The 114650-nt window shown below is 72.7% G+C and carries 97 protein-coding genes and 4 pseudogenes (1 of these 101 only partly in view); 55 read left to right on the plus strand and 46 right to left on the minus strand.

The annotated features are described in order from the left end of the window. Both ACZ3HQ_RS06565 and ACZ3HQ_RS06570 read left to right on the plus strand, forming a co-directional pair. Positions 1-6181, plus strand: partial view of an amino acid adenylation domain-containing protein gene (locus tag ACZ3HQ_RS06565; RefSeq protein ID WP_467508588.1) — the 3' portion only. It extends 8135 nt beyond the left edge of the window; only the last 6181 of its 14316 coding nucleotides appear in the window; its start codon lies beyond the left edge, outside the window; it ends in the stop codon at positions 6179-6181. Beyond that, the gene (locus ACZ3HQ_RS06570; RefSeq protein ID WP_467508589.1) at positions 6178-13689 is read left to right on the plus strand and encodes a non-ribosomal peptide synthetase; all 7512 of its coding nucleotides are present in this window, start codon (positions 6178-6180) and stop codon (positions 13687-13689) included. Before ACZ3HQ_RS06565 ends, ACZ3HQ_RS06570 begins: the two co-directional genes overlap by 4 nt. Here ACZ3HQ_RS06570 and ACZ3HQ_RS06575 read toward each other — a convergent pair. After that, positions 13686-14099, minus strand: a complete 414-nt coding sequence (locus tag ACZ3HQ_RS06575; RefSeq protein ID WP_086695670.1) for an SRPBCC family protein — start codon at positions 14097-14099, stop codon at positions 13686-13688. The two genes, ACZ3HQ_RS06570 and ACZ3HQ_RS06575, sit on opposite strands and share 4 nt — an antisense overlap. Before the next feature lie 265 nt (positions 14100-14364). Between ACZ3HQ_RS06575 and ACZ3HQ_RS06580 the strand changes: the two genes are divergently transcribed. Together ACZ3HQ_RS06580 and ACZ3HQ_RS06585 are read left to right on the plus strand one after the other, a co-directional pair. Continuing rightward, positions 14365-14829, plus strand: a complete 465-nt coding sequence (locus tag ACZ3HQ_RS06580) for a DUF5709 domain-containing protein (RefSeq protein ID WP_467508590.1) — start codon at positions 14365-14367, stop codon at positions 14827-14829. Between the two features lie 77 nt (positions 14830-14906). After that, a complete protein-coding gene (locus ACZ3HQ_RS06585; protein ID WP_467508591.1) occupies positions 14907-15896 on the plus strand; it encodes an NAD-dependent epimerase/dehydratase family protein in 990 nt (329 codons plus the stop codon). 1 nt (position 15897) lies between these two features. Here the strand turns inward: ACZ3HQ_RS06585 and ACZ3HQ_RS06590 are convergent, their stop codons facing one another. Beyond that, positions 15898-17010, minus strand: coding sequence for a sensor histidine kinase (locus ACZ3HQ_RS06590; protein ID WP_467508592.1), 1113 nt, complete (start codon positions 17008-17010; stop codon positions 15898-15900). Position 17011: 1 nt separating this feature from the next. Beyond that, positions 17012-17767, minus strand: a complete 756-nt coding sequence (locus tag ACZ3HQ_RS06595; protein WP_467508593.1) for a response regulator transcription factor — start codon at positions 17765-17767, stop codon at positions 17012-17014. A gap of 105 nt (positions 17768-17872) precedes the next feature. Here ACZ3HQ_RS06595 and ACZ3HQ_RS06600 point away from each other — a divergent pair, with 105 nt between their 5' ends. From ACZ3HQ_RS06600 to ACZ3HQ_RS06610, 3 genes are read left to right on the plus strand one after another with little or no spacing between them, the layout of a single operon-like run. Further along, entirely contained in the window at positions 17873-18604 is a 732-nt protein-coding gene (locus tag ACZ3HQ_RS06600; protein ID WP_467508594.1) for a glycosyltransferase family 2 protein, read from the plus strand. A gap of 43 nt (positions 18605-18647) precedes the next feature. Further along, positions 18648-19265: a TIGR04282 family arsenosugar biosynthesis glycosyltransferase gene (locus tag ACZ3HQ_RS06605; RefSeq protein WP_467508595.1), complete on the plus strand. Its 618-nt coding sequence runs from the start codon at positions 18648-18650 to the stop codon at positions 19263-19265. Beyond that, the gene (locus tag ACZ3HQ_RS06610) at positions 19262-19990 is read left to right on the plus strand and encodes a class I SAM-dependent methyltransferase (RefSeq protein WP_467508596.1); all 729 of its coding nucleotides are present in this window, start codon (positions 19262-19264) and stop codon (positions 19988-19990) included. The genes ACZ3HQ_RS06605 and ACZ3HQ_RS06610 overlap by 4 nt, the downstream gene beginning before the upstream one ends. Here the strand turns inward: ACZ3HQ_RS06610 and ACZ3HQ_RS06615 are convergent. Next, on the minus strand, positions 19879-20334 hold the full coding sequence (locus ACZ3HQ_RS06615) for a hypothetical protein (protein ID WP_467508597.1): 456 nt from the start codon (positions 20332-20334) through the stop codon (positions 19879-19881). The genes ACZ3HQ_RS06610 and ACZ3HQ_RS06615 overlap by 112 nt on opposite strands. After that, on the minus strand, positions 20334-21566 hold the full coding sequence (locus ACZ3HQ_RS06620; protein WP_467508598.1) for a molybdopterin-dependent oxidoreductase: 1233 nt from the start codon (positions 21564-21566) through the stop codon (positions 20334-20336). The genes ACZ3HQ_RS06615 and ACZ3HQ_RS06620 overlap by 1 nt, the downstream gene beginning before the upstream one ends. Positions 21567-21679: 113 nt before the next feature. On the opposite strand from ACZ3HQ_RS06620, the gene ACZ3HQ_RS06625 reads away from it, so the two are divergent. Beyond that, on the plus strand, positions 21680-23020 hold the full coding sequence (locus ACZ3HQ_RS06625; RefSeq protein ID WP_467508599.1) for a hypothetical protein: 1341 nt from the start codon (positions 21680-21682) through the stop codon (positions 23018-23020). Here the strand turns inward: ACZ3HQ_RS06625 and ACZ3HQ_RS06630 are convergent. Together ACZ3HQ_RS06630 and ACZ3HQ_RS06635 are read right to left on the minus strand one after the other, a co-directional pair. Then, positions 22992-23561, minus strand: coding sequence for a GNAT family N-acetyltransferase (locus tag ACZ3HQ_RS06630; RefSeq protein ID WP_467508600.1), 570 nt, complete (start codon positions 23559-23561; stop codon positions 22992-22994). The genes ACZ3HQ_RS06625 and ACZ3HQ_RS06630 overlap by 29 nt on opposite strands. Next, entirely contained in the window at positions 23548-24375 is an 828-nt protein-coding gene (locus ACZ3HQ_RS06635) for an alpha/beta fold hydrolase (RefSeq protein WP_467508601.1), read from the minus strand. The genes ACZ3HQ_RS06630 and ACZ3HQ_RS06635 overlap by 14 nt, the downstream gene beginning before the upstream one ends. 326 nt (positions 24376-24701) lie before the next feature. Here ACZ3HQ_RS06635 and ACZ3HQ_RS06640 point away from each other — a divergent pair, with 326 nt between their 5' ends. Next, the gene (locus ACZ3HQ_RS06640; protein WP_467508602.1) at positions 24702-26030 is read left to right on the plus strand and encodes an MFS transporter; all 1329 of its coding nucleotides are present in this window, start codon (positions 24702-24704) and stop codon (positions 26028-26030) included. Continuing rightward, complete coding sequence (locus ACZ3HQ_RS06645; RefSeq protein WP_467508603.1) at positions 25993-27150, plus strand: anhydro-N-acetylmuramic acid kinase; 1158 nt, start codon at positions 25993-25995, stop codon at positions 27148-27150. The genes ACZ3HQ_RS06640 and ACZ3HQ_RS06645 overlap by 38 nt, the downstream gene beginning before the upstream one ends. Before the next feature lie 13 nt (positions 27151-27163). Here the strand turns inward: ACZ3HQ_RS06645 and ACZ3HQ_RS06650 are convergent, their stop codons facing one another. Both ACZ3HQ_RS06650 and ACZ3HQ_RS06655 read right to left on the minus strand, forming a co-directional pair. After that, positions 27164-28267 (minus strand): NADH:flavin oxidoreductase/NADH oxidase, encoded by a 1104-nt coding sequence (locus ACZ3HQ_RS06650; protein WP_467508604.1) that lies wholly within the window; start codon positions 28265-28267, stop codon positions 27164-27166. Positions 28268-28376: 109 nt separating this feature from the next. Beyond that, positions 28377-29552, minus strand: coding sequence for a spore photoproduct lyase family protein (locus ACZ3HQ_RS06655; RefSeq protein ID WP_467508605.1), 1176 nt, complete (start codon positions 29550-29552; stop codon positions 28377-28379). A 202-nt stretch (positions 29553-29754) separates the two neighbouring features. On the opposite strand from ACZ3HQ_RS06655, the gene ACZ3HQ_RS06660 reads away from it, so the two are divergent. After that, a complete protein-coding gene (locus ACZ3HQ_RS06660) occupies positions 29755-31821 on the plus strand; it encodes a SpoIIE family protein phosphatase (protein WP_467508606.1) in 2067 nt (688 codons plus the stop codon). Here ACZ3HQ_RS06660 and ACZ3HQ_RS06665 read toward each other — a convergent pair. Genes ACZ3HQ_RS06665 through ACZ3HQ_RS06685 form a run of 5 tightly spaced genes read right to left on the minus strand, consistent with a single transcriptional unit; the run spans position 31814 to position 39360 of the window. After that, a complete protein-coding gene (locus tag ACZ3HQ_RS06665; protein WP_467508607.1) occupies positions 31814-33154 on the minus strand; it encodes a nitrate/nitrite transporter in 1341 nt (446 codons plus the stop codon). The genes ACZ3HQ_RS06660 and ACZ3HQ_RS06665 overlap by 8 nt on opposite strands. After that, positions 33145-33519 (minus strand): nitrite reductase (NAD(P)H) small subunit, encoded by a 375-nt coding sequence (locus ACZ3HQ_RS06670; RefSeq protein ID WP_467508608.1) that lies wholly within the window; start codon positions 33517-33519, stop codon positions 33145-33147. The genes ACZ3HQ_RS06665 and ACZ3HQ_RS06670 overlap by 10 nt, the downstream gene beginning before the upstream one ends. Further along, positions 33516-36092, minus strand: a complete 2577-nt coding sequence (gene nirB, locus ACZ3HQ_RS06675; RefSeq protein ID WP_467508609.1) for a nitrite reductase large subunit NirB — start codon at positions 36090-36092, stop codon at positions 33516-33518. The genes ACZ3HQ_RS06670 and nirB overlap by 4 nt, the downstream gene beginning before the upstream one ends. After that, positions 36089-37252, minus strand: coding sequence for an NAD(P)/FAD-dependent oxidoreductase (locus ACZ3HQ_RS06680; RefSeq protein WP_467508610.1), 1164 nt, complete (start codon positions 37250-37252; stop codon positions 36089-36091). Before ACZ3HQ_RS06680 ends, nirB begins: the two co-directional genes overlap by 4 nt. Then, positions 37249-39360, minus strand: coding sequence for a molybdopterin oxidoreductase family protein (locus tag ACZ3HQ_RS06685; protein WP_467508611.1), 2112 nt, complete (start codon positions 39358-39360; stop codon positions 37249-37251). The genes ACZ3HQ_RS06680 and ACZ3HQ_RS06685 overlap by 4 nt, the downstream gene beginning before the upstream one ends. A 191-nt stretch (positions 39361-39551) precedes the next feature. Between ACZ3HQ_RS06685 and ACZ3HQ_RS06690 the strand changes: the two genes are divergently transcribed. Beyond that, positions 39552-40709, plus strand: a complete 1158-nt coding sequence (locus ACZ3HQ_RS06690) for a uroporphyrinogen-III synthase (RefSeq protein ID WP_467508612.1) — start codon at positions 39552-39554, stop codon at positions 40707-40709. Next, the gene (locus tag ACZ3HQ_RS06695; RefSeq protein ID WP_467508613.1) at positions 40706-41446 is read left to right on the plus strand and encodes a sirohydrochlorin chelatase; all 741 of its coding nucleotides are present in this window, start codon (positions 40706-40708) and stop codon (positions 41444-41446) included. Before ACZ3HQ_RS06690 ends, ACZ3HQ_RS06695 begins: the two co-directional genes overlap by 4 nt. On the opposite strand, the gene ACZ3HQ_RS06700 is transcribed toward ACZ3HQ_RS06695, so the two are convergent. Both ACZ3HQ_RS06700 and ACZ3HQ_RS06705 read right to left on the minus strand, forming a co-directional pair. Then, on the minus strand, positions 41434-42540 hold the full coding sequence (locus ACZ3HQ_RS06700) for a saccharopine dehydrogenase family protein (RefSeq protein ID WP_467508614.1): 1107 nt from the start codon (positions 42538-42540) through the stop codon (positions 41434-41436). The two genes, ACZ3HQ_RS06695 and ACZ3HQ_RS06700, sit on opposite strands and share 13 nt — an antisense overlap. Before the next feature lie 5 nt (positions 42541-42545). Beyond that, on the minus strand, positions 42546-43250 hold the full coding sequence (locus ACZ3HQ_RS06705) for a type 1 glutamine amidotransferase domain-containing protein (RefSeq protein WP_467508615.1): 705 nt from the start codon (positions 43248-43250) through the stop codon (positions 42546-42548). An 87-nt stretch (positions 43251-43337) separates the two neighbouring features. Between ACZ3HQ_RS06705 and ACZ3HQ_RS06710 the strand changes: the two genes are divergently transcribed. The 4 genes from ACZ3HQ_RS06710 to ACZ3HQ_RS06725 all read left to right on the plus strand — a co-directional run bounded on the left by ACZ3HQ_RS06710 (position 43338) and on the right by ACZ3HQ_RS06725 (position 48433). After that, positions 43338-43943 (plus strand): TetR family transcriptional regulator, encoded by a 606-nt coding sequence (locus tag ACZ3HQ_RS06710; protein ID WP_467508616.1) that lies wholly within the window; start codon positions 43338-43340, stop codon positions 43941-43943. Positions 43944-44834: 891 nt separating this feature from the next. Beyond that, positions 44835-45812 (plus strand): alpha/beta hydrolase, encoded by a 978-nt coding sequence (locus tag ACZ3HQ_RS06715; protein ID WP_467508617.1) that lies wholly within the window; start codon positions 44835-44837, stop codon positions 45810-45812. 89 nt (positions 45813-45901) lie between these two features. Continuing rightward, positions 45902-46822, plus strand: coding sequence for an acetoacetate decarboxylase family protein (locus tag ACZ3HQ_RS06720; RefSeq protein WP_467508618.1), 921 nt, complete (start codon positions 45902-45904; stop codon positions 46820-46822). Positions 46823-46837: 15 nt separating this feature from the next. Further along, positions 46838-48433 (plus strand): succinic semialdehyde dehydrogenase, encoded by a 1596-nt coding sequence (locus tag ACZ3HQ_RS06725; RefSeq protein WP_467508619.1) that lies wholly within the window; start codon positions 46838-46840, stop codon positions 48431-48433. A gap of 56 nt (positions 48434-48489) precedes the next feature. On the opposite strand, the gene ACZ3HQ_RS06730 is transcribed toward ACZ3HQ_RS06725, so the two are convergent. Further along, entirely contained in the window at positions 48490-49734 is a 1245-nt protein-coding gene (locus ACZ3HQ_RS06730) for an NADH:flavin oxidoreductase/NADH oxidase family protein (protein WP_467508620.1), read from the minus strand. 96 nt (positions 49735-49830) lie between these two features. Between ACZ3HQ_RS06730 and ACZ3HQ_RS06735 the strand changes: the two genes are divergently transcribed. The 8 genes from ACZ3HQ_RS06735 to ACZ3HQ_RS06770 all read left to right on the plus strand — a co-directional run bounded on the left by ACZ3HQ_RS06735 (position 49831) and on the right by ACZ3HQ_RS06770 (position 57375). Continuing rightward, positions 49831-50415 carry a TetR/AcrR family transcriptional regulator gene (locus ACZ3HQ_RS06735; protein ID WP_467508621.1) on the plus strand — a complete coding sequence of 195 codons (585 nt, stop codon included), beginning with the start codon at positions 49831-49833 and terminating at the stop codon, positions 50413-50415. Between the two features lie 96 nt (positions 50416-50511). Then, entirely contained in the window at positions 50512-51471 is a 960-nt protein-coding gene (locus ACZ3HQ_RS06740; protein WP_467508622.1) for an NAD(P)H-quinone oxidoreductase, read from the plus strand. Positions 51472-51496: 25 nt separating this feature from the next. Next, a complete protein-coding gene (locus ACZ3HQ_RS06745; RefSeq protein WP_467508623.1) occupies positions 51497-52567 on the plus strand; it encodes an NAD-dependent epimerase/dehydratase family protein in 1071 nt (356 codons plus the stop codon). A 298-nt stretch (positions 52568-52865) separates the two neighbouring features. Next, positions 52866-54416, plus strand: a complete 1551-nt coding sequence (locus ACZ3HQ_RS06750; RefSeq protein ID WP_467508624.1) for a molybdopterin-dependent oxidoreductase — start codon at positions 52866-52868, stop codon at positions 54414-54416. A gap of 95 nt (positions 54417-54511) precedes the next feature. Beyond that, a complete protein-coding gene (locus ACZ3HQ_RS06755; RefSeq protein WP_467508625.1) occupies positions 54512-55159 on the plus strand; it encodes a fasciclin domain-containing protein in 648 nt (215 codons plus the stop codon). A gap of 502 nt (positions 55160-55661) precedes the next feature. Then, a complete protein-coding gene (locus ACZ3HQ_RS06760) occupies positions 55662-56237 on the plus strand; it encodes a cysteine hydrolase family protein (RefSeq protein WP_467508626.1) in 576 nt (191 codons plus the stop codon). 57 nt (positions 56238-56294) lie between these two features. Further along, positions 56295-57095: a maleylpyruvate isomerase family mycothiol-dependent enzyme gene (locus ACZ3HQ_RS06765; protein ID WP_467508627.1), complete on the plus strand. Its 801-nt coding sequence runs from the start codon at positions 56295-56297 to the stop codon at positions 57093-57095. 67 nt (positions 57096-57162) lie between these two features. Next, positions 57163-57375, plus strand: coding sequence for an antitoxin (locus ACZ3HQ_RS06770; RefSeq protein WP_467508628.1), 213 nt, complete (start codon positions 57163-57165; stop codon positions 57373-57375). Positions 57376-57463: 88 nt separating this feature from the next. Here ACZ3HQ_RS06770 and ACZ3HQ_RS06775 read toward each other — a convergent pair whose 3' ends face one another. Continuing rightward, positions 57464-58735, minus strand: coding sequence for a hypothetical protein (locus ACZ3HQ_RS06775; RefSeq protein ID WP_467508629.1), 1272 nt, complete (start codon positions 58733-58735; stop codon positions 57464-57466). A 339-nt stretch (positions 58736-59074) separates the two neighbouring features. Here ACZ3HQ_RS06775 and ACZ3HQ_RS06780 point away from each other — a divergent pair, with 339 nt between their 5' ends. Continuing rightward, a complete protein-coding gene (locus ACZ3HQ_RS06780; RefSeq protein ID WP_467508630.1) occupies positions 59075-59389 on the plus strand; it encodes a hypothetical protein in 315 nt (104 codons plus the stop codon). Here ACZ3HQ_RS06780 and ACZ3HQ_RS06785 read toward each other — a convergent pair. Beyond that, the gene (locus ACZ3HQ_RS06785) at positions 59377-59811 is read right to left on the minus strand and encodes a nuclear transport factor 2 family protein (RefSeq protein ID WP_467508631.1); all 435 of its coding nucleotides are present in this window, start codon (positions 59809-59811) and stop codon (positions 59377-59379) included. The genes ACZ3HQ_RS06780 and ACZ3HQ_RS06785 overlap by 13 nt on opposite strands. Before the next feature lie 177 nt (positions 59812-59988). On the opposite strand from ACZ3HQ_RS06785, the gene ACZ3HQ_RS06790 reads away from it, so the two are divergent. Continuing rightward, the gene (locus ACZ3HQ_RS06790) at positions 59989-60165 is read left to right on the plus strand and encodes a hypothetical protein (RefSeq protein ID WP_086691612.1); all 177 of its coding nucleotides are present in this window, start codon (positions 59989-59991) and stop codon (positions 60163-60165) included. Between the two features lie 153 nt (positions 60166-60318). Here ACZ3HQ_RS06790 and ACZ3HQ_RS06795 read toward each other — a convergent pair whose 3' ends face one another. Next, a complete protein-coding gene (locus tag ACZ3HQ_RS06795) occupies positions 60319-60516 on the minus strand; it encodes a hypothetical protein (RefSeq protein ID WP_467509073.1) in 198 nt (65 codons plus the stop codon). Here ACZ3HQ_RS06795 and ACZ3HQ_RS06800 point away from each other — a divergent pair. After that, positions 60449-60797 (plus strand): annotated as a pseudogene (locus tag ACZ3HQ_RS06800) (glutamate synthase-related protein); the annotation flags it as partial. The gene ACZ3HQ_RS06795 and the pseudogene ACZ3HQ_RS06800 sit on opposite strands and share 68 nt — an antisense overlap. Before the next feature lie 87 nt (positions 60798-60884). Further along, positions 60885-62612 carry a thiamine pyrophosphate-dependent enzyme gene (locus ACZ3HQ_RS06805; RefSeq protein WP_467508632.1) on the plus strand — a complete coding sequence of 576 codons (1728 nt, stop codon included), beginning with the start codon at positions 60885-60887 and terminating at the stop codon, positions 62610-62612. Positions 62613-62665: 53 nt separating this feature from the next. On the opposite strand, the gene ACZ3HQ_RS06810 is transcribed toward ACZ3HQ_RS06805, so the two are convergent. The 3 genes from ACZ3HQ_RS06810 to ACZ3HQ_RS06820 form a co-directional block, all read right to left on the minus strand. Continuing rightward, a complete protein-coding gene (locus ACZ3HQ_RS06810) occupies positions 62666-63412 on the minus strand; it encodes a dienelactone hydrolase family protein (protein WP_467508633.1) in 747 nt (248 codons plus the stop codon). 250 nt (positions 63413-63662) lie between these two features. Then, positions 63663-64115, minus strand: a complete 453-nt coding sequence (locus tag ACZ3HQ_RS06815) for an SRPBCC family protein (protein WP_030805407.1) — start codon at positions 64113-64115, stop codon at positions 63663-63665. Between the two features lie 62 nt (positions 64116-64177). Next, positions 64178-64414 carry a hypothetical protein gene (locus ACZ3HQ_RS06820; protein WP_467508634.1) on the minus strand — a complete coding sequence of 79 codons (237 nt, stop codon included), beginning with the start codon at positions 64412-64414 and terminating at the stop codon, positions 64178-64180. A gap of 278 nt (positions 64415-64692) precedes the next feature. Here ACZ3HQ_RS06820 and ACZ3HQ_RS06825 point away from each other — a divergent pair, with 278 nt between their 5' ends. Next, positions 64693-67680, plus strand: a complete 2988-nt coding sequence (locus ACZ3HQ_RS06825) for an ABC transporter substrate-binding protein (RefSeq protein ID WP_467508635.1) — start codon at positions 64693-64695, stop codon at positions 67678-67680. Here ACZ3HQ_RS06825 and ACZ3HQ_RS06830 read toward each other — a convergent pair. Both ACZ3HQ_RS06830 and ACZ3HQ_RS06835 read right to left on the minus strand, forming a co-directional pair. Further along, positions 67660-68037 carry a hypothetical protein gene (locus tag ACZ3HQ_RS06830; RefSeq protein ID WP_467508636.1) on the minus strand — a complete coding sequence of 126 codons (378 nt, stop codon included), beginning with the start codon at positions 68035-68037 and terminating at the stop codon, positions 67660-67662. The genes ACZ3HQ_RS06825 and ACZ3HQ_RS06830 overlap by 21 nt on opposite strands. Then, positions 68030-68986 carry a helix-turn-helix domain-containing protein gene (locus tag ACZ3HQ_RS06835; RefSeq protein WP_467508637.1) on the minus strand — a complete coding sequence of 319 codons (957 nt, stop codon included), beginning with the start codon at positions 68984-68986 and terminating at the stop codon, positions 68030-68032. Before ACZ3HQ_RS06835 ends, ACZ3HQ_RS06830 begins: the two co-directional genes overlap by 8 nt. A gap of 88 nt (positions 68987-69074) precedes the next feature. On the opposite strand from ACZ3HQ_RS06835, the gene ACZ3HQ_RS06840 reads away from it, so the two are divergent. From ACZ3HQ_RS06840 to ACZ3HQ_RS06855, 4 genes are all read left to right on the plus strand, one after another. Further along, positions 69075-70553, plus strand: a complete 1479-nt coding sequence (locus tag ACZ3HQ_RS06840) for an alpha/beta hydrolase (RefSeq protein ID WP_467508638.1) — start codon at positions 69075-69077, stop codon at positions 70551-70553. A gap of 126 nt (positions 70554-70679) precedes the next feature. After that, positions 70680-73025 (plus strand): discoidin domain-containing protein, encoded by a 2346-nt coding sequence (locus ACZ3HQ_RS06845; RefSeq protein WP_467508639.1) that lies wholly within the window; start codon positions 70680-70682, stop codon positions 73023-73025. A gap of 23 nt (positions 73026-73048) precedes the next feature. Next, on the plus strand, positions 73049-73408 hold the full coding sequence (locus ACZ3HQ_RS06850; protein WP_467508640.1) for a hypothetical protein: 360 nt from the start codon (positions 73049-73051) through the stop codon (positions 73406-73408). A 15-nt stretch (positions 73409-73423) separates the two neighbouring features. Continuing rightward, a complete protein-coding gene (locus ACZ3HQ_RS06855; RefSeq protein WP_467508641.1) occupies positions 73424-73912 on the plus strand; it encodes a hypothetical protein in 489 nt (162 codons plus the stop codon). Between the two features lie 65 nt (positions 73913-73977). Here the strand turns inward: ACZ3HQ_RS06855 and ACZ3HQ_RS06860 are convergent, their stop codons facing one another. Continuing rightward, complete coding sequence (locus ACZ3HQ_RS06860) at positions 73978-74418, minus strand: VOC family protein (RefSeq protein WP_467508642.1); 441 nt, start codon at positions 74416-74418, stop codon at positions 73978-73980. Positions 74419-74538: 120 nt separating this feature from the next. Continuing rightward, entirely contained in the window at positions 74539-77088 is a 2550-nt protein-coding gene (locus ACZ3HQ_RS06865) for a hypothetical protein (protein ID WP_467508643.1), read from the minus strand. A gap of 102 nt (positions 77089-77190) precedes the next feature. On the opposite strand from ACZ3HQ_RS06865, the gene ACZ3HQ_RS06870 reads away from it, so the two are divergent. Further along, on the plus strand, positions 77191-77718 hold the full coding sequence (locus ACZ3HQ_RS06870; RefSeq protein WP_467508644.1) for a hypothetical protein: 528 nt from the start codon (positions 77191-77193) through the stop codon (positions 77716-77718). A gap of 92 nt (positions 77719-77810) precedes the next feature. Here ACZ3HQ_RS06870 and ACZ3HQ_RS06875 read toward each other — a convergent pair whose 3' ends face one another. After that, a complete protein-coding gene (locus ACZ3HQ_RS06875) occupies positions 77811-78971 on the minus strand; it encodes an FUSC family protein (protein ID WP_467508645.1) in 1161 nt (386 codons plus the stop codon). A gap of 85 nt (positions 78972-79056) precedes the next feature. Continuing rightward, on the minus strand, positions 79057-79347 hold the full coding sequence (locus ACZ3HQ_RS06880) for an MmyB family transcriptional regulator (protein WP_467508646.1): 291 nt from the start codon (positions 79345-79347) through the stop codon (positions 79057-79059). An 11-nt stretch (positions 79348-79358) separates the two neighbouring features. Here ACZ3HQ_RS06880 and ACZ3HQ_RS06885 point away from each other — a divergent pair, with 11 nt between their 5' ends. Both ACZ3HQ_RS06885 and ACZ3HQ_RS06890 read left to right on the plus strand, forming a co-directional pair. Beyond that, positions 79359-79646 carry a hypothetical protein gene (locus tag ACZ3HQ_RS06885; protein ID WP_467508647.1) on the plus strand — a complete coding sequence of 96 codons (288 nt, stop codon included), beginning with the start codon at positions 79359-79361 and terminating at the stop codon, positions 79644-79646. Further along, a complete protein-coding gene (locus ACZ3HQ_RS06890) occupies positions 79643-80026 on the plus strand; it encodes a hypothetical protein (RefSeq protein ID WP_467508648.1) in 384 nt (127 codons plus the stop codon). The genes ACZ3HQ_RS06885 and ACZ3HQ_RS06890 overlap by 4 nt, the downstream gene beginning before the upstream one ends. Before the next feature lie 24 nt (positions 80027-80050). Here the strand turns inward: ACZ3HQ_RS06890 and ACZ3HQ_RS06895 are convergent, their stop codons facing one another. From ACZ3HQ_RS06895 to ACZ3HQ_RS06905, 3 genes are all read right to left on the minus strand, one after another. Next, a complete protein-coding gene (locus ACZ3HQ_RS06895) occupies positions 80051-80740 on the minus strand; it encodes an HAD family hydrolase (protein WP_467508649.1) in 690 nt (229 codons plus the stop codon). Positions 80741-80816: 76 nt separating this feature from the next. Next, positions 80817-82022, minus strand: a complete 1206-nt coding sequence (locus ACZ3HQ_RS06900) for a cysteine desulfurase-like protein (protein ID WP_467508650.1) — start codon at positions 82020-82022, stop codon at positions 80817-80819. A gap of 201 nt (positions 82023-82223) precedes the next feature. Further along, positions 82224-83090, minus strand: a complete 867-nt coding sequence (locus tag ACZ3HQ_RS06905; protein WP_467508651.1) for an alpha/beta fold hydrolase — start codon at positions 83088-83090, stop codon at positions 82224-82226. A gap of 80 nt (positions 83091-83170) precedes the next feature. Between ACZ3HQ_RS06905 and ACZ3HQ_RS06910 the strand changes: the two genes are divergently transcribed. Further along, a complete protein-coding gene (locus ACZ3HQ_RS06910) occupies positions 83171-83611 on the plus strand; it encodes a MarR family winged helix-turn-helix transcriptional regulator (protein WP_467509053.1) in 441 nt (146 codons plus the stop codon). A 17-nt stretch (positions 83612-83628) separates the two neighbouring features. Here the strand turns inward: ACZ3HQ_RS06910 and ACZ3HQ_RS06915 are convergent, their stop codons facing one another. After that, on the minus strand, positions 83629-84351 hold the full coding sequence (locus tag ACZ3HQ_RS06915) for a class I SAM-dependent methyltransferase (RefSeq protein WP_467508652.1): 723 nt from the start codon (positions 84349-84351) through the stop codon (positions 83629-83631). A gap of 165 nt (positions 84352-84516) precedes the next feature. Next, positions 84517-85557, minus strand: coding sequence for an SGNH/GDSL hydrolase family protein (locus tag ACZ3HQ_RS06920; RefSeq protein ID WP_467508653.1), 1041 nt, complete (start codon positions 85555-85557; stop codon positions 84517-84519). A 420-nt stretch (positions 85558-85977) separates the two neighbouring features. On the opposite strand from ACZ3HQ_RS06920, the gene ACZ3HQ_RS06925 reads away from it, so the two are divergent. The 9 genes and pseudogenes from ACZ3HQ_RS06925 (at position 85978) to ACZ3HQ_RS06965 (ending at position 92160) form a co-directional block, all read left to right on the plus strand. After that, entirely contained in the window at positions 85978-86436 is a 459-nt protein-coding gene (locus tag ACZ3HQ_RS06925) for a hypothetical protein (RefSeq protein WP_467508654.1), read from the plus strand. Between the two features lie 476 nt (positions 86437-86912). Beyond that, positions 86913-87365 carry an SRPBCC family protein gene (locus tag ACZ3HQ_RS06930; protein ID WP_467508655.1) on the plus strand — a complete coding sequence of 151 codons (453 nt, stop codon included), beginning with the start codon at positions 86913-86915 and terminating at the stop codon, positions 87363-87365. Positions 87366-87506: 141 nt separating this feature from the next. Further along, a complete protein-coding gene (locus ACZ3HQ_RS06935) occupies positions 87507-88550 on the plus strand; it encodes an acyl-CoA dehydrogenase (protein ID WP_467508656.1) in 1044 nt (347 codons plus the stop codon). Then, positions 88547-89308, plus strand: coding sequence for a PIG-L deacetylase family protein (locus ACZ3HQ_RS06940; protein ID WP_467508657.1), 762 nt, complete (start codon positions 88547-88549; stop codon positions 89306-89308). Before ACZ3HQ_RS06935 ends, ACZ3HQ_RS06940 begins: the two co-directional genes overlap by 4 nt. Next, positions 89305-89931, plus strand: coding sequence for an SAM-dependent methyltransferase (locus tag ACZ3HQ_RS06945; protein ID WP_467508658.1), 627 nt, complete (start codon positions 89305-89307; stop codon positions 89929-89931). Before ACZ3HQ_RS06940 ends, ACZ3HQ_RS06945 begins: the two co-directional genes overlap by 4 nt. Next, positions 89928-90647: a glycosyltransferase family 2 protein gene (locus ACZ3HQ_RS06950; protein ID WP_467508659.1), complete on the plus strand. Its 720-nt coding sequence runs from the start codon at positions 89928-89930 to the stop codon at positions 90645-90647. Before ACZ3HQ_RS06945 ends, ACZ3HQ_RS06950 begins: the two co-directional genes overlap by 4 nt. Positions 90648-90754: 107 nt before the next feature. Beyond that, a pseudogene (locus tag ACZ3HQ_RS06955) lies at positions 90755-90972 on the plus strand (zinc-binding dehydrogenase); the annotation flags it as partial. 182 nt (positions 90973-91154) lie between these two features. Further along, positions 91155-91469 (plus strand): STAS domain-containing protein, encoded by a 315-nt coding sequence (locus tag ACZ3HQ_RS06960; protein ID WP_467508660.1) that lies wholly within the window; start codon positions 91155-91157, stop codon positions 91467-91469. A gap of 487 nt (positions 91470-91956) precedes the next feature. Next, positions 91957-92160 (plus strand): cold-shock protein, encoded by a 204-nt coding sequence (locus ACZ3HQ_RS06965; RefSeq protein ID WP_467508661.1) that lies wholly within the window; start codon positions 91957-91959, stop codon positions 92158-92160. A 67-nt stretch (positions 92161-92227) separates the two neighbouring features. Here ACZ3HQ_RS06965 and ACZ3HQ_RS06970 read toward each other — a convergent pair whose 3' ends face one another. From ACZ3HQ_RS06970 to ACZ3HQ_RS06990, 5 genes and pseudogenes are all read right to left on the minus strand, one after another. Next, complete coding sequence (locus tag ACZ3HQ_RS06970) at positions 92228-92836, minus strand: hypothetical protein (RefSeq protein WP_467508662.1); 609 nt, start codon at positions 92834-92836, stop codon at positions 92228-92230. A 292-nt stretch (positions 92837-93128) separates the two neighbouring features. After that, a pseudogene (locus ACZ3HQ_RS06975) lies at positions 93129-93302 on the minus strand (ABC transporter permease); the annotation flags it as partial. 74 nt (positions 93303-93376) lie between these two features. Further along, positions 93377-93820 (minus strand): DUF2267 domain-containing protein, encoded by a 444-nt coding sequence (locus ACZ3HQ_RS06980; protein ID WP_467508663.1) that lies wholly within the window; start codon positions 93818-93820, stop codon positions 93377-93379. 58 nt (positions 93821-93878) lie between these two features. Beyond that, entirely contained in the window at positions 93879-94274 is a 396-nt protein-coding gene (locus ACZ3HQ_RS06985; RefSeq protein ID WP_467508664.1) for a DUF2267 domain-containing protein, read from the minus strand. A 94-nt stretch (positions 94275-94368) separates the two neighbouring features. Then, positions 94369-94800, minus strand: coding sequence for an Hsp20/alpha crystallin family protein (locus ACZ3HQ_RS06990; protein WP_467508665.1), 432 nt, complete (start codon positions 94798-94800; stop codon positions 94369-94371). A gap of 126 nt (positions 94801-94926) precedes the next feature. Between ACZ3HQ_RS06990 and ACZ3HQ_RS06995 the strand changes: the two genes are divergently transcribed. The 3 genes from ACZ3HQ_RS06995 to ACZ3HQ_RS07005 all read left to right on the plus strand — a co-directional run bounded on the left by ACZ3HQ_RS06995 (position 94927) and on the right by ACZ3HQ_RS07005 (position 97965). Continuing rightward, entirely contained in the window at positions 94927-95559 is a 633-nt protein-coding gene (locus ACZ3HQ_RS06995; RefSeq protein ID WP_467508666.1) for a type III effector protein, read from the plus strand. A 400-nt stretch (positions 95560-95959) separates the two neighbouring features. After that, positions 95960-96223: a UBP-type zinc finger domain-containing protein gene (locus ACZ3HQ_RS07000; protein ID WP_467508667.1), complete on the plus strand. Its 264-nt coding sequence runs from the start codon at positions 95960-95962 to the stop codon at positions 96221-96223. After that, a complete protein-coding gene (locus ACZ3HQ_RS07005) occupies positions 96223-97965 on the plus strand; it encodes an FAD-dependent oxidoreductase (RefSeq protein ID WP_467508668.1) in 1743 nt (580 codons plus the stop codon). The genes ACZ3HQ_RS07000 and ACZ3HQ_RS07005 overlap by 1 nt, the downstream gene beginning before the upstream one ends. 158 nt (positions 97966-98123) lie before the next feature. On the opposite strand, the pseudogene ACZ3HQ_RS07010 reads toward ACZ3HQ_RS07005, so the two are convergent. Both ACZ3HQ_RS07010 and ACZ3HQ_RS07015 read right to left on the minus strand, forming a co-directional pair. After that, positions 98124-99406, minus strand: a pseudogene (locus ACZ3HQ_RS07010) (APC family permease). 45 nt (positions 99407-99451) lie between these two features. Beyond that, positions 99452-100009: a helix-turn-helix domain-containing protein gene (locus tag ACZ3HQ_RS07015; protein ID WP_467508669.1), complete on the minus strand. Its 558-nt coding sequence runs from the start codon at positions 100007-100009 to the stop codon at positions 99452-99454. Between the two features lie 75 nt (positions 100010-100084). Here ACZ3HQ_RS07015 and ACZ3HQ_RS07020 point away from each other — a divergent pair, with 75 nt between their 5' ends. The 4 genes from ACZ3HQ_RS07020 (at position 100085) to ACZ3HQ_RS07035 (ending at position 105364) form a co-directional block, all read left to right on the plus strand. Then, the gene (locus tag ACZ3HQ_RS07020; RefSeq protein ID WP_467508670.1) at positions 100085-101749 is read left to right on the plus strand and encodes an FAD-dependent oxidoreductase; all 1665 of its coding nucleotides are present in this window, start codon (positions 100085-100087) and stop codon (positions 101747-101749) included. Between the two features lie 139 nt (positions 101750-101888). Then, entirely contained in the window at positions 101889-102509 is a 621-nt protein-coding gene (locus tag ACZ3HQ_RS07025; RefSeq protein WP_467509054.1) for an SRPBCC family protein, read from the plus strand. Between the two features lie 36 nt (positions 102510-102545). Further along, positions 102546-104870, plus strand: a complete 2325-nt coding sequence (locus ACZ3HQ_RS07030) for an FdhF/YdeP family oxidoreductase (RefSeq protein ID WP_467508671.1) — start codon at positions 102546-102548, stop codon at positions 104868-104870. Between the two features lie 281 nt (positions 104871-105151). Then, positions 105152-105364, plus strand: a complete 213-nt coding sequence (locus ACZ3HQ_RS07035; RefSeq protein ID WP_467508672.1) for a hypothetical protein — start codon at positions 105152-105154, stop codon at positions 105362-105364. A gap of 21 nt (positions 105365-105385) precedes the next feature. Here ACZ3HQ_RS07035 and ACZ3HQ_RS07040 read toward each other — a convergent pair whose 3' ends face one another. The 5 genes from ACZ3HQ_RS07040 to ACZ3HQ_RS07060 form a co-directional block, all read right to left on the minus strand. Next, complete coding sequence (locus tag ACZ3HQ_RS07040; RefSeq protein ID WP_467508673.1) at positions 105386-105994, minus strand: helix-turn-helix domain-containing protein; 609 nt, start codon at positions 105992-105994, stop codon at positions 105386-105388. Positions 105995-106131: 137 nt separating this feature from the next. Further along, on the minus strand, positions 106132-107070 hold the full coding sequence (locus ACZ3HQ_RS07045) for a M56 family metallopeptidase (protein WP_467508674.1): 939 nt from the start codon (positions 107068-107070) through the stop codon (positions 106132-106134). A 37-nt stretch (positions 107071-107107) separates the two neighbouring features. Further along, positions 107108-107731, minus strand: coding sequence for a TetR/AcrR family transcriptional regulator (locus ACZ3HQ_RS07050; RefSeq protein ID WP_467508675.1), 624 nt, complete (start codon positions 107729-107731; stop codon positions 107108-107110). A gap of 62 nt (positions 107732-107793) precedes the next feature. Then, entirely contained in the window at positions 107794-109923 is a 2130-nt protein-coding gene (locus ACZ3HQ_RS07055; RefSeq protein ID WP_467508676.1) for an ATP-binding SpoIIE family protein phosphatase, read from the minus strand. A gap of 126 nt (positions 109924-110049) precedes the next feature. Beyond that, entirely contained in the window at positions 110050-111111 is a 1062-nt protein-coding gene (locus tag ACZ3HQ_RS07060) for a zinc-binding dehydrogenase (protein WP_467508677.1), read from the minus strand. Between the two features lie 256 nt (positions 111112-111367). Between ACZ3HQ_RS07060 and ACZ3HQ_RS07065 the strand changes: the two genes are divergently transcribed. Next, complete coding sequence (locus tag ACZ3HQ_RS07065) at positions 111368-114586, plus strand: bifunctional cytochrome P450/NADPH--P450 reductase (protein ID WP_467508678.1); 3219 nt, start codon at positions 111368-111370, stop codon at positions 114584-114586. The last annotated feature ends 64 nt before the right edge of the window (positions 114587-114650 follow it).

Genomic DNA, 114650 nt, shown 5'->3' on the forward strand with positions numbered 1-114650 from the left:
GGCGGCCGGGGTGAAGGTCCTCCTGGTGGACGAGGACACCGATCGCTCACCCTGGGTGCGTACGGCCGCCGCACGCACACCGGTCGTCGTGCTGGACCGGCTCGGCCGGGTCCTGCGGGGCGCCCCCGAGCGGCCAGGCCGCCCGGTGCCCGTACCGGGCCCCGCCGCGCTGGCCTACGTGATGTTCACCTCCGGCTCGACCGGCCTGCCCAAGGGCGTCGGAGTCACCCACGCCGACGTGGTCGCGCTCGCCGCCGACTCCGCCTGGCGGGAGGGCGCCGCCGACGCCGTGCTGATGCACTCGGCGTACGTCTTCGACGCCTCCACCTTCGAGATCTGGGCCCCGCTGCTGCACGGCGGCCGGATCGTCGTCGCACCCGACGGCGTGCTGGACGCCCGCGCGCTGGACGACGCGGTGCACACCCACGGGGCCACGGCCGTCTTCATGACGACCGCCCTGTTCAACGTGATCGCCGAGACCGACCCCGGCGCCTTCACCGGCCTGCGGCTGGTGTGCGCCGGTGGTGAACTGGCCTCCCCGGACGCCATGCAGCGGATCGCGGCCCTCGCCCCCGACACCCGCGTCCTGCACGTGTACGGCCCCACCGAGACCACCACCTTCGCCACCCGCTACCCGGTGGCCGCCGGCCTGCCCGCCGGGCCGCCGCCCATCGGCCGGCCGCTGGACGGCATGCGCCTGCACGTCCTGGACGCCTCGCTGCGGCCCGTACCGCCCGGCGTGGTGGGGGAGTTGTACCTCGCCGGACACGGTGTGGCGCGCGGCTACACCGGCCGGCCCGGTCTGACGGCCACCCGCTTCGTCGCCGACCCGTTCGACGCCTCGGGCGGCCGGATGTACCGCACCGGCGACCTGGTCCGCTGGACCCAGGACGGACAGATCGCCTACGTCGGCCGGTCCGACGGCCAGGTGAAGCTGCGCGGCTACCGGATCGAGCTGGGCGAGATCGAGAACACCCTCGCCTCCTGCCAGGGGGTCGCGGACGCCTTCGCCGTGGTCCGCGAGGACACACCCGGCGACCGGCGCCTCGTCGCCTACGTGGTCCCCGCCAGCGGCGCGAACCCCGACCCCGCCGACCTCGCCCGCGCCGTCGGCCGGTCGCTGCCCGCCTACATGGTGCCCAGCGCCCTGGTCCCGCTGGAGGCGCTCCCGCTGACCCCCAACGGCAAGGTGGACCGGCGCGCGCTGCCCGTCCCCGAGTACGCGCCGGTGAGCGGACGCCCGGCCCGCACCGCGCGCGAGGAGATCCTCTGCGGACTCTTCGCCGACGTGCTCGGCCTGGACGCGGTCGGCCCCGACGACGACTTCTTCGCGCTCGGCGGCCACTCCCTGCTCGCCACCCGGCTCACCGCCCGCATCCGGGCCGCGCTCGGCGTGGAGGTCCCCGTCAAGACCCTGTTCGAGCACCCGGCGCCGGCCGCGCTGGCCGCCGTGCTCGACGGCGCCGAGGCGGCGCGGCTGCCGCTGCGGCGCGCCGAGCACCGGGCGGAGCCGCTGCCGCTGTCGTTCGCGCAGCGCAGGCTCTGGTTCCTCAACCGGTTCGAGGGGCCCAGCGACACCTACAACGTGCCGCTGGTGCTGCGCCTGGACGGCCCGCTGGACGCCGACGCGCTGGAGAGCGCGCTGGCCGACGTGGTCGAACGCCACGAGAGCCTGCGCACCGTCTTCCCCGAAACCGACGGCGTGCCGCGCCAGCTCATCCTGGACGCCCGTACCGCCGACCTCGACCTCACCCCCCGCGACACCGACCCCGCCCGCCTGGACGAGGTGCTCGCCACCGAGGTGGCCCACGCCTTCGACGTGAGCGCCGAGGCGCCGGTACGGGCCCGGCTGGTGCGGCTCGGTGCCGAGGCGCACGTCCTCGTCCTGGTCCTGCACCACATCGCGGGCGACGGCTGGTCCCTCGCCCCGCTCGCCCGCGACCTCGGCGAGGCGTACCGGGCGCGGCTCGCGCACGAGGAGCCGGGCTGGGCGGACCTCGCCGTCCAGTACGCCGACTACACCCTGTGGCAGCACGCGCTGCTCGGCGACGAGGCGGACCCGGACAGCCGGGATGCCCGGCAACTCGCCTACTGGCGCCAGGCGTTGGCCGGAGCACCCGAGCTGCTGGAGCTGCCCGGCGACCGGCCGCGCCCGGCGGTCACCGAGCACCGGGGCGACGCGTTCGCCTTCCCCGTGGACGCCGACACGCACCGGGCCCTCGCCGCGCTCGCCCGCGCCCGCGGGTGCAGCCTCTTCATGGTGCTCCAGGCCGCCCTCTCGGTGCTGCTGTCCCGGCACGGCGCCGGGGAGGACATCCCGCTCGGCACCGCCGTCGCCGGCCGCACCGACGAGGCCCTGGACGACCTGGTCGGCTTCTTCGTCAACACCCTGGTGCTGCGCACCGACCTCACCGGTGACCCCACCTTCGACCAAGTGCTGGACCGCGTCCGGGAGTTCGACCTCGCCGCCTACGACCACCAGGACGTGCCCTTCGAGCGGCTGGTGGACGCCCTCAGCCCGGAGCGGGCGCAGAACCACCACCCCCTGTTCCAGACCATGCTGGTGCTCCAGAACACGGCCGGCGCCGACATCGAGCTGCCCGGGCTCACCGTCTCCGAGCAGCCGGTGCGCACCGGCATCAGCAAGTTCGACCTGACCTTCACCTTCACCGAGACCGAGGACGGCGCCGGGCGCCCCACGGGACTCGACGGGGTGCTGGAGTTCTCCACCGAGCTGTTCGACCACGCCACCGCCCACTTTCTGACCGAGCGGCTGACCCGCCTCCTGGCCTCCCTCGCGGCCGACCCCGGACAGCGGGTGCACGAGACCGAGGTACTGGGCGCGTCCGAGCGGGAGCGGCTGGAGCGGGCGGCGCTCGGCCCGGTCCGGCCCGTGCCCGCGCGGACGGCCCCGGAGGCGTTCCGCGCGCAGTGCGCCCGCACCCCGGGCGCCGTCGCGGTACGCGGGGCCGACCGCACCCTCACCTTCACCGAACTCGACCAGCTCTCCGGCGACCTCGCGCACCACCTGAGCGGCCGGGGCATCGGCCGGGGCGACCTCGTCGCGCTCGCCCTGGAGGGCACCGCGGACCAGGTGGTGGCGATGCTCGCCGTCACCAAGGCCGGGGCCGCCTACCTGCCCATCGACCTGGAACACCCCGAGGCGCGCATCGCGTACACCCTCGCAGACGCCCGCCCGGTCCTCCTGCTCACCCACGCCCACCGCGTCCGGGACCGCCAACTGTCCGTTCCCGTGCTCACGTTGGACGACCAGGCCGCCTGGTCCACCGGCCACACCGCACCGCCCGTCACCGTGCCCGACCCGCGCGACGCCGCGTACGTCATCTACACCTCGGGCTCCACCGGGCGCCCCAAGGGTGTCGTCGTCACGCACGCCTCGCTCACCAACCACATGGCGTGGATGGCCGGCCACCTCGCCCTCACCGGCGACGACCGGGTCCTGGCCCGGACCTCGCCCAGCTTCGACGCCTCGGTGTGGGAGACCTGGCTGCCCCTGCTGCACGGCGGCTCCACCTGCCCGGTACCGGCCGCGCTCAACCACGACCCCGCCGGACTGCTCGGCCGGGCGCGTGAACTGGGCGTCACCATCGCCCAGTTCGTGCCCTCGCACCTCTCGCTGGTGCTCACCGAGACGGCCGACGAGGAAGCGCCGACGACTCTGCGGGCCGTCCTGTGCGGCGGCGAACCCCTGCCGCGCATCCTGGCCCGGCGGGTCCGGGACGCCTGGCGGGCCGAGCCGCACAACCTGTACGGGCCCACCGAGACCACCATCGACGCCACCGCCCACCACCACACCGACGACGACACCGAGACCGCCGAGGGGAGCGTGCCGCTCGGGCGCCCCGTCGACAACACCCGCGCCCACGTCCTCGACGCCCGCCTCCAGCCCGTGCCGCCCGGTGTCACCGGGGAGCTGTACATCGCCGGTGACGGGCTGGCGCGCGGCTACCTGGGCCGCGCCGGGCTCACCGCCACCCGTTTCGTCGCCGACCCGTTCGGGCCCGCCGGAAGCCGGATGTACCGCACCGGCGACCTCGTCCGGCGCGACGCCGACGGCCTGCTCACCTACGTCTCCCGCGCCGACGACCAGGTCAAGCTGAACGGCTTCCGCATCGAACTCGGCGAGATCGAGACCGCGCTCGCCGCCCTGCCCGGCATCACCGCCGCCTGCGCCGTCGTCCGCGAGGACCAGCCGGGCGAACGCCGCCTGGTGGCCTACGTGGTGCCCAGTGGGGGAGCAGGCGCCGACGTGGCCGACGACGCGCTGCGCCGGGGGCTGGCCGACACGCTGCCGCCGTACATGACGCCCGCCGTCTTCGTGCACCTGGACGCGCTGCCGCTGATGACCAACGGCAAGACCGACCGGCGCGCCCTGCCCGCACCGGCCCGCACCACCGGCACCCGGCCGGGCGGGGAACCGCGTACCGAGCGCGAGCATGTGCTGTGCGAGGTGTTCGGCTCCGTGCTGCGGGCCGCCACCGTCCGCACCGACGACGACTTCTTCGCCCTCGGCGGCGACAGCATCCTCTCCATCCAGCTCGTCAGCCGGGTCCGGCAGGCCGGGCTCGCCGTCACCCCGCGCGACGTCTTCACGCACCGCACCCCGGAGGCCATCGCGGCCGTCGCCACCGTGCTGACGGCGGACTCGGCCGGACCCGCCGAGGCGGGCTCCGGCGAGATGCCGCCCACGCCCATCGCCGCCTGGTTCCTGGAGCGGCCCGGCCCCACCGACGGCTACAACCAGTCCGCCGTCCTGCGCACCCCGGCCGGCGCCGACGAGGAATCCCTCGCCGGCACCCTCCAACTCCTCATCGACCACCACGACATGCTCCGCATGCGGGTCACCCGCTCCACCGAGGAGGAGCCGTTCCTGTACGCGCAGCCGCCCGGCTCCGTGCAGGCGCGCAAGCGTCTCACCCGGCTCGACATCGCCGGGCTGGACGCCGCCGCCGCGACCGCCGCGCTCACCGAGGCGGGCGAACAGGCCCGCGCCCGGCTCCGGCCCGCCGACGGCCAGGTCATCGAGGCCGTCTGGGGCGACGCCGGGCCGGGCACCCCCGGCCGGCTGCTCATCGTCGTCCACCACCTGGCCGTCGACGCGGTCTCCTGGCGGGTGCTCGGCGCCGACCTCGCCGCCGCCTGGCGGACGGCCACCGGCACACCGACGCCCCTGCCGTCCGTCGCCACGCCGTACCGGAGCTGGGCCCGCCTCCTCGCCGCCCAGGCCCGCACCCCGGAGCGGGAGCGCGAACTCCCGCTCTGGGAAGGGGTGCTGAACACCCCGGACCCGCGCATCGGACACCGGCCGCTCGACGCCGAGCGCGACACCGCCGAGCACACCCGGACCATCACCACCCGGCTCGACGCCCGCTGGACCGACCCGCTGCTCACCACCGCGCCGGCCGCCTTCCACGCGGGAGTGGACGACGTGCTCCTCACCGCGCTCGCCCTCGCGATCCGCGCCTGGCGCGAGGACCGGGGCACCGGCCGCACCGACGACACCGGTGTCCTGATCGACCTGGAGGGCCACGGCCGGGAACAGCTCGCCGACCACATCGACCTCTCCCGCACGGTCGGCTGGTTCACCAGCCTCTACCCGGTCCGCCTCGACCCCGGCCCCGGCCGGGTCGTCGACCCCGCACGCTTCGACGCGACCCTGATCGACCGCGCCGTGAAGCAGATCAAGGAACAGCTCCGGGCGATACCCGACCACGGCGTGGGCTACGGCATGCTGCGCCACCTCAACCCCGCCACCCGCGACCGGCTCACCGCCCCGGACCCGCAGATCGGCTTCAACTACCTCGGCCGGTACGCGAGTCCGGCCGGGAGCGCGGGCGACTGGGAGGTCCTGCTCGACGGCGGCCAGCCGCGCAGCCAGGACCCGGACATGCCCGTCCACCACGTCATCGACATCAACGCGCACACCGAGGACCGCCCCGACGGACCCGTCCTCGTCACCCGCTGGGCCTGGCCCGGCGACCTCCTGAAGGAGGAGGACGTGGCGGACCTGGCCGACGCCTTCGCCCGCGCCCTGCGCGCCGTCGCCGAACACGCCGAACAGCCCGACGCGGGCGGCTACACGCCCTCCGACCTTCCCCTGGTCTCCCTCGACCAGGCCCAGATCGACCGACTTCAGAACAAGTGGGGTGGACGCAAGTGACCGGGTTCCAGTTGGAGGACGTACTGCCGTTGACGCCGTTGCAGGCGGGCATGCTCTTCCACTCGCTCTACGACTCCCAGGCCGTGGACGTCTACACCACCCAGTTCGTGTTCGACCTCGAAGGCACCGTCAGCGTCTTCGCCCTGCGCTCCGCCATCGGCACCCTGCTGCGCCGCCACGCCAACCTCCGGGTCGGCTTCCTCCACGAGGACCTGGACCAGCCCGTCCAGGCGGTCGCGGCGCAAGTGCCCGTACCGCTGGAGGAGCTGGACCTCACCGCCACTGACGGCACCGAGGCGCTGGAGGCGTTCCTCGCCGAGGACCGCACCCGGCGGTTCGACCTCACCACACCGCCCCTGATGCGGTTCACCCTGATCCACACCGGGCCCGGCCGGCACCGCCTGGTGATGACCAGCCACCACCTCCTGTTCGACGGCTGGTCCGTCCCGCTGCTGGTGCGCGAGCTGTTCGAGCTGTACGCCCGCCAGGGCGACGACCTCACGCTGCCCCGCGTCACCCCCTACCGCACCTACCTCGCCTGGCTGGCCGCCCAGGACCGGGCTGCCACGCTCAACACCTGGCGGGAGGCGCTGGCCGGGCTGGAGACGCCGACGCTGCTCGCCGGTCGGGGCGGGCCGGAGGGCCCGGACGCCGCCGAGCTGCCCGAGACCCTGGTGCTGGAGCTGGACCGGGACACCACGCACCGGCTGCGCGAGACGGCCCGCGCCTCCCGGCTCACCCTCAACACTCTGGTCCAGGGCGCCTGGGGGCTGGTGCTGGCCCACCTCACCGGACGCTCCGACGTGGTGTTCGGCACCACCGTCTCCGGGCGGCCGCCGGAGATCCCGGGCATCGAGACGATGATCGGCCTGTTCATCAACACCGTCCCGGTCCGGCTGCGCCCCGAGCCCGGCGAGTCCCTGGCCGCGCTGCTCACCCGGCTCCAGGAGGAGCAGGCGCGGCTGCTGGGCCACCAGTACGCCGGCCTGACCGAGATATGCGAGACCGCCGGGCTCGACCGGCTCTTCGACACCCTCGCCGTCTTCGAGAACTACCCGCTCGACGCCGAGGCCCTGCGCACCGCCCAGCAGGGCATGGCCGGCCTCACCGTCGCCGGGATCGAGGGCACCGACGCCGCCCACTACCCGCTCACCCTCACCATCGCGCCGGGCGAGGACGGTCTCCGCGTCACCTTCGGCTACCGTGCCGCCCTGCTCGACCGCACCATGATCGAGCAGACCGTGGAGCGTATGCGCCGCCTGCTCACCCGGATGGCGGACGGCCTCGGCGTACGCGCCGACAGCCTGCCGCTGCTCCTGGAGGGGGAGCGGGAGCGGCTGCTGGCGTCCGGTCGCGGCGCGGAACTCCGGCTGGACGTACGGCACTTGAGCATCCCCGACGCCGTGGCCCGGCAGGCCGTGCACCACCCCGGCACGATCGCCGTCACCGGCGCGGGCGAGGAACTGACCTACGGGCAGCTCCAGGAGCTGTCCACCGGACTGGCCAAGGCCCTCACCGGCTCCGGGGTCGGTACGGAGGACGGGGTGGGCATCCTGCTCGGCCGCTCCTCGGCCCAGGTCACCTCGGCCCTGGCCGTCCTGCGCGCGGGCGCCGCCTATGTCCCGCTGGACCCGCGCTGGCCCGAAGACCGCCTCGGCCGCGTCACCGAGTCCGCCCCGCTGAGCGCCCTCATCGTGGACGCGACCACGCGGGACAACCCCTGGGTACGCGGCCTCGACATCCCCGTCCTCACCGTGGACCCCGCCGGACGCGTCGTCAGCGGCGGCCCCTTCGCCCCCGGCACCCTGCCCGCCGTGCCCGGCGGCGACCGGCTCGCCTACGTCATGTTCACCTCCGGCTCCACCGGCCTGCCCAAGGCCGTCGGCGTCACCCACGCCGACATCACCGCCCTCGCCGCCGACCGCACCTGGGCCGACGGGGTGGCGGACGCCGTACTGATGCACTCCGCGTACGTCTTCGACGCGGCCACCTTCGAGATCTGGGCGCCCCTGCTCAGCGGCGGCCGGGTCGTCGTGGCCCCCGCGGGCACACTCCAGCCCGAGACGCTCCGGGACCTGGTGGCCCGGCACGGGGTGACGGCGGCCTTCCTGACCACCGCCCTGTTCAACGTCATCGCCGAGACCGACCCCGGCGCCCTCGGCCTGCTCCGGCTGGCCGCCGCCGGCGGCGAGGCCGCCACCCCCGGCGTGCTCCAGCAGGTCGCCACCGCCCACCCCGGCACCACGGTCCTCAACGCCTACGGCCCCACCGAGACCACCACCTTCGCCACCCTCCACCGCGTCCCGGCCGACGCCGCACCCGGCATGCCCCCGATCGGCCGCCCCCTGGACGGCATGCGGGCCTACGTCCTGGACGCGGCCCTGCGCCCGGTGCCGCCCGGCGCCGAGGGCGAGCTGTACCTCGCGGGCCCCGGTGTCGCGCGCGGCTACCTGGGGCGGCCCGGCCTCACCGCCACCCGGTTCGTCGCCGACCCCTTCGAGGGCGACGGCACCCGGATGTACCGCACGGGTGACGTGGTGCGCCGGGACACCGAGGGGCTGATCCACTACGTCAGCCGCGCAGACCAGCAGATCAAGCTGCGCGGCCACCGCATCGAGCCCGCCGAGATCGAGGCGGTCCTGCGCACCGACCCGTCCGTGCGCGCAGCCTGCGTCCTGGTCCGCGAGGACCTCCCCGGCGACCGCACCCTCACCGCGTACGTCGTCCCGGCGCCCGGCCACACGGCGGACCCCGGCAAGCTGGCCGCGCACATCGGCCGCCACCTGCCCTCCTACATGGTGCCGTCCGCCATCCAGGCGCTGGACGCCCTCCCGCTGACGGTCAACGGCAAGGTGGACCGGGCCGCGCTGCCCGCCCCAGCCTCCGACGGACCGGGAGCCACGGGCCGGGCGCCGCGCGGGGCGCACGAGGAGATCGTCGCCGGACTGTTCGCGGACGTCCTCGGCGTGCCTCAAGTCGGCGTCGACGACGACTTCTTCACCCTCGGCGGCCACTCCCTGCTCGCCACCCGGCTGGTGGGCCGCGTCCGCACCGCCCTGGGCACCGAGACCGAGATCCGTACCCTCTTCGAGCACCCGACGGTCGCTTCCTTCGCCGCCGTCCTCGCCGACGGCGACCGCCCGGCCCGCCCCGCCCTGGTCCCGCAGCCGCGCCCCGAGGTGCTGCCGCTGTCCTACGCCCAGCGGCGCCTGTGGTTCCTGCACCGGCTCGAAGGCCCCTCCGCCACCTACAACATCCCCTTCGCCGTACGCCTGGACGGCCCGTTGGACCAGGAGGCCCTGCGCGCCGCGCTGGACGACGTGGTGGCCCGGCACTCCGCGCTGCGCACCGTCTTCCCGGCCGACGGGGACGGACCGCACCAGCGCATCACCGAACCCGGCGCGGCGAGGGTGCCGTTCACCGTCCGGGACGCCGACGAGGACCGGCTCGACGCGGCCGTGGCGGGGACCGCAGCCGAGGCCATCGACATCGAGAGCGAACTCCCGCTGCGGGCAACCCTGTTGCGGCTGGCCGAGGACTCCCACGTGCTGGTCCTCGTCGTGCACCACATCGCCGCCGACGGCTCCTCCCTCGCGCCCCTCACCCGCGACCTGGGCACCGCCTACCGCGCCCGCGCCGGCGGTCAGGCCCCGGCGTGGACCGCGCCCCCGGTCGACCACGTGGACCACGCCCTCTGGCAGCGGGCCCTCCTCGGCGACGAGGACGACCCCGGCAGTGTGCTGTCCAACCAACTGGATCACTGGAAGCGGGCGTTGAGCGGGCTGCCCGAGCTGATCGAGCTGCCCTGGGACCGGCCGCGCCCCGCGGTGCCCCAACATGTCGGCGCCACCCATGACTTCACTCTGGACGCCGACACCGCCCGCAGGATCGCGGACCTCGCCCGCACCAGCGGATGCAGCGTCTTCATGGTCCTCCAGGCCGCCCTCTCCCTGCTGCTCTCCCGGCACGGCGCGGGCGAGGACATCCCGCTGGGCACCGCCGTCGCCGGACGCACCGACGAGGCCGCAACCGATCTGGTCGGCTTCTTCGTCAACACCCTCGTCCTGCGCACCGACCTCTCGGGCGACCCCACCTTCCGCGAGCTCCTGGACCGGGTGAAGGAGTTCGACCTCTCCGCCTACACCCACCAGGACCTCCCCTTCGAGCGGCTGGTCGAACTCCTCAACCCCGCCCGCTCGCAGAGCCACCACCCGCTGTTCCAGACCATGCTCGTCCTCCAGAACCACAGCCCTGCCGCCCCGGTCGAGCTGCCCGGCCTCACCGTGAGCCCGGTGCCCGTCGAGCTGGACGTCAGCAAGTTCGACCTGTCCTTCACCTTCACCGAGACCCAGGACGACCAGGGCGCGCCGGGCGCCATGCGGGCCGCCGTGGACTACGCGACGGAACTCTTCGACGCGGCCACCGTGCACGCCCTCGGCGAACGCCTCGCCGGGCTGCTCACCGCCGTCACCGCCGACCCCGACCGCCCGCTGCACACCTACGACGTGCTCACCGACACCGACCGCGCCCGCGTCACCGCCTGGGGCACCGGGCCCGAGGCCGACCACCCCGAGAGCGTCCCCGCCCTGTTCCGGCGCCGGGCGCGCGACACCCCGGACGCCCCGGCGGTCCGCGACGCCACCACCACGCTCACCTACCGCGAACTCGACGCCCTCGCGGACTCCGTGGCCGCCGACCTCACCGCGCGCGGCATCGGCCCCGAGGACCGGATCGCCGTCGCCCTGCCCCGCAACCGGGAGCTGCTGGTCACCCTGCTCGGCGTCCTCAAGGCCGGGGCCGCGTACGTCCCGCTCGACCCCGACTATCCGGCCCGGCGCCTCACCCACATGGTCGAGGACTCCCGGCCGCGCCTGCTGCTGACCACCCCCGAGGTGCGCGAGCGGCTGCCCGAACTTCCGGTGCCGCACGTCCATGCCGGGGACCTCATGCGGGGCACGGTGGCCGCCCCCGCTTCGGGCGACCCCGATCCGGCGCACCCGGCGTACGTCATCTACACCTCAGGCTCGACCGGGCTGCCCAAGGGCGTCGTCGTCACCCACCGGGGTGTCGGCGCGCTGGCCCGTACGCACGCCGAGCGGCTGCGGGTCGGCCCCGGCCACCGGGTGCTGCACCTGGCGTCCGTCAGCTTCGACGCCGCGTTCTGGGAGATGGTCATGGGTCTGCTCACCGGGGCCTGCCTGGAGATCGACGAACGCGACGCCCTGCTGCCAGGACCCGCCCTCGCCGGCACCGTCCGGGAACGCGGCGTCACCCATCTCACCCTGCCCCCGGCCGCGCTCGCGGTGATGCCGCCCGGCTCGCTGCCCGAGGGCACCACCATCGCGCTGGCCGGTGAGGCGTGCCCGCCGCACCTGGTGCACACCTGGGCGCGCGACCGGAACCTGGTCAACGCCTACGGGCCCACCGAGACCACCGTCTGCGCCACCATGAGCGCCTTCCAGCACGCGGACGGCCCCCACGCCCCCGACCGCACCGTGCCCATCGGTGTCCCCGTGGACGGCACCCGCGTCCATGTCCTGGACGACCGGCTGGCCCCCGTACCGCCGGGCGTGGTCGGCGAGTTGTACGTTTCCGGCGCGAGCCTGGCCCGTGGTTACCACGAGCGGGCCGCCCTGACCGCGACCCGGTTCGTCGCCGACCCCTTCGACCGCGCGGGCGGCCGGATGTACCGCACCGGCGACCTGGCCCGCTGGACCGCCGACGGCGAACTCGTCTACGTCTCCCGCGTCGACGACCAGGTCAAACTGCGCGGCTTCCGTATCGAGCTGGGCGAGATCGAGGCCGCCCTGACCGCGCTGCCCGGCATCGGCTCCGCCTGCGCGATGGTCCGCGAGGACCGGCCCGGCGACCGGCGCCTGGTCGCCTACACGGTCGCGGAGGAGGGGCAGCGGATGCCCGACGGCGCCGACCTGCGCGCCCGCCTCGCCGAGACGCTGCCGGACCACATGGTCCCGGCCGCCTACGTCACGCTCGACACCCTGCCGCTCACCCCCAACAGCAAGACCGACCGGCAGGCCCTCCCCGCCCCCGAGCACACCGCGCCCGGCGAGGGCACCGCCCCGCGCACCGACCTGGAACGCGAGCTGTGCGCGGCCTTCGCGGAGACCCTCGGTGTGCCCGAAGTCGGCGTCAGGGACGACTTCTTCGCCCTCGGCGGCCACTCCCTGCTCGCCGTCACCCTCGCCCAGCGGATCGAGGAACGCTGCGGCCGGCGCCTGTCCCTGCGGGACCTCTTCGCCGCGCCGACCGCGGAGGGTGTCGCCCGTCTGCTGGAGCGCACGCCGGGTGAGCAGGGGGACGGCGGCGGGCCCGACCTCGCCGCCGAGGTCCGCCTCGCACCGGACATCACGGCCACCGCCCGCAGGAGCGCCCGCCCCGGCTCCCGCCCGCTGCTCACCGGCGCCTCCGGGTTCCTGGGCGCGTTCCTGCTGCGGGACCTCATCGAGAGCACCGGCGGCCCGGTCGACTGCCTGGTCCGCGCCGAGGACCCCGTGAGGGCCGCCGAACGGCTGCGCGCCAACCTGGAGCACTACGGCCTCTGGCAGCCCCGCTACGAGACCCTGATCCACGCGGTGCCGGGCGACCTCGCCGCCCCCGGCCTCGGCCTGACCCCGAAGGACCGCGCCGCGCTGGTCCGCCGCCTCGGCCCGGTCCTGCACAACGGCGCCCGCGTCAACTTCGCCGCCGGGTACGGGGCTCTGCGTGCCCCCAATGTGGCGGGCACCGAGGAACTGCTGCGGCTGCTCGCCGACTCGGGGTCACCGGGCATGCACTACATCTCGACCACCAGCGTGTTCGCCCCGGCGACCGGCGACGACCCGGTCACCGTCACCGAGTCCACCCCGACCGGCCCGCCGGCCGGTCTGCCCGACGGGTACGCCCGCAGCAAGTGGGTCGCGGAGGGGCTGGTCGGTCTCGCCGCCGAACGCGGCCTGCCGGTCACCGTGCACCGCCCCGGCCGCATCAGCGGCGACACCGCCACCGGGGCCTGCCAGGACCGGGACCTGCTCTGGCAGCTCATCAAGGGCTGCCTCCAGGCCGGGGCCGTACCCGACCTGCCGTACGGCTCCACCGACTGGGTGCCGGTGGACCATGTCAGCCGGGCGGTCGTGGCGCTCGCGGAGTCGGGGCAGACGGGCGGCGAGGTCTACCACTTCACCAACCCGGACGCTCCCGGCCTCGGCCGTGTCTTCGAGGCGGCCGCCCGGCTCGGCCACGAACTGAGCACGGTCCCCGTCGAGGAGTGGCAGGCCCGTGTCGCGGCCGACCCGGACAACGCGGCCCAGCTCTTCCTCGGCGACGAGCCGCAGACCCGGCACGAGGCGATGGACCGGCGGCGCTTCGACTCCCACCAGACGGCCAAGGCCGTGGGCGTCCTCGGCGTCCACCAGCCCGAGCTGACCGACGAGGTGCTCGCGCGCTACCTCACGTGGTTCCAGCGCACGGGCTTCCTGCCGGCGCCGGGGAAGGGAGGTTCCGCGCGCTAGCGGGCGGACCGCTCGGCGGCGCGCTTGATGCCGTGCAGGGCCTCCTCCAGGCCGCGGCTGACGTGCTCGCCCTCGACGTTGTCGGTGTGCAGCTCGACGGTCAACCGCGAGCTGCCCGCCTCGTCGCCCGCGGCCACGTGCAGCCGGCCGTGATAGTCGTCGGGGCCGGGCGCGCCCCACTCCAGGCTCTTGCCGTCCTCCAGCACATGCACCCACGCCTCGCTGGTGACGTCCTGCTCGGGCTCGCCGGGCGGGTCGATGTGCGCGGTGACGGTGACGCGGTCGCCGCCCTCCGGCTCGACCGCGGTCAGCCGGGGGAGGTAGGACGGGAGGTTCTCCACGTCCGCGAGGTAGTCGAACAGGCGGTCCGCGGGGACGGCCACGGTGATCGAGTTGTCGTAGTTGCCCATGCTCCCGCTGTGCCCCGGCGTGCGGGCGGGTAACGGCGCGACGCGGGCGATTGGCCCGGACGGGTGAACCGATGCGGACGGGTGGCGCAGCACCGGGTCAGCCCGCCTCACTGTGGGTTGCCGCCGTGCTGGTTGCGCGACCGCTGCCTCAGCGACGGGTGTGAGGGGCGCCCTGAGCAGGGGTGTCGTCCGTGCGCGGGATTAATCGGCCGTCCAGGGGAAACGCGGAGCGGGACCGTACGCCCAACTGCGCCAGGAGGCGACCATGAGTGAGCAGACCCCGATGGCTGACGATGCCTACCAGCCCACCGGCGGCAATGAGCAGCAGGAGGACGCCGCGCCGCTGGATCTGCAGGACGCGGTGGATGAGCGGGACTACGACGAGATCCTGGACGAGGGTTACTCCCCGCCCGAGCGGCCCCTGGGCGTGAACCAGCACGGGACCACGGCCGCCGAGCAGCAGGAGGGGGAGACGCTGGACGAGCGGCTGGAGCAGGAGGTGCCGGACGTGAGCGCGCCGGCCGGTGACGGGGTCGGTGACCTGCCCGGCGGGGAGGGCGAACCGGTCGACGCCGAGGTGGGCGATGCCCGGGCGGGCCGCCTGGTCGCCCCGGACGAGGGCGCGCACGCCGACACGGTGAGTGAAGAGGTCGCGGAGGACGTCGGTATCGACGGAGGCGCGGCGGGCGCGGAGGAGGCGGCCGTGCATGTGATCCCGGACGAGGGCTGACCGCCGGGTTCTTACCGAGTGGTGACGCCGGGGCGGTGAACCGGGGAAGTGGGCGGCCGGGGACCTAGGTTGAGGCCATGCGTGTATTGGTCACCGGCGGTGCCGGGTTCATCGGGTCGCAAGTCGTGGACGTGCTGCGGGCGTCGGGGCACCAGGCCGTGGTCTACGACCTTCGCGAGGACCCCGCCGCCGACGTCCGGGACCCGGAGGCCGTGGCCCGCGCCCTCGCCGGTGTGGACGCCGTCTGCCACCAGGCGGCCATGGTCGGCCTGGGCGACGGTGTCGCGGACGCGGCCGAGTACGTCTCCCGCAACGACCTCGGCACCGCAGTCCTGCTGGCCGCGACGGCGAAGGCGGGTGTACGGCGGCTGGTGCTGGCCGGGTCGATGGTGGTGTACGGCGAGGGCCGCTACGAGTGTCCGGAGCACGGGGTCGTACGGCCCGGTCCGCGCGCCGAGGCCGACCTGAGGGCGGGCCGCTTCGAGCCGCCCTGCCCCCTGTGCGGCACCGCGCTCGTCCCCGGCCTGGTGGGCGAGGACGCCCCGGCCGACCCGCGCAACGTCTACGCCGCCACCAAGCTGGCCCAGGAACACCTGGCCGCCGCGTGGGCCCGCGTCACCGGCGGCACGGCGCTCTCCCTGCGCTACCACAACGTGTACGGCCCCCGGATGCCCCGCGACACCCCGTACGCCGGGGTCGCCGCATTCTTCCGCTCGGCCCTGGCACGCGGCGAGGCGCCACGGGTGTTCGAGGACGGAGGTCAGCGGCGCGACTTCGTGCACGTACGGGACGTGGCCGCGGCGAACCTGGCCGCGCTGCTGGCGCCGGACCGGCCCGGCACCCTGACCGCGTACAACACCGGCAGCGGCGAGCCCCGTACCGTCGGCGAACTGGCCCGGGCGCTGGCCGCCGCGCACGGCGGCCCGGAGCCGGTGGTCACCGGCGAGTACCGGCTCGGGGACGTACGGCACATCACCGCCGACTCCGCCCGGCTGCGCGCCGACCTGGACTGGCGGCCGCAGGTCGGCTTCGCCGAGGGGATGGCGGAGTTCGCCGGGACCGGCTGAGTCAGGAGGCCGGGGCGGGCAGGGTCACCTCGAAGCGGCAGCCGCCGGGGATGTTCCGTACGCTCGCCCGACCCTGGTGCGCCTCCACGATCCCGCGCACGATCGCCAGCCCGAGCCCGGCGCCTGCCGGAGGGGTACGCGCGTCCGTGCCGCGCCAGCCGGTGTCGAAGACGCGGGGCAGATCCTCCTCCGGGATGCCGCCGCAGCCGTCCGTCACCGACAGCACCACGCCCTCCGGCGCCCGCCGGGCCGCGACGGCGACCGTGCCGTCGGCAGGGGTCCGGCGGATGGCGTTGACCAGCAGGTTGGCGATGACCCGGCTCATCTCCCGGCCGTCCACCTCGACCGGCACCGGCCGCACGCCGTCGCCCACCAGCCGTACCCCGTGCTCGCGGGCGAGCGGGCCGACCCCGGCGAGGGCGTCGCCCACCAGGTCGTACAGCGAGATCCGGGTGGGGCTCAGCGGGAGTGTCCCGGCGTGGATGCGGGAGAGTTCGAAGAGGTCGCCGACCATGCCGTTGAGACGTTCCACCTCGGTGCGGATCTGCCGGAGGTAGCGGGGCGGGTCGGCGGCCACCCCGTCCTCCAGCGCCTCCGACATGGCCCGCAGACCGGCCAGCGGGGTACGCAGATCGTGCGAGATCCAGGCGACCAGTTCACGCCGGGACGCCTCCAGGGCGCGCTCACGCTCACGGGAGGCGGCCAACCGGGCGCTGGTCGCGGCCAGTTCCCGGCTCAGGGCGTCGAGTTCGGCGGTGGCCGGAGCCGTTGGAGCGGCGAAGGCGTCGGCGTCACCGAAGTTCCGCGCCGCGTCGGTCAGTTCGCGACTGCGGGCCACCACCCGGCGGCCCAGGAGGAGCGCGGTGGGCAGCGAGACGGCCGCCGCCATGGCGACGACCGTGGTGACCACGCGCAGGTCGTGCGGGGAGAGGAACATCGCCCAGGCCACCGCCATGGTTCCCGCCAGCATGGCGAACACGCCGACGCCCGCCACCACCGCCAGTGACGCGGTCAGCGAACGGCGCCGGACCAGCCGCAGCGCGGCCGCGCCGAGCAGGCCGGAGGCGGCGGCGCCGAGGAAGGCGTACAGGGCGATCAGAAGGTTGGCACGCATCTCAGCCCTCGTCCGGTTCGGCGGAGGCATCCGGTTCGGCGGAGGCGTCGGGTTCGAAGCGGTAGCCGACGCCCCAGACGGTACGGATCAGCCGGGGCCGGGCCGGATCGTCCTCGATCTTGCCCCGCAGTCTCCGGACATGCACGGTCACCGTGGACAGATCGCCGAAGTCCCAGCCCCACACCTCCCGCATCAGCTCCTCCCGGCCGAAGGCACGTCCCGGATGCCGCAGCAGGAACGCCAGCAGGTCGAACTCCCGCAGTGTCAGGGCGAGTTCGGCACCGTTCTTGGTGGCCCGGCGCGCGGCCGCGTCGAGGGTCAGGCCCGCCGCCGCGAGCGGGCCCGAGGCGGGCGGCGCCTGAGCGGCGGGGCGGCTGCGGCGCAGCACCGACTCCACGCGCAGCACCAGCTCGCGCGGGCTGAACGGCTTCGTCACATAGTCGTCCGCGCCGACCTCCAGACCGAGCACCCGGTCGTCCTCCTCGCCGCGCGCGGTGAGCATGACGACCGGGACCGGCCCGCGCTCACGCAGCCGCGCGCACACCTCCAGGCCGTCCATGCCGGGCAGCATCAGGTCGAGCACCACCAGGTCGGGCCACTGGCCGGCGGCGGAGGCGAGGGCGGACGGGCCGTCGGCGGCACGGTCCACCACATGCCCGGCGCGGGCCAGATATCCGGCGACGACCTCCGCCACGGTCGGGTCGTCGTCCACGACCAGGACACGGCCCGCGGACGGGGTTGAGTACGGCTGCTGCATGCCCACCAGCCTGGCACCACGGCCGGGCCCCGGCCGCCACGGCGGCCGGACGTCCGCGTTTCGTAAGGAGCGGAAGTCCGGTTCGTCCTGGTTCGGCTTCGTAGGGTGAAAGCCGTGACCACCTCACCCCCACCCACCGGTCCCGCCGTGGACGTCGTGCTGCCCTGCCTGGACGAGGCCGAGGCGCTGCCCTGGGTCCTGGCCCGCGTCCCGGCCGGCTGGCGCGCGCTCGTCGTGGACAACGGCTCCACCGACAGTTCCGCCGAGGTCGCCCGCGCCCACGGCGCGACCGTCGTACGCGAGGAACGGCGCGGCTTCGGCGCCGCCTGCCACGCCGGGCTGCTCGCCGCCACCGCCGACCTGGTCTGCTTCTGCGACTGCGACGCCTCCCTCGACCCCGGCCTGCTGGTGCCCTTCGTCGAGGAGGTGCGCGCGGGCGCAGCCGACCTGGTGCTCGGCCGGCGCCGGCCGCAGGGGCGGGGGAGCTGGCCCGCGCACGCCCGCGCGGGCAACCTCGCGCTCTCCCTGCTGCTGCGCCGCCGCACCGGCCTCGCCCTGCGCGACCTCGGCCCGCTGCGCGCCGCCCGCCGCGAAGCGCTGCTCACCCTCGGCCTCACCGACCGGCGCAGCGGCTACCCCCTGGAGATGGTGGTCCGCGCGGCCGACGCGGGCTGGCGGGTCACCGAGCACGACGTGCCCTACCTGCCGCGCTCCGGCACCTCCAAGGTCACCGGCACCTGGCGCGGCACCTGGCACGCGGTACGCGACATGAGCAGGGTCCTGCGCGAAGCGCCTCCGGCGGAGCGGGAGCGGACGGCGCCGGGGGGTACCCGGTGACGGCAGGGACTCCCCCCGGCGCTGCGGTACCTGGAGAACGCCCATGACCACTCTCCTCGTCATCGCCAAGGAACCCCGGCCCGGCAGGGTCAAGACCCGGCTCACCCCGCCGTACACCCCCGCCCAGGCCGCCGCGCTCGCCGAGGCCGCGCTCACGGACACACTGCGCGCTGTGGCCGCCGCCCCCGCGACACGCCGGGTACTGGTCCTGGACGGACGGCCGGGGCCCTGGCTGCCGGACGGGTTCGAGGTCGTACCGCAGTGCGCGGGCGGTCTCGACGAACGGCTCGCGGACGCCTTCGCCCGCTGCACCGGGCCCGCACTGCTGGTCGGCATGGACACCCCGCAGATCACCCCGGACCTGCTGATCCCGGACTTCACCGACTGCGACGCCCGCTTCGGCCCGGCCGAGGACGGCGGCTTCTGGGCCCTCGGCCTCGCGCGCCCGGAACCCGAGCTGCTGCGGGGCGTTCCGATGTCCGTGCCCGAGACGGGGAGCGTGCAGCGCGAGCGGCTGGCCGCCGCCGGGCTGCGGGTACGGGATCTGCCCCGGCTGCGCGACGTCGACACCGCCGCCGACGCCCGCGAGGTCGCCGCCCTCGCCCCGGACACCGCCTTCGCCGCGCGCCTGGCGGCCCTCACCCACCCCGGAGCGTCATGAGCACCGCGACCGCACCCCCCGCCTGGGCCGCCTCCGACCCGTACGCCACAGCGCTGCGCACCGGCCGGGGCCCGCTGTTCCTGCGCCGGGGCGACGGCTGGCTGCTGCCGCTGGACGTGGAGCGCTGGTGCGCGGCGGCCGACGCCGTGGACCGGGCGGTGCTGGATCTCTGCGAGGGTGCCGTGCTCGACGTGGGCTGCGGACCGGGCAGGCTGGTCGCGGAACTCGCCGCGCGCGGCCGCAGCGCCCTCGGCGTCGACGTGAGCGAGGCAGCGGTGGCCCGTACCCACACGCTCGGCGGGCGGGCGCTGCACCGCTCGGTGTTCGACCCACTGCCCGGCGAGGGCGGCTGGGGCACCGTGCTGCTCATGGACGGCAATGTGGGCATCGGCGGCGATGTGGCCGCCCTGCTGGACCGGATGCGGGAACTCCTGTGTCCCGGCGGCCTGTTGGTCGTCGAGACCGTGCCCGGTGACGTGGACGAGCGGACCCGGGTGCGGGTGGTGGACGTGGCCCACGGCGGGGGAGCGGTGGGCGAGCCGTTCCCGTGGGCCCGTATCGGCACCCCCGCGCTGCTGGAACTGGCGCGGCGCGGGGGCTGGCCCAATACCGTTCAGTGGACCTCGGGCGAGCGGTGCTTCGTCGCCCTGCGCAGCCGCAGGACGAGCAGCAGCGCGGAGCCGCCGAAGAGCGCGGCCGTGATCAGCAGCCAGCGGGAGAGGTAGACGTCCGGGTCGAGTCCGGTGGCCGACCGGTAGCGGTCGGCGGACAGACCCAGGATCAGCGGGGCCCACACCAGCAGCGCCAGCCCGGACAGCACGGCGGGCACGCGTACGTAGAGCGTCCACCGCGCCGCGGTCCCGGCCCTCAGCGCGCGGTCGAGCGTGGAGTACAGCGGCACCAGCACCAGGTCGTGCAGCAGGGCGGCCCCCACGAACCAGAGGACCACCCCGAGCCAGTCGCCGGCGAGCAGCCGCACCCCCGCATAGGCGACGAGCGCGAACGAGCAGACCAGCAACAGCAGTTGCAGCGGACTGCCGAGCAGGGCGCGGAACGTCGGCCGGCGCATCACAGGTCTCCGAAGGTCAGCCGGCCCACCCACTTGGTGTTGTGGACGCCGGGAGCGGCGGGCACGATGATCCGCGCCGGATAGCCGTGGTCGGGGGACAGCTCCTCGCCGTTGACGGACAGGGCGAGCAGGGAGCGCGGGTCGGACACCTGGTTGGCGCGCAGCGCCGCCCGCCGGAAGGCGCCGTGCCGCTGGAGGGACTCCACGAGCACATCGGGCGGGGCGCCGCCGTACCCGGCGAGCGCGGCCAGGTCGCGCAGCCGCACCCCGCGCCACCACTGGTCCGCCGTGGACCAGCCCTCCACGCACGCGATCGGCAGCGACGAACTGTGCTGCGGCAGACGGAGCAGCTCGGCGCGGCTGAGCCGTACCGTCCCGGCCGGACCGGTGACGACCAGCCGCCAGGCGTCCGGGTGCGTGTCCGCGTCGGTGATCCCGGCGTAACGGGCCGTCTTGTTGATCTGGAAGCCGTTCGGCCCGCCACCGGGGTCGGACCCGCCGTGCGGCGCGAGCAGGGCGGTACGGCGCAGCGGGCCGCCGAGACTCTGTCCGACGGTCGTCGCGAACAGCAGCAGCGAACCGCCGCCGACCAGCCACAGCGCGCCACGCCGGGACACCGTGGGCGGTGCGGGGTCGGGCGCCGCCAGTCCGGCCTCGTCCTGCCGCCACGCGCGTACGGCACGCACGGCCACCGGGGTCCGCAGGGCCGCGTGGACGACGAAGGCGGCGATGAACACCCAGGCGCCGTAGAAGTGCAGGGGGTAGAACGAGCCGGGGAAGACGTACTCCAACTGGATGTTGAGCAGCCCGGTGACGAACTGGAACAGCGCGCCGCCGACCAGGAGCAGCAGCGAGACCCGCTCCAGCGCGTGCGCCACCGAACGGGCCGGCGGCAGCGTGAACAGCTTCGGCACCACCGACCACAGCTTGGCCAGCAGCACCGGCACCAGCACGACGCCCAGCGTGACATGGACGCCCTGGGTCAGCCGGTACAGCCAGGAGGGCCCGGCCGGCCAGTCGAACAGGTAGAAGCCGAGCACCCCCTTGTCCGGGGTGGTGTCGTTCACCGGTGAGAGGCCCGGGTTGTAGGCGGCGTAGGACACGAGCCCGGTCACGAACAGCACGCTGATGCCGCCGAGCAGCACCAGCCCGAGCACCGCCGTGAACCGGGTGCCCCGCACGGGACTGCGCCAGAAGCGGGGAGAAGTGGGAAGCCGGGGATCGTCGCGCATGCCCCGACCGTAGGCCGCGGAACACCCCGGAACGGGTGCGCGACCCATGACGAAACGCTGACGTCCGGCCCGGAAGGCGGACCGGAGCCGCCCCTGCGGCCTAGCGTTCCGGTGTGATCCACCGCCAGCCCCACACCTCACGCCGAGACCTGTACGCCGCCGCGGCAGCCGTGCTCCTGGTGACCGCCGCCGTCCTGGTCGGCCGTCACATCCAGGACGCCCACCACACCCTGTTCGTGCACTGGCCGCCGCTCTTCGCCGACTGGGACCCGCACATCGGCCCCGCCACCCCGGCCGCGTCGGCGCTCGCGGCGGCCGGGGTGGCGTACGGGCCCACGCTCGCCGCGCGGCTGCCCTGGCGCGCGCTGCCCTGGGTGACCTGGGCCGCGTCGGCGGCCTGGATCGTCTCCCTCGCCCTGATCGACGGCTGGCACGGCGGCATCGCCACCCGGCTCACCACCGCGAACGAGTACCTCCAGGTCATCGACCGCTTCCACGACATCCCGGCCACCCTGCGCGGCTTCGACGACCACATCCTCGCCGGTGTCCCCGGCAACTGGCCCGCCCATGTCGCCGGCCATCCCCCCGCCGCCACCGTGACCTTCGTCCTGCTGGACCGGATCGGTCTCGGCGGGGGCGGCTGGGCCGGGACGTGGTGCGTGACCCTCGGCGCGTCCGCCTCCGCCGCGGTGCTGGTCGCCGTGCGGGCACTGGCGGACGAGCGCCTCGCCCGGCGCGCGGCACCCTTCCTGGTCCTGGCCCCGGCCGCGGTCTGGATGGGAGCCTCGGCCGACGCCTACTTCGCCGCGGTGGCCGCCTGGGCAGTGGCCTGCCTCGCGCTCGCGCTCACCCGGCGCTCCCTGCTCTGGGCAGCCGCCTCCGGCCTGCTGGCCGGCCTGACAGGCTACCTCTCCTACGGGCTCACCCTGATCGCTCTGATCGGGCTCGCGGTGGTCGTCCTCGCCCGGGCGGATCTCCGGGCCCGCCCCCTGATCGTGCTGCCCTTCCTGGCCGGACTGGCGGTCACCCCCGTGGTGTTCGGCCTGCTCGGCTTCAACTGGTGGACGGCCTACCACCTGTTGGTCACCCGCTACTACCAGGGCGTCGGCGGCACCCGCCCCTACAGTTACTGGATCTGGGCCAACCTCGCCTGCGCCGCGCTCATCACCGGCCCGGCTACGGCGGGGGCCCTCCCGCGCACCGCCCGTTCCCTCGTCAACCGGGACGGCGACCGCCCCGCAGGCCGCCTCGCGCTGATCGTCGGCGCTGCCCTGGCCGCCCTGCTGATCGCGGATCTCTCCGGCATGAGCAAGGCGGAGACGGAACGCATCTGGCTGCCCTTCGCGGTGTGGCTCCTGTCCGCCTGCGCCCTGCTGCCACGCCCCCGCGCCTGGCTGGCCGCCCAGGTGATCCTGGCCCTGCTGCTCAACCACCTTCTGCTGACGGGGTGGTGAGAGGCGCGCCGCTCATGGCCGGGTGAGAGAGGTCGAGTTGGTACCAACTCCCCGATTTGCCTCCGAGGTCGGCCGGACCGGCGGGGCCGGTGCGGACGAACCCCGCCTTGAGCAGGACGCGTTGAGAGGCGATGTTCTCGTGGGCGGTGGCCGCGCGGAGGGTGTGCAGGGCGTGCTCGGTCGCCGCCAGCACGCACAACTCCCGTACGGCCGCCGTGGCCACGCCCCGCCCGCTGGCGTGTTCCGCGACCCGGTAGCCGACCTCGGCGGTGCCGTCGGCGAGGTCGTAGAGGTTGAAGCGGCCCAGGACCGTGCCGGTGCCGGTGACGAGCAGGTAGAAGGCACACACGCCGGTGGCCTGTTCGGCGAGGAGGGCGTCGTAGCGGTCGGTGAAGCGGGCGAAGTACTCGTCGCCCCGGTCGGGGACGGCAGCGGCGAAGTAGTCGCGGTTCGCCAGCTCGAACGCCATCACGGCCGGGGCGAGTTCGGCGGTCAGCGGCTTCAGCGAGGGCGCCGCCCCGCCCCGCTCAGCGGCGGACATCCACCGAGGCCAGGAAGTCACCGATCAACGCCGTGAGCGCGGCGGGCTGTTCGAGCGTGCTGCTGTGCCCGGCCCCCGGCACCACCTCCAGCCGGGCCCCCTTCACGGCGGCCGCGAGGCGCTTGGCATCGGCGGGGGGAGTGGCCAGGTCGTCGGCGCCGACGGCGACCAGGGTGGGTACCGAGATGCGGCCCAACTCGTCGTGCACGGGCGTCCGTTCGATGACGCCGAGCACGGCCTTGCGTATCCCGGCCCGCTCGCAGCGCCGCAGGCGTCGTACCCACTCGTCGATGACCGGCTCGCTCGCCGGGTCGGCCAGGAAGCCGGGACCGAACATCGCGGCCTTCACCTTCCCCAGCACCGGCCCGACGCCGGTGAACCGGTAGACGCGGGCCAGCAGCCGGTACTCGGCGGCCTTGTCCGACGGCTCGCCGTCCGCGCTCGTGTCCAACAGGGTGAGCGAACGCAGCAGTTCGCCGTGGCGGGCCGCGATGCGCTGGCCGACGAAGCCGCCCATGGACAGGCCCACCCAGTGCACGGGCCCGAGGCCCAGATGCCCGATCAGGGCGACCGCGTCGGCGGTCAGGGTGTCCATGTCGTACCCGGACGGCGTCGCGGGAGTGTCACCCTGGCCGCGCCAGTCCACGGTCACACAGCGGTAGTGCTCCCGGAGCACCTCGATCTGCGGATGGAACATCCAGCCGCTGAACAGCAGCCCATGACCGAAGACCACGGCCGGCGCGTCCGGCCTGCCCGGAGGCGCGCCGGTGTCGGTGTACGCGATCGCTGCGCCATTGACCTCGGCAGTGGGCACCTGGGGGCTCCTTCGCTCCGGGAGGCGCTCCGGGCGGAGCGTCTGCGGTGGGAGCCGAGCATAGGGACGTACCGAGCCGATGGCACAGCGGCGTGCGCGGTCGGATACGTACCCGTGTGGCGCGGCCACGGCGCGATCGCCGAACGCGCCGTGGCCGCGCTGCGTCCCCGGGGAGTGCCGGGGGCGCCGGTGACCGGGGAGCTGGTACCGGCTCCACAGGGGTCCGGGTAAGCGCGGGCCCGGCTGGGCACGCATGGCCCTGACAGGTGGCCGGTGGTGCGGCGGATACCGGGCGAAGAGCGTGTGACGACGGTGAGGGCGTTGCCATGGAGACGGAGCGGGTGGCCGAAGAGCGTCGGCCGTCGGTGCGGGCGGTGGTCGCCGGGTCGGTGGGCAACTTCATCGAGTGGTACGAGTTCGGGGTGTACGGCTACTTCGCCACCGTGATCGCGGAGCGCTTCTTCACCCCGGCCGGCGGTGGCACGGTCGGGGGGCTGGTCAAGACGTACGCCTCCTTCGCGCTGGCGTTCTTCTTCCGCCCGGTCGGCGCGGCCCTGTTCGGGCGGCTCGGGGACCGCATCGGGCGGCGGCCGGTGCTGATCCTGGTGGTCTCGCTGATGACGGTGACTACGGCACTGATCGGCGCGCTGCCGACCTATGCCACGGTCGGCGTCCTGGCACCCTGGCTGCTGACCCTGCTCCGGGTGCTCCAAGGACTGTCCGCGGGAGGGGAGTTCGGGGGCGCCGTCGCGGTGATGACCGAGTTCGCGCCACCGGGCAGGCGGGGGCTGTACGGGGCGTGGCAGTCGTTCACCGTGGCGCTCGGGCTGCTGGGCGGGGCGGGGGTCGCTGCGGTGCTGGCGAGTCTGCTGAGCGAGGACCAACTGGGCGCGTGGGGCTGGCGGTTGCCGTTCCTGCTGGCGCTGCCGATGGGGCTGGGCGCGCTGTGGCTGCGGTTGCGGCTGGACGAGACGCCGCCCTTCCGGGAGCAGGAGCCCGCCCAGTCCCTGCCCGCGCGGGACGTGGCATGGGCCATCGCGCTGGGCGCCGGACGGGTGATGGGCTGGGCGGCGGCCGGGTACGCCTTCCTGGTCGTGCTGCCCTCGTACCTCCAGACGGCGCTGCACGCCACCTTCCGCGAGGCGCTCATCGCGACCGTGCTGGCCAACCTCGGCTTCGCCGCCACGATCATCCCGGCCGGCCTGCTGAGCGACCGGATCGGACGGCGGCCGGTGATGCTGACGGGAGCGGGCCTGGTCGTCGTGCTGGCGGTGCCGCTGCTCGACCTTCTGCAGAGCGACGGCACTTCGACCGCGCTCAAGGGGCTGGCCGTGCTGCTCGCCGGTGCGATCGTGGGCCTGATGGCCGGGCCGGGACCCGCCCTGCTGGCCGAGATGTTCCCCACGCGGGTGCGCTGCACGGGGCTCGGACTCGCCTACGCCCTGTCCAATGCCGTGTTCTCGGGCTGCGCCGGGCTCATCATCACGGAGGCCGTGAAGCGGACCGGGAACGTGGACGTACCCGCCTACTACGCGGCGGCGGCCTGCGCGGTGAGCATGCTCGCCCTCTTCAAGAGCACCGCTTTCAACGGCACTGCGGGAAAGGCGGGTTGGACCGATGCTGGTGATCGGCCTGATGTCGGGAACGTCGTATGACGGCATTGACGCGGCGGCGGCCGGGCTGCGCCTCACGGGGGACACGCTCCGGCTGAAGCCGCTCGGGATGGTGAGCGAGCCGTACGACCCCGGCCTGCGGGAACTGCTCGCCGGTGCGCTGCCCCCGGCGGCGGTACCGCTGGCCGACGTGTGCCGGCTCGACACAGGGATCGGGCAGGCGTTCGCGGCGGCGGCCGCTCGGGCCGATGCCGAACTGTGCGCCGGCTCGGCGGAGTTGATCGCCTCGCACGGACAGACCGTCTACCACTGGGTGGACGGCGACCGCGTGCGCGGCACGCTGCAGCTCGGGCAGCCCGCCTGGATCGCCGAGGCGACCGGACTGCCCGTGGTCGCCGACTTCCGGCCCCGTGACGTGGCCGCCGGCGGCCAGGGCGCACCGCTGGTCAGCATCGTGGACCTGCTGTGGCTGCGGGGCAGGCCCGGGACGCCGGTCGCGCTCAACATCGGCGGCATCGCCAACCTCACCGCGCCGGACGGGACCGCCTTCGACACCGGTCCGGGATGCGCGCTGGCGGACGCGGCGGCGCGGGAGTTCAGCGGGGGCCGGCTGGCATACGACGCCGACGGCGCCCTGGCCGCCCGGGGCCAGGTCCACGGGCCGCTGCTGGAGCGGCTGCTGGCCGACCCGTACTACGCGCGTCCGGCGCCCCGGACGACGGGCAAGGAGCTGTTCCACCCCGGTTATCTGCGGGAGACGGCTTGCGGGCTGTCGGCCGGCCTCTCCGCCGAGGACGTCCTCGCCACGCTCACCGCACTGACCGCCCGCACGATCGCGGACGCCGTACGGTCGGTCGCCGCCACCGAGGTCGTCGCCTCCGGCGGCGGCACCCGGAACCCCGCGCTGATGCGTGCCCTCGCCGCCGCGCTCCCCGGCGTCCCGGTGCGCCTCTCCGACGATCTGGGCCTGCCCTCGGCCGCCAAGGAGGCGTACGTCTTCGCCGTCCTGGGCTTCCTCACCCTGCACGGCCTCGCCGGAACGGACCCCGCGAGCACGGGCGCCCGCCATCCGAGCGTCCTGGGCTCCCTGACCCCCGGCCGCGACGGACTCAGGTTGCCCCCGCGGCCGGAACAGGCGCCCGTGCGCCTGGAGTTGGAGTGACCCCGACGCCCGCTCAGAACGCCCGGTGGTACGGCTGCGCGACGTACGGCTCGGCGCCGAGTTCGCGGGCCGCGCGCAGCGCGAAGTACGGATCGCGGAGCAGCTCCCGGCCGAGCAGGACGGCGTCGGCCTGGCCGTCGGCGACGATCTTCTCCGCCTGGCGTGCCTCCGTGATGAGCCCCACCGCGGCGACCGGCAGACCGGTCTCCCGGCGCACCCGCTCGGCGAACGGCACCTGGTAACCGGGGCCGGTCTGGATGCGGGCGTCGGGCGCGATGCCGCCGGAGGACACGTCGATCAGGTCGACACCCCGATGGCCGAGGTCGGCCGCGAGACGCACCGTGTCGTCCACCGTCCAGCCCGTACGGTCGTCGCTCTCGTCCTCGGTGAGCCAGTCGGTGGCCGAGACCCGGAAGAACAACGGGAGTTCGTCGGGCCACACTGCGCGGACCGCCTCCGCGACCCGCAGCGCGAACCGGGCCCGCCCCTCGTAGGAGCCGCCGTAGGCGTCGGTGCGGTGGTTGGCGTACGGGGAGAGGAACTGGTGGACGAGGTAGCCGTGGGCGCCGTGGATCTCGGCGACCTCGAAGCCTGCCGCGAGTGCTCGCCGGGCGGTGGCCGCGAACTCCCCGACGATCGCGTCGATCTCGTCGGTGGTCAGCTCCGCGGGGGTGGTGTACCCGTCGTCGAAGGGGAGCGCGCTGGGCGAGACGGGCCGCCAGCCGTAGCCGTCACCGGGGGCGATCGGGGCGCCCCGGTCCACCCAGGTCCGCTCGGTGGACGCCTTGCGCCCGGCGTGCGCGATCTGGATGCCGGGGACGGTCCCCTGGGACTTGAGGAAGCGGGTGATCCGCGCGAACGCGGCCTGCTGGGTGTCGTTCCACAGCCCCAGGTCGTACGGGCTGATCCGGCCCTCCGGGCTGACGGCGGTGGCCTCGGTGAGGATCAGGCCGGTGCCGCCCGCCGCGCGTGCCGCGAGGTGCTGGAAGTGCCAGTCGTTCGGCGCGCCGGTCCCGGGGCCCTCCGGGGCGGCCGAGTACTGGCACATCGGCGCCATCCACAGGCGGTTCCGCACGGTCAGCGAGCGGAGGGACAGCGGTTCGAACAGGACGCTCACGCGTGGCTCCCAGGGGTCGCGGGTCGACAGGGCGGCCCGCCGTGCCGAAGGCGGACCGACACGGGTAACACCGTGTACGCGCCATGGATTCCCCGGGAGCCCTGTCCGCTCAGAACGCGTACCGCACCCGCAGCCAGGGCGCGTGCGCCGCGACCAGCCCGGTGAGCCGCTCCACGCCCTCGCGCTTGACGTCGTTGCGGTACCGCACGTTCAGCGCGCCGTTCTCCGAGCGTTTGGCCTGCTGGATCTCCGGGCGCCACAGCACGTCCTCGGCGCGCGGGTGCCAGCGCAGGTTCACGTCGTGGAGCTGCCGGTTGTGCGTCAGCATGATGACCTCGGCCGCCGCCTGCGCCTTCACCCGCGCGGGCAGTACGTCGTCCAGGTGCCGCAGCAGCTCCGCCCAGTCCTCCTCCCAGCCGGGGCGCAGCACGACGGGGGAGAGGTTGAAGTGCACCTCGTAGCCCGCGTCCAGGAAGTCCGCGGCGGCGGCGATCCGCTCGGCCACGGGGCTGGTCCGTACGTCCAGCAGCCGGGAGTCGCCGGGCGGCATCACCGAGAAGCGGATACGGGTCGAGCCGCGCGGGTCCAGGGCGAGCAGGTCCCGGTTGACGTACTTGGTGGCGAAGGAGGCCATCGCGGTGGGCCACCGCCGGAAGGCGGCGACGAGGTCGGCGGTGTTGTCGCTGATCAGCGCGTCCACCGAGCAGTCGCCGTTCTCCCCGGTGTCGTACACCCAGCGCTCCTCGTCGCACTGCGTGGGCTCCCGCTTGGGGCCGAGGGAGGTGATGTGCCTCTCCAGGGCGTCGACCACGTCCCCGATGTTGGTGAACACGGTGATCGGGTTGGCGTACCCCTTGCGGCGCGGGACGTAGCAGTACGCGCAGGACATGGCGCAGCCGTTGGAGGCGCCGGGGGCGATCCAGTCGGCCGAGCGTCCGTTGGGGCGGACGGTCAGCGACTTGCGCACGCCGAGGACCAGCGTCTGCCGCTTGACCCGCACCCAGCGGTCGGCGTTGCCCTCGTTGCCGTGCAGGTGGGGGATGTTCCAGTGCGAGTCGACCTCCAGCACGCGCGCCCGGGGGAAGCGGGCGATGACCTGCCGGCCGCGCGGGGAGAGCGCGGCGGCGGGCTCGGCGTAGATCTCCCGCACGTCGAGCAGGCGGGCCACCGGCTCGGGGGTGTCGGCCGGCGCCGGGTCCTCGGTGTGGTCCTCGGCGCCCAGCAGCTCGGTCAGCCCGAAGAGGGCGTCCGGGTCGCCGGAGGCGGGGGAGGAGGTCGGGGACACGGCGGCTCCAGCGGTGCGGGGTGGCGAGTGAGGGCTCGGTTCCCCTCCCAGCATCCCACTCCGGCAGGACAGCACCGTGCCGGAACGAGTGCGCCGAGAGGGGGACGGTCACCGCACCCCCGCCCCGCCGCACCCCCGGTCGAGTTGCTGGGACCCGTCGATGCGAGAAGGTGAGGAGGAACGGCCGGGAAGGGAGCCTGAGGTGGCGAGCGATCCCATCGACGATGCCGCGGTGCTGAACGCGCTGTTCGGCAACTCTCCCCAAGGGCTGTTCGTCTTCGATTCCGAGCGGAAGGTCACCCGCTACAACCCGTCCGGGCGAGGGGTGCGGAAGCTGGCCGCCGAGGACGTGGTCGGGCACGACATCGAGGAGTTCGCGCCCGGTCTGCAGTCGGCCGAGCTGCGGCCCCTGATGGACGAGGTGCTCGCCGGCGGCGTACCGCTGCGGGGGATGCTGGTCCGGGGGAAGTCGCCGTCGGACCCGGACCGGACGCTCGCGGTGGAGGTGTCCCTCTTCCCGCTGCCCGACTCGGGCAACGGGTCTCCCGGCCTGGTCGGCGTGGTGGAGGACGTGACCGAGCGACAGGCCGCGGCGGACCGGCTCGCCGTCCTCAGCAGGGTGCACTCGACTGTCGGTTCCACGCTGGACGTGCGGACCACGGCCGACGAGCTGGTGCGGGCGCTGGTCCCGGCGTTCGCCGACGGGGCGAGCGTCGACCTGCTGGACGACGGTCCCGCTCCCGGCCCCCTGTCGCCGGGAGTCCCGCTGCGCCGGATCTCCTTCGCCCCGGCGGGCACGGTGACCGCCAGGAAGGAGGGGGACAGCCGTCCCTTCCCCTTCCCCACGCCCTACACACAGGCGCTCAACGACACCGAGGCCCGTATCGTCCCGGTGACGCCGGACACGCCGTGGCTGGCCACCGACCCGGACATGTTCGAGCCCTTGCTCAGGGCGAACGTGCACTCCATGATCGTCGTGCCGCTGCGGGTACGGGGCACCGTGCTCGGTCTGCTCACCTTGTACCGGCACCGGACCGACCCCTTCGAGGAGGCCGACCTCGACGTGGCCCGGCAGGCGGCCGCCGCCACCGCCGCCCACCTGGACAACGCGCGCAGTTACCGCCGAGAGCACACCGTGGCCTCCACCCTGCAGCGCAAGCTCCAGCCCAGCACCACCCCGCGCCTGTCGGCGGTGGAGACCGCCCACATGTACCTGCCCGAGAGCGCGGGCGGCGACTGGTACGACGTCATCCCCCTCTCCGGGACCCGCGTCGCCCTCGTCGTCGGCGATGTCGCCGGACACGGCATCGAAGCGGCGGCCACGATGGGCCAGCTCCGTATCGCCCTGCGCACCCTCGCCCTGCAGGACCTGGAGACCGACGAGCTGCTGACCCACCTGGACGAGGTCGCCTCTCAGCTCGCCGAGCCCTCGGACACCCATGTCGCGACCTGCGCGGTCACCGTCTACAACCCGGTCTCCCGCCGGTGCGCCATGGTGCGGGCGGGACACCCGGCGCCGGTGATCGTCGACCCCACCGGCTCGCCCGTCCAGGTCGACGTGCCGTGCGGGCCCCCGCTGGGTGCCGGAGGCGGACGGGTCTTCACCCCGGCGGTGATCGACCTGCCCGCCGGGACCCTGCTCGCCCACTACACCAACGGCCTCCTCGGCGCCCACGCCCACGACCCGGCCGCCGCCCGGCGCAGACTCGCCCGGACCCTCTCCTCGCCCGCGCGGCCACTGCGGGAACTGAGCGACGACGCCGTGTACCGCATGGCGCCCTCCCGCGACGACGACGCCGTACTGCTGCTCGCCCGCACCCACACCCTGGCCAAGGAGAACGTCGCGGACTGGACGCTGCCCGCCGAGCCGCTCGTGGTGAGCACCGCACGGCGGCTCGTCGACCAGCAGCTCTCCGTCTGGCACCTGGACGGGGCGGCGCACACCACCCGGCTCATCGTCAGTGAACTCGTCACCAACGCCATCCGCTACGGCGTCGGCCCCATCCAACTGCGCCTCATCCACGACAGCGGCCGGCTCCTGACCGAGGTCACCGACACCAACAGCACCAGCCCCCACCTGCGCCACGCCCGCGACAGCGACGAAGGCGGGCGCGGCCTCTACATCGTCATGCGCCTCAGCACCCGCTGGGGCGTCCGGCACAGTCACCACGACAAGACGATCTGGTCCGAGCAGCGCCTCGGCGGGGAACCGGACGCGGAGGCCGATGTCCTGCCGTTCGACATGGCGGAGGTGGAGGAACTCATGTGAGCGCCGGCCGCCGCACGTATGCCGTCCAGGTCACGCCCGCGCACACCATGTAGGCGGCGACGAACGCGATGTACGCCCCGTCGCCGTTCCCGACCGCGAGGAACGACTCGCGGAAGGCGATGTTGACCAGCACCCCGCCGAAGGCGCCGACCGCGCCCGCGAAGCCGATCAGCGCCGAGGCGCGGGCCTCGCCGTCGGGGGTGGTGCGGCACAGGGTGGGGATCATCTTGTAGGTCGAGCCGTTGCCCAGCCCGCTGAGGACGAACAGGGCGGTGAACGCCGTCACGAACAGGGGGAGGGAGTGGGCGCGGGACGCGGCCAGGGCCAGCAGCGCGCCGCCCGCCATCGCCACGAAGGCCGCCAGGCTCACCCGTGCCCCGCCGAACCGGTCGGCGAGGCGCCCGCCCACCGGACGCACGAGCGAGCCGAGCAGCGGACCGAGGAAGGTCAGGTACGCGGCGCTGACCGGAGTGGCGAACTCCTCCGCGAACTGCACCTGGAGCACCTGCCCGAAGGCGAACGAGAACCCGATGAACGAGCCGAACGTGCCCACGTACAGCAGTGAGATCAGCCAGGTGTGCCGCCACCCGAGCAGCACGCGCAACCGGCCCGGCGGCCGGGGCACGCGCAGGTCGTCCATCCGCAGATAGGCACACGCGGCGGCGGCCACGACGAGCGGTACGTACAGCAGCACCAGCAGCCGGGGATGCCCCGCGCCGACCGTGGCGAGGACCGCGAGGCCCGCCAACTGCACCGCCGGGACACCGAGGTTGCCGCCGCCCGCGTTGACGCCGAGGGCCCAGCCCTTGAGGGCCTGCGGATAGTACGCGTTGATGTTCGCCATCGAGGAGGCGAAGTTGCCGCCGCCGACCCCGGCGAGGCAGGCGGTGAGCAGCAGGGTGCCGTATGAGGTGCCGGGCTCCAGGACGACCGCGGTCGCCACGGTGGGGACGAGCAGGAGCAGCGCGCTGACCACCGTCCAGGTGCGGCCGCCGAAGACGGCGACGGCGCGGGCGTACGGCACCCGCAGCAGGGCGCCGAGCGCGGTGGGCAGGGCGGTCAGCATGAACTTGCCGGCCGGGTCGACGCCGTACTCCGGGCCGAGGAACAGGACGAGCACGGACCACAGGCTCCAGACGGAGAAGCCGACGTGCTCGGCGACGACGGACCACAGCAGGTTGCGGCGGGCGATCCGGGCGCCGCCCGCCTGCCAGAAGGCGGGGTCCTCGGGGCGCCAGTCGGTGAGTTCACGGCGCCGGCCGGGTATCAGCCGGCGCAGGGGCGGGGCGGCTTCCTGGACGCCAGGGGCATGGGCGGGGTGGGTCACGGGCATGCGGGGCCGCCTTCCGGGGGAGTGGTGCGCACCGGCCACACGGGCAGCCGGGCGGGCGTGCCGTCGGGGGCGGTGGGCTCGTCGAGACAGGTGCCGGTGCTCAGGTCGAAGACCTGCTTGTACATGGGTGAGGCGACGACGCGCGTGGTGCCCCGGCTGCCGAGCAGGCCGCGGGAGATGACCTGGGCGCCGCTGAACGGGTCGCGGTTGCCGACGGCGTGCAGCCGGCCCTCCCGGTCGCGGAACAGGGCGACCTGCTCCTCGCCGAGCAGGACGGCCACGCCCCGGCCGGGGACCAGATCGGCGTACGGCAGCACGGGGACCCAGTGGGCGCCGTGCCGGACCTCGACCAGCACGTCCGTCATCGGCCGGCCTCCTGCGCGGAGACGAGGACCAGCTCCCGCAGCGGGCGCCCGTCCTCACCCGGCCGGGCCGGGCGGATCTGGTCGCGTTCGGGGACGAACGTGACCGTGGGGTCGGGTACGTCCGGCGCGTTGGCGAAGGAGGTGAAACGGCGCAGCCGGTCGGGGTCGTCCAGGACGGCGGCCCACTCGTCCGCGTAGCCGGAGACATGGCGGGCCATCTGGGCGTCCAGGTCGGCCGCGATGCCCAGCGAGTCGTCCAGCACCACGGCCCGCAGATGGTCCAGGCCGCCTTCGAGCCGCTCCAGCCAGGGCGCGGTGCGTTCCAGACGGTCGGCGGTGCGGATGTAGAACATCAGGAAGCGGTCGATGGTGCGGATCAGGGTCGCCTTGTCCAGGTCGGTGGCGAGCAGGTCGGCGTGGCGCGGGGTGGTGCCGCCGTTGCCGCCGACGTAGAGGTTCCAGCCGCTGGAGGTGGCGATGATCCCGAAGTCCTTGGACTGCGCCTCCGCGCACTCGCGGGCGCAGCCGGATACGGCGGACTTCAGCTTGTGCGGGGCACGCAACCCCCGGTAGCGCAGCTCCAGTTCGATGGCGAGCGAGGTGGAGTCCTGTACGCCGTACCGGCACCAGGTCTGCCCGACGCAGGACTTCACGGTGCGCAGCGACTTGCCATAGGCGTGCCCGGACTCGAAGCCGGCGTCGACCAGTCGGCGCCAGACGGCGGGGAGTTGGTCGACGCGGGCTCCGAAGAGGTCGATGCGCTGACCGCCGGTGATCTTGGTGTAGAGGCCGAAGTCGCGGGCCACCTCACCGATGACGATCAGCTTCTCCGGGGTGATCTCCCCGCCGGGGACGCGCGGGACGACCGAATAGGAGCCGTTGCGCTGGAGGTTGGCGAGGTGGTGGTCGTTGGTGTCCTGGAGGGCGGCCTGTTCGCCGTCCAGGACATGGCCGTTGCCCAGGCTCGCCAGGATCGAGGCGACGACGGGCTTGCAGACGTCACAGCCGTCACCGGTGCCGTGGCTGTCGAGGAGCGTGGTGAAGTCGGTGATGCCCCGGACGCGGACGATCTCGTACAACTCGGCGCGGGTGTGGGCGAAGTGTTCGCACAGGTCGCGGGAGATCTCGGTGCCGGACACGGCGAGTTCGTCCCGGACGACGGTGGTGAGCGCCTTTACGCAACTCCCGCAGCCGGTACCGGCCTTGGTGCACTTCTTGACCTCGGCGACGTCGGTGAGGCCCCGCTCCCGTACGGCGGCGCGGACGGCGCCTCCGGTGACGTTGTGGCAGGAGCAGAGCACGGCCTCGTCGGGCAGCTTCGGGGTGGGGGAGCCGCCTTGGGTGGCGGGGAGTACCAACTGCTCGGGGGGTACGGTCAGCGGCTTTCCGGCGAGTGCGAGGGGCCGCAGTACGCCGTACGCCTCGGTGTCGCCCACCAAGACACCGCCCAGGAGGGAGCCGTCGGTGCCGATGACGAGCTTCTTGTACACACCGGAGCGGCTGTCGCTGAAAGTGACGTCGAGCGCGCCCTCGGCCGTGCCGTGCGGGTCGCCGAAGCTGGCCACGTCGACGCCGAGCAGCTTGAGCTTGGTCGAGAGGTCGGCCCCTGTGAACTCGGCTTTCACGGCGCACAGGTGCCGGGCGGCCGTCTCGGCCATCGCGTAACCGGGAGCGACCAGGCCGTACACCCGGCCGTCCACCGCCTGGGCGCACTCCCCGATGGCCCACACACGCGGGTCGGCGGTGCGGCAGGTGGCGTCGACGGTGATGCCGCCGCGCTCACCCACTGGGAGGCCGCAGTCGCGGGCCAGTTGATCGCGGGCGCGGACTCCGGCCGAGAACACCACCAGATCGGCGGGGAGTTCGGTGCCGTCCGAGAGCCGGGCCGCGCTGACACGTCCGTCCGAGCCTGCCTCCACGGCCGAGGTGCCCGCGCCGGTGTGCACGCGCACGCCCAACTCCTCGATCTTGCGGCGCAGTACCGCCCCACCGCCCTCGTCGACCTGGAGGGCCATCAGTCGCGGGGCGAACTCCACCACGTGCGTGTCCAGTCCGAGGGCGCGCAGGGCGCCGGCCGCCTCCAGACCGAGCAGTCCGCCGCCGACGACGATCCCGGTACGGGCGTGTGCCGCGTCCTCGCGGATGGCGCGGACGTCCTCGAGCGTGCGGTACACATGGCAGCCGGGGGTGTCGTGGCCGGGCACGGGCGGCACGAAGGGGTACGAGCCGGTGGCCAGTACCAGCGCGTCGTAGGAGAGGACGCGGCCGGAGGCGCTGGTGACGGTGCGGGCCGCGCGGTCGACGGCCCTCGCCGGGTCGCCCAGGTGGAGGGTGATGCCGTGCCGCGACATGAACTCGTCCGGGACCAGGCTCAGTTCCTCGGCGGTGGTGCCGGAGAACCAGCTCGTCAGGTGGACGCGGTCATAGGCGGGCCGGGATTCTTCGGCGAGGACGGTGACATGCCAGGCGTCGGCGCCGGGCTGCTCGTACAGCGCCTGAAGGAAGCGCTGGCCGACCATGCCGTGGCCGACGAGCACCAGCTCCTTCGGGGGCCGGGTGAGGGGGGCGGTCATGGGCGGGACTCCTCGGTCGCTCGGTGGGACAGCGGGGCGGTGAGCAGGGACAACGGGTCGGGGCCGACGGGCCGGCCGGTGAGATGGGCGCGGGTGAGGGTGCCGGCGGTGGAGAGGTCGCCGACGAGGATCGCGCCGACGATCCGGTCCCCGCGCAGCACGAGCTTCTTGTAGGCGCCTCGAGTGGCGTCCCCGATGCGCAGCACGTCGGCGCCCGCCTCGGCCGCGTCACCGCACGCCCCGAACGCGGCGAACTCCACGGGGCCCGCGGTGAGCCGGGTCATCGGCGGGGAGCCGGTGTACCTCGCCTCGGGCTCGGCGCCGGACAGGCGGGCGGCGAGCACGTCGGCCTGCTCCAAGGCGGTCGTGGCCAGCGCGTACGGAGCGGTGCGGTGCTCGGCGCAGTCCCCGATGGCGTAGGTGTGCGGGGCGCAGGCGAGGGTGTCGTCGACGAGGACGCCGCGCCGTACGGGGAGTCCGGCGGCGCGGGCGAGGGCGGTGCGGGGGCGGACTCCGCAGGTGGTGACCACGAGCTCGGTGCTTGTCGGGGTGACGCTGCTGTCGGGGGTCGACGCGAGGCGGACCGTGACGCCGAGGCGGGCCAGGGTGGTGTGCAGGGCGTGGCCGGCCTGGCTGTCGAGGTGGCGGTCGATCAGGTGGGGGCCCTTGTGAACGAGGTTCACAGGCAGACCGCGGGCGGCAAGGGCGCGGGCCGTGCCGACGCCCAGTACGCCACCGCCGATCACCACGGCGCGGGTGGCGGTGTCGGCGTGACGGGAGATGCCGGCGAGGTCGGCGAGGGAACGCAGCGTGTGCCCGCCCTCCGCGAGCGGTCGTACCGGCTCGGCGCCGGTGGCGAGGACCAGCTCGTCGTACGTCTCACGGCTCCCGTCGGCCAGCGTGAGGGCCCGGCCCCGGACGTCGACGGCCACCACCTCGGTCCCGGTGCGCACGCGGGCATCCCCCGTCGGCAGAGCCGGCGCGTCGCCGCCCCGGTACCGCCCGGCGAGCATGTCGGCCAGAAGGGTTCGGTTGTAGGGCGGCTCGGGCTCAGCCCCGTACAGGACCGTCTCCGTACGCCCGCCGTGCGCCCGAAGCTGCTGGGCCAGGCGCGCGGCGGCCATTCCGGCGCCGACCACGGCGATGCGGCGGGACCTCACGCGCCGACCGCCACCGGCGCGGCGGGCGCCCAGACCCGCGGGAGTACCGCCTTCTCGACCCGCACCGCGCACACCTTGAACTCCGGCATCCGGGACACCGGGTCGAGCGCCGGGTTGGTGAGCAGGTTCGCGCGTCCCCCGCCGGGCCAGTGGAACGGCATGAACACGGTGTCCGGCCGGATGGCCGAGGTGAGGCGGGCCGGGGCGGTGACGGTGCCCCGGCGGCTGGTGACGACGAGCAGATCACCCTCCTGGGAGTCGAGCCGAGCGGCGAGATCGGGATGCAGCTCCACGTACGGACCGGGTGCGGCGGCGGCCAGTTCCGGCACCCGGCGGGTCTGGGCGCCGCTCTGGTAGTGGGTGACGGTGCGCCCGGTGGTCAGGTACAGCGGATACGCGTCGTCGGGTTCCTCGGCGGCGGGCCGGTGCGAGGGCGCGGTGAAGCGGGCGCGGCCGTCGGGGTGGGCGAAACGGTCGAGGAAGAGGCGCGGGGTGCCGGGGTGGGCAGGGGAGGGGCAGGGCCAGAAGACCCCGTCCTCGGCGGCGATGCGGTCGTAGGAGATCCCGGAGTAGTCCGCGGGCGCCCCGGCGGTGGCCCGGCGCAGCTCGGCGAAGACCTCCTCGGGGGCTTCGGGGAACCCCGTCGCGTGGCCCAGGCGTCGGGCCAGTCCGTGCAGGACGGCGAGGTCGCTGCGGACGCCGGCCGGCGGGGTGACGGCGGCGCGGCGGAGCAGGACGCGGCCCTCCAGGTTGGTGAGGGTGCCGGTCTCCTCGGCCCACTGGGTCACCGGCAGGACGACATCGGCCAGCAGCGCGGTCTCGGACAGCACCACGTCGCACACCGCTAGGTGGTCCAGTGAGGCCAGCCGCCGCGTGATGCGGGCCGCGTCCGGGGCCGAGACGACCGGGTTGGACCCCATGACCAGCAGCGTCCGGACCCCGCAGGGCCGGCCGAGGGAGTCCAGCAGCTCGTACGCCGACGACCCGGAGTGCGGCAGGGCGTCGGGGTCCACGTCCCACAGGGCGGCGATGTGCGCCCGTGCCTCGGGGTCCTCCAGCGAGCGGTAGCCGGGGAGTTGGTCCGCCTTCTGCCCGTGCTCGCGGCCGCCCTGGCCGTTGCCCTGCCCGGTGAGGCACCCGTATCCGCTCAGCGGGCGTCCGGCCCGGCCGGTGGCCAGGCACAGGTCGATCCAGGCGCCGACGGTCGCGGTGCCCTTGCTCTGCTGCTCTGGCCCGCGCGCGGTGAGCACCATGGCGTGCGGGGTGCGGGTGAACAGAGCGACGGCTTGCCGGAGTCGGGGCACGGGAACGCCGGTCAGGGCCTCCACCCGTTCCGGCCAGTGAGCCATCGCGGCGGCGCGGGCATCGGCCCAGCCGGTCGTACGGGCCGCGATGAACTCCTCGTCCAACTGCCCTTCGGCTATGGCCAGATGCAGCAGCCCGAGCGCCAGGGCCAGGTCGGTGCCGGGGACGGGCTGGAGGTGGAGGTCGGCCAGTTCGGCGGTGCGGGTGCGGCGCGGGTCGACGACGATCAGAGTGCCGCCGTTCTCCCGCAGCTCACGCAGGTGGCGCACGGCGGGCGGCATCGTCTCGGCCGGGTTGGCGCCGACCAGGATCACACAGCCGGTGCGGGCCACGTCCGCGAGCGGGAAGGGCAGACCCCGGTCCAGGCCGAAGGCGGCGCGGGAGGCGGCGGCTGCGGAGGACATGCAGAAGCGGCCGTTGTAGTCGATCGAGCGGGTGCGCAGCGCGACCCGGGCGAACTTGCCCAGCAGGTACGCCTTTTCGTTGGTCAGGCCGCCACCGCCGAACACCCCCACCGCGTCCGGCCCTTGAGCCTTTGCAGTGGCCCTCATCGCCCCGGCGACCCGGTCCAGCGCCTCCTCCCACGACGCCTCGCGCAGCCCGTCCGCGTCCCGGACCAGGGGCGCGGTCAGTCGTACGCCGGGCGCCAGCAGCGCGGCCGAGGACTGTCCCTTCCCGCACAAGGCACCCCGGTTCACCGGGAATTCGTCGCGCCCGGTGACCTCGGGAACCCCTCCGGCGGGGCTCGGGCCGAGGCGCATGCCGCACTGGAGGGCGCAGTAGGGGCAGTGGGTGTCGGTCATGGCAACGAGGCTGGCCTCCCGCCGTTTCCGCCGAAGCTCAGCCGCGTTGCCCGTGCGGAACGGGACGCGCACAGGCCCGCCGGAGCGGTGTGCGCGGGAGGACATCTTCCGTAACACGCAGGCCCGTTGCGGTAACCGCGACGTGACAGGCGGGCAACGGCCGCGACATCGCGCCCCCGCAGCCTCGGGGCATGAAGGCCGGTACCAGGGAGACGGCCGCCGAACTCACCGGATTCACGGTGGGTGTCACGGCGGCACGCAGGCGTGAGGAACTGACGGCGCTGTTGCGGCGGCGCGGGGCGCGGGTGATGGAGGCGCCCGCGCTGCGCATCGTGCCGCTGGAGGACGACGCGGCACTGCGGGCGGCCACCGAGCGGTGCCTCGCCGCCCCGCTGGACTACGTGGTGGCCACCACCGGCGTCGGCTGGCGCGGCTGGATGAGCGCCGCCGAGGGCTGGGGGTACGGCGCCGCCCTCACCGCTGCCTGCCGCGAGGCGGAGGTGCTCTCGCGCGGCCCGAAGGCGACGGGCGCGGTACGGGCCTGCGGCACCACCGAGACGTACTCGCCCGCCTCGGAGGCGGTGGACGAACTGCGCACCTGGCTGCTCGCGCGGGATCTGCGGGGACGGCGGGTCGCGGTGCAGGAGCACGGGGCGCCGCTGCCGGGGCTGACCTCGGCACTGCGGGAGCGGGGCGCGGAGGTGGTGGAGGTCCCGGTGTACCGGTGGGCGCCGCCCCAGGACCCCGAGCCGGTGCGACGGCTGGCCGAGGCGACGGCGCGCGGCGACGTGCACGCCCTGCTGTTCACTTCCGCGCCGGCCATCACCTCCTTCCTGGAGCACGCGGAGGCGGCGGGCACGTACGAGACGGTCCTCGAACGGCTGCGTACGGACGTGCTCCCCCTGTGCGTCGGCGCGGTGTGCGCCCGACCGCTGCTGGAGGTGGGCGCCGGGCCGGTGTGGCCCGGGCGAGGGAGACTGGGAGCGATGGTCCACCTGCTCACCGCCACGCTCCCCGACCGCGACCGCCACCTGGTCCCGGCCGGCGACCGGACGCTGGTCCTCCAGGGCAACGCACTCCTTCTCGGCGACGACACCCCGGCCGAAGCGGTATGGCTGACGCCGGGCTCGGCACGGGTCCTCCGGGCCCTCGCCGAACGCCCCGGCTGGGTGGTCGGCCGCCCCGAACTGCTGCGCCGCCTCTGGCCGGGCCGGGGCGCGGACGAGCACGCCGTGGAGGCCGCGGTGACGCGGCTGCGAGCAGCCCTCGGCCCCTACGCGAGCCTGATCCGCACGGTGCCCAAGCGCGGCTACCGCCTGGCGACGGAGCCCGACGGAGGCACCCGGTGAACGCCACGCTGCTGGCCGTCGCCCACGGCACCCGCGACCCGGAGGGCGTCCGCACGGTACGCGCCCTGCTGGAGAAGGTCCGCCGGCTGCGCCCCGGTCTACGGGTCGAGCCGGCCTGGCTGGGCCTGGTGGAACCCTCGGTGCCCCAGGCGCTGGCCTCGCTCCCCGGCCCGGTGATCGCCGTACCCCTCCTCCTGGCCAGCGGCTACCACGTACGCGCCGACATCCCGGACCTCCTCGCCGAGGCCGTGGGCACGGTACGGGTCACCCCGGCCCTCGGCCCGGCCCCCCTCCTCGCCGAGGCCCTGGCATCCCGCCTGACCGAAGCGGGCCGCCCACGGGACGCGTCCCCCGTCGTCCTCGCCGCCACCGGCTCCTCCGACCCCCGCGCCCGAGCGGACACAGCCGAGTCGGCCCGCCTCCTGTCCGCCCGCCTGAACGCCCCGGTGACACCGTCCTTCGCCTCCGGAGCGGGCCCCACGCCCGCCGAAGCGATCGCCGCCTGGCACAGGGCAGGCCACCGGGACGTATCCCTCGCCACCCACCTCCTGGCGCCGGGCCACTTCGCCCACACCCTGACCCAGACCGAGGCCCGCTGGACATCGGCACCCCTGGGCACGCACCCGTCGGTGGCGGAGCTGGTGGTGCGGCGGTACGACGAGGCAGCGGTGCCGGAAGCGGTGCAGCGTCCGCGTGGTGCCACGGCTCGGGGTTCGGCGAAGGCTTACGCCCCTTGAACGACCGCCAGCCCCATCTCCGCACACGCCGTCTGAAGCGCCTCCAGCCCGAAAGCCTCCACCGGCCCCACCACGCCGGCCGTACCCCCGGACCGCCCGACGAGCGACTCCGCGGCCCAAGCCATCAGCTCTCCGGTGAGGCTGTACGCGCTGGGTCCCTCCAAGTGGACCTCGGCCAGGGGCGCGCTGCCGGTCGACGCGACGGCCACGACGTACGAGCGGGTGCGGGCGCGTTCTGCCGCGTCCGGGCCGCCCGCCGGGCCCAGGGTCATGGGGAACGTGAGGGCGTCCGCCAGGCGGTGGCCGCCGGGGAGGCGGGTCAGGGTGTTCACCGCCGAGGAGATCAGGGTGAGGGGGCGGCTCAGGGCCGGGAACCAGCCGTTGTACACGGCGACGTCTGTCAGGGACGGGAACTCCGAGGGCAGGAACAGGACTTCGGTGCCGGAGACCAGGAAGGCGGACTTCCGGTGGCCGTCCATGTCGAAGTCCCGGACGCGGGACGCGGTGCGTTCGTCCACGAGGTGGTGGTCGCGCCAGGCGGGGGACGGGAGCGTGAGGCCGTCGCGCATGGTCGTGCGGGTGCCCTGGCTGATGCCGCGCCAGAGGGGGCCGGTGGCGAAATAGCCGATGTCCAGGGCGCGTACGGCTGCACCGGCGCGGTGGGCGGCGAGGGTTCCGGCGAGGATGCCGGGGACGTAGTCGTAGCCGAAGGCCGGGAGCATGACGGCGCCGGTCTCGCGGGCGCGCTCGTCGTACCGGTCGCGCACCGCACGGACGAAGCCGACCTCGCCGGTGGAGTCGACGTAGTGGGCGCCCGCCTCGGCAGCGGCCTCGGCGACGGGGTACCCGAGGCGTTCGAAGGGGCCGACGGTGGTGACGAGTACGTCGCCCTGCTTCAAGTGCCGCTTGAGTGACGTGGGTTGGGAGGCGTCCACCACCACGTGGTCGAGGTCGCCGTGGCGTTCGGCGAGGGCTGTGAGGGCGGCGGCGTTGCGGCCCGCCAGGACCGGGCGGGTGCCCCGGTGCAGGAGGGCTCGCAGGACGAGACCGCCCGTGTAGCCGGTGGCGCCCAGGAGAAGGATGCGGCTGTTCACCTCGGTCAGCTCCCGCCCAGGTCGGAGACCAGGCGCTTGGCCAGCCGTTCGGAGGAGACCGGGTTCTGGCCGGTGTAGAGGTTGCGGTCGACCACCACGTACGGCAGCAGGGGCAGGCGGGCCTTGGTGTAGTCCGCGCCCATCTCGCGCAGACGGTCCTCCAGCAGCCAGGGGGCCTTGCGGCCGAAGCTGTTGAGCTTCTCCTCGGTGTTGGACAGGCCCGTCATCCGGTACCCGGCGAACGGCCACGAGCCGTCCGCGTTGCGGGCGGCCAGGGTCGCGGCCGGGGCGTGGCACAGCAGGGCCAGCGGCTTGCCGGAGTGGAGTACGCGGGTGAGCAGCTCACCCGAGACCTCGTCGTAGGCCAGGTCCTCCATCGGGCCGTGCCCGCCGGGGTAGAAGACCAGGTCGTACTCGGCCGGGTGCACCTCGTCCAGCGGCAGCGGGCTGTCCAACTCGGCCTGGATCGAGTCCAGATAGTGGCCGACCTCGCGGAGCTTGCCGGGCAGGCCGGCCGTGCGGGACATGCTCAGGCGGTCCAGCGTCGGGGGCTTGCCGCCCGGTGTGGCGATGGTGATCTCCCAGCCGGCCTCGCTGAAGATCTTGTGCGGCATCGCCAGTTCCTCGCCCCAGTAGCCCGAGGGGTGCTTGGTTCCGTCGTTCAGCGTCCAGTGATCGGCCGCGGACACGACGAAGAGGACCTTGGTCATGGCAGTTGCTCCTTCTGTCGGCACTACATAGCACCGTACGTCATTTCTGGCACAGTGTGCCAGGAGTGGCACTGGTAACCTCTCGGTATGAGGGAGAACAGCACCACGCCCGGGCTGCGACTGCGGACTCGCCGGCTCGTCACGGAGGCCCTGTCCGACACGGCCCTGGAGCTGTTCGACGCGTCCGGCTTCGACCAGGTGACCGTCGCCGACATCGCGCGGGCGGCCGGCATCTCCCCGCGCAGCTTCTTCCGCTACTTCGGCAACAAGGAGGACGTGGTCTTCGGGGACCGGGTCCCCACCGCCGAGGAGGTCCGCGACGAGCTGTGCCGCCATCTCGCCGGGCACACTCCCTGGGACGCCCTGCGCGCCACCTTCGTCGTCGCGGCCGAGCAGATGGACGCCGACGCCGGGCGCTGGAAGCGGGCGACCCGCGTCATCTGCCACACCCCGGCCCTGCGCGCCCGCTACCTGGAGAGGCACCTCGCGTGGAGCGGGCTGCTCGTGCCCGAACTCGCCGCGCGCCTTCAGCCCGGCGGCCCGGTCGCCCACCTGAAGGCACAGACCATGCTCAACACCGCCCTGGCCTGCTTCGACGTCGCCCTGGAGAACTGGGCCGACACCGAGGACGGCCGACCGCTCGCCACCCTCGTCACCGAGGTCTTCGGCTTCGTGGCCATCCCGGACGCCTGAGCATGGGCATCCCACACGCCTGAGCATGGGCGTCCCACACGCCCCAGCCGGGCATCCCGGACTCCTGAGCATGGGCATCCCGCACGCCCCAGCCGGGCATCCCGGACTCCTGAGCATGGGCATCCCGCACGCCCCAGCCGGGCATCCCACACGCCTGAGCATGGGCATCCCGCACGCCCCAGCCGGGCATCCCACACGCCTGAGCATGGGCATCCCGCACGCCTCAGCCGGGCATCCCACACGCCTCAGCCGGGCATCCCACACGCCTCAGCCGGGCATTCCGTCGGCTGAGCGGAGCAGCCTGCCCGACTGCCCCGAGCAACCCGCACTGGTAAGCCGAGCGTCCCGCCCGCCCGGCCTGCGCACCCCGTGCGACCGGCCTGCGCGCCCCGCTCGACCGGCCCGCGCGCCGCCCCCGCCGGCCGGTTGAGGTCCATGGATGGCGACCGGGCGCCCGCCGATCTCGTCGGCGAGGTCTACGGCCTGTGGGCATCCCGCCCGACTGCACGAGCGATCCGCGCTACTGAGCCGAACGCCCGCCCCGCCCGACTGGCCCGCGCCTCCGCCCGGCCGGGCCACCCGCCCCCCGGTGGCCGGTTGCGCTCCATGGCGAGCGATCGGACGCCCGCCGTCGTCCGAGAGGTCCAGGGGTTCGTGGGCATCCCGCACGCCTGGCCCGGGCAAACCCGAACCGCCGAGCCGCCCCCACCCGACCGCCCCATGCCCCCCGGCGCCGGTTGCGCTCCACCCCCGGCCCCCCAAACATGGACAAGGGGAAACCGCATGTGTGGGTGATCTCCGACTCGGGGTAGCCGTCACCACCACGCGGCCGGATCGGCCGCGGGACGGGTGCTCGTGTGCCCGGTCCAGGGAACAGCGCAAGGAGTGACCATGTCCGAAATCCCGCCGCCCGTCACCCCGTACCTCGAACCCGCCGCCAAGGAGCTGGCCGAGGCGACCGATCCGCACCCCCGCATCTACGAGGTCCCGCCGGAACAGGGCCGGGCCATCCTCGCCGACCTGCAGAGCGACACCAGCGTGCCCCGTCCCGAGGTCGACGAGGAGTGGGTGGACGTGGACGCGGGCGAGTGGGGCACCGTCCGCACCCGCATCATCCGCCCCAAGGGCGTGACCGGCCCGCTGCCGGTGCTGATCTACATCCACGGCGCGGGCTGGGTCTTCGGCGACGACAAGACCCACGACCGCCTCTTCCGTGAACTGACCGTCGGCGCGGGCGCGGCGGGCGTCTTCCCGGTCTACGACCGGGCGCCGGAGGCGAAGTACCCCACTCAGGTGGAGCAGAACTACGCGGTGGGCCAGTGGGTCCTCGAACACGGCGCGGAGCACGGCCTGGACACCTCCAGCATCGCCGTCACCGGCGAGTCCGTCGGCGGCTGCATGTCGGCGGTGTTCGCGCTGATGAACAAGGACCGCGGCGGCATCGACCTCAAGGCCCAGTGCCTGCTGTACCCCGTGGCCGACGCAGGCTTCGACACGCCGTCCTACGAGCAGTTCGCCGAGGGCTACTACCTCACCCGCGACGGCATGAAGTGGTTCTGGGACGCCTACACCTCGGACCCGTCCCAGCGCTCCGAGAAGTACGCCGCCCCGCTCCAGGCGTCCCTCGACGAGCTGAAGGGCCTGCCGCCCACGCTGGTCATCACCGACGAGGCGGACGTGCTGCGCGACGAGGGCGAGGAGTACGCCAACAAGCTCCGCGAGGCGGGCAACGACGTCACCTCCGTCCGGGTCGCCGGCATGGTCCACGACTTCCTGCTCCTGGACAGCCTGCGCGACACCAGGGCGGCGAACATCGCCCGCAAGATCGCCATCGACTTCCTGGGATCGGCGCTGCACCCGGACGACTGAACAGGGCGGGAGCGCGACGTGTTGACGGTGCTTACATCGGTGGCTACGCTGATGTAATCACCGTCAACATGTGAGCCAGGAGCCGCATCATGCCCTCGTCCCAGCCCCAGCCCGAGGCCGTCAAGGTCGACCTCGGCGGCCGCTCGGTCAGCGTCCCCAAGGGGGGCCTGTACGACCGGTACCGGATGGACACCGACCTGGACGCGGTCGCCCGCGACCCCCGCGTCAGCGGCGTCGACTTCTTCCGGAAGCTGCCCAAGACCAAGGTCGACTCGCCCATCGGCGAGACCCTCACCCCGAACTTCTACTACCGCATCTCCACCGCCCGGCTCACGATGCTCGCGCCCACCCGCGCCATCCGCTCCCGGCTGCCCCGCGAGCTGGCCCCGCTGGAGGTCGCGCCCGGCCTCGGCCTGGTGTCCGCGATGTTCTTCCGGTACGACGTGTGCGACATCGACTTCTACACCGAGGCGGCCGTCGGCATCGCGGTGAAGCCCGCCCGTCACGGCAAGCTCGGCTTCTTCGACCTCGTCGCCGCGCTCAAGAACGAGCACCTCGACTCCTACGTGCTCTCCCTGCCGGTCAGCACCGAGATCGCCCAGGTCCGCGGCCACGACGGCTACGGCTTCCCCAAGTGGGTGACCGGCCTGGACGTCGACATCGACGCCCACCGCACCACCGCGCGGGTGGCCAACGACGCGGGCGGGGTCGACCTCGCGCTCTCCGCGCCCACCCCCGCCCAGAACAGCTTCCCGAGCGGCAAGCGGGTCGCGTCGCTGACCTCGTACACCTCGATCGACGGCGCCTGGCACTCGACCCTCAGCCAGACCAACGTGCTCTCGGCCGGTACCGCGCTCGTCCCGCGCGACCTCCAGCTCACGGTGGGCGAGGGGCGGATGGCCGACGACCTGCGCTCCCTCAAGCCGATCCGGACCATCCAGTTCGACGTCGTGACCGAGGGGCAGCTCGCCCTGCACATGCCGGTCCCGACCTCGGTCCGCAGCCGGTAGGAGAGGAACCCCGCCATGGCCACCGCCCAAGCCACCACCGCCCACGCAACCCATGCCCCGCTGCCCGCCTCCCTGACGCCGGCCCGGATCGAGCGGCTGGCGGCACACGTCAGCGCGGCACCCGACGCCGTACGCGTGACCACCACCGCCCCCTACACCGGCGCGCCTCTTGCCGACCTCCCGGTCTCCACGCCCGCCGCCGTCGAGGACGCCTTCGCGCGGGCCCGGATCGCCCAACGCGCCTGGGCCGCCACGCCGTTGAGCCGCCGCAAGCAGATCCTGCTCCGCTTCCACGACCTCGTCCTCGCCCGCCAGGACGAGGCGCTGGACCTCATGCAGGCCGAGAACGGCAAGACCCGCCGGGACGCGTTCCTCGAAGTCGTGGACATCGCCATCGTGTCCCGCTACTACGCCCGCAACGGCGCCCGGTACCTCGCGCCCAAGCGCCGCCGGGGCGCGATCCCGCTGCTCACCCACACCACCGAACTGCGCCACCCCAAGGGCGTCGTCGCGGTCGTCTCGCCCTGGAACTACCCGCTGAGCATGGCCGCCAGCGACGCCATCGCGGCACTGATGGCCGGCAACGCGGTCGTCCAGAAGCCCGACACCCAGACCGCGCTCACCGCCCTGTGGTCGCTGGAGCTGATGCGGGAGGCCGGACTGCCCTCCGGCGTCTGGCAGATGGTGATCGGGCGAGGCAGTTCCATCGGCGGGGCGCTGATGGACAACGCCGACTACATGATGTTCACCGGCTCCACCGCCAGCGGCCGGAAGATCGCGCGGGACGCGGGGGAGCGGCTCATCGGCGCCTCCCTCGAACTCGGCGGCAAGAACGCCATGCTGGTGCTGGACGACGCCGACATCGAGAAGGCCGCCGACGGCGCCGTCGCCGCCTGCTTCCCCTCGGCCGGCCAGCTCTGCGTCTCCATCGAGCGTCTCTACGTGGCGGATTCGGTCCACGACCGGTTCGTGGAGGCGTTCGTCGCCCGCGCCGAGCGGCTCAAGGTCGGCGGCGCGTACGACTTCAGTTGCGATGTCGGCAGCCTCACCACGCCCGCCCAGCTCAAGACCGTCACCGAGCACGTCGACGACGCCGTGGCCAAGGGGGCGAAGGTCCTCGCGGGCGGCAGGGCGCGCCCGGACCTGGGCCCGCTGTTCTACGAGCCGACCATCCTCGCCGGCGTCACCCCGGACATGACGCTGTACGACCACGAGACGTTCGGCCCCGTCGTGTCCATCTATCCCGTGCGCGACGACAGCGAGGCCGTCGCGCGGGCCAACGCCACGCCGTACGGCCTCAACGCCAGCGTGTGGTCCCGCAGCGGTGCGCGCGGTCGCGCCGTCGCGGCCCGGCTGCACGCGGGCACCGTCAACGTCAACGAGGCGTTCGCCGCCGCGTGGGGCAGCGTCGACGCGCCGATGGGCGGCATGGGCGACTCCGGTCTCGGCCGGCGCCACGGCGCCGAGGGCATCCTCAAGTACACCGAGGCCCAGAACGTCGCCCACCAGCGCGTCCAGGGCTTCACCCCGCCGAAGAGCATCCCGCCCGAGACCTGGGCGGCCCTGCTGACCGGCGCGCTGAAGGTGCTGAAGGCGGTCGGCTCCCGCTGAACCGACGACAAGGCGGGGCGGCTCCGACCGGAGCCGCCCCGCCTTGTCGGTGCGCGCTACGCGGCGCCCCGCGTGGTGCCCAGCCAGGCGCGGTAGCGGCGCAGCGCCCGGCGCTGCTTGCGCCGCTCGGCGACGAGGGCGACCGCCGGGTGGGTGTTCGGCGTGGGGCGGCTGCCGCGGGCTATCCGGCGCATCTGGTGCCGGACCTGCGCCATGCTCGCCGCCGAGGCGAGCGCCTTGTCCGCCCAGGTCACCGGCCGGAGCTGCCGCTCGGCCTCGCCGCCGGCGCGCCAGCGCTCCGGCAGGTCCGGGGTGACGGCGAGGGCGGTGCCCATCCCGATGACCGCCACCCCGCTGTCGAGGACGCGCTCGGCGGTCTCGCGCCGGGTGATGCCACCGGTCAGCATCAGCGGCACCGGGCTGGACCCGACCAGGTCCTTCGCCAGGTCCAGGAAGTACGCCTCGCGCGCCTGGGTGCGCGCGTCGGCCGCGCGGCCGGACATCGCCGGGCTCTCGTAGCTGCCGCCGGACAGCTCGACCAGGTCGACCCCGAGCGGTGCGAGCATCTCGATCACCTGGCGCGCGTCGTTCGCGTCGAAGCCGCCGCGCTGGAAGTCGGCCGAGTTGAGCTTCACCGCGACCGCGAAGGAGGGCGACACGGCGGCCCGTACGGCACGGACCACGTCCAGCAGCATCCGGGCCCGGTTCTCCAGCGAGCCGCCCCACTGGTCGGTGCGCTTGTTGACCAGGGGGGAGAGGAACTGCGAGAGCAGATAGCCGTGCGCCGCGTGCACCTCCACCCCGTCGAAGCCCGCCCGCTCGGCGCGCTGGGCGGTCACCGCGTACCGGGTGACCGTCTCCTCGATCTGCCGGGCGGTCATGGCGACCGGGCGGCCGAAGCGGCTGCTGTGCTTGCCGAGGTCGACGCCGACCGCGGACGGGCCCCACACCACGCCTGGCATGTCGGCGCCGATCTGGCGGCCGGGGTGGTTGATCTGCATCCAGATCGCCCCGCCGCCCGCCTTTCCGGCCTTGGCCCACTCGGTGAACGGCTCCAGCGGCGCGGCCTCGTCGAGGACGACACCGGCCGGACCGGTCAGCGCCTCGGCGTGGACCATGACGTTGCCCGTGATCAGCAGTCCGGCGCCGCCCTCGGCCCAGCGCCGGTACAGCCCGAACAGCTCGGCTCCGGGCAACTGCCCGTCGGCCGCCATGTTCTCCTCCATGGCCGCCTTGGCGATCCGGTTGCGCAGTACCTGGCCGGAGCGCAGGGACAACGGCGCGAACAGTTCGCTGGTCATCCTGCTTTCCCCTCTCGATCTCCATCGCTTACAATGTGTACAGCGTTCACATTAAGTCAGGAATGTAAGCGCCGTAAACTTCAAGGAGTGTGACCTATGCCGCAAGCGAGCAGCTCGTATCACCACGGCGATCTGCGCGCGGCCTGCCTGCGTGCCGCGCGGGAGCTGCTGGAGGAGGACGGCAGTGCCGGGCTGTCGCTGCGCGCGGTGGCGCGGCGGGCGGGCGTGTCGGCCACCGCCCCCTACCGCCACTACGCGGACCGCGACGCCCTGGTCTCCGCGGTGGCCGCCGAGGGGTACCGCGAACTCGCCACACACCTGGCCGCCGCCCATCCCGACCCCCGCACCCCGGACGAACTTGCCTCGGTCGCGGTCGCGTACGTGCGGTTCGCGCTGGACCGGCCCGCGATGTTCCGGGTGATGTTCGCCGAGCCGTGCGACCCGGACAGCGAGGAGCGGGTCGCGGCGACCGCCGCCATCTCCGGGTATGTCCGCGGCATCGTGCACGCCGTCTTCCCCGGCGCCGACCCCGACGCGTTGGCGACCACGGTGTGGGCACTCGTCCACGGCCTGGCCTTCCTGCATCTGGACGGCAAGCTCGACTCCTCCACGCCGGAGGTGGTGGACGCCCAGGTCCGCGCGGCCGTCCGGGCGCTGTTCGACGCGTCGGCGGCCCGCTAGGAACCAGGTCATGTTGACAGTGCACACACCCGCCGCCTAATGTGTGTGCTGTAAACATGCGAGCGGGAGAGCCCGCAGTCCTATGAACGGAGCGTCATGAAGGCAGTGTCGATCAAGGAACCCGGCGGCCCCGAGGTCCTGGAGTGGGTGGACGTCGAGGACCCGGCGCCCGCAGCCGGTGAAGTCGTCATCGACGTCGTCGCCAGCGCCCTCAACCGGGCGGACGTCATGCAGCGTTACGGCCTCTACCCCCTCCAGCCGGGCACCTCGCCGTACCCCGGCCTGGAGGTCTCGGGTCGCGTCAGCGCCCTCGGCGAGGGTGTGACCGACTGGCAGGTGGGCGACGAGGTCTGCGCGCTGCTCACGGGCGGCGGCTACGCGCAGAAGGTCGCCGTCCCCGCCGGCCAACTGCTCCCCGTACCCAAGGGCATCGGCCTGGTCGAGGCGGCGGCGCTGCCCGAGGCGGTGGCGACCGTATGGTCCAACCTCGTCATGACCGCCCACCTCAAGAAGGGCGAGACCCTCCTCGTGCACGGCGGGGCCGGCGGCGTCGGAACCTTCGCCATCCAGATCGCCAAGGCGCTGGGCGCCCGGGTCGTCACCACCGCGGGCGGCCTCGAGAAGGCCGCCCGCGCACGGGAGTTGGGCGCCGACGTCACGATCGACTACCGCACCGAGGACTTCACCGAGCACGGTCCCTACGACGTGATCCTGGACGTCGTCGGCGGCAGCTACCTCGAACGCAATGTGCGCTCCCTCGCCCCCGACGGACGCCTGGTGGTCATCGGCCTCCAGGACGGCCTGGAGGCCGGCCTCAACCTGGCCGAGCTGGTCTTCAAGCGGGCGTCCGTGCACGGCACGACCCTGCGCACCCGGTCCAAGGAGCAGAAGGCGGAGATCGTCGCCCAGGTGCGGGACGAGGTCTGGCCGATGATCGAGAGCGGCGCCGTGGGACTCGTCATCGACCAGCGCCTGCCCATGTCCCAGGCCGCCGAGGCACACCGGCTGATGGAGGCCGGCGGCCACGTCGGCAAGATCCTGCTGGTCAACGAGTAGAACGAGTAGTACGAGGGAGTACGCCATGGACACCCACGTCGATCTCGGTGCCCTGCCCGTCGACACGAGCGGCCCGGTCCTGGTCACCGGTGCCACGGGCTATGTAGCCGGCTGGATCGTGCAGGCCCTGCTCGACGCGGGGGTCACCGTGCACGCCGCCGTCCGCGCCCCGGGCGACGGCAAGAAGGTCCGGCACCTCCGGGACGCCGCCGACGCCTCGCCCGGAACGCTGCGCCTGTTCGCCTCCGACCTGCTGCGCGACGGCTCGTACGCGGAGGCCATGCGGGGATGCCGGATCGTGCTCCACACCGCCTCCCCGTTCGTCCGCTCCGTAGGGGACCCCCAGCGGGACCTCGTCGACCCGGCGGTGCAGGGCACGCGCAACGTGCTGCGCACCGCCGGCGAGGCCGGCTCCGTCGAACGGGTGGTGCTGACCAGCTCGGTAGCCGCGATGATCGGGGACGCGGAGGACATCCTCACGTACCCCGGCCGGACCGTCACCGAGGAGAGCTGGAACACGACCTCCTCCCTGACCCGCGAGCCCTACAGCTACTCCAAGACGCTGGCGGAGCTGGAGGCGTGGCGGATCGCGCAGGAGCAGAACCGCTGGCGTCTGGTCACCGTCAACCCCGGCCTGGTCATCGGCCCCGCCCTCAACTCCGCGCCGACCAGCGAGAGTTTCACCGTCGCCCGGCAGATGGCGAGCGGCCGGATGCGGCTGGGCGCCCCGCGCATCGCACTGACCGTGGTGGACGTGCGCGAGGTCGCCTACGCCCACCTGGCCGCCGCCTTCCTGCCCGACGCCGAGGGCCGCCACCTCCTGGCGGCCGAGTCCACCGACATCGTCGACCTCGCCCGCCGCCTCCTCCCGGCCTACGGCTCGTACCCCCTGCCACGCCGCGAGCTCCCCAAGCCCGTGGCGGTCGCCCTCGCACCGGCGGCGGGACTCGAACGCGGATACCTGCGGCGCAACATCGGCCACGACCTCCGCGTGGACACCACGAAGAGCCGCCGTGCGCTGGGGGTGCGGTACCGGCCCGCGCAGGCGTCGATGGAGGAGATGTTCGGGCAGGTCGTGGGGGCGTCGGGCCGGTAGCACGCCGGGTCCGACGGGGCCGCCGCTTCAGGGTTCGACCGCGCCCCGCCAGGTCATCCGGTCCCCTGGGACCACCGGCGACCCGAGGAGGTCCTCATCTCCGGCTGACTGTTCGCGCACGCCGTCGCGGCCCTACCCGCTCCGTCGCGACCAGATGATCCGTCGCCGAACGCCCGCCGGATTGGTGTGAGATGCGTCTTCATCCGAACTGAGGAAGTCACCAATCCGGCCCCCTTCCCGGCCCCGGATTCCCCGCGTGAGCGAGGAACAGAACGACCCAAGGACAGCACCGGGTCCGGTGCGGACGGCACTGGGGGCCCTGAGCGGCGTGCTCGCCGGGTTCGCCGCGCTGGCGGTGGCCGAGCTGGCGGCCGCCGGGGTGCGGCCGCAGGCCGGTCCGGTCGTCGTGGTCGGCGGGGCCTCCATCGACCAGACCCCGGCGGCGGTCAAGGACTGGGCGATCCGCAACTTCGGCACCAACGACAAGCTGGTGCTCCAGCTCGGCATCCTCGTCGTCCTCGCCCTTCTCGCCCTGGCACTCGGCGCACTGGCGGTACGCCGCCGGGTCCTCGGCGCGGCCGGTGTCCTCCTGTTCGGCGTCATCGGCGCGACGGCCGCCCTCTCCCGCCCCGACTTCCGGGGCTTCACGGACACGCTGCCGTCCCTGACCGGGGCCGTCGCCGGAGCGCTCCTCCTGTACTTCCTCGCCGGACGCCTCACCACCCCCGTACCGCGGATCACCGCCGTGGAGTCCGGCATCTGGGACCGGCGGGGCTTCGTCATCGCGGCCACCTCCGCGGCGGCGGCGTCCGCCGTGGTGGGCGGAGTCGGCCGGACGCTGAGCGGCAACCGGGCGGGGGACGCCGCCGCCTCCCGCAAGCAGGTCGTACTGCCCAGTCCCGGCTCGCCCGCGCAGCCCATACCCGCGCGGACGGCCCTGCGGGTCGACGGAGTCAGCCCGTACGTCACGCCCAACAAGAGCTTCTACCGAGTCGACACCGCCCTGGTGGTCCCCAAGGTGGACGCCACCGCCTGGCAACTCCGCGTCCACGGCGAGGGCGTGACCCGGCCTGCCACCTTCACCTTCGACGACCTGCTGCGCAGGCGGCTGATCGAGCGCGACATCACCCTGACCTGCGTCTCGAACGAGGTCGGCGGCCCGTACGTGGGCAACGCCCGCTGGATAGGCGTCCGCCTGGCCGACCTGCTCGCCGAATGCGGGGTCAAGCCTCCCTCGCACGGCGGCCCCGCCGACCAGTTGGTGGCCCGCTCGGTGGACGGCATGACCATCGGGACGCCCGTCGAGGACATCATGGACGGTCGGGACGCCATGCTCGCCGTCGGCATGAACGGCGAACCGCTGCCCTTCGAGCACGGCTTCCCGGTCCGCATGCTCGTTCCGGGTCTGTACGGGTACGTCTCCGCCTGCAAGTGGATTCAGGACATCGAACTCACCACGTTCGACTCCTACGACCCGTACTGGGTCAAGCGTGGCTGGGCGCGGAAGGCGCCGGTCAAGACGCAGTCCCGGATCGACACGCCCAAGCCGTTCGCCCGGCCCAAAGCCGGGACCGTGATGGTGGCCGGTGTCGCGTGGGCCCAGCGCCGGGGCATCGACAAGGTCGAGGTCCGAGTGGACGACGGGCCGTGGCAGGAGGCGCACCTCGCTTCCGAGGACACCCGTGACACCTGGCGCCAGTGGTCCTTCCCCTGGCAGGCCACCAAGGGGTCCCACACCCTCACCGTGCGCGCCACCGACCGCACCGGAAGCGTGCAGACGGAGAAGCGTGCCCGGACCATCCCGGACGGCGCGAGTGGCTGGCACTCCGTCGTCGTGACCGCGGAGTGAGCCCGGCCCGGCTCCCCGCCCCCTGACCGACACACCCTGACCAACACCCCCCACCTCGCAGCCCGTTGCTGCCCTTCCACAACAGGAGAAACCCGATGAACGCTCGCATCCGCCGCACCGCCGGTCTCGTCTCGGCCGCCGTCATGCTGCCCCTGGCGCTGAGCGCCTGCTCCGGCAGCGACAGCGACAGCGACTCGGTCAAGTCCGACTCCAAGCCGTCGGCGTCCGCGTCGGCCCCGGAGAGTAGCGAGGGCATGAGCGGCATGGACCAGCCGTTCGGCCCGGCCTGTTCGTCGGTGCCGAAGAACGGCGCCGGTTCCTTCGACGGCATGGCCAAGGACCCGGTCGCCACCGCCGCCTCGAACAACCCGGCGCTGTCCACGCTGGTCACCGCCGTGAAGAAGGCCGGTCTGGTGGACACGCTCAACAACGCGCAGAACATCACGGTGTTCGCGCCGACCAACGACGCCTTCAACAAGATCCCGAAGGCCACCCTGGACAAGGTCCTCAACGACAAGGCCCAGCTCACCAAGATCCTGACGTACCACGTCGTCGGCAAGAAGCTCGCGCCGAAGGACCTGGAGAACGGCTCCTTCGACACCCTGGAGAAGTCGAAGGTCATGACCTCGGGCTCGGGTGAGTCGTACACCGTCAACGACTCCGCCAAGGTCGTCTGCGGCAACGTCAAGACCGCCAACGCCAACGTGTACATCATCGACACCGTCCTGATGCCCAAGAGCTGACCCCGGACGGAGCTGCTCCCGCCCAGGCTGCCGACGGCCTGGGCGGGGCCCCGCCGTACCGAGACCGACAGGGGGCCCTGTTGACCACGCCAGACGAGGACGATCCGACGAGCGCGCCCCACCCGGCATCTCGCGACGATGTCCTGCGCCGAATCGCCGCCACCCGTCAAGTCAGCGCCAGGCGGGGTCTGTTCGACGGAATCTCCGGGTGTCGTCCCGGTCGCCGCCACGACCTGCCTCAGAGCTGAACCACCGCCAGCGGCGCGGATGCCGGCTGTTTCGACCCCCCCCGGGCTCCATCGTGATCCTGGCCGAGGGAGCCGAGCAGCACCCCGCCCTGCTTACCGGCGCTGACCCGGAACGCGGTGAGGCCGGCCCATGAGCGGGGGCCGGCCTCACCGTTGCGCTGTCACGCCCGAGCCGTCTCCGACTGGGACCGCGCAGGCACGCGGTAGGTGCGAGGATGGGCGCTCCTGGCTCCTGACGGCTGAGGGCGGCGAGCATGACGAGCAGCGCGCTCCTGGTGATGGACGTCCAGCGGGACGTGGTGGCCCTCGCCGACGACGGCTCCGGCTATCTGCCACGGCTGCGCGGGGCGATCGACGGCGCGCGGGGCTCCGGCATCCCCGTGATCTACGTGATGATGGGGCTGCGGCCCGGCGATCCCGAGGTCAGCCCGCGCAGCAAGGTGATGGCCGGCGTCCTGCGCGCCGGGCTGTTCACCGAGGGCGCTCCGGGTACCGAGATCCATCCCGACATCGCGCCCCGGACAGGGGATGTCGTGGTCACCAAGCGGCGGGGGAGCGCGTTCTCGGGGAGCGACCTCGATCTGGTGCTCCGGGCGCGGAACATCGACAGCCTCGTGCTCACCGGCATCGCCACCAGCGCCGTGGTGCTGTCCACCCTGTGGCGCGCCGTCGACCTGGACCTCGGCGTGACCGTCCTGGCGGACGGCTGTCTCGACACCGATCCTGAGGTGCACCGGATGCTCGTGGAGCGGATGTTCCCGCAGTGGGCGGATGTCCTCACCATCGAGGACTGGCTCGGCGGGATCGGTGCGCCACGCCCCTTGTCCTGAACAGGTGGGTCTGGTTTCGTACCGCGTGATCAACCAGACCTGAGGAGAGCGGGCGGCGTGGAGACGAGCGACGGGGACTCCCTGCCGGAGGGACTGGGCGGGGCGATACGCGAGACGGCCGGTGCGATCGCCGCGCTGCTGGACGGCGCGGACCCGGCCGCCCCCGTACCGGGGCTGGAGTGGACCGTAGGGGAGACCGCCGCCCATCTGGCCCTGGCCAACGGCCTGATGGCCGACCTCGCGGCCGGTCAGGACCGCCCGTACGGCGACGGCACACCGCAGAGCCTCGCGGCGGCCAACGCGCGTAGTCTCACCGAGTTCCCGGAGCGCGGGGCGGAACCGCTGGCCGCGCTGATCGTGGAGCAGGCGGAGGCGTTCCTGGCGGCGGCGGAGGGAACCGACCCGGCCCGCACGCTCGTGACCCCGCTGGGTCCGATGACCAAGGACGTGCTCGCCTCGTATCTCCTGACCCACATGCTGGGCCACGGCTGGGATCTCGCGCGCGGGGTGGGCCGGGCGCACATGATCGACCGTACGCGGGTGGGGCTGTGCCTGCCGTTCCTGAAGACGGCGATGCCGCGGGTGGCGGTCGCCCCGGCCGGACTGACGGCCCGTTACACCCTGCGGGTCCGGGGCGGCGAGACCTTCGGGGTCACCTTCACCGACGGGGTCGTGGAGGTCCTCCCCGGCCCGCCGGAGCGCTCGGAGTGCACCATCCTCACCGCGCCGGTCACCTTCCTCCTCATCGCGCTGGGCCGCGTGGGCCCCTGGCAGGCCATGGCGCGCGCCGGCGTACTCGCGTGGGGCAGCAAGCCGTGGCTCGCGCCCCGCTTCCCCACCCTGTTCAAAGCGCCCTGATTCAGGGGGGAATCGACGGGTAGGCGTAGCCGGGAACGACGTACGCACCAACCGCAGGAGGCTTCCCATGAGCAAGTTCGGGGATCTGGCGAACAAGGCCAAGGACCTGGCCAAGGGCCACCCTGACCAGGCCGACAAGGGCGTGGAGCGTGCCGAACGGCTGATCGACGAGCGTACGGGCAACAAGTACGACACCCAGACCGACAAGGCCGCCGACGCGGTCCGCCGCTCCTACGGCAGCGAGGGCCCGAGCGGCACCGAGGCCACCCCGGAACGCTGACCGCCCGCGAGCGGTAAGAAAACCCCGAGGGCGGGAGACGCAGACCGCGTCTCCCGCCCTTTGCGTGTCTGCGCGTACCGGGGCTTCGTCAGTTCCTGTTCATGAGCCAGGCCCACGCCTGCGGGTCCCGCTCGATCCAGGAACAGAGCACGTCCAGGTTCTCGTACAGCGGGAACGAGACGCGGGCGGCGTTGTCCTGGACGTAGTCGCGGACCGTGGTGACGAAGTGCCGCGCATCACCGTCCGGGTCGAACTCGATGCTGAAGTGGTCGCGGTGATAGCGGTGCTCTATGCCTCTGACCTGCTCGCGCACGTCACCGAGCCGGGCCACGCCGCAGAACTGCGGCTTGCCTCCCCAGTTGGTGACGCGGACGTACCGCAGAACACGGACATCGCTTGGACGGACCTGCTCGTTGCGGCGCAGCCCCAGTTCCTCCGACATCTCGCGCAGCATGGCGCTCTTGACCAGGCCGAGCAGGTCGGGGCCGTCCTGGAGATCGGCCCAGTCCATGGAGCCGCTGCCTGACGGCGCGAGCTTTCCCTGATTGGTCGTGTTCTTCTCCCCCTGCAAGGTCAGCACGACCCTGCCGCTGGAGGACACGGCCACGACGTCGACCCCGAGATGGTTGGAGCACCTGCTGTAACGGAGCCGTGGGATCAGGCCGTTCCGCAGAAGTACGGCATCGCCGTGCACCAGCTCCCGGTGACGCTGCCGCTCACGCAGCACCTTCTCACCGAGGAGGTTCGTGACCGTGTGAGCGGAGTACCGGGTTCGCTGTACGCGCGCCACATCCGCTTCCGGGACGAGATCGTCGTGAAGGCGGATCTTGGCGTCATCGAAGTCGAGCCGTACCCGGACCAGTTGGCGTGCCTCCTCGTACTCGGGGGGAACGCTCCACGGGGTCTGTTCGATCTCCAGGGGGATGACAGGGTCGTCGCGCAGCCGGGCGTCCAGTTCCTCGCTGTGCACGGAGGAGTGCCCATTGAAGTGAACGCGGCTCCAGCCGTCGTAGGGCGCGGAGTACGAGGCGTCGAAGGGCTTGGCGCGGGCGTCGAAGTAGATCCGTGACACCCGGACCCAGTCCTCGATGACCTGCGCGACTAGGCCGATGACGGACAGCACAATGCCGGCCAGCCCCAGGGTGAGCGCGAGCATCGAGCCGGCATCGAGGCCGACCAGGCTGATGATGAGACCCACGACACCCAGGAGGAGCAAGGTTCCGTGCAGCGCCGACAGCCTGCCGAGTCGCCCCGCGACGATACGGAGGGCGTACGGCATGTGTGCCCGCACGGCGCGCCGGTCGGGGAGCAGCATCACTTCGACCTCTTCCTTGGAGCAGCCCGCAGGCGAATCCTTCACTGCCCGGAGGAACTCTATGCCGCCGACCATGAGTTGGCGGGTGATCTCGAACGCACGGTTACCGGAGGCCGGAGAGGACGCGCGGAACGCGTACGACTCAGCCGGCGCCCTCCCCTCGCGCGCGCCGATGGCGGCTCACAGCGCCCACGGCACCCCGCCCACCACTGTCAGTGCGGCGCGAGGGTGACTCGAAGGCCGGCCGGCCCCGGAAGGCGCCGATGAGGAGGACGACGGCCGCGTACTCGGGGATGAGGACGAGCCTGACGCCCCTGTGACCACGCCCACCCGGCCGGCCGTTCCGCGCTCGCCCCGTCTCCCCGAGCCGGGACAATCGACGGCATGGCCGCCAAGCCCCCGCCCGAGAGAACGCCCGACGGGCACTTCGTCGTCATCAACGGCCGGCGGTGGCGGGCGACGGACCCGGATGTGCCCGAGGAGGTCGCCGCTCGGTTGCGGCGGCATCTGATGGCGGGGCGGCGCGGGGTGCGGGACGCCGAGGACGGTGCGGCGGAGCGGGTCGCGCGGGGGCGGGTGCAGGGGGCCAAGGTGGCGTTGGGGGAGCGGGGGACGCCCTGGTGGGAGGAGTCGGGGGAGGAGAGGCGGCGGCGCTGGGAGGAGGGGCTGGCCCGGCTCGACGCCGACTATCCGGAGTGACCGGCCGCCCCGGACTCCGCGTGGACGAAGAACTCCGCCACGCCCTCGGGGTTCTTCGTGTAGACGTCGATCTCCTGGACCAGACCGTCCTCGACGCGATGGATCTCGACCAGGGTCAGCGCGTACTCCTCGCCGGACGAGCGGGCCCTCAGGGTGCCGGTGATGCGGGCGACGATCCCGGCCGGGCCCTCGAAGACGTCCGTGCCGGTGATGGTGTAGTCCGCGTGGGCCGTGATCCCGCCCAGGACCGCTTCCGCGAACGCCTCGCGGCCCCGGTGCACCCCGCCGTAGGGAAGCCGGTTCGGTTCGTCGATGATCACATCGGGGGCCACCCTGGCCAGGACGCCCTTGATGTCACCCTCGCCGAGCGCCGCGTACAGCGCCCGAACGACGTCCACCGGGCTCTCGCTCTGGTCGCTCATCTCGTCACACCCTCCACTCGGGAACACGTACCTCGTCTCCTGCCCGCCGAGCCGGGGCCCGCCACAGCCTTTCGACAAGGTTGGCTCCTACGGTGCAGCCGGGGTGACTGGCACACCCCTTCACGGGCATCAGGTCTGTGTTCCGGAAGACCTCACTCATCCGAAGGGGAGCACATCGTGCTGGCCATCATCTCGGCGGTCCTGTTCTTCATCGCCTTCCTGATCAACGCGGCGGACATCTCCACCAACGACACCTTCAGCTCGACCAACGTCATGCTGATCGGCCTCGCCCTGCTGGCGCTGCACGTCGCGGGCATAGGCGCCGGCTGGAGCACCCGCGGCCGCAGACGCTGAAGCCGCCGTGCCGGGCAGTCGTGAGGCTGCCCGGCCCGGCCATGCCGGACTCATGTGCGTTCCTTACCCGGCCACTGCATGACAGCCCCATCAGTCGACGGCCCCCGTGGACACCCCCGACACCCCGCCCAGAGTCCGCATCGGCGGCCCCGACTACGCCCAGCCGTACGACATGGCGCTGCTCAATGTCTCCGCGACGCGGTCCTCGCCCTCAACACCGGTGCGGCGCGAGGCGGTTTCGCCCAGGACACCGGCGAGGGCGGCCTCTCCGACCACCATCTGCGCCCCGGCGGGGATGTTCGCCGGCGGCTGCATCCAGGCCCAGCGCTGCCACACCAACCGCTGCCCCACCGGCGTCACCACCCAGGACCCGCGCCGCGCCCGGGCCCTCGACGTCCCCGACAAGTCCGACCGGGTCCGCCGCTACCAGGAGGCGACCGTCCGCAGCGCCCAGCAGATCATGGCCGCGATGGGCGTCACCGACCCCGGCGACCTGCGCCCGGAGATGCTGCGCCGCCGCGACACCCCCACCGGCGACTTCCGCTCCTACGCCGCGCTCTACGACTGGCCGGCCCCCGGCCGCCTGGGCGGCCGACTGGAATGCCGCCGACCCCGCCCGTTTCGCCGGCTGATCCGCAGGCACCCGTACCTGTACGGCGGCACATCGTCCGCCGTACGACACCAGCGGGCCGTGAGGGCCCGCGGAGAGGACGCACCTCATGGCCCGTACCGTCGCCCGTCTTGTCGTCGACACGCTGGAGGAACTCGGCGTACGCCAGGTGTTCGGCGTCGTCGGCGACGCGCTCAACCCGTTCACCGACGCCATCCGCACCTCCGAGGCCGTGTCCTGGGTGGGCTGCCGCCACGAGGAGGCCGCGGCCTTCGCCGCCGGTGCCCAGTCCCAGCTCACCGACACGCTCGGGGTCTGCATGGGCACGGTCGGTCCCGGCTCGGTCCACCTGCTGAACGGCCTGTACGACGCCGCGAAGAGCGGTACGCCGGTCCTGGCCATCGCGGGCCAGGTCCCGCAGGCGGAGATCGGCACCGACTACTTCCAGGAGGTCGACAACGACCTGCTGTTCAAGGACGTCGCCGTCTTCCGCGCCACCGTCACCTCGCCCGCGCAGTTGCCCGCGCTGCTGGAGGTCGCCGTACGCACCGCCGTCGGCCGGCGCGGGGTCGCCGTGCTCACCGTGCCCGGCGACATCGGCGACCTGGAGCTGCCCGACGACCGGCCGGTCCGGCTGTCGCTCACCGGCTCCGCCAACCGGCCGGACGACCCCGCGCTGGACGAGGCCGCCTCCGTGATCGACGACGGCGGCAAGGTCACCCTGCTCGTCGGCCGGGGTGCGCGCGGCTGCCGCGAGGAGGTCCTCGCCCTGGCCGAGCGGCTGGCCGCCCCGATGGTGATCACTCTCAAGGCCAAGGAGGGCTTCGAGGGCGACAACCCCTACCAGGTCGGTCAGACCGGCCTCATCGGCAACCCGGCCGCCGCCCACGCGATGGACCACGCCGACACCCTGGTGCTGCTCGGCACCGACTTCCCGTACCGCGACTGGTATCCGGAGGGGAAGAAGGTGATCCAGATCGACCGGGTCGCGGAGCACATCGGGCGCCGGGTGCCGGTGGACGTCGGACTCGCGGCGGACGTCGGCCCGACCGTGCGCGGGCTGCTGGAGCGCGTCCGGCAGCGCACGGACCGGGACCATCTCGACTCGGCGCGCGAGAAGTTCACCAAGTGGCAGGACGGGCAGCGCGACCTCGCCTCACCCGGCCACGACCGGGGGCTGCTCGGCAAGGTCCGCTCCAAGTTCGACAACCGCTCGCACCTAGTGCGGCCCGAGGCGCTGGCCGCCGCGGTGGACGCCGTCGCGGACGAGGACGCGATCTTCACCTCCGACACCGGCATGGCCACGGTGTGGCTCTCCCGGTTCGTGGAGATGCGCGGCGACCGACGGCTGCTCGGCTCCTACAACCTCGGCTCGATGGCCAACGCCATGCCGCAGGCGATCGGCGCGCAGATGCTCGACAAGGACCGGCAGGTGGTCGCCTTCTGCGGCGACGGCGGGCTGTCCATGCTGCTGGGCGACCTGATGACCATCCGCACCGAGCAACTGCCGGTCAAGCTCGTCGTCTTCGACAACCAGCGCCTCGGCATGGTCAAACTGGAGCAGGAACAGGCCGGGCTGCCGGAGTTCGGCACGGTCCTCGACAACCCGGACTTCGCCGCCGTCGCCCAGGCCCTCGGCATCACCGGCATCCGGGTCACCCGGCCCGAGGACCTGACCGACGCGGTGAAGCGCGCGTTCGCCGAGCCGGGTCCCGTCCTGCTGGACGTGCTCACCAACCCCGACGAGATCGCCGTACCCGGAAAGGCGACCGTCCAGCAGGGCTGGGGGTTCGCCATCGCCAAGGTCAAGGAGAACCTGTCGAGTTCGCACCGGTAGGCACGACCGCCGCGACGGCGCCCGGTGAGTGCGCCGGGCGCCGCCGTGCACGGTCAGGCCGGCGAGAGGTGCCGGGCGAAGAAGCGGGTGGCGCTGTCGGCCTCCACCAGGTGCCAGGCGACGTGCTCACCCGCGTCGGCGTGCAGCGACTTCTCCGCCGAGCCGAGGGCGTCGAACAGAGCGAGGCTCGCCTCGCGCGGAATGCGCCCGCTGTCCCAGTGCATGACGAACTCCACCGGGACGGTAATCCGCTTCGCCGCCTCGAACAGCGCGTCCGGCCAGGTCATGCCGAAGACCGCGGCCGTGATCCGGGGCTCGGCCGCCACCAGCGGCATCCCGATCGCCATCCCCAGGCCGAAGCCGACGTAGCCCACCGGCCCACCGGTGCCGATCTCCGGGAGTTCCTGGAGGGCGTCGAGCGCCGCCAGGTACTCGGGCACCGCCTGCTCGGCCAGCCGGACGTTGTACGGGACGACGACCGGCGCCTCCGGTGCGCCCGCCGCCTGGGCCTGGCGCAGCGCGGCGATGTCCTGCTCGTCCTGGGCGGAACGCGGCCGGTCGCCATGGCCGGGCGCGTCGAGGACGGCGGCGTGGAAGCCGCACCCGGTCACGAGAAGGCGGGCGCGGCCCGCCATCGCGCGGTGCCGCTTGGCCGTGCCGCCGCCGTGGCCCATCAGGACCAGGGGTGCGGGACCGGTGGCGGCGGGGGACCAGAGGACGCCGGGGACGTCGCCCACGGTGAAGTCACGTTCGAGGATGCCGTCCGAGGACGATTCGGCGGTGAAGCGCAGAGAGTTCATGGCTGGTGCCTTTCGGGAGTGCCTGGGTGGGGGCGCTCCCGACGACACCTATGTCAGTCGCCGGCCGTGACGCGAAAAAGGGAGCACCCACGTCGATACAGCGTTCATGGGTCTCACCTCCTCGGGCGGTGTCACGGTCGGTGCAAGCTACCCGGCCGATCATGACCGCGTCCACTCTTTTCGCGATGAGGCTCTTTTCGCGGTGAGGGGCGGGCTCACGCGAGCCCGCCCCTCACCGCCGGAGTTCCGCTCAGACCTCGCCGCGCCACTCGCCGGTCGCGGTGCCGCCCCGCTCCTCGATGAAGGACTTGAACCGCTTCAGGTCGCCGGTGGCCTGGCGCTTGACGAAGCCCAGCTTGTCCCCGACCTTCTCGGCCAGCCCCTCCGGGTCGTAGTCGAGCTGGAGCATGACCTTGGTGGTGCCGTCGTCCAGGCGGTGGAACGTGACCACACCGGCCTGGCGGGCCTCTCCGCCGATGCTGGCCCAGGCGACCCGCTCGTCGGGGATCTGCTCCACGATCTCCGCGTCGAACTCGCGCTCGACCCCGGCGATCTTCGTCTTCCAGTGCAGGAGGGACTCGGTGCGCTGCTCGATGCGCTCGACGCCGTCCATGAACTGGGGGAAGTCCTCGAACTGGGTCCACTGGTTGTAGGCGTCCCGTACGGGGACGTTGACCTCGATGGACTCTTCCACGTGCGACATGCGGTTCCTCCTTGACTGGTGCCGGTACCGGCGTGGCCGGTGTTGCCGCCTTGCCCGCGTGGTCAGCGGCCGAAGGAGATGACGGTCCGCTCGTACTGGCTCAGCGCCTGGCCGAGACCGAACCAGGTCGCGGGCCAGGTGGCGACGAATATCCCCCACCGGTCGGCCCGGTCCAGACCCTGTCCCTCCACCTTGCGCGAGGTGAACCAGGACGCGATGGACAGGCCGATGGCCGCGCAGGCGACGGTGTTGGCGTGCTCGCTGCGCAGACCCTTGTCGTACAGGAACTTGATGATCATGACTCTCCCTGACGGGCTCGACGACACCTGCACCACGTTCCGGGGCGGCCCTGAGGGGCGCACGCGGTGTAGGGCAATGGAGTGACGCCGGGCGGGGGAGAGGGGCCGACGGCGGGCTGCCCGGCCCCCGTCACCTGACTTCCCACGGCACCCGACCGGCCGGGCGGCTCAGGCTGGTCACATTTGTGCCACTCTCCCTCGCAGGGCGCACCGGCTGGGCAGACTTCACACCACTCCTTGTCCGGAAGGAGTACGAAGTCGACCCCGAGGAGCACGAGTTGGTGACCCGCCTGGGCAACGCAGACAGCCGACGGCACTACGCGACCACGCCGCGTCTCATCGAGATGCTGGACGCGATCTTCCAGGCGTTCCGGCGCCGCAGCCCCATGGCCCTGCCGGAATTCGTGCTGTACGCGGACGGCGGATCACCCGAGGGCGACGAGGCCGTACGCGGCAGCCTCGCCGAGCTGCGGCAGGAACTCCGGTCGCGGGGCGTGCCGTTCGCCGCCGTCCGGCAGTCCGCGCTCGTCGACCCCACCGACGGTGGCAGCCCCATGGTGCGCGCCCTGCGGGTCGTCCAGGCGCTCGGCGGCAAGCGCGCCCGCTCCGGGAGCGAACCGTACGTCGATCCGCACGCCTGGCGCGGTGGCGGCCGCCAGTACGGCCAGTACACCTTCCCGCGCAGCGAGCTGCTCCTCGCCATAGAGAACGTCGTGCGGGACGCCGGACCCGACGCCGAGCCGGACGAACTGCTGCACGGGCTGAACCGCACCGGCTGGCGGCCCGGCGGCATCCAGTGGACGGCCAGGCTGCGCGACGCCGCCACCGACGCCTCCCGGACCGTCCCCGCCCTGCTCATCGCGGTCGTCGCGGTGCTCATCACCGACAAGCCCTGGTACGTGACGCTGCTCTTCCTCGCCGTGGTGATGGCCGCGCTGCTGGCGCTGAGCATCCTGCCGGGACGCGCGCCGGTGTTCCTCGGGCTGCGCCGCGAGGTCCGCTGGTTCCTCAGCACCACCTACCTCAACCAGGGCCCGCGCGCCGACCGGGGCGAGGGCCTCACCTGGCGCCTGCTGCGGCTGTGGCCGCCGGGCGCGGTGCGCCAGCGGGTCGCCGCCGTGGCGCGGGACATCCAGGACGGCGCCCTCCTCGACGAGCACCGCACCGGCAGCGGCGACGAGGACGCCCAGCGCCGCCACCTCCAGTTGCGGGTGCACGCCCTGCGCGAGGACCTGCGCGACGCACACCGCGCCTGGTCACTGGACCTGCGCGGACGCAAGCGCCCCACCCCGCCGGTGCTCGTCCTGCCGGACGCCACCGCCGACAACGGCCTGATCGAACTCCTGCGCGCCATCAGCGACATCCGCAGCATCCGCAGCGAACTCGACCCGCTGCTCGTCATCGCCGCCGTACGGCACGAGGACATCGGCCTGCTGGAACGCAGCTACGCGGCCGAACCGGCCGGAACCCACCTGTACGGGCCGGGCGCCGACCTGCCCGCCTGGTACGCGAGCTGGAACCGCGCCCGCCGGGTCAGCCAGTCGCCCAGCCTGGAGGGGCGCACCCTGCCATGGGTGCTGCGGGTGCCCCTGCCCGAGGGGCTGCTGCTCCACCCCGACCTCGGCGTCGGCTCCCCGCACCGCTCCCGGCCGGCCACCGGCCGCCCCCGCTGGACCTGGCTGTGGTCCCTCCCCGCGCTGGCCCTCGTCCTCGCCGCCACCGGGCTCGGGCTCGGCGTCCGCGACCACCGGCTGAGCAGCCGGTACTGCTCCAGCGACCTGCGCGGCGCCAACCAGGACACCCGCCGCGTCGAGGCACCGGACGGCAAGGGCGGCGGCGAGTGCGTCGGCGTGGCGACCGGCGGGGTGACCTTCCCGGTCGCACGGCAGCTCCAGGAGCTGATCCGCGAGGAGAACGCGTCGATCGGCGACAGCGGTTACGTCACGCTGGTCTACGCGGGTCCACTCAGCGGACCCGACCCGGACGGCAAGAACGACGACCAACTGGTCAAGGGGTTCGAGGAGTTGCGCGGTGCCTACATCGCCCAGCACGCCAACAACGCCTCCCAGCCGGTGAAGCTGCGCCTGCTGGTGGCCAACGGCGGTACGGACATGGCCGGTCAGGCCACGATGGCTGAGCGGATCGTGGAGGTGGCGCGACGCGACCGTACGATCGTCGGCGTGGTCGGCATCGGGCGCGACATGACCGACACCGACCAGGTGCTGGAGACCCTGCGGGAGGCCGAACTCCCGGTCGTCTCCGGCACCAACTCCGGCACCTGGCTGCTCGACAAGCCCAACTTCTTCAACCTCGCCGCCACGGACCAGTGGCAGGTGAGACAACTCAGGCTGCTGGCTGACCAGTTGCGCGCCCCCGGCTCCCACGGGTACGGCACCGCCGGCCGGGCCGTCGTCCTCGGCCGCAACCCCGTCACCCGGGACCGCTACACCCGCGAGCAGATGGACCACGGCGCCCGCATGCTCACCGACGTGGGCTACCGGGTCGACCGGCTGGAACGGTACGGACTGAGCAACGGCCGCCCGGTCCTCGGCCGCCAGGTCAGCCAGATCTGCCAGGAGGGCGAGGTGCCCCGCGTCGTCTACTTCGCGGGCCGCACCGAGGACGTCAACGCCCTGATGGACGGCATCACCTCCGAGCCCGGCTGCAACGGCAAGCAGATCGCCGTCCTCGCCGGGGACGACCTCTCCCAGGCCGGGTTCGACTCCGAGCGCAGCAGCGTCGCCGCCAACGTCACCCTCTACCACCTGGTCCTCACCGCCCCCGGCACCAAGAACCAGGGCACCATCTTCGTCAACAACCTGCGCAAACTCGGCCCCGAGCAGGAGAAGATCCTCGGCCTGAGCGCGGCGACCCCGCAGACCGACAGCGCGCTCAGCGACGGCCAGACGATGCTCATGCACGACGCCACCGAGGTGCTCTACCGCGCCGCGACCGGCGACGGACAGCCGCGCGGCCGGGCGGAGGCGTGGTCCGGCCTCCTGCGCACCAACATCGACAACCTCGCCACCGGCCGCATCGACTTCACCGCCGTCACCCAGGACAACGCCCACGACCAGGGCCTCGAACCCGGCACCCGCGACAACTACGCCATCTCCCTGGTCCGGGTCGCCAACACCGGCGGCGCCCACTACGACCGCACCGTCCTCTGCTCCCGCCGCGCCGGCGACCGGCGCCCCCTGACCGAGAAGGAGTGCGACGTGAACCGCACGGCCCCGTCGTCCCCGCTAGGCCCCAGCGGGCGGTAGCGGCCGGCGCCAGTCGCCCAGCGCCGTCACGAGGAACCGCCGGGCCAGCACGCGCACGTCGCCCCACACCGGCTCCGTGGCCAGCTCATCGGCCCAGAGCCCGGTGTGCGGCGCGTCCTCGATCTCGCCGAGCCGCCGCACGATGGCCCCCGCGTCGGGCAGGGTGCCGGGCTCGCCGGCCCCGCGCTCCACCAGCCCCTCCCAGACCCGGCAGAGCAAAAGCACCTCCTCGACCACGTCACCCGCTTGCACCGCCTGCTCACCCAGCCACGCGAGCTGATCCTCGGGGTCGGCCGCGAGCAGGGTCATGAAGCGCAGGGCCCAGGTGCGCATGTGCGCGTCGCCGAGGTCATTCACAGGAGCACGATCGCCTTTCCTCCGGGCCTCCGGCGCTGCTGATGAGCGCCTCGCGCAGCCACGCCTCCGCCGCACCCGGCGTGGGCTCCGGCGGGGCGCCGGGCGGCGTCGCCAGCTCGGACACGACGTCCCAGTAGTGGTCGAGACGGGGTTCGTCGGCGAGAACGTCCGTCAGCCGCCACCGGAACGCCGCGCCGTCACGCGCGCCCCCGGCCTCCGCCCAGGCCGCGACGAACCGGTCCAGGGCCTCACCCCCGGCCGGAGCACGCCCGGCCCGCAGCTCCGGGGCGGCCAGGTCGTACGCCTCCCTGAGCCCGGAGTAGAGGACGGCGGGGCGGAAGCCGTCGTCGAACCGCCGCGGCGCGGGCGGCCGGTCCACGACGCCCGGCGGGCAGGGCGCCGTGACGATCGCGCGCAGCCGCCCGAAGGCGAGTACCTGCGCCGGGGTGGGGTCGTGCGGCGGAGCGGGGACGGCGGTGTCGACGATCCCGGCCAGCAGGGGGGCCGGCAGCCGGGCCGGGAAGAGCCAGCGGCGCCAGAACCGGGCGAGGACGTCGGTGTCGGGTGGGAGGCCCATGGCGCCGATGAGGTCCAGCCGTCGGGCACGCTCCTGGGGCGAGCAGTCCGTGAGGAGGTGAAGCGCGGCCTCCCGCCAGCGCAGCGAGGTGAGTTGGGGCCGCAGTTCGCGCAGGCGGTCCGCGACGATCTCCTCCAGCGCGTCGTCCCGCTCCAGCGCCCGGCCCACGTCCGGCACCGGCAGGTCGAGGGTGCGCAGGGAGCGGATCAGGCGCAGCCGTCCCAGCGCCTCCGGGCCGTAGCGGCGGTGGCCTCCGGAGCTGCGTCCGGTCTCGGGCAGCAGTCCCTGGTCGGAGTAGAAGCGGACGGTCTTGACGGTGACGCCCGCCCGCGCGGCGAGTTCCCCGATGCTCCACGAAGTACTGCCGGTCACGCCTTGAACCTCCTCCAAGGGGAGTTCCTACGGTAGCGGCGCGCGGCGGGCGACAGGTCCGCGCCGCTACCAGTGGGAGGAGACGGGGATGACAGGGGACACAGGCGCGTTCGTCCTGGTGCCGGAGGCGCACACGGGGGACTGGGTGTGGGAGCGGGTGGCGGCGGCGTTGCGGCGGGCGGGGGCGCGGGTGTTCTGCGCGACGCTCTCCGGGGGTGGCTCTTCCGCCTCGGCCGACTTGGAGACGCACATCGCGGAGGTGGTCCGCCAGGTCGACGCGGCGGGGGAGGGCGTGGTGCTCGTCGGACACGGCTACGGACTGCTCCCGGCGCTGGGCGCCGCCGACCGGCGCCGGGACCGGGTGGTCCGGCTCGTCCACCTGGCCGCGGCCGGGCTGCCGGGGGACGGTGACACCGCCCTCGACGTCCTGCCCGCCCTGCCTCGACCGGACAGCGGCGCGAGTGAGGTGCCGCCGCCGACGCGCGCGGAATGGCACCGGCTGGGCAGCACCGACGGGCTCACCCCCGCCGTGCTCGACCAGCTCGCCGCGCGCGCCCTTCCGCAGCCCGTCGCCACCCTCACCCAGCCGCTACGGCTCTCCGACAGGGCCGCCCGCATCCCGAGGACCGGAATCCTGTGCCCGGCGGACGGTTCGACCATCGACCGGCTCCGCTGGACGGCGTCCCTCGGTGACCCGCGTCTGAGTGCGCTCACCGCGCCGGGCAACACCTTCCTCGAACTGCCCACCGGGCATTGGCCGATGCTGTCCGAGCCGGAACTGCTGGCGAAGGCCCTGCGGCAGGCTGCGGCGGGTGAGGGGGAGAGTCTCGCCATGCCGCCGGGCCATGTCCCCGACCATTTGCGGCCGTTCGTCCTGGAGGTGCCGGACCGGCCGCGGGAGCGTACGGAACACGTCGACCTGTACCTGCCCGACGCCCAAGAGGCCCGCCCCGCCGTGGTGTTCGTGCACGGCGGTCCGTTGCCCGCCGGTGTCCGGCCGACGCCGCGAGACTGGCCGGCCTTCACCGGGTACGCGAGTCTCACCGCCCGACTGGGCTGCGTAGGGGTCACGTTGGACCACCGGCTGCACGCGCCGGGCGACCTCGAACGCGCCGCCGAGGACGTGTCCGCAGCCGTCGACCTCGTCCGGGCGCACCCCCGGGTCGACGGCGACCGGGTGGCCCTGTGGTTCTGCTCCGGAGGCGGCCCGCTGGCGGCGCCGTGGCTGGCCGCCCCGCCGCCGTGGCTGCGGTGCCTGGCGGCCAGCTACCCACTGCTGGAACCGCTTCCGGGTCACGGCACGGACGGCGACCGGTTCCGCCCGGCGGCGGCGGTGCGGGGTGCGGGGGATCTGCCGGTCGTGCTCACCCGCGTAGGTCTTGAGGACCCGATGCTCGACGCGACGGTGGAGCGCTTCCTGGGCGCCGCCGGTGAATGCGGCGCCCAGGTGGAGGTCGTCGCCGCCCCGCACTGCCGGCACGGCTTCGAAACACTGGACCACACCGACGAGGCGCGTGCCGCCGTACGGGAGGCCATGCGCCGGGTGCTCGGGCACGTCGGAGTCTGATCCCGGCCTGGCAGTCGATAATATGCGTGCGCCTGTAACAATCTTGCGCGACTTCATGGACTTCATTTCCACACGCTCCTAACTTTCTTGCGTCCGCTCACCCCACGAGCCGTGAGGACGCACCCCATGACTGCACCCCCCAACGGCAGATCCCCGCGCCGGACGCTGGCGGCGACCGTGTCCATGGCGCTGGCCGCGGCCGGCGCGCTCGTCGCCGTGGCGCTCGCGCCCGAAGCCCACGCGGCCGGCGTGCCCGCGCCGTCCCCGGTCGGCGTGTCCGGGCGCGGCGCGACCGTCCCGTTCAAGGAACAGGAGGCCGAGTACGCCGCCACCAACGGCACCCTCATCGGACCGGACCGCCTCTACGGCCACCTCCCCTCCGAGGCGTCCGGCCGGCAGGCGGTGACCCTGGACGCGCCGGGCGAGTACGTCGAGTTCACCCTGACCGCACCCGCCAACGCGATGTCGTTCCGCTACTCGCTGCCCGACAACGCGGCTGGCACCGGACGCGACGCCAGCCTCGACCTGAAGATCGACGGCAATCAGCTCAAGTCCGTCCCGGTGACCTCCAAGTACGGCTGGTACTACGGGGGTTATCCGTTCAACAACAACCCCGGCGACTCCAACCCGCACCACTTCTACGACGAGACCCGCACCCTGCTCGGCTCGACCCTGCCGGTCGGGACCAAGGTGCGCCTGGAGGTGTCGTCCACCAGCGCCTCACCGACGTTCACCATCGACCTCGCCGACTTCGAGCAGGTGGGCGCGCCCGTCGGCAAGCCGTCCGGCGCCCTGGACGTGGTGAGCGACTTCGGCGCCGACCCGACCGGCGCGGCCGACTCCAGCGCCAAGATCCAGGCGGCGGTCGACGCGGGCAAGGCGCAGAGCAGGGCGGTCTACATACCCCAGGGCACTTTCCAGGTGCGGGACCACATAGTCGTCGACCAGGTGACGCTGGCCGGCGCGGGCCCCTGGTACAGCGTCCTCACCGGTCGCGACCCGGTGAACCGGGCGAAGGCAGTGGGCGTGTACGGCAAGTACGCGAGCCAGGGCGGCAGTAGGAACGTCACGCTCAAGGACTTCGCCATCCTCGGGGACATCCGCGAGCGGGTCGACGACGACCAGGTCAATGCCATCGGGGGCGCGCTGTCCAACTCCACCGTCGACAACGTGTGGATGCAGCACACCAAATGCGGGGCCTGGATGGACGGCCCCATGGACAACTTCACCATCAAGAACAGCCGCATCCTGGATCAGACCGCTGACGGCGTGAACTTCCACATGGGTGTCACCAACTCCACGGTGACCAACACGTTCGTCCGCAACACGGGTGACGACGGACTCGCCATGTGGGCGGAGAACATTCCGAACGTCAAGAACAAGTTCACCTACAACACGGTGGTCCTGCCCATCCTCGCCAACAACATCGTCACCTATGGCGGCAAGGACATCACCATCTCCGACAACGTGGTGGCCGACACCATCACCAACGGCGGCGGTCTGCACGTCGCCAACCGGTATCCCGGTGTCAACTCCGGTCAGGGTACGGCCGTCTCCGGTACCACGACAGCGGCCCGCAATACCCTGATCCGGGCCGGGAACAACGACTACAACTGGCAGTTCGGCGTCGGCGCGGTCTGGTTCAGCGGGCTCAACGAGCCCTTGGACGCCACGGTGAACATCACCGACACCGAGATCCTCGACAGCTCATACGCCGCCATCATGAACATCGAGGGCGCGACGAAGGGGCTGCACTTCGAGAACGTGAGGATCGACGGCGCCGGCACCTACGCCCTCCAGATCCAGGCACCCGGCAACGCCTCGTTCACCAACGTCACCGCCACGCACATCGGCCAGTCCAACCCCATCCACAACTGCGTGGGCTCCGGCTTCGTCATCACCCGCGGCACCGGCAACAGCGGCTGGTACGCCGACCCGCCCGCCTGCACCGGTACCTGGCCGGACCCGAAGTGGACCAACGGAGGAGTGCCCGGAGGCGGCCCCACCACCCCGCCGACCGACCCGCCCACCGATCCCCCGACCGACGACCCCACCCTCAACCTGGCCAAGGGGCGCCCGGTCACCGAGACCAGCCACACCGACGTCTACCCCGCCGCCAAGGCCGTCGACGGCGATGCCAACACCTACTGGGAGAGCGCCAACAACGCCTTCCCGCAGTCCGTCACCGTCGACCTCGGCGCGGCGAAGCCGGTCAAGCGCGTCGTCCTCAAGCTGCCCCCGGCAACGGCATGGGCCACCCGCACCCAGACCCTGTCCGTCCTGGGCAGCACGGACAACTCCACCTTCACCACGCTGAAGCCGTCGGCGGGATACACCTTCAACCCGTCGAGCGGCAACACGGCGACCATCACCCTCACCGGGACCGCGACCCGCTACCTCCGCGTCACCGTCACCGGCAACACCGGCTGGCCGGCGGCACAGCTCTCCGAACTGGAGGCGTACACGGGCTGACGCGACATCGGGCGGGCGGGGGCGTGGTCCCTCGCCCGCCTGCCCGTACGGATGCCGGTGGACTGCCGGGCCGGATCGGTGGCATCGTCATCGAGCGTGACGAAGCGAGGTCTCCTGGCGGTGGCGCCGCAGTACACGCCACCGGCGACGGCCTCCCGCCCGGTCCTGACGCCCCGGTGCTGATCAGCGACGTGGTGACCTGGGCAGCGGAGTTCCGCCTCTACGTCCTGGACGGCGAGATCCGCGACCGGCGGTTCTCCCGGCACATCGAGGACGCCGACCTGACCGGGCTGAAGCACTGGCGTCCCTCGGCCGGTCACGTAATGCCGGGGAACCCGGTGCCGGTGTGTGCTCGCAAGTACACTCTGCGTACGCCTGGTTGACGGAGAGGACATCCGATGGCCCTGGATCTGCCCGAGCTGGAGCGTGTCGCCGGTGTGCTGGAGGAGGCACACGTCCTGCTGGAGTCCGATCGCGAGCGCCTGGAACAGCAGCCCAAGACAAGCGCGTTGGCGGACACCGCCGCCGGCAGCCCCGCGCAGACGCTGCGCGGCGTCAGGGACCTGTCGGAAGAGATGGCCAAGTCACGGCAGCAAGTCGCCCTGGCCGCCGGTTACTCCGTGCTCGGCTTCGACCAACGGGCCGACCACACACTCAAGATGGCCCGCAGGCACCTCGTGTCCTTCCCCTCCGGCGCGGACCGCATGGCCCGCCCCCTCGGCGAGGCCACCGTACGGGCGCTGGAGTTGATCCGGGACCTCGGCTTCTTCGACCCGGAGGTCTCCATCGCGATCGACGTCGCCCTCGCCGCACCCCAGGCCACCTACCCGCCGGCCGACTGGGACGCGTGGATGCGCGAGCGCAGGCAACGCGGCGAACGGTTCTGACCGCCGACGGGACGAGCGAACAGGGAGGGGAGCCGCGCCTCGTACGCGCTCCCCACGTGGACGAATCAGTGCAGTTGTTCGGCCAGGCCGACGATGAATCCCTCCGGGCTCCGGAGGTAGCAGAGCAGATAGCTGTCCTCGAACCGGGCGATCCCGCCCACGAGTTCGGCGCCGTGCGGCCGCAGGCGGGCGACGGTGTCCTCGATGTCGTCGACGGCGAACATGACACGGTGGGTGCCCAGGACGTTGTGCGGCCGGTCGCGCGGGCCGCCGTCGATCAGCTCGGGACTGCGGTACTTCGCCAGCTCCAGCCGGCTGTGGCCGTCCGGTGTCCGGAGCATCGCGATGTCGCAGTGGACGCCGTCGAGCCCGGTGCACCGGTCGGCGAAGCCGCCCCGGACCTCCCCGCGGCCCTCCAGCTCCATGCCGAGTTCCTCGAAGAACGCGACGGCGGCCTCCAGGTCCGCCACCACGATGCCGACATTGTCCATCCGCTGAATCGCCACGCTGCCTTCTCCCTCTGCCTGCGAACCGGCCGAACGCTCCCTCCGGGAACGTATCCCCGGACGGAGCGCTCGGCACGGACGCCGCACCCGGCGGCCGGCGAGAGGCAGCCCCGCCCCCCGTCAGGCCCGGACCGTCAGGTACTGCCAGCCGCCCCAAGTGCTCACGTTGGTGGTGTCCTTGGCGCCGCGGACGTACTCCGAACGCACCCGGAACTTCTGGCCGACCGCGTTCGAGAGGGTCAGCCCCGACGCCACCGCGCTCCTGGAGCCGAGCGTGAAGCAGCCCGAGGTGTTGAGCGTGTGCCAGGCGCCGCTGTAGTACCGCTGGGCCTGGAACTTCACGCACTGACCGGACTTGTCGGGCGACACGGTCACGGTCACCGTAGGACGCGTCCTGCGGTGGTAGACGCGGTAGGTGGTGCCGCTGTACGTGGTGCTCGTGTAGTAGCCGCTCAGCGCCTGCGCCACCTTCACCTGACCGCTCACGGCGCGGCTGGCCGTGGCCGGCGCGTACCGGTGGTCGCCCGCGTACGACGCCGTGAAGGTCGTGTTGTGGGTGACCTTGTACGTGGCCCTCAGGTTGCCCTTGCTGTCCACGGTGCCCGTCTTGACCAGCGCCTTCTTCCCGCCGGCGGGCGTGGCGTACAGCGAGACCGTACGGCCGTTGTACGTGGTGCTCAGGTGGGCGGTCACGGTGGCCGTCGCGCCGTACGCGTACGTCGCGGCGTCGGCGGCCACGGACAGGCTCGTCGTGGTGCGCGAGACCTGGACGGTCGCGGAGGCGGTGGCGGCCCGGTGGGCGGTGTCGCCCGCGTAGGCGACCGTGTAGGTGTTGGCGCCGCCGGTGGCCGGGGTGTCCCTGACGGTGATCGCGCCGTCGGCGGCCACGGGGGCCGTCCACGTCACGGGCGTCGTGGTGTGCGCCGCGTCCGTGCGGGTCACGGTGACCGTCTCGCCGCCCGCGTACGGGCCGTCGCCCAGGCGGGCGTTGAAGGCCAGCGCTGCGCCGCGCGTGGCGGTCGCGGGGGCCTGCAGGGTGAGGGCCGGGGCGTAGGGGGAGATGACGGTGCTGATGTCGTTCGCGCCCGGCTGGTGTGTGGCGTCACCCTTGAAGGAGAGGCTGTAGGTGAACCCTCCGGCCGCCCCCGGGTCGTCGGTGACCGCGAACTCGCCGGTGGCCGGGTCCAGCGGGGCCGCCGGGAGCCGCGTCGACTCGTGGGTGTCCTCGTTCGTCCGGGTCACCTGGACGGCGGTGCCCTGCGCGAAGGGGCCGCGGCTCAGGTCGGTCATGACGGTGCCGGTGAAGGCGACCTTGTGCGGTGCCGCCGAGCTGAACTCCGGGTACGGCACGGTGGTCCCGATCCTGGACACCCACACCGTCAGCGAGGTGGTCGCGGGCCGGTGCGTCGCGTCGCCCGCGTACGACACCTGGTAGCTGTAACCCCCCTCGTCCTGACGGGTGTCGGTGATAGCGAACGAGCCGTCCGCGCCCACTGTCGCGTCGGGCAGCTCGGCGCCGTCGCGGGTGACCTTCAGCGTGGCGCCGGCCGGTACGAAGCCATGCCCGCCCACCGTCCCCGCCAGTGTGAACCGCTGGGTGGGAATGGCATACGGCGAGGGGGAGTCGAGCGACAGCTCGGTGTCCGTGAGCTTGGCGTCGCCGAGGACGCCGAGGGCGTAGGAGCCGTTGTCGCGGGTCACGGCGTAGAGCGTGCGGCCGTCGGTGCCCCAGGCGAGGCCGTCCGGGGCGACGGCGCCGGCCGGGAAGGTGAAGTGGTTCTCCGCGATCTGGTCGGCCGCGTAGACGTAGGCGCCCGCGCCCGAGCCCGCCGGGGCTCCCAGCGCGATCGTGCCGTCGGAGTCGACCGCGACGGCGTCGGGGGAGGAGTTCACCCCGCCCGTGAAGTACCCGCGCGGCGGGGCGGCGCTGAGGTCCGCCGTGCTGTACACGTACACGGACGCCGACTGCGGAACGAGGAGCTTCGTGCCGTCCGCGGTGACCTTGACGGGGCCGGTCGCGGTGCCGCCGAGGCCCATGTCGGCCTTGGGGGAGGGGGTCCCGGAGGAGACGTCGTAGGTGGCGACCAGAGTCGTGTAGGGCTGGGCGCCCTGCACCGCGAGCACCCCGCCGCCGGTGCTGAGGAGCGGGGCGGCCGACCAGTGCGGCATGGCGGGCTGCGGGGTCGGCGCGGGGGCGGCGGGGTCCAGCGAGCCGACGGTGCCCTTGCCGTCGGCATCCGTGTAGCCGTACCACACCTTGCCGCCGGCCACGGCGACGGAGACCGGGGCGCTGGCGGTGCCGGTGTCGACGCGGCCGGTCTCGGTGAGCGTCGCCGTGTCGATGACGGCGATCGCGTCACCGTCCGTCAGGGCCGCGTACAGCGTCCCGCCGTCGGCGGACAGTGCGAGGCCGTCGGCGCCCTGCTCGCCCTCGACCGTGGCGACGGGGTTGCCGGACAGGTCGGTCACCACGATGCCGGTCGTCCCGGCGCCCTGGCTGAAGAACAGGTGCTGGTGCGCACCGTCGACCACCATGTGGGCGTAGTGCGACAGCGGCAGCACACGGGCACCGTCGGCCCGGGCGACGGGGCCGGTCAGACCGACGGTGGCGGTGGTCAGCCCCGCGACGACGGAAATCGCCGCCGCGAGCGAGACCTGCTGGAGGCGCATGGTGCTCCTGGGAAGAGGGTGAACAGGCAGCCGAACGCCCCATGAGACCGCTGACCTGTCCCTTTGGTTGTACGCTGCGCGTCCAGGCATGGAGGGGGAGCGATGTTCAGCAGGCGACTGGCGGTGGCCGGAGTGACGGCGTTGGTCATGGCGGGACTGGGCGGCTGTTCGGGCGACGCCGGGGGAACGCACACGGGCGCCGGGAACCACGTACGCACCGTGGACGACGCCCCCGCCCCCTCACCGGACACCGTCTCCGGACTGCGCGACGAAATACGCCACGTCTCCGCCGTGACCACCAGGGCCACCCGCCCGCACCTGGTACGACGCTGCACCGATGCCACACGCCGCGTCACCCACACCCGCAGCACCGGCTCCGGCAAGCGGCGCTCCGTACGCACGTGGTACACCACCGAGCACTACCAGCGCTGCGAAAAGGTCCGTCAGGGTACCGAGACGTACCGGCGCGTGACCCGGCCCGAGCACTGGTGCGTACGCCTGGACGACGTCGGCGGCAACCGCTCCCGCGACGACATCTGGTACCGGGTCACCCGCACCACGTACGGCGACGCCTCCGCCACGCACGACCACGCCCGCCTGGAGTTCAGCCCGCTGGCCACCGGCTGCTGACGGGCGGGGCGCGCGCCGCTCACCGGTGCCCGCGATGCCGTACGCGTGGGCGTCGGGGAAGGTCCCGAGTGAGGGAACCCACGACGGCCGCTCTACCCGTCAGCCGTGTCCTTCAGGGCGTCGCACGTGTTCTGGAACTCCTCCATCAGGCGGGTGGCCTCCACGACCAGGACGCCGTAGGGGCGGGAGGCGTCCGACAGGGGCAGTCGGTTGTCCTGGGCGGCGCCGATCACCTTCCGCAGGGCTTCCTGGGCGGTCGTCGCCAGGCGGCACATCTCCTGCGCCTGTTCGGCCAGGGTGTCGCTGTCGAGTTCGGCGATGACGTGGGCGATGTCGCGCAGGGCGGCGGCGAAATCCGCGTACGCCCTGAGGACCGGGGCGTAGGTGTACGTGTCCTCCGTCTCGCGCCAGCGGCCCAGGCTGCGGGTGAGTGAACCGAGCTGGTAGACCGCCCGTTCCAGCGCGTCGACGCTTCGCCGGTAGCGCTCGAAGCCCAGGTAGCCGCGGTGGGCGGGCAGGAACCGGCGGGGGTTGAGGGGGAGGCTGTTCTCCGCCGTGTGCAGTCCCGCGCGGGCCTGCCCGACCGCGTGCTGCGCGCGCTCACCGGCCCTGCGCCACTTGGCGGCCCGGTCCGCGTCCACGTCGCCGGCGCTCAGACCGTCGGCCATGTCGTCCAGCAGGGTCTCCAGCCGCCCGGCCAGCACCTGGACCCCGTGCTCGGCGCTGCGGTACCGCAGCGGGGGCGCGACGCAGAGATTCACCAGTACGCCCAGGCCGCAGCCGATGAGCACGAGCAGGACGATCTGCCCGAGCTGGTTCACCTTGTCGCCCGTGGTGGTCGCGGTGGCGTACGTGGAGAAGGCGAAGAAGGCCGCGGTGGCGACCTGCGAGCGCTGCTCGCCCAGGGCCGGCCACTGGCCGATGCACAGGGCGATGACGGCGACCAGGACGAAGGCGAACAGGTCCGGGCCGGCGAGGAAGCCGATGACCGCCTGGACGGCCACGCCCACGGTGACCGCGGCCGTGTAGCGCAGGGCCTGCCAGACCGACTTGTAGACCGTCGCGTTCATGATCAGTACGGCGGAGAAGGGCGCGAAGGCCGGTGAGGCCGCGTTCAGCAGATCGTGCGCGATCCACCACGCCAGCGTCGCCGCCAGCGCGCTCTTCCCGACCAACAGCACCGTGTTGCGTTCGTGCCCCGGCGTGTCCCACGCCCGCCTCAGCCACGCCACGCGGCTTCGCGACCACTCCATGCGCTTCTCGCCTCGACCCTCACTCACCGCATCCGTACAGGTTAGGCAGGTACCCGCTGTGGAGCAGGTATGCGGAGGGCGGTCCTCAGCGGGCGTCGTGGCGCCGGCGCGGCCCGGCCGTGTGCGCGTCCGGTGCGGTGGCGGAGGGACGGGAGGCGGCACAGACGAGGGTCTCCCAGTCGAGGGTCAGCTCGCAGACGAGGGGGTGGCGGGGCACTTTGACGCCCGTGGTCTGGGCGGCGACGTTGTGGGCGGCCCACCAGCGGCGGAAGTGCGGGTCCCTTATCGACAGGTCCCCGACGAGTTCGGTGAGGCGCGGATCGTCGGGGTGGCGGGCGGCCGCCATGCGCAGGAAGGCCACACAGTCCGGCGCCACGGCCTCCCACCATGAAGACACTGGAGGCCATCGCGGCCCAGCGCACCGCCGAGGCCCGCGGGGGCGAGCAGCGGCTCGACAGCTCCCTGCCGCCCTCGGTCGAGAAGGCACGGGAACTCGGCCTGGTCCCGCCCCTGCACATCGACGTCGCGGAGGCCACCGAGTACTACAAGACACCGTGCGGCGCCCACCCCCACGGCACGAACCTCTGGTCGTTCTCCTCCCTGGCGCCCACCGTCTGGTTCGACGCCCACCACCTCGCGGACAGGCTGCTGACCCCGGGTAGCGTTCCGGCATGACCTCAGAGCCGCCCAGGTTTCCGCCGTATCCGATCCGGGGCGTGCGGATACTGCACCAGAGGCAGAACTGCGCACCGCAATTCGCGGGTGTGGAGGTGGATTTCGAGCCTGCGGAGGAAGGCTTCGCCTTCGAGGTGGCTCCAGGGCTCACGGTGGACTACGAACCCGCCGAGGCCCTGCCCCGCTTCTTCGCGGCCGCTGCCCTGGGGATCGAGGAGCAGTTGCGCTTGCCCGAGCACGGAGTCGTGGTCGCCACTCGGGTGGTGCTGCGGCGAGCCCGCGCCGATACCTTCGGCTCCCACGAACTGGCGTTCAAGATCGCTGGTCACCTCGTCGCGCGCGAGGCGCTGGAACGTACGGGACGCCCGGCTGTCGGATGACGCATGCCGTCGGTGGGACGCGTCTCAGGAACGCCGTCCCAGCGGGCTCTGCGCGAGGGAGGCGAGCAGTCGTTCCGGGTCGTCGTACACCACGTCCGCGCCGGCCTTCTCCAGGTCCTCGCGGGGAATCCCGCCGCACAGCAGCCCCACGCAGGTGACCCCCGCCCGGGTGCCCGCCTCCATGTCCCACACGGTGTCCCCGACGAACACCGATCGCTCCGGTACCGCCCCGGCCAGCTCAAGCGCCTGCTCGACCGGCTCGGGCGCGGGCTTGCCCTCCGAGACGTCGTCGGCGCTCGCCATGCCGCTGATCGCGTCGTCCGCGTCGAGCGCGGTCCGCAGCGCGGACAGCTCCTGGCCGCCCGCCGACGTGGCCAGTACGACCTTCCATCCCTCGTCCGCCAGCCGCCGCAGCAGCCGCCCGGCCTCCGGCAGGGCGGTCAGCCGCCCGAAGTACTGCCCGTACAGCGTCTTGTGCGCGGCACTGAGCGCCTCCGCCTCCGCACGCGCCCGCTCCTCACCCAGCAGATGAGTCACCAGATCACTCGACGCCAGCCCGATGGCCCGGTGAATCGCCTGCGACGGCACATCGTGCCCCGCCTGCCGCAGCGCCTCCCACCACGCCGTGACATGCAGATAGTTGGTATCCACGAGAGTGCCGTCCACATCGAACACGGCGGCCCGAGCCGCGCCTCGGTCATCGGTGGGGGGCATGGAACGCACCTCGTCTCCTCGTGCCGGCATTCCCTGCCGGGTACCCGTTTTCCCCCAGGGGAACGGTGGTGATCGCTCAGCCCTTCAGGAACTCGGCCAGACCCGCGACCAGCCGTTCCACGTCCTCCGTGTCGCTGTAGGGCGACAGCCCCACGCGCAGGCCGCCGGTGTCGCCGAGGCCCAGGTGGCGGGAGGCTTCGAGGGCGTAGAAGGAGCCGGCCGGGGCGTGGACGCCGAGGGTGGCGAGGAAGTGGTAGGCGTCAACGGCGGGGCGGTCGCGGAAGGTCAGCAGGAGGGTGGGCGTCCTGTTCGCCGCGCGTGAGTGCGTCATCACGCCGTCGAGGGCGTACAGCGCGGCCTCCGCCGTCTCGCGCAGTGCGTCCTCATGGGTCTCGATCGCCGCGTAGGCCGCCCGGAGCCGGTCGCGCCGGCTGCCCTCCCGGCTCGGGGCGAGGTCCGCGAGGAAGTCCACGGCCGCGACGGTCCCGGCCAGCGCCTCGTACGGCAGGGTGCCCAGCTCGAAGCGCTCGGGGACCGCGTCGCTGGACGGGGCGAGCTTGTCCGGACGCAGCGTGGCGAGGAGCGCGGGGTCGGCCGCGAGCACGCCATGGTGGGGGCCGAAGAACTTGTACGGGGAGCAGACCGCGAAGTCGGCACCGAGGTGAGTCACGTCCACGAAGGCGTGCGCCGCGAGGTGGACGGCGTCGACGTGGAGCAGCGCGCCGGCGTCGTGCACGAGGGACGCGATGGCCGGGAGATCGGGCCGGGTACCGATCAGGTTGGACGCGCCGGTCACGGCGACCAGCCGCGTACGCGGGGAGAGCAGCGCCCCGATGGCCTCCGGCGGCAGCTCACCCGTCGCCGGGTCGAACTCCGCCCAGCGGACGACCGCGCCGACCCGTTCCGCGGCCTGAATCCACGGCCGGATGTTGGCGTCGTGGTCGAGCCGGGAGACGATGACCTCGTCGCCCGCCGTCCACTGGGCGGCCAGGGTGCGGGCGAGGTCGCAGGTGAGCTGGGTGGCGCTGCGGCCGAAGACGATGCCGGCGGGGTCGGCGTTCAGCAAATCGGCCGTCGCGCACCGGAAGCCGGCCACGATCCGCTCGGCGTTGATCTCGCCGGGGGCGACCGTGCCCCGGATCGACAGAGGACTGCTGAGGGCGCCGGCGATGGCCTCGATGACGGGCGTCGGGGTCTGGGTGCCACCGGGGCCGTCGAAGTGCGCGATACCGGCCTTGAGAGCGGGGAACTGAGCGCGCAGGGCGCTGACGTCGTAGGTCACGGAAGAGTCCTTGCGTCGCGGGGGCGGGCCGCCGGGCGGATACCTCACCTGTGGCCCGGTGTGATCGTCGCAGAAGGGTGTCGCCGCCGACAGGGTGCCCACGCACTGTCAACGGGCGGTGCCCGCTGCGGAAGTCTCCGGGGCCGTCCACGCGAGGGCACCCACCGTCCGGCGGGTCACCCACGGGGTCACAACTCGGGGTCACCGGGCTGCGGTGCCCCTGTCCTCGCGGTCACGGGCGAGGAAATCCAGCAGCCGGTCGTTCAGCTCCTCCGGCGCGGTGAAGGGGAGGGAGTGGTGGGCGGCGCCGGGGAGTACCGCCACCTCGCCCCGCGAAAGCGTCCGGCGGGCCCTCTCGGCGACCTTGCCGACGTGATGGGCACGGCTGCGCTCCGCGAGCAGGACCAGTACCGGCATGCGGAGGCCGGCGGCCGGGGGGCGGCCACCGGCGACGAGTTTGCGGCCGGGGAGGGTGGTGGCCAGTGCGTAGACGCGCTGCCAGGTCTCGTCCAGGTGGTCGTTCCCCGTCTCCCAGGCCAGGAAGGCGCGGGCGCGGCCCTCGCTCGGGCGGATCAGCGTGGGCAGCGCGCTCAGCAGATAGCCGGGGCGGAACCCGGCGAAGACCTGGGTGGGGTCGACCAGGGCGAGGCGGCCGACCCGCTGCGGGGCGTGGAGCGCGTACCTGACGGCCAGCCAGGCGCCGTACGAGTGGCCGCACAGGTGGGTGCGGGCGAGCCCGAGCCCGTCCAGCAGCGCGTCCAGCCAGGCCATGAGGTCGCCGGTGTTCCTCAGGGGCGTGCCCCGGCGTACGGTGCGGCCGGCGTCGCCCAGCAGGTCGACCGCGTGGATACGGTAACGCCCGCCCAGAGCAGGCGCGTTGGCGAACCATGCCAGGCCGGTGGCGCCGCCGCCGGGCAACAGCACCAGCGGGGTGCCGTCCGCAGGGCCGTACACATGGACGCGGGTGGGGCCGTACGGCGTGGCGACGTCGCGTTCCTCGGTGGACTCGGGCCAGCGGTCGCGAAGCTCGTCGTAGGCGAGGTCGAACGGGGACGATGACACGGGCATCCCTCTCGATGAGCGATAATCTCGGTGAGCGAGATATTACGCCGTGAGGGAGTGTTCCAGTGGACGATCAGAGCCCCGCCATGCGGTTGGTTCACCTACTGCGCGCGGTCACCGTGGAGTTCGACCTGCTCGGAGCCGAGTTCGCCGCGCGCAACGGCCTGCACCCCACCGACGTACGCGCGCTGATCCACCTCCTGGACGCGGCCCGGTCCGGCACCCGCGCCACCCCCGGATGGCTCGGCGAGCGACTCCGCCTGAACTCCGCCGGCACCACCGCCCTGGTGGACCGCCTGGAACGGCTCGGTCTGGTCCAGCGCAGCCGGGACACCGCCGACCGGCGGCGCGTACTCCTGGAGGTGCGGGAGAAGGCCACGGAACTCGGGTGGACCTTCTTCGGGCCGGTGATCGGCGGGGTGGTGGCGGCCGCGGAGGGGTTCGAGGAGGGCGAGCTGGAGACCGTACGCCGCTTTCTGACGGCGGTCCTGGAGTCCACCGAGCGGGCGGGGCCGGGCCGTTCCTGATCGGCTCCGCCTCCCGCTCAGGGGCCCTCACGCTGAACCCTGTTGACGTCACCACGTCGTGATCGTGCGAAAGTCGTCTCGCAGCCGTTCGCCCGGGCCGGGCTACGGGCCAGCAGGCAGGCGTGCGGTCGGTGCACCCGGCCGCCGGGCTCCTGCTCAAGCCTCGCGATGACGGCGAGTCCGGCTTCCTCCAGCAGGCCGGTCATGCGGTCCAGGGGCAGGAGATACGACTCGTAGGACACCGGGCGGCCGTATCCCCGGGCCGGCCGCAGTCGTTCGTCGCCGACGTAGTCTCCCCAGAGCAGGTAGCCGCCGGGCGCGAGGGCACGGTGGAACTCGGCGAACACCGCCGGGAGCCACTGCGGCGGCGTGTGGTGGGTGGAGTACCAGGCCAGGATGCCGCCCAGCTCCTCGTCCCCCGTCTCCAGCGCGGTCATCGAGCCCACGCTGAACCGGAGGTTCGGATGGGCATGCCGGGCCAGCTCGATCATCTTCGGCGACAGATCGACGCCGAAGGCGGGGACTCCCAGCCCGGCCAGATGCGCCGTCACCCGCCCGGGACCGCACCCCAGGTCCGCGACCGGCCCCAGTCCTGCCGTCCGCACCAGCTCCGCGAACCCCGCCAGCATCGCGCGCGACAGCGGGTCCAGCGCGGCGGGCGGCGGGACGCGTTCGACGTAATCGGCGGCGACCGTGTCGTACGACTCGCGCACGGCGCTCAGGAAGGAGGGCTCAGCCATGCGGGCGACCCTAGGGCCTGTTGTGAGTCCCACTCGCGGAACCGGCGACGGTCTCGCAGCATGGCACGGCAAGGCCCCAGGCCGGGGCGAGCCCGGGGCCTCGTTCAGCAGCGGGTGACGCGCGTCGGAACGTGGGTCGTCCGGGTTCGTGGCTGAGTGGCCTGGTCAGCGGTTGAGGACTTCCTCGATCTTGGCGGCCACTCGTGCGGCCTGGAGGTCCCGCCCCTTCTCGTTGGGGTGGGCGTACCAGGGGATCGGCTGTCCGAATTCGACCTTGGAGCCCTCCAGCAGGCCGCCGATGCCTCGGTTGGCACCGTCGCATGCCGTGTTGCTGCCGGTGTGGGCGTAGAGGTCCACGAAGTCGGCGCCGGTGTCTGCGGCGGCCTTCTTCATGATGTCGTCCAGCCGCTTCTGGGTCTGATCCAGGACGGGCAGCGCGTTCTGGGGGATGTCGGCGAACGGCAGTTCCGTCTGGCCGGGGGCCGCGGTCTGGCACTTGGCCGTGTCCTGGGGCACGAGCCGGGGGTAGCCGACCAGGACCCGATCGGCGTACGGGGAGAAGTGGCTCATGCCGTCGAGCATGTCCACCAGCTCGGCTTCGACCTGCTCGAACTTGTAGTCCAGCCATGCCTTTCCGTCGTCCGAAGTGAAGAAGTCCCGGCACTCGCCGGCCGGGCTGTCCGGGTCCACCGGCGCTCCGGGCAGGATCGCTCCCTCTGTGCCACGGAGCTTGGCGGAGCACTGCTTGAGGAAGTTGGTGAAGCCGAGGGTGTTGCCGCCCAGGCCGCCCACGACCAGCCTGGTGTCGTCCTTGAGCGCCTCCCGCTGCGCCGGAACCGTCCCGGCGCCGAAGGGAAGCCGCTGCTCACGCCAGAAGTTCTCGACGAGTGCGCCGCCGCAGGAGACGTCCGCCTGGACGTTGAGCGTGATGCCCTTGCCTGCCAAGCTCCGCGCGGCGACGGCGGGGTAGTTCTCCGTCGCCTGGAAGCACCAGAACCTGGGGTTGTCGGGGTTGTTCACGGGAGCGATGCCGAAGTCGGCGGTGTAGGAGTCGCCGAAGAAGACGGTCGGCACCGGGGCGGCGGGTGCCGCGTCGGCGGTCCCCACCGGGACGGCGAGCGCCAGGCAACTGCCCAGCGCGGCGGCCGCGGCGGCCAGCCGCCGTGCCCGTGGAGTTGTCGTCGTCTTACGCATGGCCGAAGGCATGCCTGTGCCCTTTCGTCAGAAACGTGCAAGGTGAGCGTTCACATAACTACGCTCCGCATTCATACACATGCGGAAGGTGATGTTCCAGGATCGTGGACAGTAACCGGGCGTTCTCGGCCAATCGCCTTGTCCGCCCGGACCCGGTCGGGCCGGCCGCGTGGCCGACCCTGGCACCCTTCGGCAACAGCGGCTTCAGCACTGCCCACTGCTTCTCTTTCGGGCATGGCGGGAGGGTGGGTCGGCAGTAAGTAGGGTGGTGGCATGGACACATGGGGGCGCAAACTCAGATTCGCTGCGGTGTCGGCGACGGTGGTGCTGGCTCTGACCGGGTTCTCGTCGAGTCGCGGTCATGGGGGCGGCAGCCATCACGGCAGTGGTGGTGGTTGCAGCAACTCAAGTCAGGATCACGACAGTTCGTCGGTGTCGGGCATCGACGACTCGGTCGGGAGCGATCCGTACGGTGATGATGACCCGTACGACGGTTCGTCCAGCAGTGGCGCGTACGACCTCGGGGCGAGTACCGGTGGCAGCGACGGTGGTACGTACCGTTCGCGTCCGGGCAGCCGTTCCACCCCCACGGCATCCCCCGGTGGCAGAGCCCAGGCCCTGAAGGACGGCACGGCCGAGCTTGTCGAGTGCGCGAGCGTGGACGACCCGTACGCGACCGTCGAGGTCAGGAATCCGAACGGACGGCAGGGGCTGTTCACCGTGAAGGTGAGCTTCCTGGACGAGCACGGCTCGTATCTGGCCGACCGCTCGGATCAGGTGTCGGTGCCGCCCATGGACAAGGCAACCGTCCGGGTCCCCGTCGCCAGTTCGGGGCGCGTGGACGAGATCGACCACTGCGAGGTCGAGCCCCGGGCCACCGCCGACGAGTGACCCGGCACGCACAGGGGAGCGCCACGGCGGTCTGTCATGCCAGACCGACCACTTCGTGGTGCGGGCGTGTAGTCGTTGGGCGGACGCAGCTCGAATCCCCCTGCGCGAGGCGGACTCCCATATTGCCTGCCAGGTCTGGCGGGCCGTCAGGCAGGGCGAGCACACCACCAGGTCGGGCCGCTCTGCCGGTCCCGGCCCGCGCGCCATCCGCCCGGGGCCTCGGCCTCGCGCCCGCCCGACGGCGACAGAGGGACGTCCCGGCCAAGCCCCGCCACCGGCTCCGTGGAACGCGAGGCGGGGAAGGCGAGGCCGGCCGTGGGCTCGTCGTGCCGCAGCGCCCCCGACACAACGCGTCCAGACCCCATGGCCGCACCAGTGGCACGCCACAAGCCTTAGACGCCGCGATACGGGCAAGACGGTAGATCAACGTCAGCCCGGCCGGCCCCGCGGGGTCGGCTCACGTCAAGGAGAAGTGCATGTCGCAGGTGGAAGAGTCCATCGAAGTCCGCGTCCCCGTGACGGACGCCTACAACCAGTGGACCCAGTTCGAGGACTTCCCCCAGTTCATGGACGGTGTGGAGCGCATCGAGCAGCGCACCGGGACACTCACCCACTGGAAGACGAACATCGCCGGAGTGGAGCGCGAGTTCGACGCGGAGATCACCGAGCAGATCCCCGACGAGCGGGTCGCCTGGACCAGCGTCGGCGGGGACGCCCGGCAGGCCGGAGTCGTCACCTTCCACCGCATCGACGACGACACCACCAAGGTCATGCTCCAGCTCGACTACGCCCCGGAGAGCCTGACCGAGAAGGTCGGCGACAAGCTCGGCTTCGTCAAGCGCCAGGCCACCGGCGACCTGAAGCGCTTCAAGGAGTTCATCGAGAAGCGCGGCGGCACCGCGACCGGCGAGTGGCGCGGCGAGGTCTGAGCCCACATCGTCGGGGAGAAGGGGCGGGTCCGGACCTCAGCCGGACCCGCCCCTCGTCCGCCGAACCCCACCGGCCGACGCAGTACCACGTCGTCCCCCGACCAGTTCCGGCCGAGGCCGGACGAGCGAGGAGTGCCCTTCATGCACGATGTGCTTCCCCCGTCCGCCCACGCGGAAGAGCCCCCGGACCACAGCGCGCCGGCCCGCTCCCCGGCGGCCGAGGCGTTCACCCGGTACGCCGACGCCCTGGCGGCCGGGACGGCCGACTGCCCCCTGCCCGGCGGCGGCGACACCGCCGCCCGGTTCGACGCGCTGGCGGGACTCGCGCGCGAGGACCTGAGCACGGCCCGGCTGGCGGAAGGGCACCTGGACGCCGTGGCGATCCTCGCCGAGCTGGGCGGGGAGCCGGTGCGTTCCGGGGAGTACTGGGGTGTCTGGGCGGCCGAACCGCCCGGCTCCGGGCTCACCGCCACCCGTACGGCGGAAGGCTGGGTGCTCGACGGGGTGAAGCGGTACTGCTCCGGGGCGCACACCTGCACGAACGCCCTGGTCACCGCGCTCGCCGACGACGGACGCCGACTCTTCGCGGTGCGCACCGGTGACGCCGCCCGCCCCGACGGTGCCGGCTGCCGGCCGGTGCCCGGGACGTGGCAGGCGGTCGGCATGGCCGGCAGCGACAGCCCCGACGTCCGTTTCACCGCCGTGCCCGCCACCCCGGTGGGCGACGTGGAGGCGTACCTGCGCCGCCCCGGCTTCCACCACGGCGGCGTGGGCGTGGCGGCCTGCTGGTACGGCGGGGCGCAGGCGGTGGCCCGCGTCCTGTTCGAGCGGGCCGGGCGGCGCGCCGACCCGTTCACCGACGCGCACGCCGGTGCCGTCGACCTCCGGCTGCACACGGCCGGGACGGCCCTGGCGCGGGCGGCCGAGGAGATCGACGCCGACCCCCTGGACAAGGCCGGTACAGCCGCACTGCGCGCCCTGCGGGTACGGGCACTCCTGGCGGAGGTCTGCGCCGAGGTGCTGGACCGGGTGGGCCGGGCGACCGGCGCGGGACCGCTCTGCCACGACGAGGGGCACGCACGGGCCGTCGCCGACCTGACCGTCTACGTACGCCAGCACCACGCCGAACGGGACCTCGCGGCCCTGGGTGCCCTGGTGTGCCGCGGCGCCGGAGCCGACCGGTGAGCGCCGCCGCCGGGGAGTACGCCGACCCGATCCAGGCGCCCGGCACCGACGAGCGGGAATGGCGCGCCTGGGACGGCTGGGACCGGATGCCGGAGTACGCGTTGCCGACGGCGGGGCGGGTCGTCGTGGTGGCGGCCCACCCGGACGACGAGGTCCTGGGCGTGGGCGGAACCCTCGCCCGTCTTGCGGCGGCCGGGGTCGCGCTGACCGTGGTGTCCGTCACCGACGGAGAGGGCTCGCACCCCGGCTCCACCCGCCTCACCCCGGACCGGCTGGCCGAGCTGCGCGCCGGTGAACTGTGCGACGCGCTCGGGGAGTTGGGTGCATCCCGGGCGGAGGTCGTACGGCTGCGGCTGCCCGACACCGCGGTGGCCCGGCACGAGGAGCGCCTCGCGGAGGAGCTGGCCACCCTGCTGCCGGACGCCGCGCTCTGCCTCGCGCCGTGGACGGAGGACGTGCACGGCGATCACGAGGCGGCGGGCCGCGCCGCGCTGGCCGCCTCCCGCGCGGCGTCGGTGCCGTGCGCGCTGTACCCGGTGTGGCTGTGGCACTGGGCGCGCCCGGGAGACGCCCGGGTGCCCTGGCGGCGGGCCGCCCGGATCGACCTGCCGCCCGAGGTCCAGGCCCGCAAGCGTGCCGCCGTCGACCGGTTCGTCACCCAGATCCGGCCGCTGGGCGACGCGCCGCAGGACGCCGCCGTACTGCCCCCGGACGAGCTGGCCCACCATCTGCGCGGCTGGGAGGTGCTGTTCGGATGACCGGGCGCCGTACTCCTGACGCGTACTTCGACGCCATGTACCGCGCCGCCCGCGACCCGTGGCGGCTGGCCGAGCGGTGGTACGAACGGCGCAAGTACGACCTCACCGTCGCCGCCCTGCCGATGGCCCGCTACCGTCGGGCGTTCGAGCCGGGCTGCTCCGTCGGGGAGCTGACCGTCCGCTTGGCGGAGCGCTGCGACGCCGTACTCGCCTGCGACCGGGTCGAGTCGGCGGCCGCGACCGCTCGCGAGCGCACCGCCGGACTGCCGAACGTCTCGGTGCGCCGGATGCTGGTGCCCGAGGAGTGGCCGGACGGATCGTTCGACCTCGTCGTGCTGTCCGAGCTGCTCTACTACCTGGACGACAGCACCCTGGACGAGCTGCTGGAGCGTACGGTGACGTCCCTGGACCCGGCCGGCACCCTGGTCACCGTCCACTGGAACCACCCGGTGGCCGAGCACCTGAGAACCGGCACCGGTGTCGCGCGCCGCCTCGACGCGCAGCCGGGACTCGCCCTGCTGGCCGACCACCGCGAGGAGGACTTCGTCCTCCAGGTCCACCAGCGCACCGGCCCGGACGGCCGTACACCCCCCGGTGTCGCCGCCCGCGAAGGGCTCGCATGAGCGCGGCCACCGTCGCGGTCGTCATCCCCGCCCACGACGAGGAACAACTGCTCCCGGCCGCCCTCGCGGCGCTCGCCCGCGCCGCCCGCCACCCCGATCTGGCCGCCGTGCGGGTGCTGCCGGTGGTGGTGGCCGACGCCTGCCGCGACCGTACGGCGGCTGTGGCCCGTGACGCCGGGGCCCTGGTCGTCGGCACCGACTGCCGCAACCCCGGCCGGGCCCGTGCGGCGGGCGTCCAGCACGCGCTCGAACGGAGCCTCACCAGGCCATCCGCCCTGTGGATCGCCACCACTGACGCCGACAGCGTCGTCCCGTCCGGCTGGCTCGCCCACCAGCTCGCCCACGCGCGGGAGGGCTGGCAGGCCGTCGTGGGCACGGTGACCCTGCCCCCCTCCTCACCGCTGGCCGCGCCGCACCTCGCGCTGTATGAGAGGACGCGGCCGGCGCCGGGCACCCCCTGGCTCCACCCTCATGTCCACGGCGCCAACCTGGGCTTCGCCGCCGACGCCTACCTCGACGTCGGAGGCTTTCCGCCGCTCACCACCGGCGAGGACAGGGCCTTGGTGCACGCGCTGGAGCGAGGCGGTCACCGGGTCCTGCGCACCGCCGCCTGCCCGGTCCTGACCTCCCCGCGACTGCGCCCGCGCGCCCACGGCGGCTTCGGCCACTTCCTGTCGACACTGGCCCGCACGACGGACGTCTGCCCTCCGGCCTAGCCCCGGCGGACCTCGTTGCGCCCCGGCCCGCTCCGTTTCCGCTTTGGCGAAAGGAGCGTCGACGCAGCGGTGGATGCCGTGGCCGAAACCGAGATGGGCGGAAGCGCGAGCTGACGGGTGATCCGGGACGAGAGCTCACCATCGCCGACCTCGGCGCACCGGAACTCGGCGTCCGGTTCTCCGGAGGATGCCGGACGCGCTCGCGGAGGCCGTCGACCTGAACTCGCGGGGGAGACTGCGCATCCCGGTCGAGAGGTCGCACCCCCTCGACGAGGCGGCGACGGCGCACATCGACAGCCGGGCGGGACACACTCGCGGGCGCCGGGCGCCGGGCGCCGGGCGCCGGGCGCCGGGTGCTGGTCGTCTGCGTCTCGGACGGGGCACGGTGGCGGGAAAGCGCTGGGCATGATTGTCTGGTGACAACTATTTGTTCTGTGGCCTAGAAGGAGGAGCGTGCATCCTCCGGTGTGGGCTTCCAGCCATGCGGCGAGAGCACTCGCGGCCCCCGTGGAGACCTTGTGGGTCATCAAGCTGTGGGGTGACTTCGACGCCGACTCCATCCACGTCGTCGAACGGGTCACCTACGACGTGCTGCGCAGCAGCGTCACGCCCGTGGTGTTCGACCTGTGTCAAGTGGCCTTCGCCAACACGGCCTTGCTGAACCACCTGATCGCGCTCCGCCTGCACCGCCCCGTCGGCCTCGTGGGAGCCGACCGTCTGATGCGGCTGATGATCGAGGTCAGCGGGAGAGCCGACGCCCTCCCCGTTTTCCCCCACCTGGCCGCCGCCGTCTCCGCCTTGTCGGCGGGTGAGGCGTCCTAGGCGTCCAGATCGGAAGGGCAGTCGACCTTGCCGCCTCTTCGCCCATCTGGCACCGCACCGGTGCACCTGGCGAGCGGCTTCGTATGGCAGCACCGGCCAGCGCCTCCCCGGCCACCGCCCTCGCGGCACGCAGGGGCCTCGCTCTGCGGTTGGAGGCGAGCTGATCGCGGCCGCGGCGGTGGTCGGGGCGGCCCCGTGGGAACAAGGGCTCGCCCGGAGGGGCGGTTCGGCCGGGATGAGTGCCGGGTCGAGGCCGCGCGCCGGGCGAGCACTCGATGACCGTCCGCGCGGCCACCAGCGGCGGGCCGACGGACGGGTGAGTCACCGTCGTTGCCCGGTGGTGAGAGCCGATCCCGGCGTGTAGCGTCGCCGGCAGATGCCGTGTCCCGCCCGCGCTCCGGCGTGGGCGTTCTGCTGTGCGCCGCGGGAACAGGGCATCGCTTCGGGTCCGCGCGGTGCGGGCCCGGTCTCGACCGGAAGGCTCAGCATGACCAGCGGTACCGTCAAGTGGTTCAACGCCGAAAAGGGCTTCGGATTCATCGCGCAGGACGGCGGTGGCCCGGACGTCTTCGCGCACTACTCCAACATCAACTCTTCCGGCTTCCGTGAGCTCCTCGAGGGCCAGCAGGTGACCTTCGACGTCACCCAGGGCCAGAAGGGCCCGCAGGCGGAGAACATCACCGTCGTCTGACCGTTCGCGGTCCGCGGGCCCCGGAACACGCTCCGGGGCCCGCTCCGCAGGAGAAGGTGACGCTGTCTCAGATGGTCGGGGTGTCGTCAACCACCGGCCGGTGGATCTCGACGACCGGCTTCCATCCCGCGGTGAACTCGATGAAGTCCGCGCGGGTGGGGTACGTGTCGATCGCGCGACGGTCACGCTTCGGGCTGTCGCCCCCCTTGCGGCCCCGGGGGATCTGCTCCTCGAAGATGTCGACCTTGACGTCCGGGACCTCCTTGAGGCCCTGGCGCCAGATCTGCACGACATCGGCGCCGAACGCCTGCCGGGCCGCGGCGTAGAGGGCCGAGAGGGCACCCTTGTCGCCGCTGGGGACGAAGAGCGCGAGGTCCAGGACGACGCCGGCGGACTGGAGGACCTCGATGGTCTCCGAGCCGCTCTCGTCAGCCACATATATTCCCGCTTCGTTCTCGTCCTCGGGAAGGCACGAGACCTCTTCCTGGAATATGGTCTTCGCCGTTATCGAGCCACCCTCGAATTCCTCACCGGATTTGGTCAGAAAAGCAGGGACATAGCAGCCGGGAAGCTTGAGTTCTGCCGTGTCGGCGGAAACGAAGACCCTGTCCTTCATGCCGAGCTTCGTCACCTCTTCCCAGGAGAGGCGGCGAGCGGCGATCTTCTCCGTGTTCACGATTTCCCTTTCAGGTAGCTCTGTCCCTCAGAACGAGGACGCTACCATGAAACACCCAGGTCAACTGCCCAGCAAACGTTGGGTACATGGCCTTGGAGGGCGGTTGCATTTCGGTGCGTTGGGTGCATCTCGAAGAGAGCAGTGCAAATAGACCAGCTCCGATGGCCTCGGCGAACAGAACGACGGACCCCCGACAGGACGGTCAGGCGTCCTTACGCATCAGCCGGTACGCCGCACCGGCCAGCGCGAGCGCGAACGTCGACTCGCCCGCGTTGCCGGGCAGGTAGACCGATGCTGCCTGCGAGGTGCCGGGAAGCAGTCGGCGCGGTACCGCCGCCGGCGTCGAGCGGATCATGCCGGTGGAGTACTCGGCGGCCGTGACCAGGACCCCGAGGACGTCCAAGGCCAGTTGGGCGAAATTCGTACCGAAGAGCGAGAGGCTCACGGCGGCCTGGCGGGCGAAGTCGGGGTTCACCGCAGCGACCGGAGCCTCCTCCAGCCGGGGGCCCCTGCGTCCTCTCTTCGTTCCCTGACTTCCGGCTATGCGGCAGTGGTGAGTTCGGCGCGGCCGAACAGCAGGGCGTAGCCGCCGGGGAGGTGGGCCAGGATGCGGGTGACGAGGCTGGGGCCGGCGTGGGCGGCGACGGCGGAGAACACGGTTCCGGTGTCCCAGCGGGTGGTGGCCAGGGAGGCGCCGGTGCGAGCGGCGAGGTCCTTGACGAAGGCCCAGCCGGTGAGGGGCTCGGGGTCGGGTGTCTGCGCGGTCAGCACGCGTGCGGCCTCCACGGGCAGACGCTCGGCGAGTTCGGCGCGTTCGGCGCCGGTCAACTGGCGTCCGAGCCCCGCGAGGACCAGGCGGACGGTTTCGTCGGCCTTCTCGCGAGTGGGGTAGGCCCCTTCGTAACGGACCTTCTCCAGCATCTGCTCGTACGCGGTCCCGTAGGGCTGCTGGTGCTCAAGCGGTACGCGCGCGTCGGACATCACTGCGGTGCATGCCTTTCGTGGAGCCGGGATGGGTGGGGTGGTGCGCGGTGCGGCGCCGTCAGGTGGGCTGGGGGCGGCCGAAGAGGAGGTCGTAGCCGACGGGGAGCTGGAGCAGGATCTGTCCCAGCAGGTCATCGCCGGCGGAGTCGGCGACGGTGGACAGCACGGCGCCGACGTCCCACGCCGCGGTCTGTTCGGTGGCGCCGTCGATCCAGGCGGCGGTCGCCCGGACGAACCGCTCCGGGGACAGCGGTTCGGCGCTGTGCAGCGGATTGAGCAGGATCAGGGCGAAGCCCTCCGGCAGGCGCGCCGCGAGCTGGGCGCGGACCTCGCCGACCAGGTGCGCGCCCAGCAGGGCGAGTACCACCCGGGCCGCGCGCTCCGCTTCCGCCGCGGTGCCGTATTCGCCGCGTTCCGTCACGTGGTCGAGGAACGCCTCGCGTCGCAGAGCCATCTCACCGCGCCCCCTTCTTAGGAGTGTCGACAGAGGTGCGGAGGCGGAGCGAGGGGAGACCGGACGCCCGTCCTCCGCACCCGTCCGGCCGGTGTCAGCCGGAGATCTCCTTGCGGCCGGAGCCGACGCCGACAGAGATCTTGCGAGGCTTGGCCCGCTCGGCGATCGGGATGCGCAGGGTGAGCACGCCCGCGTCGTAGTCGGCCTGGATGTGCTCGGTGTCGAGAGTGTCAGCGAGCACGAGCTGGCGGGAGAAGACGCCCAGCGGCCGCTCGGACAGCTCCATCTGCACGTCGTCGGCCTTCGTCGCCGGCCGGCGCTCGGCCTTGACGGTGAGCATGTTCCGCTCGACGTCGATGTCGATGGCGTCCACGGTGACGCCGGGAAGGTCGAACGCCACCACGTACTCGTCGCCCTCGCGGTAGGCGTCCATCGGCATCACCGAAGGCTTCGACCAGGTTCCCGGCCCCATCAGATGCTGCGTCAGCCGGTCCAGCTCACGGAAGGGGTCAGTGCGCATCAACATCGTGAAAACACCTCCAGCAGGTCGGGCAGTTGCTGCCAATGCGCTCACGGGCACTGTTGTAGCATGTCATCGGATGGATGACAAACGTGATGTCATCCGCACGATGACACTTCGAGGGAGGTGCCTGTGACCGCAGCCGACCAGCCGTCCACGACCAGCACGAAGCCCCACAGCCCGGCATCGTTGCTCGCCGCCGAGGCGGCCCTGCACGCCATAGACGACGCCCTCCGCGAGGCGCAGCGGGAATCTCCGCGCGAGTCCGACGGTGCCGGTTCCGGGCCGGAGCAGGCGTTGGCCTCCCTGTTGCTGCTCCGGCAGGTGCGCGAGCGGCTCGCGGGATGGGAGACCGGCCTGATCGAGACCGCCCGCGACGCGGGCGCGAGCTGGGCCGACCTCGCCCATCCACTCGGCGTGGCCAGTCGCCAGGCAGCCGAACGCCGCTATCTGCGCGGTCGGCCCGGCCCCGCCGGGACCACCGGCGAGCAGCGCGTGACGGCCACCCGGCAGGCCCGGGCCGCCGGACGGACCACCGCCGCCTGGGCCCGCGCGAACGCCGCCGACCTGCGCCGCGTCGCGGGCCAGATCACCGCCCTCACCGACCTGCCCGCCGGCGCCCGCCGCCCGCTCGCCAAGCTGCACGCGGCCCTCGCCCACGACGATCCCGCCGACCTCGTCGCCCCCTTGACGGCCACCCGTCCCTATCTGTCCGCCGCCCACCCCGACCTCGCCGCCCGGCTCGACACCCTCACGCCCCCCTGAATGCAGCCGAGTTGGCCGAACGTGCTGCCCTCGGATCGGACCGGCCGCCGGAACACCCTGCGAACAGGCCGGCGGCCGTACTCCTCCACAGGGCGCCGCCCTCGCGGACGCGCTGAGAGGGCATGCCGTCGATACATCACCTCCTTCGATACAATGGTGAACAAGGCCAGCCGGCTCCTGAAGGAGATCGAGGAGGCCGACGGCCGGCCCCGGGAACGCCGCAAGCGGCGGTACGCCGCGTCGCATCTGCGAAGGAATCCTCCAGCGCGTCCGGGACGACATCCCCCACGCGGTCGACGGCGGCATCGAACGGGTGCACACCGTGCGGAGGTGCTGAATGGCACGCTCCGTACTGCCGTGACCCCTCGCCGGCCGCCGACCAGGAACAGGAGCGCGTCCCATGAGCACGATTCCCGACCCGCACCTGACGATGGTGCGTCCGGTGACGCCGCGTACCCCACAGGGCTGCGAGGAGTGCCTCAACGAGGGGTCCCCGTGGGTGCATCTGCGGCTCTGCCTCACCTGCGGGCACGTCGGCTGCTGCGACTCCTCGCCCCTCAGGCACGCCAGGCGGCACGCGGGCAGTACCGACCACCCCGTCGTGCGGTCGTTCGAGCCGGGTGAGGACTGGCGCTGGTGCTTTGTCCACGAGGCGCTGGTCTGATGAGCGCGGCCGAGTACGACCACGGTGCGGTCCGCGAGACACCCGACCGGTACGGGGCGTTTCCACGCCTGACTCCGGAGCAGCTCCAGGACCTGGCCGCGCACGGTGAGCGCCGCCCGACCACCGCGGGCGAGGTGCTGTACCGCGAGGGCGAGCCGTTCCGGGAGTTCATGGTCATCCTCGGCGGGACCGTCGAGGTCCTCGAGGATCACGGTGGACCCGAGGAGCGCACGATGGCGGTGCACGGACCCGGCAGGTTCCTGGGTGAACTCGGGCTGCTGGAGGGCGAGGCGGCGTTCGAGACCGCCGTGGTGCGTGAGGCGGGCGAGGTACTGGCCGTACCGGTGGAGCGGCAACGCGCTCTGGTGGCCCGCGACGCCGTCCTCGGCGACCTGATCCTCCGCGCTTACCTGGGTCGCAGGTATCTGCTCATCGGCCTCGGCGTCGGCTTCCGGATTCTGGGCTCGCGCTATTCACCGGACACGCTGCGGCTGCGTGAATTCGCGTCACGCAACCGGCTGCCCCACCGCTGGATGGATCTGGAGAAGGACAAGGAGGCGGAGGCGCTGCTGCGCCGGTTCGCCATCCGTCCCGAGGAGACTCCGGTGGTCATCTGGAAGGGCGAGCAGGTGCTGCGCAACCCGGACAACGCCGAACTCGCCCGGCTCATCGGGCTGCCGGCCCCGGTGAGGGAGACCGACCGGTGCGAGGTGATGGTGGTGGGTGCGGGCCCGGCGGGACTCGCCGCCGCCGTGTACGGTGCCTCCGACGGTCTCACCACGGTCACCGTCGACGCCGTGGCCGCAGGCGGCCAGGCCGGTACCTCGTCCCGCATCGAGAACTACCTCGGCTTCCCGTCGGGCATCTCCGGGGGCGAGCTGATCGAACGTGCGGTGCTCCAGGCAGGCAAGTTCGGAGCCCACCTGATGGTGCCGGCCCAGGTCAGCGGGATCACCTCGCAGGACGACGAGTACGAAGTCACCTTCACGGACGGGTCCCGAACCCGGGCGGGCGCCGTGGTGATCGCCTCGGGTGTGTGGTACCGCAGGCTCGACGTACCCGGCATCGACCGTCTGGAAGGCATCAGCGTCTACTACGCGGCGACCGTCCACGAGGCCAGCCTCTGTCAGGCGGACCCGGTCGCCGTGGTCGGCGGCGGGAACTCCGCCGGGCAGGCGGCGCTGTTCCTCGCCGACCACGCGTCCAGGGTCAACCTCCTCGTCCGGGGCGGTGACCTCAACGCGGACATGTCGCGCTACCTGGTGGACCAGGTGGAACGGCACCCGAAGATCGAGGTGCTGCTCCATACCGAGGTCCGGGGCGTCGGCGGGGAGGAGAAGCTGGAGACGCTGACCGTGGAGGACAACACCACCGGTGAGCGCCGTGAGGTCCGGGCCGTGGCACTGTTCGTGTTCATCGGTGCCCGGCCGCGCACGGACTGGCTCAGGGGCGTGCTGGCCCTGGATGAGAAGGGCTTCGTCCTCACCGGCGCTGACGCCCAGGCGGCGGCCGACGCCGACGGGTGGGACTCGCTCGGCCGTGGGCCGTTGCTGCTGGAGACCACTCTTCCCGGAGTCTTCGCCGCCGGCGATGTCAGGAGCGGCTCGGTCAAACGGGTGGCCTCGGCGGCCGGTGAGGGTGCCATGGCGATCCGCCTCGTGCACGAGCACCGCGAGAAGGCGGGCAACCTGGTCCGCACGGCGGGCCCCGAGGGGCCTCGCCAGCGACAGGCCGGCCCATGACCTTGACCGGGTGGAGAAGGCCACGGCGCGACGGGCTGGAGCCTGCTGGCGGTCCGCCGCGCGATGGGGGAGTGGCCGACCGGTGTGGGGGCGCCCGGCTGCGACTCCCGGCTTCGTCGTCGTGTGGCCCGGTGGAGGGTGACCGGGGTCCACGCGCCTCAGGCGGAGGGCGACCTGCGCAGCGCCCGGCGTACGGCGTATACGACAGCGGCCGCGGCCACGACCGAGGCGCCCGCGATCACTGAGTCGGCGGGCAGGGCGAAGGCGAGCACGAGACACCCCAGCAGCCCGGTGACGGGAATGATCCACGCCGGGCGTCCCTCCTGGGGAGACAGGGTGAGCGCGGACGCGTTGGCGACGGCGTAGTAGACGAGGACGCCGAACGAGGAGAAGCCGATCGCGCCGCGCAGGTCCGTGAACGCGGCCAGGAGGACGACGACCGTCCCCACCACCAGTTCAGCCCGGTGCGGCACCTTGAACCGCGGGTGCACCGCGGACAGCCGACGCGGCAGGTGACCGTCACGGGCCATCGCCAGCACGGTCCGCGACACCCCCAGGATCAGTGCCAACAGCGAGCCGAGTGCCGCCACGGCGGCTCCCAGCCGCACCACCGGCACCAGCCAGTCGGCTCCCGCCTCCCGCACGACGTCCGACAGCGGTGCGGCGCTCGTCCCCAGCCGGACGGGACCGAGCACCAGCAGCGCGCTCACCGCCACCAGGGCGTAGACGACGAGCGTGATCGCCAGGGCGAGCGGGATCGCGCGCGGGATGGTGCGCGCCGGGTCCCGCACCTCATCGCCCAGCGTGGCGATCCGGGCGTACCCCGCGAACGCGAAGAAGAGCAGTCCGGCCGCCTGCAGTACCCCGCTCCATGACGCCTCGGCCCCGGCCCCCGGTCGGGGCGCCCCCACCGCCCCCGACGTCAGCGACGTGATCACGACCGCCGTGAGTACCGCGAGAACGATCGCGACGATCACTCGCGTCAGCCACGCGGCCTTCCGCACCCCCGCGTAGTTCACCGCCGTCAGCGTCACCACCGCCGCGATGGCCACCGTACGCGCCTGCCCCGGCCACACGTACGCGCCGACGGTGAGCGCCATCGCCGCGCACGAGGCGGTCTTGCCGACGACGAAGCACCAGCCGGCCAGATACCCCCAGAACTCACCGAGGCGCTCACGTCCGTAGACGTAAGTGCCGCCCGACACCGGATACCGGGCTGCGAGGCGGGCCGACGACGTGGCGTTGCAGAGGCCACCACCGCCGCGAGCGCCAGACCGGCCAGCAGTGCCGAACCAGCCGCCCGCGACGCGGGAGCCAGTGCCGCGAACACTCCGGCGCCGATCATCGACCCCAGGCCGACAACCACCGCGTCGTGCAGACCCAGGCTCCGGACCAGCTCACCCGGCGCCGCAGTCGGTCGTGATCTCGCCCTCACGGCCATGCCTCTCCGTACGATCGACTCGCACCGTCGTCCCGACCGCCTCGTTCACTGGTGCACGTGTGCGCGCTGCCCGTCCCGGTCGAAGACCATGATCAACTCGGCGGGAGCGTCCAACGCGGTGATCGCGTGCGGGACCATCGTCGCGAACTCCGCGGCCTCTCCCGCGTCGACGTCGATCTGCCGCTCACCCAGCCACAGCCGCACGCGCCCCTCGAGCACGAGGAACCAGTCGTGGCCCGGGTGCACCCGCTGGCAGGGCGGACCGTCGGACGGTTCGAGGCGCATCTTCATCGCGATCATGCGGCCGTCCGGACGGCTCAGCGGCCACGTCGTCCGTGTGCCGCTGCTGTGCGCGACCGGGCGGATGACGACATCGTCGTCGGTGGGCACCTCCAAGAGCACGTCGAGGCTCACTTGGAGGGCGTTGGCCAGCGGCACCAGCACGTCAAGACTCAGCGTGCGCTTGCCCGTCTCGACGCGGCTGATGGTCGACGGACTGAGGTTGGTCCGCTCGGACAGTTCGTCGAGGGAGTACCCCAGGGTGGTGCGCATGCTGCGCAGGCGGGACCGCGCCAGGGCTTCGATGTCGGCGATTCCATTCACGTTCTCATCCTGGCACGCCTTGCCAATTCCGCAAGATTGTTTGCGCAGAACGCCTGGCGCCGTACCGTCGGACGCATGAGAAGCCACGCGCAGAGCCGGCAGTCGGCCCAGTCCGAGCACACCGAGCACACCGAGCACACCGGGCAAGTCAGCCACTCCCAGCCCCCCACCCTGGAGCGGCACTGCGACGTCGCCGTGATCGGCGGCTCGGCCGCAGGTCTCGCCGCTGCCCTGCAGATCTCCCGCCAGCGGCGCGGTGTCGTCGTGATCGACGACGGCACCCCGCGCAACGCCCCGGCCGACCACATGCACGGCTACCTGGGGCATGAGGGGGTCGCGCCCGGCGAGCTGAGGGCGGCCGGGCGCGAGGAGGTACGCGCGTACGGCGGGGAGGTGCTCTCCGGCCGAGTCGTGGGGGTGCACCGTCGCGACGACGGCCGGTTCCGGCTCGACCTCACTGGTGGGCACACGCTGGTGGCCCGCCGGGTCCTCGCCGCGACCGGCCTGTCGGACGAGCTGCCCGCCATCGAGGGCGTCGCCGAGGGGTGGGGGCGCGGTGTGATCCACTGCCCGTTCTGCCATGGCTTCGAGGTGCGCGACCAGCGCCTGGTGCAGATCGTCACCCACCCCCTCGGCCTCCGCCCGACACCGCTGTTCCGGCACCTGACCGACCGGTTGACTGTCGTACTGCACGACCCCGCCGGGCTCGACGGGGGAGTCGTCGCCGCCCTCGCCGCCTCCGGCGTCACCATCGAGCGCGCCGAGGCCCGCCGGGTCCTCACCGGGCCGGACGGCGAGGTGTCCGGCGTCGAGCTCGGCGACGGCCGCGTCCTCGCGGCCGACGCCGTCGTGGTCGGCTCGCGCTTCCGGGCACGCGCCGACGTGCTGGCCGGGGTCGGGCTCACCACCACCCCGCATCCGACCGGCGCCGGCGACTTCCTCGCGGTCGACCCGTGCGGAGAGACCGCCGTACCGGGGATCTACGCGGCCGGCAACGTCACCGACCCGAGCCTTCAGGCGCTGCCGTCGGCCGCTCAGGGCAGCCAGGTCGGCGCCATGATCGCCTTCAGCCTCGCCGACGAGGATCTCCGCGCCGCCGTTCGGCACTCGGGTGAGGAGACCGACTGGGACCACCGCTACGGGGGGCCCGACCGGGCGTGGAGCGGCAACCCCAACGGCACGCTCGTCCAGGAGGCCACTGCCCTGGTCCCGGGCAGGGCGCTCGATGTCGGCACCGGTGAGGGCGCCGACGCCCTCTGGCTGGCCGAGCGCGGCTGGAAGGTGACCGCCACCGACATCTCCGGCAACGCGCTCGCCCGGGTGCGTGCCGAAGCCGGACACCGCGGGCTCGCAGTCGACCTCGTACGTGGCGACGCCAACGGTCCCGCGCCCTTCGGCACCGAGACCTTCGACCTGGTCTCCCTCCAGTACGGCTCGTTCAAGCGCACGCCCGACCAGCGCGGCCTGCGCAGCCTGCTCGCCGCCGTCGCCCCCGGCGGCACGCTCCTGGTCGTGCACCACGACCTCACCCCACTGAGCGGCCCGGTGGACGTGGCGACCCAGACCCGGATGTACGACCCGGCGGCGTTCGTCGGCGTCGACGAGATCGCCGCCGCGCTCATCGCCGACCCCGACACCTGGCAGGTCGAGACCCACGAGACCCGGCCACGGCCCGCCGGCGCGGCCAGCACCCACCACGTCAGCGACATCGTGCTCCGCGCGACCCGACGAGCGGTCTGACTGCCCGGAGCCGTCCACGACGCCTGCGCGGTCCGATGACTCGAAACCCGGGATCGGGGAAGCAGAACAGATGCCCTGCCCCACAAGGGGAGGGCCGGGTCTCCCGACGCCCGGCTCCCTCACCGGAAGAAGGACCATGATGGCGCACGAAGACGACGGCGGGCAGGCCGTGCCCAACACGCCGGGCATGCCCTCCGACGGGGACGGCGTCGCACGCCGCCGCCCCCTGCGCGAGCGGCACGTCGAGGAGACGGTCGAGGTCGCGGTGCCGGTCCGCACGGCCTACAACCAGTGGACGCAGTTCAAGACGTTCCCGCGCTTCTCGACCGTGGTGCGCGACGTCGAGCAGATCAGGCCGACCGTCACCGCGTGGACCATCGGCTACGGCCCCCTGCGTCACCGCTTCGCGGTCGAGATCCTGGAACAGGACCCCGACGCCTACCTGGCCTGGCGTGGCCTGCAACAGCACCCCACCCACCAGGGCGAAGTCGAGTTCAGGCCGACGGAGTCCGGTGGCACCGCGATCACGGTCCGGATGCTCCTCCAGCCGCACGGGGCTGCGAAGGTCCTCGCCCGCTCGTCCAGGGTCGCGGGGCTGACCGGGCGACTGGTGCGCGGGGAACTGGCGAGCTTCAAGCACTTCATCGAGGGACTCGGCCAGGAGGGCGGTGCCTGGCGCGGCACCATCCGCAACGGCCGGGTACAGCACGACTCCCCGGAACCGCCCAGGAGCCGTGTCGCCCAGTGGCCCGTCGGCTGACCCGCGTACCGCACACGGCAAGAGAAAGGCCAAGCGATGCAGAACCCGCCCGGTGAGGAGCCGGAGACCTCCCTCTCCGTGACACCGCCGAAGAAATGGGCGGCCGGGGTTCCCGCCGTCGTGCACGCGCTGGAGTACTCCCTGGAGCAGACCTCCCCGCGCAGGACCGGGGTCGACCTGCTCACCATGAACCAGGTGGGCGGGGTCGACTGCCCCGGCTGCGCGTGGGCGGACCCGGCTCCGGGCCGGCGCCATCGCAACGAGTACTGCGAGAACGGCGCCAAGCACATCAACGACGAAGCCACGACGCGCCGGGTCACCGCCGACTTCTTCCGCGAGCACAGCGTGTCCGACCTGGCCACCCGCTCCGACATGTGGCTCAACGAGCAGGGCCGGCTCACCGAGCCGATGATCAAACGGCCCGGATCGGACCATTACGAGCCCATCGGCTGGAACGACGCCCTGGGCGTCCTGGCGCAGGAACTCGGGGGGCTGGACTCGCCCGACGAGGCGGTCTTCTACACCTCCGGCCGGGCCGGCAACGAGGCCGCCTTCGTCTTCCAGCTCTTCGCCCGCGCCTACGGCACCAACAACCTGCCCGACTGCAGCAACATGTGCCACGAGTCCAGCGGCTTCGCGCTCAACGAGACCCTGGGCGTCGGCAAGGGCACCGTGAGTCTCGACGACCTCCACCACGCGGACCTGATCTTCCTGGTGGGCCAGAACCCGGGCAGCAACCACCCGCGGCAGCTTTCGGCCCTGGAGGAGGCCAAGCGCAACGGCGGCCGCATCGTCGCGGTGAACCCGTTGCCGGAGGCGGGGCTGCGACGCTTCAAGAACCCGCAGAAGCCGCGTGGGGTGGTGGGGCGGGGCACCCAGATCGCCGACCGCTTCCTGCACATCAAGCCGGGCGGGGACCTCGCCCTGTTCCAGGCACTGAACCGGTTGTTGCTGGAGGCGGAGGACGCGCGTCCCGGCACCGTCCTGGACCACGACTTCATCGACGCCCACACCTCCGGTTTCGAGGAGTTCGCCCGGCACGCCCGCACCGTCGACTGGGAGGACGTGCACGCGGCGACGGGGCTGACCCGCGAGGAGATCGAGAAGGTCCGCGACGACGTCCTGCGGAGCGAACGCGTCATCGTGTGCTGGGCGATGGGCATCACCCAGCACAAGCACGGCGTACCCACCATCCGGGAGATCGTCAACTTCCTGATGCTGCGCGGCAATCTGGGGCGCGCCGGCACGGGCGCCTGCCCGGTGCGCGGCCACAGCAACGTCCAGGGCGACCGCACCATGGGCATCTGGGAGCAGATGCCGGACACCTTCCTGGACGCCCTTCAGAAGGAGTTCGGCTTCGATCCGCCGCGTCCGCACGGCTTGGACTCGGTGAACTCGATCAAGGCGATGCTGGAGGGCCGCGTCAAGGTCTTCCTCGCCCTGGCCGGGAACTTCGTGCGCGCGGCGCCCGACAGCGAGGTCACCGAGAAGGCGATGCGTTCGTGCCGGCTGACCGCCCACATCTCCACCAAGCTCAACCGCTCGCACACCGTCTGCGGCGACACCGCCCTGATCCTGCCGACGCTCGGACGCACCGAGCGTGATGTCCAGGCCGACGGCGAGCAGTTCGTCACCGTCGAGAACTCCATGAGCGAGGTGCACACCTCCCAGGGACGACTCGAACCGGCCTCACACATGCTGCTGAGCGAGGTCGCCATCCTGTGCCGGCTCGCCCGGCTGACCCTCGGCGGCGAGGGGGACATCCCCTGGAGCAAGTTCGAGGGCGACTACAACACCATCCGCGACAGCATCTCCCGGATCGTGCCGGGCTTCCACGACTTCAACGCCCGGGTGACGCGCCCGGGAGGCTTCCAGCTACCCAACCCGGTCAACGAGGGCGTGTTCAGGACCGATACCGGCAAGGCGCGGTTCACCTGCAATGAGCGGGTGGTCCCCCGGGCCCCCGAGGGGCACCTGCTGCTGCAGACCCTGCGCTCGCACGACCAGTGGAACACCGTCCCTTACACCAACAACGACCGCTATCGGGGCATTCACGGCAGCCGCCATGTGGTCCTCGTCAATCCGGCCGACCTCTCCGAACTCGGCCTCGCCCAGGGTGATCGCGTGGACCTGGTGGGCGTCTGGGAGGACGGCACCGAGCGCCGGGCCGACGACTTCGAGGTCGTGTCCTACCCGGCGGCCAAGGGTTCGGCCGCCGCCTACTATCCGGAGACGAACGTCCTGGTGCCGCTCGACAGCGTCGCCGACGTGAGCAACCAGCCAACGTCGAAGGGCATCGTCGTCCGCCTCGAACCCACGGGCGCCGGACTCCGGCGGCGCCCGTCCGACCCAAACCGATGACATCCGTTCGGATCATCTGATCGTCTCGGGTGTGCCGGTGCGGCCAGTGCCGGCTGCCGGAGATGGCACCGCTCATCGGCAGAACCCCAGGCGTGCGCCGCTGCCGGCAGCGGAGGGGACAGTGGCCCACTGCTGCACGACACCGGTCAGCTCGCCGAGCATCAGTCCCGCGAGTGTCGCGCACAAGGCGGCGGCCACCCATGGGATCTCCTCAACCGGCAGGCCCGCCGCGGCCAGCACGTCGGTGAGGTCCAGACGGCTTCTTCGAGCCGGCTGACGAGGTGAGCGTCGGTGACGACTATCAGATCGTCGGTGAGGAGCAGGTCATCGACCTTCGCTCCTCCGTGGGTTTCGACTCCTTCCTCAGCACGATCGCAGCGGCCGTCAACGCCGTCGCCGCGGTCGTCGAGGCAGAGCCCGGTCTCCTGTCGATGGGAGATCTGCCCACCCGTGCGGTCGCGGCCAAGGGGGTACGACGAGCAGCCCGGACGTGACGCCCCCGGCAACGCGTGCCGTCATCGTCCTGTGCGCGTGTTGCTGAGCAACGGAGGCGACAGGACCCACAGGACCTCGCTCGCCGTCGTACCCGGATTGTCGAACTGGTGAAGTGTCCGACCGGAGAACGAGGTGGAGACACCGGGGGACAGCATCCGTGTCTCGCCGCCGACGATCAGGCGGGTCGAGCCGCTCAGTCCCAATGCGAAGATCGTGGTGGTGTCGAGCCGATAGGGGCCACCGGTGCCACCGCCTGGTTCGACCACTGAACGGAAGACTTGAAAGGCCGTGCTGTCGGCAGGCGTGAGCAGGTACTCCGAGACGCCTTCACCGCCCATGTCGATCCGGCTTCCGCCGGTGACGATCGGCTCATCCGGATAGGCGAACAGCTCTCCGACCCCGATCCGCAGCACATCGCAGACCCGCAGCAACGTCGGCACGGACACCCTGCTGAGACCGCGCTCCAACTGGCTCAGGAAGCCCTTGGTGACGTCCGCCCGATGTGCGACCTCCGTCAACGACAGCCCACGGCGGAGTCTGATCTCCCTCAGTCGCGCGCCTGTGGACTCGTCGAAAACCGTGGAGCTCCTGGATGCCCCGCCTGCTTCTTCACTGTCGTCCGTGGACACCGTGTGCTCACCGCCCGTCCGGAGGTCGAGGTCGTGTGGCCATCGGGTGACAGGCCGAGTCTGACGAGCCCCTCATGTGCACCGAGGCTAAGGCATGCGTGCGAGGGCCTGTCACATCCCCATCCGTCCGTCGCACTTCAGTCGAGTGCGTCGATCCCCGGTGCGAGGGTGATGAGCAGAGGGAGCGACGGAGTCAGCGCCGCCGCCATGGCGATGAGCGCGCGTGCGCGGTGCCTCAGTCTCGGCGGGGGAGTGAGGAGGCGGTCCACCCGGGCACCCAGCGCGCGGCGGCTGGAGGCGCAGGAGAGGACTCCCCGGTGCTGGTTGAGTTCGATGAGGGCGAGGGCGGTGGTGACGTGCCCGCAGCGCCGCGCGGCGGTGTCGTCGGCGGCCAGTTCCACCAGTTGGTGGGTCCGCTCGCAGAAGTGGGTAAACAGGGGCACCCGGGGAAATCCACTGGCGAAGGCGGCGGACAGATGCAGCAACCAGTCGTGGCGGGCACGCGCGTGGCCGCGCTCGTGGGTGAGGACGGCATCGAGCTGGCGGTCGGTCAGCCGCCGTATCGCACCTGTGGTGACGACGAGCTGGGACGGGCTGCCGGGCAGCCACCAGGCGTCGGGGTATTCGTCCTCGAGGACCAGCAGGGGCCCGCTCGCGGTGGGGAGGCCGCCGGGCAGATCCGGCGCCCTTCGCCTCAGCCGGTCGCGGGTCACCGCGCGGGTTCGGCGGATCGCCCAGAACCGTCCGGCGAGCACGGCGGCCGTCCACACCGCGCCCGCCGCCAGGAGCAGAGTGAGCCCGGTGGCCCATGCGGGGACCGCGGCCAACTCGTAGGCGGCGAGGACGCCGGGCGGCGCCGCATCGAAGAGGGAGTCGCGCACGGTGCGGAAGACCGCGGCCATGCCGAGCAGCAGCCCGGTCAGGCAGCTCAGCAAGGCGGTGGCGACCAGACACTGCCACACCCACAGGCCGAGCACGGGCTCCCGCTCAGGCCAGGTCGCCCGGTCCAGTCGTCGGGCGGCCGGTACACCGGCCGTCCAAGCGACGGTGAGAAGGAGGAGCAGGCAGCCGATCATGTCATGACTCCGATGGATGTCCCTTCGTGTTCGGCGCTCAGACCGCCGGCATCTCCGGGAAGGCGAGGTGACCCTTGGCCAGAGCCACGGTCGCGGCCACGAGCGCCCTGAGGCCCTGCTGCTCTGCGGCCTCGTCCTCCAGACTCAGGGCCTGCAGGGTGAGGCCGTCGAAGCCGGAGAGGAAGAACCGGGCGACCGTCTCGGCGGGCATGGTCAGCTCCTGTCCGGCCCTCGCCGCCGTCTCGCTGATCAGTCGCGCGGTCACCTCCACGACCCGCCGGTAATGGCCTTGCCGGGCCTCGTGCAGTCCAGGCACGCGCAGGGCGAACATGGCCAGTTCGTTGAGCAGTTGATGGTGCGACGACGGCTCGCGCATGGTGCCCCACAACTGGGCGGCCAGGGCGCTGAACGTCTCCTCGAATCCCGCGTTCTCCGGAGCCGCCCGCTGCACCTGCTCGATGAGGTCGTCGGTGATCTGGTCCATGACCGCGCGGTACAGGTCCTCCTTCGTGCCGAAGGTGTAGTGGACCGTGGCCTGCGCGACCCCGAGTTCGGCGGCGATGGCGCGTGTGCTGCCGGCGGCGACACCTTCCCTGGTCATCAGGTCTATAGCCGCTTTGATCAACTGTGGGCGGCGCTCAGCCGCGGTTACGTGAGCCATACGTGCCACTATATTCGACTCAGTCGGTCGACCAAGTCTCGATTTTGACTCGGACGGCTCACTCAGGGGAGGGGCTGTTCGGCCCAGATGACCTTTCCCTCGCGGGAGTGCCTCGTGCCCCAGCGGTCGGCCATCTGGGCGACCAGCAGCAGACCCCGTCCGCCCTCGTCGAAGGTGCGCGCGCGGCGCAGGTGCGGGGCCGTGCTGCTGGCGTCGGAGACCTCACAGGTGAGCGAGGACTGAAGGATCATCCGTAGCTGGATGGGGCTCCTTCCGTACCGGACGGCGTTCGTCACCAGCTCGCTCACGATCAGTTCTGTGGCGAAGGACAGGTCCGCGAGCCCCCATTCCGTCAGGCGATCGGCCGCGAAGCGACGGGCGCGGGACACGGCCGCCGGGTCGGACGGGACGTCGAGCACCGCGATGTGCCGGGCGTCGAGCGCCCGCGTCCTGGCCACCAGCAGGGTGGTGTCGTCGGCGGGCTGGTCCGGCAGCAGTGCGTCCAGCAGCCGGTCGCAGACCGCGTCGAGCGACTCGGGTGCCGCGGCGAGCTGTTCGCGGAGCACCGCGCGTGAGGCCTCCACGCCAGAGGCGCCGCTCCCGGTGAGCCCGTCGGTGTGGAAGGCGAGCAGACTGCCCTCGGGAATGTCGAACTGGGCGGTCTCGAAGGGGAGTCCGCCCACCCCCAGGGGCGGTCCCACGGGTACGTCGAGGAAGTCGACGGACCTGGCCACCGAGCCCGCGTCGTTCCGTGGCGGTGCTGTCGCCAGGGCGGGAAGGACGTGCCCGGCGCTCGCCAGGGAGCACGTCCTGGTGGAGGCGTCGTAGACGGCGTACAGGCAGGTGGCGCTCAGACCGCACTCGTCGCGGCCTTCCTCGCGGCTGAGGCGGATGACCACGTCGTCCAGGTGGGTGAGCAGCTCGTCGGGCATCAGGTCGATGTCGGCGAAGGCCCGGACCGCCATCCGCAGGCGCCCCATGGCGGCGGCGGCCTCCAGGCCCCGGCCGGCCACGTCGCCCACGACCAGGGCCACCCGTGCCCCCGACAGCGGGATGACGTCGTACCAGTCGCCGCCCACCCCCGCGTGGCCCCCGCTCGGCAGGTAGCGGGCGGCAGTCTCGACCACCGCGTTCCGTACGGGCCGCTGTGGCAGCAGGCTGCGCTGGAGGGTGAGGGCGGTGAGGCGTTCGTGGGTGTAGCGGCGGGCGTTGTCGATGGACACCGCGGCCCGCGCCGCGATCTCCTGGGCCAGCGACAGATCGTCGTGGTCGAACGGCGTGGCGGAGCGGCCGCGGAAGAACTGGGCGAGGCCGAGGACGGCCCCGCGAGCCTGAAGGGGAAGCAGCAGGACCGAGTCTCCGGCCTCCGGCTCCCAGGGGGCGGACCCGCGGGTTTCCACGCCGGCGCGGAGCACCGGCTGTCCGCTCCTGAGTGCCCGCTCCTGCGTGGACCCCTCGGGGTAGCGGTGGGTCGGCCGGCCGCCGGGGTGGTCCTGGACCGCACCGGCGCCACCCAGCGCCACGCGGTGCAGGGACCAGTCCTCCCCGGCCTGGTGGGGCGAGGGGGCTTCGCTCACCGCGCTGTCGAGGAGATCGACCACCACGAGGTCGGCGAAGTCCTCCGTGGCGACCTCCACGAGTTCCTCAGCCGTACGCGCGATGTCCAGGGTGGTGCCGACGCGCCGTCCCGCCGCGTCGGTCAGGGCCAGTCGCCGTCGCAGACGGCGCTCGCGTTCCTCCTGGTAGGCGGTGACCACCAGTTCCGAGCCGATGTCGACGTAGGCGAACCCCGAGTCCGTCACCCGCGTCACGATGCCGGCGACGAGTTCCGGGTCGTCGGTGAGGCGGGTGGCCTCGGCCCGCATCTGCCGCAGCAGGATCATGTGGCCGATCCGGTACGCGCGCAGGAGCCCGCTGAGCGGCAGACCACGGCGAGCGCATTCACGAGAGACGGTCGCGGCCAGTTCCGGCGGTGCGACCTCGTCCATGGTCACCTGATCGTCGAGCAGGTCGAGGAAGGTCGTCAGGTGGCCGGTGATCTCCTGGAGCGCCAGTACCGCCAGGTCCTCGTGCTCCCAGAGACCGGGCAGCTCCTCGCGCAGCCGACCAAGAAGCGCGTCGGCCCGCTCGCCCACCTGGGGGCGGAGCCCCTGAACCAGGCCATGCAGCAGCTTGTCGACCTCGGCGCTCATATGGTGAACCTATCGAAAGATCACGCTGTCTGTCCTTGCGGGGCGGGGGAAGCGGGCACCGGCGCCGATGGCTGTGCGTGAGGCCCCTGCGGGACCCGGAAGGGCCTCACGCACGCGAGGTGCCCCTCAGGGAGTGAGCACCAGGCGGATCGGGTCCCCGACCTTGTTCTCCAGGCGGGCGACCGCCTCCGCGGCCTCGGCCAGCGGCACGTGGGCGGTGATGGACGGAGCCAGATCGATCCGGCCGGCCGAGGCGAGACCGACGAGCTGCTCCACGTGCTCGGGCTCGGAGCCGTAGTGTCCCCGGACCTGGTTGACGTTGAAGCAGAAGCCGATGCTGTCGGCGATCGTGACCGGCTCCGGGGTGAGCCCCGCGAGCACGAGTGCGCCGAACGGACCCAGCACCGACGCGGCCTGGGCGCGTGCCGCGCCCACCCCGGCGAAGTCGAACGCGACATCCAGGCCGCGTCCGGCCGTCGCCTCCCGTACCGCGTCCGCGAAGTCCGCCGCGAGCGGGTCGAGTGCCAGGTCCGCACCGAAGGTGAGGGCGCGCTCGCGGGCGGAGCGCAGCGGGTCGACCGCGATGACCGGGGCCGCGCCGACCATGCGGGCCAGTCGCACGGCGTGCGCGCCCAGACCGCCCGCGCCCCAGATGCCGACCGCCTGTGCGGGACGGACGGCGCCGGTGCCCACGATCGCGGCGTACGGGGTGGAGACCGCGTCGGGGATGATCGCGGCCTGGTCGAAGGGCAGGTCGTCCGGGATCGGGAGCAGGGTGGCCTCGCGGGCGACCGTGTACTGGGCCCAGCCGCCGTCGTAGTCCAGACCGCGGGTCAGCGGCCGCTGGCACATCATCCGGCGCAGACAGCCGGGGCAGTCGCCGCAAGCCTCGCCGGCCTGCAGCACCACGCGCTGCCCGGGGGTCCAGTCGCCCTTCGTGTCCGGGCCGAGCGTGTGCACGACCCCGGAGACCTCGTGGCCGAGCGTCACGGCGCCCGCCTCGGTGACGGCGTCGACCGGGAAGAAGGGGCTCAGGCTGCCGTCGATCAGGTGGACGTCGGACAGGCAGACCCCGGCGGCGCGGACCTCGATCAGGACCTCGCCCGGACCGGGGACCGGGATCGGGACCTCCTCGACGGCGAAGGTTCGGGTGTCCAGACGGAGTCGTCCGGCGAGCATGCTGCTCATGGTGGGCCCTCGATTCGTACTCGGGAGACAGGCGCGGATCGCGACATCGAGACGACTTGGTCAATCGCTCAAGTCATTCAACCGTGTCGTGCGACCAGGTCCGCTGTCAAGAGGTCCCGGCCCTACGTTCCACCTGCTTCTTTAGTTCCCGCAATCGACTGTGTCGAGCAATACGGTCACTCGACATGAGCAGGTGACAATGTCGTCTGTATGGTGGTGGGCAAGCTACCGCTGATGAGCAACGAAAGGTACGTTCATGACCCAGATGACCGTCGGCGGGACCCAGGCGATTCCTGAGCGTCCCTCGCTCCCCCTGATCGGCCACGCCCTGACCCTTCCCGGAGGGGCCGACTTCCTGACCCACGTCCTGAAGGAGGTGAAGGAGCTGGGGCCGGTGTACCGGCAGCGCGTCTTCGGCAGCGAGACCGTCATCGTGGGCGGGCTGGACCTGGTCGCGGAACTGGCCGACGAGAGCCGCTTCCGCAAGCACGTGCACGAAGAGCTGGTGGAGGTCCGGCAGATCGCCAGGGACGGGCTGTTCACCGCCTTCAACCACGAGCCGAACTGGCGCAAGGCGCACGACATCCTGATGCCCGCGTTCTCACTGGGCGCGATGCGCAGCTACCACGGCACGATGCTCAAGGTCGCCCGATCCCTCATCGGCAAGTGGGACCGGCTCGCCGACGTGCAGTCGGTCGACGTGCCCGACGACATGACCCGGCTGACCTTCGACACCATCGGCCTGTGCGGCTTCGGCTTCGACTTCGAGTCGTTCCGCCGCACCGACCTGCACCCCTTCGTCGAGGCGATGGGCCGCGCCCTGCACTTCACCCAGGAGAAGACGGAGTCCATACCGGGTACGGAGATCTTCCGGCGCAAGCAGGCCGACCAGTTCCGCAAGGACGCCGAGCTGATGACGAACCTGGTCGACGACGTCATACGGCGACGCAGGGAATCCGGCGACACCAGCACCGACGACCTCCTCGGCATGATGCTGCACACCAAGGACGCGGTGACCGGCGAGCCCCTGGACGACGTCAACATCCGCCACCAGGTGATCACCTTCCTCATCGCCGGCCACGAGACCACCAGCGGCGCCCTCTCCTTCGCGCTCTACTACCTCACCAAGCACCCCGAGGTCCTCAAGCGGGCCCAGGCCGAGGTGGACGCCCTGTGGGGCGACACGGAGAACCCCGAGCCCGACTACGGGGACATCGGCAAGCTCGCCTACATCCGCCAGGTGCTCAACGAGAGCCTGCGGCTGTGGCCGACCGCGCCGGGCTTCGCCCTGGAGCCCATCGAGGACACGGTCATCGGAGGCAAGTACGCCGTACGCAAGGGCGAGGCCCTGATGGTGATCACCCCCGCGCTGCACCGCGACCCGGCCTGGGGCGAGAACGTCGAGCTGTTCGACCCCGACCGCTTCTCGCCCGAGCGCGAGGAAGCACGCTCGGTCCACCTCTTCAAGCCCTTCGGCAACGGTGAACGCGCTTGCATCGGGCGGCAGTTCGCCCTGCACGAGGCCACGCTGCTCCTCGGCCTGCTGGTGCACCGCTACCGGCTGCTCGACCACACCGACTACCAGCTCAAGATCAAGGCGTCGCTCACCATCAAGCCCGACGGGTTCAGCCTCAAGCTGGCCCGCCGCACGAGCGACGAGCGGATCAGGCCCGCGAGCGCGGCCGCCGTCCTGGGCACCCAGGGCGCGACGACCACGGGCCGGCGCGCCACCGGCACCGCCCTCACCCTGCTGCACGGCTCCAACCTCGGCACCTGCGCCGGCATCGCCGCCGACCTCGGCGCCGAGGGCGCGGACCACGGGTTCGCACCGGCCGTGGCCTCCCTGAACGACCACACCGGCCGGCTGCGTGATGCCGAGGGTCCCGTGGTGATCGTGGCCGCCTCGTACAACGGAAGGCCCACCGACGACGCGGCCGAGTTCGTCACCTGGCTGGAGGGTCTGCAGCCAGGCGAGCTGGACGGCCTGGAGTACGCCGTCCTCGGTGTCGGCGACCGCAACTGGGCCGCCACGTACCAGCGGGTGCCCACCCTCATCGACGAGCGCCTTGCGGCGGCCGGCGCCACGCGCATCCTGGACCGTGCGGCCGCCGACGCCTCCGGCGACTTCGGGGGCACCGTGGACCGCTGGACGGCCGACCTGTGGACCACGCTGCTCGACCGGTACGGCACGGCGGTCGAGGGAGCTTCCGCCCCGGCCGCGGAGACGGAGGACGAGGGCGACGGTCTGTACGAACTGGAGGACGCCACCGAGTCGGTCATCGGCGGACTCGCCGCCCGCCACGGGGTCCGGCCGATGGAGGTCCTGGAGGCGTACGAGCTGGTCGACACCGACCACGAACTCGGCCGCTCCAAGCGCTTCCTGAGGCTACGGCTGCCCGAGGGCGTCACCTACCGCACCGCCGACCACCTCGCCCTGCTGCCGAGCAACCCCGAGGGGCTGGTGCGGCGGGTGGCGGAGCGCTTCGCCCTCGATCTCGACCGCACGGTCCGGCTGTGTACCCGCCGCCGGAGCCGGAACGCCCTGCCGGTCGACCGGCCGCTGACGCTGCGCCGCCTGCTGACCGACTTCGTCGAGCTCCAGGACGCCGCCAGCCGGGAGCAGATCGCCGTGCTCGCCGAGCACACCTCCTGCCCGCCGGAGAAGCAACCGCTGGCCCGGCTCGCCGAATCCGACGACGAGACGTTCCGTGAGCAGGTGACCGTGCCCGGGACCAGTGTCCTGGACCTGCTGGAGCGGTACCGCGCCTGCGAGTTGTCCTTCGAGGGCTTCCTCGAACTGCTGCCGGTCCTGCGCCCCCGCCACTACTCCATCTCCTCGTCGGCGGCGGCCAGCCCGGGCGAGGCGGACCTCATGGTCTCGCTGCTCGCGGCCCCCCATCGGGGCGGCGAGGGCACCTTCCGCGGCATCGCCTCGCACTACGTGCAGACGATCGAGGCCGGTGACACCGTGCAGGCGCGGGTGCTGCCGTGCAGCGAGTCCTTCCGGCTCCCGGAGGACCCCTCCGTACCCGTGATCCTCGTCAGCGCGGGTACCGGCCTCGCGCCCTTCCGCGGAGCCGTCCTGGACCGGTACCACGCCGGCTCGACCGGCACCCTGCTGTGCTACTTCGGCTGCGACCACCCCGACGTGGACTACCTGCACCAGGACGAGTTCGAGGCGGCCGAGGCGGCGGGCGCCGTGAGCATGCGTCCCACCTTCATGCACGCGCCCGTCGACGGAGCCCGCTTCGTCCAGGACCGGATCGCCCGCGAGAGCGACGAGGTCTGGGCCGCCCTGGAAGCGGGTGGCCGCGTCTACATCTGCGGCGACGGCCGCCGCATGGCCCCCGCCGTGCGGGAGGCGTTCATGGCCGTCCACCGCGAGCACACCGGCTCCGGCGACGAGGAGGCCGCCGCCTGGCTGGCCGGCATGGTCGAGTCCGGCCGCTATGTCGAGGACGTCTGGGCGGGCTGACAGCGGGTTCACCGATGGCAGGGGGGGCGCACCCGTGGGGTGCGCCCCCCCTGACCTGGTCGTT

Source organism: Streptomyces sp. NPDC018263 (assembly GCF_055562575.1).

Bases quoted from the DNA above. Each gene is read 5' to 3' on its own strand.
- ACZ3HQ_RS06575 (WP_086695670.1), bottom strand. From the start codon at position 14,099: ATGGGCAACTACGACAACTCGATCACCGTGGCCGTCCCCGCGGACCGC.
- ACZ3HQ_RS06580 (WP_467508590.1), top strand. From the start codon at position 14,365: ATGAGTGAGCAGACCCCGATGGCTGACGATGCCTACCAGCCCACCGGC.
- ACZ3HQ_RS06585 (WP_467508591.1), top strand. From the start codon at position 14,907: ATGCGTGTATTGGTCACCGGCGGTGCCGGGTTCATCGGGTCGCAAGTC.
- ACZ3HQ_RS06590 (WP_467508592.1), bottom strand. From the start codon at position 17,010: ATGCGTGCCAACCTTCTGATCGCCCTGTACGCCTTCCTCGGCGCCGCC.
- ACZ3HQ_RS06595 (WP_467508593.1), bottom strand. From the start codon at position 17,767: ATGCAGCAGCCGTACTCAACCCCGTCCGCGGGCCGTGTCCTGGTCGTG.
- ACZ3HQ_RS06605 (WP_467508595.1), top strand. From the start codon at position 18,648: ATGACCACTCTCCTCGTCATCGCCAAGGAACCCCGGCCCGGCAGGGTC.
- ACZ3HQ_RS06610 (WP_467508596.1), top strand. From the start codon at position 19,262: ATGAGCACCGCGACCGCACCCCCCGCCTGGGCCGCCTCCGACCCGTAC.
- ACZ3HQ_RS06615 (WP_467508597.1), bottom strand. From the start codon at position 20,334: ATGCGCCGGCCGACGTTCCGCGCCCTGCTCGGCAGTCCGCTGCAACTG.
- ACZ3HQ_RS06620 (WP_467508598.1), bottom strand. From the start codon at position 21,566: ATGCGCGACGATCCCCGGCTTCCCACTTCTCCCCGCTTCTGGCGCAGT.
- ACZ3HQ_RS06630 (WP_467508600.1), bottom strand. From the start codon at position 23,561: ATGTCCGCCGCTGAGCGGGGCGGGGCGGCGCCCTCGCTGAAGCCGCTG.
- ACZ3HQ_RS06640 (WP_467508602.1), top strand. From the start codon at position 24,702: ATGGAGACGGAGCGGGTGGCCGAAGAGCGTCGGCCGTCGGTGCGGGCG.
- ACZ3HQ_RS06645 (WP_467508603.1), top strand. From the start codon at position 25,993: ATGCTGGTGATCGGCCTGATGTCGGGAACGTCGTATGACGGCATTGAC.
- ACZ3HQ_RS06665 (WP_467508607.1), bottom strand. From the start codon at position 33,154: ATGCCCGTGACCCACCCCGCCCATGCCCCTGGCGTCCAGGAAGCCGCC.
- ACZ3HQ_RS06670 (WP_467508608.1), bottom strand. From the start codon at position 33,519: ATGACGGACGTGCTGGTCGAGGTCCGGCACGGCGCCCACTGGGTCCCC.
- nirB (WP_467508609.1), bottom strand. From the start codon at position 36,092: ATGACCGCCCCCCTCACCCGGCCCCCGAAGGAGCTGGTGCTCGTCGGC.
- ACZ3HQ_RS06685 (WP_467508611.1), bottom strand. From the start codon at position 39,360: ATGACCGACACCCACTGCCCCTACTGCGCCCTCCAGTGCGGCATGCGC.
- ACZ3HQ_RS06690 (WP_467508612.1), top strand. From the start codon at position 39,552: ATGAAGGCCGGTACCAGGGAGACGGCCGCCGAACTCACCGGATTCACG.
- ACZ3HQ_RS06705 (WP_467508615.1), bottom strand. From the start codon at position 43,250: ATGACCAAGGTCCTCTTCGTCGTGTCCGCGGCCGATCACTGGACGCTG.
- ACZ3HQ_RS06710 (WP_467508616.1), top strand. From the start codon at position 43,338: ATGAGGGAGAACAGCACCACGCCCGGGCTGCGACTGCGGACTCGCCGG.
- ACZ3HQ_RS06715 (WP_467508617.1), top strand. From the start codon at position 44,835: ATGTCCGAAATCCCGCCGCCCGTCACCCCGTACCTCGAACCCGCCGCC.
- ACZ3HQ_RS06720 (WP_467508618.1), top strand. From the start codon at position 45,902: ATGCCCTCGTCCCAGCCCCAGCCCGAGGCCGTCAAGGTCGACCTCGGC.
- ACZ3HQ_RS06725 (WP_467508619.1), top strand. From the start codon at position 46,838: ATGGCCACCGCCCAAGCCACCACCGCCCACGCAACCCATGCCCCGCTG.
- ACZ3HQ_RS06730 (WP_467508620.1), bottom strand. From the start codon at position 49,734: ATGACCAGCGAACTGTTCGCGCCGTTGTCCCTGCGCTCCGGCCAGGTA.
- ACZ3HQ_RS06735 (WP_467508621.1), top strand. From the start codon at position 49,831: ATGCCGCAAGCGAGCAGCTCGTATCACCACGGCGATCTGCGCGCGGCC.
- ACZ3HQ_RS06740 (WP_467508622.1), top strand. From the start codon at position 50,512: ATGAAGGCAGTGTCGATCAAGGAACCCGGCGGCCCCGAGGTCCTGGAG.
- ACZ3HQ_RS06745 (WP_467508623.1), top strand. From the start codon at position 51,497: ATGGACACCCACGTCGATCTCGGTGCCCTGCCCGTCGACACGAGCGGC.
- ACZ3HQ_RS06755 (WP_467508625.1), top strand. From the start codon at position 54,512: ATGAACGCTCGCATCCGCCGCACCGCCGGTCTCGTCTCGGCCGCCGTC.
- ACZ3HQ_RS06760 (WP_467508626.1), top strand. From the start codon at position 55,662: ATGACGAGCAGCGCGCTCCTGGTGATGGACGTCCAGCGGGACGTGGTG.
- ACZ3HQ_RS06770 (WP_467508628.1), top strand. From the start codon at position 57,163: ATGAGCAAGTTCGGGGATCTGGCGAACAAGGCCAAGGACCTGGCCAAG.
- ACZ3HQ_RS06780 (WP_467508630.1), top strand. From the start codon at position 59,075: ATGGCCGCCAAGCCCCCGCCCGAGAGAACGCCCGACGGGCACTTCGTC.
- ACZ3HQ_RS06785 (WP_467508631.1), bottom strand. From the start codon at position 59,811: ATGAGCGACCAGAGCGAGAGCCCGGTGGACGTCGTTCGGGCGCTGTAC.
- ACZ3HQ_RS06805 (WP_467508632.1), top strand. From the start codon at position 60,885: ATGGCCCGTACCGTCGCCCGTCTTGTCGTCGACACGCTGGAGGAACTC.
- ACZ3HQ_RS06810 (WP_467508633.1), bottom strand. From the start codon at position 63,412: ATGAACTCTCTGCGCTTCACCGCCGAATCGTCCTCGGACGGCATCCTC.
- ACZ3HQ_RS06815 (WP_030805407.1), bottom strand. From the start codon at position 64,115: ATGTCGCACGTGGAAGAGTCCATCGAGGTCAACGTCCCCGTACGGGAC.
- ACZ3HQ_RS06820 (WP_467508634.1), bottom strand. From the start codon at position 64,414: ATGATCATCAAGTTCCTGTACGACAAGGGTCTGCGCAGCGAGCACGCC.
- ACZ3HQ_RS06840 (WP_467508638.1), top strand. From the start codon at position 69,075: ATGACAGGGGACACAGGCGCGTTCGTCCTGGTGCCGGAGGCGCACACG.
- ACZ3HQ_RS06845 (WP_467508639.1), top strand. From the start codon at position 70,680: ATGACTGCACCCCCCAACGGCAGATCCCCGCGCCGGACGCTGGCGGCG.
- ACZ3HQ_RS06855 (WP_467508641.1), top strand. From the start codon at position 73,424: ATGGCCCTGGATCTGCCCGAGCTGGAGCGTGTCGCCGGTGTGCTGGAG.
- ACZ3HQ_RS06865 (WP_467508643.1), bottom strand. From the start codon at position 77,088: ATGCGCCTCCAGCAGGTCTCGCTCGCGGCGGCGATTTCCGTCGTCGCG.
- ACZ3HQ_RS06870 (WP_467508644.1), top strand. From the start codon at position 77,191: ATGTTCAGCAGGCGACTGGCGGTGGCCGGAGTGACGGCGTTGGTCATG.
- ACZ3HQ_RS06875 (WP_467508645.1), bottom strand. From the start codon at position 78,971: ATGGAGTGGTCGCGAAGCCGCGTGGCGTGGCTGAGGCGGGCGTGGGAC.
- ACZ3HQ_RS06885 (WP_467508647.1), top strand. From the start codon at position 79,359: ATGAAGACACTGGAGGCCATCGCGGCCCAGCGCACCGCCGAGGCCCGC.
- ACZ3HQ_RS06890 (WP_467508648.1), top strand. From the start codon at position 79,643: ATGACCTCAGAGCCGCCCAGGTTTCCGCCGTATCCGATCCGGGGCGTG.
- ACZ3HQ_RS06895 (WP_467508649.1), bottom strand. From the start codon at position 80,740: ATGCCCCCCACCGATGACCGAGGCGCGGCTCGGGCCGCCGTGTTCGAT.
- ACZ3HQ_RS06905 (WP_467508651.1), bottom strand. From the start codon at position 83,090: ATGCCCGTGTCATCGTCCCCGTTCGACCTCGCCTACGACGAGCTTCGC.
- ACZ3HQ_RS06910 (WP_467509053.1), top strand. From the start codon at position 83,171: ATGCGGTTGGTTCACCTACTGCGCGCGGTCACCGTGGAGTTCGACCTG.
- ACZ3HQ_RS06915 (WP_467508652.1), bottom strand. From the start codon at position 84,351: ATGGCTGAGCCCTCCTTCCTGAGCGCCGTGCGCGAGTCGTACGACACG.
- ACZ3HQ_RS06920 (WP_467508653.1), bottom strand. From the start codon at position 85,557: ATGCCTTCGGCCATGCGTAAGACGACGACAACTCCACGGGCACGGCGG.
- ACZ3HQ_RS06930 (WP_467508655.1), top strand. From the start codon at position 86,913: ATGTCGCAGGTGGAAGAGTCCATCGAAGTCCGCGTCCCCGTGACGGAC.
- ACZ3HQ_RS06935 (WP_467508656.1), top strand. From the start codon at position 87,507: ATGCACGATGTGCTTCCCCCGTCCGCCCACGCGGAAGAGCCCCCGGAC.
- ACZ3HQ_RS06945 (WP_467508658.1), top strand. From the start codon at position 89,305: ATGACCGGGCGCCGTACTCCTGACGCGTACTTCGACGCCATGTACCGC.
- ACZ3HQ_RS06950 (WP_467508659.1), top strand. From the start codon at position 89,928: ATGAGCGCGGCCACCGTCGCGGTCGTCATCCCCGCCCACGACGAGGAA.
- ACZ3HQ_RS06965 (WP_467508661.1), top strand. From the start codon at position 91,957: ATGACCAGCGGTACCGTCAAGTGGTTCAACGCCGAAAAGGGCTTCGGA.
- ACZ3HQ_RS06985 (WP_467508664.1), bottom strand. From the start codon at position 94,274: ATGGCTCTGCGACGCGAGGCGTTCCTCGACCACGTGACGGAACGCGGC.
- ACZ3HQ_RS06990 (WP_467508665.1), bottom strand. From the start codon at position 94,800: ATGTTGATGCGCACTGACCCCTTCCGTGAGCTGGACCGGCTGACGCAG.
- ACZ3HQ_RS07000 (WP_467508667.1), top strand. From the start codon at position 95,960: ATGAGCACGATTCCCGACCCGCACCTGACGATGGTGCGTCCGGTGACG.
- ACZ3HQ_RS07005 (WP_467508668.1), top strand. From the start codon at position 96,223: ATGAGCGCGGCCGAGTACGACCACGGTGCGGTCCGCGAGACACCCGAC.
- ACZ3HQ_RS07020 (WP_467508670.1), top strand. From the start codon at position 100,085: ATGAGAAGCCACGCGCAGAGCCGGCAGTCGGCCCAGTCCGAGCACACC.
- ACZ3HQ_RS07025 (WP_467509054.1), top strand. From the start codon at position 101,889: ATGGCGCACGAAGACGACGGCGGGCAGGCCGTGCCCAACACGCCGGGC.
- ACZ3HQ_RS07030 (WP_467508671.1), top strand. From the start codon at position 102,546: ATGCAGAACCCGCCCGGTGAGGAGCCGGAGACCTCCCTCTCCGTGACA.
- ACZ3HQ_RS07045 (WP_467508674.1), bottom strand. From the start codon at position 107,070: ATGATCGGCTGCCTGCTCCTCCTTCTCACCGTCGCTTGGACGGCCGGT.
- ACZ3HQ_RS07050 (WP_467508675.1), bottom strand. From the start codon at position 107,731: ATGGCTCACGTAACCGCGGCTGAGCGCCGCCCACAGTTGATCAAAGCG.
- ACZ3HQ_RS07055 (WP_467508676.1), bottom strand. From the start codon at position 109,923: ATGAGCGCCGAGGTCGACAAGCTGCTGCATGGCCTGGTTCAGGGGCTC.
- ACZ3HQ_RS07060 (WP_467508677.1), bottom strand. From the start codon at position 111,111: ATGAGCAGCATGCTCGCCGGACGACTCCGTCTGGACACCCGAACCTTC.
- ACZ3HQ_RS07065 (WP_467508678.1), top strand. From the start codon at position 111,368: ATGACCCAGATGACCGTCGGCGGGACCCAGGCGATTCCTGAGCGTCCC.